The following is a 115343-nucleotide window of genomic DNA, read 5'->3' as shown; positions in this document are numbered from 1 at the left end:
CGCTCTTCGAATCCGGCGCCATTCTGCTCTACCTAGCCGAGAAGACCGGTCAGCTCATGCCACAAGAGCCGCGGGCCTATTGGCAGGCGGTCCAGTGGCTGATGTGGCAGATGGGCGGCTTCGGCCCCATGCTCGGCCAGGCGCACCACTTCCTGCGTTTCGCCAAGGAAGACGTCCCCTATGCCAAAAACCGCTACGCCAATGAGACCCGCCGGCTCTACGGCGTACTCGACAAGCGCCTTGGCGAAGCGGAATGGCTGGCCGGAGACAGCTACTCCATGGCCGACATCGCGACCTTCCCCTGGGCCGGCCGCCACGAATGGCAGCAGGTGGATCTCGCTGACTTCCCGAATGTGAAGCGCTGGTTCGACGCCATAGCGGCGCGCCCGGCGGTTCAGCGGGGCAGGGTGGTGCCCAAGTAAGCCAAGAGGATTACTCTGGCCCCTGCTCCGAGAGCGCCTGAAGCTTGCGGGCCAGGAGGCAGAACTCTTCTACCGAAAGCTCTTCCGCGCGCGCAGTTTCAGCGATGCCGCTGTCCTGCAGCAGCAGGGCAGGGGACAGTCCAAGGCCCTTCAGGGATTGGCGCAGCATCTTACGCCTTTGCCCAAAGGCGGCGGCCGTCACGCGCTCCAGGTCCGACAGCCGGCAGGGCGCCAGCGGCTGCGCGCGCGGCCGCAGCAGGACAACGCTCGACACCACCTTCGGCGGCGGCGTGAAGGCAGATGCGGGGATGTCGAAAACGATGTCCGCCTCGCAGAGCCACTGGGTCAACACAGCGAGGCGACCGTAGGCCTTGCTTCTCGGCGCGGCCACCAACCGCTCGGCCACCTCCTTCTGGAACATCAGGACCAGCCGGCTCAGCACCATGGGATCGGCAGCGATCTGCTGCAGCCAGGCGGTCAGCAATGCCGTGCCGACATTGTAGGGCAGGTTGCTCACGATCGTGCGTGGCGCGGTGCCCAGTTCTTCTAGCGGCAGTCTGAGCGCATCCGCTTCGATGAGGGACAACCGCTTGTGCGAAGCCTCGACGAGTGACGCCAGCGCAACCTGGCAGCGCCGATCCTTCTCGACCGCGATCAGGCGCTCAGCGCCTTCCAGGAGCAGCGCTCGTGTCAGTCCACCAGGACCCGGTCCGACCTCGACGACGGTGGCGCCCTGCATCGGGGCGGCCAGGCGCGCAATACGGCGGGTCAGGTTGAGGTCGAGGAGAAAGTGCTGCCCAAGGCTCTTTCGGGCAGCAAGTTCATGCTGCGCGATCACTTGGCGCAGCGGCGGCAAGGCAGCGACGGGGTCAGACGCCATTTCCGTTGATTGATCAGCAATCACAACGGCGGCGCCCAATCATGCCTCTATAGACGCACATCGATGTTCGCGGCACGCCGCAAATCGCGCATGTAGCGGGCCGACAGCATGTCCAGGCGTTCGCGCCGCAGGCTTTCCGCCACCGCGTCCCGATCAAAGTTCCCGCCTTCGATTTCCCGGTCGCAAACAAAAAGGACCATGACGCTCTCGCCGGTGAAGATCGGGGGACTTGGCACACCCTGCGGCAAGTTCAGCGCCAGCGAGCGCAGTTCATCGGACATGTCCTGCGTGTTGATGAAACCCATATCTCCTGAGCCCGCGCCACCGATCTCGGCAGCCAGATCTTCGGCGGCTGCACAGGAATCGATGGACACGGTCGCTTCCTCGGCCTGGCGCATCACGGCGTCCTCCTGGCCAGGCTCCGCTTCCCACGCGATCTGAGTCAGTCGGACACGGCCTTCGCCCCCGCCGCTGCCGCCCATGCTTCCCTGCCGCCGGTCGATGAGCACCAGGATGTAGTAGCCATTGACCGAAGGAATGGGACCGGCGAGATCGCCGGGTTGCATGTCAGCGATGACACTGGCGATGTCAGGCGCCAGGCGTGATTGGGACACAAAACCGCGATCGCCTCCCGCCGCGGCTGTCGGAGCCTGCGAAAACTGAGCGGCAAGCTGCTGAAAGCTGGCGCCCTGCGCGAGTTGGTCGATCAGGCGCTCGGAAAGCTGACGCGCTTCGTTTTCCTCCGCCGTTCCCTGGAAGGGGATGAAGATCTCGGCAAAGCGCGCCTGAACCTCTGCGTCCTGACCGCTCATGCGATCGACTGCTTGATCGATCTCTTCCTCAGTCACCTGCACGTCAGGAACCACCTGAGCGGACAGGATCTTGTTCCAAGCCACGCTCGCGCGAAGCTGATCATGGATCGACTGCAGCGGCGCGCCGTTACCTTCCAACATGTTGACGAACTGCTCCGGCGTCATCTCGTTGCGCTGCGCCATCTGCTCCAGTGCCTGATCGACTTCTTCCTCGGAAACCGAAATGGACAGGCGCTCGGCCTCCTGGCGCTGGAGTTGCTCGTCGATCAACTGCCGCAGCACCGGACCGGCGATCTGGTTCAGAGTCTCTTCGTTCTCGGGCAGGCCAGATGCCAGCAGTGCCACGCGGATCCGCCCCTCGAAATCCAGTCGCGAAATCACCTCGTCGTTCACGACGGCGGCCGCGGTGAAAACGTCCTGTGCTGCGGATTGCCGTGGACCCGACAGAGGCCAGACGAGGGCAATCAGCAGGGTGAGGACAAGAATTCTCATATCGGCGTTACCCTTTACATGGTCGCACTACAGCCCACGAGGCCAAGCGGCGGCACTATAAGCGGCTGTTACACCGCGAACAACGCGCGAGGCGGTTTTGGTCTGACGGCTTGACGCGCACGGCTAATCGCTCCCCGCGCCGCCGAGATAGCGGAAGGTGATGTTGAAGAGGAAGTTGTAGCCCGGCTCGATTTCTCGATCCCGATAGCGGCGACGCTCGACGCCGGCGCTGAAGTTGAAGCATTCGCACTCGAAGCCGAGTGCCAGGCCGACCCGGGGCGTGTAGTCCTCGGCCAGGTCTCGAGTGGCGTAGGCCGAGGCATACCAGCGGCGTGAAAGTTGGGCGTTGATCTGGCCGGAAACCTCTTCGCGGCGCCCGAAGAAGCTCTGGTTGCTCAGGTCTGGGATATCCATGTAGCCGAGCTCGACGTTCAGATGATCCGGCCCCAGCCGGGCTTCGGCTTCCTGCTGCAGCGGTCGCAGGCTGCTGTGATCGAGCCTGGCCCGGTAGACAAGATCGATCTCATCAATCGGGCGCAAGCGCAGGCGGGTGACGAAGTCGGAGCGCCGGTTGCGCAGGCCGCTGTCGGCCGGGAAGGCGTTGTTCTTCTCGAAGCGGTAGCTCTGTCCCAGAAAGAGCTCACTGTAGAAGCCTTCCCCGGTGGCGAGGGAGTAGTTGAGGCCGTAGTCGACGCGCGAACCGCTGTCGACGCGGTCGAGGCCGGGATAGCGGCTGATCGAGAAGAGGTTGGTGTCGTCGAAGGTGATGTCGACACTGTCCTCATTGGGGATGCGCCGATGATTGCCTCCCGAGGGCGCTGCGACGAACTGCACCGTGGGTTCCAGCGTCTGCTGGAGCCCTTCACTCTGGATCAGCCAGGGGTAGCGCACCTCCAGCGAAGCGTGAGGAAAGATTCGTCCCGTGGTGATCTGATCGTCGGGATTGGCGGGATCTGGGTCGCTGGACCCGGGCTGGTGACCCTGCGTCCAGTAGCCGTCCATCTGCACGGCCGCGCGGAACTTGTAGACCTCGCCGAAGCGACCGATGGCGGGAAGCGTTATGCCGGGCGTGACCGACAGCCGCCCCACCTCTCGTCCCTCACGCCGCACGATGGACAGCAGGCTGGCATCGAGGGTCGGGTAGGCGCTGCCCCACTGCGGTTCGCCGGCGTGGCTGAACTCGAGCAGTGGCAGGACGATGGGCTGGCGTTTCTCGGAAAGCTCATCGGTCAGTATCTGGTAGGCAAAGGCATTTGCGCCGAAATAGCTGCGCCCATCGAAGCGCTCGGCAAAGGCGTGGCTGTTGTAGCGGGACGCGTCCACAAAATCGTAAGCGCGCAGATAGCTCTGGTCTGTCGAGCGGCGCAGATCGTAGCCGGCGCGCCAGCGATCGGTCAGGGAGAAGCGCCCGCTGGCATCGATGTGGCCGCGGAAGCTCTCCTCACGCCAGCGGTCGTTGAGGTCGCGTCGCCGGGAATAGGTGCCGCTGACCTCCGTGCGCATCTCGCCGTAGGGCAGAAGCTGGCGGTGCTCCAGACTGAGAACCGGCAGGCGGTTCTGCATGATCCGGGGTGTGAGAGTGATGTCCGAGGTGTCGTCGATGACGTGGTAGTAGGGCAGGTTGATGTAGGCACCCTGAAAGGAGGTGCTACCAAAGCTGGGGGAGAGCAGGCCGCTTTGACGGGTCACCGTCCAGTCCGGATGCTGGAAGTAAGGGGTGTAGGCGACCGGAATGCCGAACATGTTGAGCCGCGCATTGCGATAGCGCAGGGTCCGCGCTTCCTGGTCGTGCGTAACCTCATCGGCCTCCAGGTGCCAGAGCGGTTGCTCCTCATCGCCGAAGGTGCAGGCGCTGCAGGGCGTGAAACGGGCCTTATTGAAGACCGTGAGATTATCGCCGGTGCGCACGGCATTCGCCGCCGTCATACGGTTGCTGCCGCGCAGCAGCGCGCGGACCTGATTGACAAAGGCCTCGTCCAAGTCGCTGGTGACCTCGGCGCGCTCGGCAAAGACGGCATCGCCGTTGTCGTCGATGATCGCCACGTTCCCTTCGGCAAGGATCACGTCGCGATCGGTGTGATAGATGATCCTGTCGGCCCGAAGGGTCCGCGTGCCGTAAGCGACTTCGACATCGCCTTGCGCCGTAATAGTGCCGGCATCGCGATCCTGTATGACTTCCCTGGCGCTGAGCAGCGCATCGGGCTGCTGCGCCAAGGTGGGGCCAGCCATCAGAAGGGCTCCCGCGAACAGGCATGCAAGGCCGGCGCCCAGCGCTCGCACCATGCCTTGCCGGCAGCCCCCGATCAGTCTGCGCATCATACATTCCCTGCCTGCAACCGGCCGCGACTCCCGGCCGACCGTGATTCCGACCTTTAGCGCGGTAGAGGCACTAATCCTAGGGCCGATCTCGACGCAATCCGCGACACCGATGCCCACAGCGACCTGGCACCTGGAGCATCGCGTTGACCCTTCCCGCAGCGCGGGGCAGTCTCGGCCCCATGGCGCGCGGAAAGTTCATCACTTTGGAAGGCGGGGAAGGGGCGGGCAAGTCTACCCAGTGCACTGCGCTTGCTGCTGTCCTGCGCGACCAGGGGCTAGAGGTGCTGGAAACACGCGAACCCGGAGGCAGCCCTGGCGCCGAGGAAATCCGCGAACTGCTGGTGCATGGCTCGGCCGGACGCTGGGATGCACAGACGGAGGCGCTGCTGGTCTTCGCGGCCAGACGCGATCATTTCGTCACCCGAATCGAGCCAACGCTCTCGCGCGGCGCCTGGGTGATCTGTGATCGCTTCGCGGATTCGACCTACGCCTACCAAGGGTACGGTCGTGAACTGCCGCTGGAGCCGCTGCGCGCGCTCTATCGCTTCACCATCGGTGAACGCCAGCCGGACCTGACGTTGCTGTTCGACCTGCCGGTAGAGATTGGCCTGGCGCGGGCAGCCGGCCGGCGCGGCGCAGCAGAGCGCTTTGAAAGCCTGACCAGCGTCTTTCATGAACGCGTGCGACAAGGCTTCCTGGCCATGGCTGCGGCCGAGCCCCAGCGCTTCGCACACATAGATGCGACGCAGCCGCTCGAAGACGTAACCTTGGAGGTGCGGCGCAGCGTTGCAGCACGCCTTGGGGTGCCGCTGTGAGCCGGGTCAAGTCGCGCCAGGGCAGCAGCGACAAGGAGACGCCCTCCCATCCCCGCGAAACGGCGGATCTGCTGGGACAGGCGGAAGCGGAGCAGCACCTGCTGCGCGCCTATCAAAGTGGCCGCTTGCCGCACGCCTGGCTGTTGACCGGCCCGCGCGGCATCGGCAAGGCCACCCTGGCCTATCGTTTTGCGCGATTCCTCTTAAGCCAAGCCGAAGACTCCCCCGCCGATCCGGCTCTGTTTGAGACCGCCGCTCCCGCGAAGAGCTTGGACATTGCGCCCGAGCATCCGGTCTTTCGGCGCGTCTCAGCTCAGAGCCACGCCGATCTCCTGAGCATCGAGCGGCGCGCCCGAGACGACGGTAAGCTCAAGCGAGACATCGATGTCGAGTCCATCCGCGATCTGAACAGTTTCCTGCACATGACGGCTTCCGAAGGCGGATGGCGGGTGGGCATCGTCGACAGCGCCGACGAGATGAACAGCAACGCAGCCAACGCCTTGTTGAAGGTGCTGGAGGAGCCACCGGCCAATGCCGTGCTGCTGCTGGTCAGTCATGCTCCTGGCCGTCTCTTGCCCACCATCCGCTCGCGCTGCCGACGCCTCGCGTTGACGGCGCTGGAAGAATCCGCCGTGCTGCACCTGCTGGAGCGGGCATTGTCTGAAGCCGATCCGACCCAACGCCTGTTGCTGGCGCGCCTGGGGGAGGGGAGCATCGGGCGAGCGTTGGAACTGGCGGAGGAGGGCGGGGCAGACCTTTACGAAGGCCTGCTGGCGGTGCTTTCCGATGCGCCGCGCCTCGATCCGGTGAAGTGCCACGCCTTCGCCGAGAGCATCGCGCGCGATGCCAGCGGGCGCCGGCTCCGCACCGTGAGCGACCTCCTGCTCTGGTGGCTGGGGCGCCTGATTCAGGCGGCCGGCCGCGGCCAGATCTGCGAAGCGCTGGTGCCCGAGGAGGAAGGCCTGGCGCAGCGCTTGCTCGCCCGGGGCACGCTTGCGCAGTGGTTGGCCCTGTGGGAGAACCTTGAGCGCCTATTTACCCAGGCCGAACGCGCAAGCCTGGATCGGAAGCAGGTAATCCTCACCGCGCTGGACCGCCTCGCTGCCGTGACTGCGACGCGCGCCGTTTGATAGCGCCTTCCTGGAGTCGAACTGCACCGATGTCTGTCCGGACAGATAGCTACTACATCACCACGCCCATCTATTACGTGAACGACGTGCCGCACATCGGCCACGCCTACACGACGCTGGCCTGCGACGTGCTGGCGCGCTTCATGCGGCTCGACGGCAAGGAGGTCTTCTTCCTGACCGGCACCGACGAGCATGGGCAGAAGGTGGAGAAGTCGGCGCAGAAGGCCGGGGAGGAACCCCAGGCCTTTACGGATCGCGTGAGCCAGAACTTCCGCGACCTGGCCGCCGTGATGAACTTTTCCTACGACGACTTCATCCGCACCACCGAGGAGCGCCACCACCGTTCCTGTCAGGCGCTGTGGGAGAAGCTGGTGGCCTCCGGCGACATCTATCTGGACAAGTATGCCGGCTGGTACGCGGTGCGTGACGAAGCCTTCTACGGCGAGGACGAGCTAACCAAGACCGAGGATGGCAAGCTTGTGGCGCCCTCCGGCGCCGAGGTGGAGTGGGTGGAGGAACCATCCTACTTTTTCCGCCTTTCCGACTGGCAGGACCGCCTGCTCGATCACTACGAGCGCAACCCGGATTTCATCGGGCCGGAGAGCCGGCGCAACGAGGTGGTGTCCTTCGTGAAGGGGGGGCTTCGGAATCTGTCAGTCAGCCGCACGACGTTCAACTGGGGCATTCCCGTGCCGGGTGATCCCGAGCACATCATGTACGTCTGGCTGGACGCACTGACGAACTACATCACCGCTGCGGGCTACCCCGACACCGAGAGCGATACCTTCCGGCAGTTCTGGCCCGCCAATCTACACATGGTGGGCAAGGACATCCTGCGCTTTCATGCGGTCTATTGGCCGGCCTTTCTCATGGCGGCAGATGTGCCCCTGCCTCGGCGGGTCTTTGCCCACGGCTGGCTGATGAACCGCGGCCAGAAGATGTCGAAATCCATCGGCAATGTGCTGCGGCCGCAGGATCTGGTGGACACCTATGGTCTGGACCCGGTGCGCTACTACTTGCTGCGCGAGGTGCCTTTCGGCTCTGACGGCTATATCAGCCATGAATCGATGGTGGCCCGCATCAACGGAGACTTGGCCAACGACCTCGGCAACCTGGCGCAACGCGTGTTGTCGATGATCGCCAAGAACTGTGGCGGCGCGGTCCCTGAAGCCGGCGAACTGCAGGAGAGCGACCAGGCGCTACTCGACAAGGCCGCGGGCTTGCGTGATCGCCTGCGCGAACTCTACGATCAGCAGGCCTTCCATCGAGGCCTGGAGGCAACCTGGCAGGTGGTCGGTGACGCCAACCGCTATGTTGACGAGCAGGCTCCCTGGGCTCTGCGCAAAACCGATCCCGCCCGGATGCAGACGGTGCTCTGGGTGCTGGCCGAGACGGTGCGTCGCCTGGCGCTGCTGAACCAGCCCGTCATGCCCGACGCCATGGCAGCGATGCTCGATCAGCTTGCCGTGCCGACAGACGCGCGCAACTTCGACCAGATCGAGGCGGCGCTCGTCCCCGGCACGCCGTTGCCGCGGCCGCAGGGCGTTTTCCCGCGCTTCGTGGAGGCTGCGGAGGAGGGCGGGGCGTGATGCTGGTCGATTCCCACTGCCACCTTGATTACCTGGAGCGCGAAGGCGATTCGCTCGAAGAGGTGGTGACCCGCGCGCAGAGGGCCGGTGTTGGCCGCTTGGTAACCATCTCCACCAAGCTCAGCGAGTTCGACACAATCCGCGGCATCGCCGAGCGCTTCGCAGCGGTCTATTGCTCCGTTGGCGTGCATCCGCACGAAGCAGGGGAGGAGGGGGTAGAGGATCCCCAAAACCTGCTGTCGCGCTGTGCCCACCCCAAGGTCGTCGGGATCGGCGAAACCGGCCTGGACTATTTCTATGAGCACAGTCCCCGCGAGGCGCAGCAGCGCTCATTTCGGGCGCACATAGCCGCGGCGCGAGAAAGCGGGCTGCCGCTCATCGTGCATGCACGCGATGCCGATGCCGACACCGTGGCGATCCTGCAGGAGGAGCATGCACGCGGGGCCTTTCCCGGCGTGATTCACTGCTTCACGGCGGGTCCGGAGTTGGCGCAGGCCGCCCTGGAGATCGGCTTTTATATCTCCCTGGCTGGCGTGGTGACCTTCAAGAAGGCCGAGGCACTACGCGAGACCGTCCGACAGGTGCCGCTGGAGCGGCTGCTTGTTGAAACGGATTCTCCCTATCTCGCGCCGGTGCCCAAGCGCGGAAAACGCAATGAACCGGCGTACGTGGTGCACACAGCGGAGAAGATGGCTGAACTGATGGATGTTTCGGCCGACGAACTGGCGGAGGCAACCACGGCAAACTTCTTCCGGCTGTTCTCCAAGGTTCCGGCGCCGCAATGAAGGTAACGATCCTGGGATGCGGTGGATCCGGAGGTGTGCCTCTGGCTGAGGGCTCGCCCGGGGGGCACTGGGGTCGCTGCGATCCGGATCACCCGCGCAATCGACGCCGACGTTGCTCTATTCTGGTGGAAACACAGGGCAGGGCGGTTCTGATCGACACCTCGCCGGATCTGCGCGCGCAGTTGCTGGACAATGCTGTGGAGCGGATCGACGCAGTGCTCCTGACCCATGCCCATGCGGATCATTTGCACGGACTGGATGAGTTGCGCTCCATGGCGAACAGGCGCAAGGCCTCTATTTCCGCCTACATCCCACGCCGAGACCACGCCCAGATCACCGCCCGCTTCGACTACGCATTCGCATCCAGCCATACAGCCAGCCGCCTATATCCGGCCATCTACGATGATCGGCCGGTGGAGGATGGATCTTTCGATCTGCTGGGGTTGCCAGCTCAGGCTTTCGCCCAGAATCACGGCAATGTCACCAGCACCGGATATCGCATCGGATCAATGGCTTATTCGACCGATGCCAAGGAACTGGATGAAGCAGCCTTTGCAGCGCTGCGCGGCATTGACCTCTGGATCGTTGACTGTCTGCGCTATCGAGAACACCCGACGCATTCGCATTTTGAGCAGACGCTAGGCTGGATTGAGCGGGTCAAGCCGAAGCGCGCACTGTTGACTCACCTCAATCATGAAATGGATTACGAAAGCCTGCGCGCGGCCTGTCCGCCGGGAGTCGAACCGGCCCACGATGGCCTGACTGTCGAGATTGCGGATAAAGGCCCGGATTAAGGCCATGCAGCGGGATCTCAAGCAGTTCAGCTTCACAGACCTGACGGTCCCGGCTTCACCAAACTGGTTTCTGGCCTGTCCGCCGCAGTCCGGCCTGGCAGCCTGCAAGATGCAGGCACCGATCTATCCCATGGCCACGGCGGAACTGCGCGCGCGCTTTTTCGATGTGGCCAGTTCCGAGGCCCGCGTTGCGCTCGTCGCTGATCAGTCAGAACACAATCGCTATCGGTTCATCCAGAAGAGCCGGCTCTTCAAGTTCGTCGATGAGATCACCGTGGAATTCGTTGAACTCACAGCAGAGACCTCCAGCCTTTACCTTCTCAGCCGCTCACGGGTCGGTTGGTGGGACATGGGGGTGAACGCTCGGCGGGTCCGGCGGTGGTTGCGCAAACTGGGCCGTCTCTGATCAGCAAAAGCCAGCCTGTACCAGATCGACTGGCGCCTCCGAGCTATCGCCCTCACCCGTTATTTCTTCCCATAATATACATTATGCGTTTTAACGTTCGGCAGATAGCACCATCGGTAACCGCGCGCTCACTCCCCGTTCGGTTCCAGTAGTTCCTCCACACCCACACCATAATCCTCGCGCATCGCCTCGACCCGCTCGGCATTGTCTTCCAGCCAATGATCGAACTGTGCGATCAGTTCCGGGTGCTTGGTGGTCGAGAGATGGTAGGTGCCACGGTCGTACGGCAGGTCGTCGCGAAAAACCAACTGGTCTGCCGGCAGGCCGTTCTCCGCGGCCACATGCTTCGCCACCGCCACATTGGCATAGGCGGCGTCGATCCGGCCGGCGAAGAGCTGACGGAGCACAGGCACGAGATCGGTGCTCTCGATCAGCTGCAAAGAGTCGTCCTCGATGCGATCGAGCCAAGCCCAGGGCGTGAAGCCGAGCACGGTCCCAATGAGTTCGACGTCATGACCATCCCGGGCCTCGGTCACGAGGTTCCCGTCGATGTAAGTCATGGCTGGGGCGCTGTAGGCGATCGTTCGTCCCGCTTTGCGATCTTCCGCCCAGCGCGGATTGTCCGGGTATTTAAGATCGATGCTGCCGGAAAGCAGTCCACTGTAAAGCCGAGTGATGGGCAGCGGTCTGTAAACCAGGTCGTAGCCGTGATCCTCAGCGAAAGCATCCAGAATGGCACGGCCGAAGCCGGCATACTCGCCGTTCTCGTCGCGACCGTAAGCCGGCAGATAATTCAGCTCCTCGACACCCACGATGAGCGGGTTTGCGCGCTCTTGCGCCCCCGCAACGGCAATCCACGCCATCGCGGCCACCAGAACACAGGCGAACCGCCTGACAGAGATCATCCCCACTCTCACCCCCTTCCCTGCTGCTGCACCTGAAAGCCGCGGCCGAGGTGAACAACGAAGTAAGCACTGTGCACGATTACACAAGCGTGTAATGCGCTTCCATCGGCGTGCAGGCCTCGCCATTGATCGGCAGCATGTCCTGGGGACAGGCGGACATCACCGCGATGCAATCCATCTCCGCACGCATATCGACATAGTCACCAGGCTTGGAGACTGGTGCCTCGAAGGCAACGCCGCCCGCAGCATCGACCGGAATGTTCATCCAGAGGTTCAAGGGGCTGGGGCACTCCGGCGCACGCTGCCCGATGGCGCGCATCGCCGCATGCAGGTTGTCAGTGCAATTCTCGTGATAGTCCCGGCACCCCAAACCGGCGTAGCGATGACTGTCGCATGCAGCGATCAGCGTGTCGTGGACCCCAGGTGAGGTGTCTTGCGTCAGGGTGAGAATGGGCCGTCGCCGATTGGTGACAAGGGCGTCGCCGGCTTTGGGGAAGATCCGGCCCAGACTGGCGCGCAGATGCTCCATGGAAAGGAACTCTAAAGGATCTTCAGCACTGAAAGCCCAGAAGTCCACGACCTGGCTTCCATGGGTGTTGATGATCCGCAAAGTCTGTCCCTGGACGAGGCGCTGTGCCCTGCCCCGGCGCGGCGGAATGCGCTCAAGTGCGTCCATGCCCGGCCTCCTCATTTTTCTCATGTCGCCAACATTTGAAACTTACGGCGCTCGGCAGCTGTCTTAGCTAAGTGTGGCAGAGGATTACAGACAACACCCTATGTAAAGCGAGCCTGCTTTGTGCACTGCTGCTCTTTCCCCACGAGAGACCGGCGATGGGGCAGGAAATGCCGGCAGAGCAAGTGCGGCTGGAGTTGCGGGGCGGCGATCGGCTGAGCGGGCATGTTCTGGCCGAGGACGACGAAGTCATCACGCTTCTTACCAGTTTCGGCGCGGAAGTGGCCGTTCCCCACGAAGAGATCATCGCGGCCGAGTGGCTGGACCAGGCCCCGTCCGAACCTGCGCATGCCGATCCAGCGCAGGCATCACGGCAGGGGGAACCGGAAGAGCCCATCGAGGTCACAGGTGAGATGGAGCTGGGAGCCGCCTTGGTGGCCTCGGCGCGCGATCGCCGCGACTATCTTTCCCGACTCGACCTCACCTTTCGGCGTGGCGGCGACCACCTCCGCCTGCGCGGCTTGGTGGACATTCAAGAGGCGAACGATGTTAAGCTGCGTGATCGCCAAAGTGCCGCCATCTCCTTTCAGAAGGAACTGACTGCGCCCTGGTTCACCACACTTTCAGGGCGCTGGCTCCGAGACCCGACGACAGGGCTCAGTCACCGTACCACTGCCTTCGCGCAAGTGGGGCGGACCATCTTTGACGATGACCTACACCGCCTCACAGCAAAGGCCGGGCCGGGATTCGCGGAAGAGCACCGCAAAGATGGAACCGACTGGATCACGCCCCTGCTCGCATGGGGGCTCGAGTACGAATTCTATTTCAGCGGTTTCTGGGAGCGCTTCTCTCTGAGCCACGAGCAGGAAGGCAGCGTCGATCCCCGGGGCAGTCCCTTGCGCCTGCTGCTGGAGAGCGACACGGCTCTGCGCTACCGCATCACGGATGACCTCTATGTTGCGTTGAGCGGCACAGTCGATCTCGACAGCCTGTCGCCGGACACGGCACGGACCTTGGATCGGCGGCTGCAACTGCGCCTGGGCTATGCCTGGTAGGCTTTGCTGTCCTTGCGGGCCAAGGCTTAACGACTAAACTTGCCGCATGTCAGAGCCCCCTGCCCCGCACAAGCCCGCGATCGATCGTCTGCTCGCGGTGATGGCGCGACTGCGCGATCCCCAGGATGGCTGCCCCTGGGACGTGGCCCAGACTTTCGAAACCATCGCGCCCTACACCATCGAGGAAGCCTACGAGGTCCACGATGCCATCGAGCGCGGCGACCGTGCGGCGCTGTGTGATGAACTCGGCGACCTGCTGCTCCAGGTCGTTTTTCATGCTCGCATGGCTGAGGAAGAAGGCAGCTTCGATTTCAATGACGTGGCTGCAGCGATCGAGCGCAAGATGCTGGATCGCCACCCGCACGTATTCGCCGCTACGACCTACGACACTCCCCGGGCCCAAAAGCTGGGATGGGAAGCGATCAAGGCGCAGGAGCGCGCCGCCAAGGGAGAAAAGGGCGTCCTCGACGGAGTGCCGCCTGCCCTGCCCGCGCTGCTGCGCGCCTGGAAGCTGCAGCGGCGTGCCGCACGCGTGGGGTTTGACTGGCCAACTGTGGAGCCGGTGCTGGCAAAGGTGAGGGAAGAGCTGGACGAACTCGAAGCCGAACTCACCGGCACCGTCGACAAGACGCGCGTCGAGGAAGAACTGGGCGACCTACTGTTTTCGATTGTCAACCTGGCGCGCCACCTCGACGTCGAGCCGGAAACGGCTCTGCGCCGTGGAAACGCAAAGTTCGAGCGCCGCTTTCGTCAGGTGGAAGCCGAAGTGGCAGAAGCCGGCGCGAGCCTCTCGGCATGCTCCCTGGAGCAGCTTGAAGGGGCTTGGCAGAATGCCAAGAGCCGCGAAGCACCAACATCCACGGAAACAAAAGGAGATAGACAGGGATGATCACGCGAACCGACCCCGCCAGCCTCACGGTCTTCATCACCGGTGCAACCGCCGGCTTCGGCGCCGCTGCTGTGCGCCGCTACGCCAAAGAGGGCGCAAAGGTGATCGCCACCGGCCGCCGCCAGGACCGTCTTGACGCGCTGCGGGATGAACTTGGCGACAATGTGCACGTCAGCCGCCTCGACATTCGTGACAAGGCGGACATTGATCGCTGTCTGGATGGGCTTCCCGACGCGTTCAAGGAGGTCGATGTGCTGGTGAACAACGCCGGCCTGGCCTTGGGGCTGGAGCCAGCGCAAGAGGCGGTCCTCGACGACTGGACCACGATGATCGAGACCAACGTGACGGGGCTCGTTTACGCCACCCGCGCCATCCTGCCGGGCATGGTGGCACGAGACCGCGGCCATGTCGTGAACATCAGCTCCGTGGCGGCCAACTACCCCTACCCCGGCGGTAATGTCTACGGCGCCACCAAGGCTTTTGTGAAGCAGTTCTCGCTCAACCTGCGCGCCGATCTCCTCGGAAAACAGGTGCGGGTGACCAACATCGAGCCCGGCATGGCCGAGACCGAATTCTCGGAGGTGCGCTTCAAGGGCGACAAGGACAAGGCTTCCAAGCCGTACCAGGGCCTGCAGCCCATGACCGCAGACGACATCGCCGAGGCGATCTTCTGGGTTACCACCCTGCCCCGGCACGTGAACATCAACCGGCTGGAGATGATGCCGGTGATGCAGGCCTTCTCACCCTTCTCAGTCCATCGGGAGAGCAAGTAGCTTTAGTCGCCCAGCAGCGTCGTCTGCAGGGCATCCCAGTGCGCCGCATCCGCTGCCAGGAGCAGCCCCGGCGCGCGATAGTCCCTGGCCGTGTAGGGCCGCCCATTCAGGAGGCGGCCCTGCCCCCCGGTCTCTTCAAGGATCAGTACACCAGGACAATGATCCCAGGGTTTGGTCTTGGTGAAGAGGGCGAAGTCGCTGTCGCCTGTCGTCAGGCGCAAATACTCCTGTCCCGCGCAGCGCAAGCTCTTGAGGCGCCCCACCTTTGACTCGTTGCGCGAAAGAGCGCGCGCCACCTGGGGATCGGTGGTGGAGCCAAAATGCAAGGTTCCCTGCAAGGCGGTGACGGCCTTCCCTCGCGTCGCGCGCAAGCGTTCCCCGTTCAGGTAAGCGCCCTCCCCTCGCTCGGCGATGAGCATACGCTGACCGACTGGATCGTAGATCCAGCCACCGAGTGTCTCGGTGCCGCGGGTCAACGCCACCATCACCGCAAAGGTCGCGCTGCCGCGTGCGAAGTTACCCGTTCCGTCAATCGGGTCGATGATCCAGACATGGCGGTCGCCCTCCAGACGGTCGAGCACCGTGGGGTCGTCTTCGACCGCTTCTTCGCCCACGACCAGTGAGCCCGGCAGGAAATCGGGCAGGCGCCGCTCGAGTTGCCGTTCCACTGCAATATCCGCAACGGTCACGAGGTCACCTGCCGCCTTGCGGCGCACATCCTCATCAGCCAGGGCGCGAAAGCGCGGCATGGCCTCTTCCGCGGCCACTTCGCGCAAGACCGCACCAATGCGCTCAAAATCCGGAAACATCACCAATCCGCTTACAGTTGATCGAGTTCAATCAGGCTTTGATACACGAAGGGCCGCGGGTTTCCCCGCGGCCCCAGTGTTCGCTTTGAACGGTCCGAGTGACGGGGCTTAGAAGCCCATGCCACCCATGCCGCCCATACCACCCATGCCGCCCATATCGGGGGCACCGCCGCCGGCGCCGTCCTTCGGCTCCGGCTTCTCGGCAATCATGGCCTCGGTGGTGATCATCAGGCCGGCGACCGAAGCCGCGTCCTGCAGGGCCGTGCGCACGACCTTGGTCGGGTCGATGATGCCAGCCTTCACGAGGTTGGTATACTCGCCGTTCTGGGCGTCGTAGCCCCACTCGACGTCAGTGCTCTCCAGCAGCTTGCCGGCAACCACTGCGCCGTCAGTACCGGCGTTCTCGGCGATCTGACGCACCGGCGCCTGAATGGCACGGCGCACGATCTCGACACCCACCTTTTGGTCGGCATTGGCGACAGAGACACTGTCCAGGGCCTTGAGCGCGTAGAGGAGCGCGGTACCGCCGCCGGGGACGATGCCTTCTTCGACAGCCGCACGAGTCGCGTGCAGAGCGTCGTCGACGCGGTCCTTCTTCTCCTTCACCTCAACCTCGGAGGCACCGCCGACACGGATCACCGCAACGCCGCCGGCCAGCTTGGCCAGCCGCTCCTGCAGCTTCTCACGGTCGTAGTCGGAGGTGGTCTCTTCGATCTGCGCCTTGATCTGCGCGACCCGAGCCTCGATGTCCTGCTTCTCACCAGCGCCGTCGACGATGGTGGTCTCTTCCTTGGTGATATCGATCTTCTTCGCTTCACCAAGCATGTCGAGAGTGACGTTCTCGAGCTTAATGCCGATGTCCTCGCTCACGACCTGACCGCCGGTCAGAACAGCGATGTCCTCGAGCATTGCCTTGCGGCGATCGCCGAAGCCCGGAGCCTTCACGGCCGCAACCTTCAGGCCACCGCGCAGCTTGTTGACCACCAGAGTCGCCAGGGCTTCGCCCTCAACATCCTCGGAGATGATCAGCAGCGGGCGAGAGGACTGAACCACAGCCTCGAGCACCGGCAACATCGCCTGCAGGTTCGAGAGCTTCTTCTCGTGCAGGAGGATGTAGGGGTTCTCGAGCTCGCAGATCATCTTCTCGGAGTTGGTCACGAAGTACGGCGAGAGGTAGCCGCGATCGAACTGCATGCCCTCGACGACTTCGAGCTCGGTCTCGAGGCTCTTGGCCTCCTCGACGGTGATGACACCCTCGTTGCCGACCTTCTGCATGGCCTCGGCGATCATCTCGCCGACCGTACGATCCCCGTTGGCGGAGATGGTGCCCACCTGAGCGACTTCCTCCGGCTTGGAGATCTTGCGCGAACGGCTGCGCAGATCCTCGACCACCACGGCCACGGCTGCATCGATGCCGCGCTTCAGGTCCATGGGGTTCATGCCGGCGGCCACCGACTTGGAGCCTTCGCGCACGATAGCCTGGGCCAGAACGGTCGCCGTCGTCGTGCCGTCACCGGCAGTGTCGTTGGTGCGGGAAGCGACCTCACGCACCATCTGCGCGCCCATGTTCTCGAACTTGTCGGAAAGTTCGATCTCCTTGGCGACCGTCACACCGTCCTTGGTGATGCGCGGGGCGCCGAAGGACTTGTCGAGCACCACGTTGCGGCCCTTAGGGCCCAAGGTCACCTTCACCGCATCGGCGAGGGTGTCGACGCCGCGCAGCATGCGCTGACGGGCATCGGTGCTGAACTTAACTTCTTTCGCAGCCATGCATTCGCTCCTTGCTGCTGGAATTATTCAAAGATCGCAGGGCGTTATGCCTGCGCTCAGGCGAGCACGCCCATGATGTCGGACTCGCGCATGATCAGCAGCGTCTTGCCGTCGATCTTCACTTCCGTACCGGACCACTTGCCGTAGAGGACGGTGTCGCCTTCCTTGACGTCCAGCGGGTTGACCTTGCCGTCATCGCCCCGGGCACCCGGGCCCACGGCAATGACCTTACCCTGCTGCGGCTTTTCCTTGGCGGTGTCCGGGATGATGATGCCGCCGGCGGTCTTTTCTTCGGCGTCGAGCGCCTCCACCACCACGCGGTCGTGCAACGGGCGGAACTTCATTCTCGTCCTGCTCCCTTTATCCGGAGGTCTGTATCGGTTGTCGGGGCTGAGCCCCTTCTGGCACTCACCTGCTGTGAGTGCTAACGATCCCGGAGATAGGCGGCCGGACCGGTGAAGTCAACCTTAGTCAGCGGCCTTACCACCGGGGGATAGCATCGCAATGTCAGGGCACCGCGATGTCGGTCTGCGTGATGCTGGTCAGTGTTCGACGGAAACCGAAGGACCCATCTCGCCCTGCTGAATAGGCAAGCGATCGAAACGAGCGCGCTCGATGGGCGATAGACTCACACGCAACCACGTGTGGCCGTCGCCTTCCTCCCGATCCAAGACCTGCCCGTGCTGATAGAGCCAGGCCAGCGTCTTGCCGTCGGCCGCGTCCACTTCCAGTTCCAGGACTTCATGGTCGCGCTGCAGCCCCTGACGCACCGCTTCGAGCAGGTCAGGCAAGCCCTCACCCTTGAGCGCCGATACAGCCACCAAATGGTCGTCGCGAGCACACTGTGCTTGCAATGCGGCGCGCGCCTCGGGCTCCAGCAGATCAATCTTGTTGAAGACCTCGATGACCGGCCGTTCGCCGGCCTCACCGGGACCGAGACCGAGATCCTGCATGATGGCGTCCACTGACGCCTTCTGCTCTTCATGCTCCGGGTCACTCACATCCCGCACGTGCACGATGACGTCAGCCGAAATCACTTCCTCCAGCGTGGCCCTGAAAGCCGCGACCAGATGAACCGGCAGATCGGTGATGAACCCGACGGTGTCCGACAGAATGATTGTCTCGCCCGACGCCAGTTCGAGCCGCCGCATAGTGGGGTCGAGCGTGGCGAAGAGCATGTCCTCGGCCATGACGTCCGCGCGAGTCAACGTGTTGAAGAGGGTGGACTTTCCGGCGTTGGTGTACCCCACAAGCGCCACCACCGGATAGGGTACCTTCTGGCGCGCGCTGCGGTGCAGGCCGCGCGTGCGCTTGACCTGTTCGAGATCCTTCTTCAGCCGGATGATTTTTTCATCCAGCATGCGCCGATCGAGCTCGATTTGGCGTTCACCCGGACCGCCCATGAAGGCGCCACCGCTGCGCTGACGCTCCAAGTGAGTCCAAGAACGCACCAAGCGCGACCTCTGGTAGGTCAGCGCAGCGAGATCAACCTGCAGCCGCCCTTCCTTGGTGCGTGCACGTGCGCCGAAGATCTCCAGGATCAGGCCCGTACGATCGATGACCTTGCGGTTCAGTGCGCGCTCCAGATTGCGCTGCTGGCCAGGTGAGAGCATGCAGTCGAAAACCACAAGATCGGCTTCCGTCTCCTCGGCTTGAGCCGACAGGCGCTCGACGACGCCTCCGCCAACAAAAGTTGCCGGGTTCGGCCGGTCGAGCGGGGCGATATCCGTGCCCACGATCTCCAGCCCAATGGCCTGGGCCAGGCCAATGGCCTCCTGCAAACGGGCATCAGCGGAACGCTCCGACTGCCCAGGCCCAGGCTTCACTGCCGGATGCAGCACCAGGGCACGCCCCGCACTCCCTTCGGAATTGGGGTTGGTCGCACTCTGCTTCGAAGTCTCTTGCGTCAGTCCTCGGCTCCTTCTTTGTCGGTCACCTCGAACAGCTGAATCGGTGCCGATGGCATGATCGTCGAGATTGCATGCTTGTAGACGAGTTGCGAGTGCGCGTCGCGCCGCAGCAGCACGCAGAAATTATCGAACCAGGTGACGATGCCCTGCAGCTTCACCCCGTTGACCAAGAAAATCGTGACCGGAATCTTGTTCTTGCGGATGTGGTTGAGGAAGACATCTTGTACGTTTTGCGACTTTTCACCGGCCATTGCGTTAGACCCTCTTCTTTCTCTATCGCTTCGTTATTCGCGTTTCGTTATTCGTATGGGCCATTCGACCAAAGCACAGCCATGCTTGGTCGGCTCCAAACCATTTCGCTGGCGCATCGGCCGTCATCATGCCGGATGCATCGCTTCTCCGGAAAACCTTGTCAGGCATGCCGCTTCGACCAACAACAACAGGGCGGCAAAGTCCGGCAGGTGCCTCGCCACGCGCACCCCCGCGAACTCGCCGTCGGCAGGTGCTTCGCGACGCAGCAGAACGCCCGTGCAGCCTGCATTGGCTGCACATAGCAGATCGACATCGGTATCGCCGACAAACCACACAGCAGAGGTGGGTTCCACCTCCATCGAACGCAAGGCCATTCGGACCGGTTCCGCGTCGGGCTTGTCCCGGATAGCGTCATTGGCCCCCACGACGGCACCGAAGTAGTCGGACCAAGCCAAGGCTTCGACTTCCCGTCGTAAATAGGGCCCGGCCTTGTTGCTGACCACCCCCATCGGCAGAGATAACTGCGCCAAGGCCGCAAGGCAGGCTTGCGCGCCCGGCAGGCTTTGCAGGCCTTCCAGATGACGCCGCGCAAAGCTGTCGTAGAATATGGTCATCGCCTCGTCCGCCCGCGCGCCAAACAACTTGGGGAAGGCGTCGCGGGCCGACTCGCGCACGCGCTCGCGCGCCTCCTGCAAGGTCCAGGGGGTCATGCCGAACGCGAGAAACGTGTCCTTCAGGGCCAGATGAATCGTGCCCCAACTGTCTATTAGGGTGTTATCCCAGTCGAAAAGGATCGCTGCAGGCGCCGGCAATGTGGCCTGCGTGTCGCTCACGCCGCCTCCTCCTGATTCTTTCGGGTGGCTGGATCAGCGGTAACGTAATCAATGTAGAGCTGGCGCAAGCGCATCGTCAGCATGCCTGGATGCCCATTGCCGACCGGTGTGTCGTCGATCTGGACGATCGGCATGACCAGATTGGTGCTCGACGTCAGGAAGGCTTCACGCGCTGCATACGCCTCCTCCACGGTGAAAGGCCGTTCTTCGAATTCCATGCCGGCAGCCTTTGCCGCCTCAATCAGTGAGAGCCGCGTTATGCCGCTCAAGATCAAGTGGTCGGCCTTGCGGGTCACCAGCTTGCCGTCGGCGGTGACGATCCAGGCATTGGTGGCCGAACCTTCACTGACCGTGCCATCCCCTTCCACCAGCCAGGCCTCTGCCGCGCCAGCCTCGACCGCCTCCTGCTTTGCCAGGCAGTTCGGCAAGAGGGAGATGGACTTGATGTCCCGCCTTTGCCACCGGATGTCAGGCGTGGTGATGACCTTGATGCCTTTTTCCAACTGCTCAGAGGTATGCGGCTTCGTCTGCCGTACGGTCATGACCAGCGCAGGTTTGGCCGCTTTCGGAAACTTGTGGTCCCGCGGTGCCACGCCACGGGTCACCTGCATATAGAGAAAGCCGTAGGTCAGTTGATTGCGCCGCATCACCTCGGCGCTGATCATCTTCAGCACCTGGCGCGACTTCGGCATGGCAATGCGCAGCTCAGACAGGGAGCGCTCCAGTCGGTCCAAATGCGCATCTTCATCGATCAGCTGCGAGTAGAATACGGGCACGACTTCATACACGCCATCCGCAAACTGATAGCCGCGATCCTCGATATGAACCGCGGCATCGCGATGCGGAACGAAGCGGCCGTTAACGTAGGCAATGCGCGGCATGGTGATCCCTTTGGCAAAAATGATCGTTGATACAGGCGCAGAATAGCTTTCGGTCAGAAGAATTCCAGCTTAACGGAAAAGAGCCTCTCAACCTTCTTCACAGCGCCGGGCTTGGCGAAGAGCACCACCAGATCACCCGCCTGGATCACCGTTCCGCCACGGGGCACCACGAAGGCGCCGTTGCGCACCAGAGCGCCGATCACCACCCCATCGGGCAGGCCGGCCTCGCGAATTCTGCTGCCCGCAAGTCCTGAGGTCTCGAGCACCTCGGCCTCGATCACCTCCCCGACACCATCGGCCAGAGAATGAGCAGCCCGAATTCTCCCACGCCTCACATGCTGCAGGATGGTGGAAACGGTGATCGCTCTGGGGCTGACCACCGTATCCACACCCAGACCAGGCAGGAGTTGAGCGTAAGAGGTGGAGTTGATCAGAGTGATCGCACGGGCACAGCCCTGCTTTTTGGCCAGCAGCGCGGCCAGGATGTTCACCTCATCATCATTGGTGACGGTGATGACCGTTTCGGCCGTACCGACGTTGGCTTCTGCCAGAATATCCTGCTCCAGCGCATCTCCATGGATCACGACTGAACGCCGCAGAGTCTGTGCCACGCGCTCTGCGCGCACCTTGTCGTACTCGATGACCTTGAGCTGCACGTAGCTGTGCCGCTCTTCGATGGAGCGCGCCAGTTCCAGACCGATATTGCCACCACCGATCAGCACCAGGCGCCGTGCCTCCTTCTCGGCATAGCCGAAGGAGAGCATCGCGCGCTCCAGGTGCGCGGTCTCGCACATGAAATAGACGTCGTCCCCGGGCTGCAGTTCGTCGTCACCGCCCGGGGCGATAACGTTATCGCCGCGTCTGATGGTGACAAGGTAGATGTGCAAGTCGGGAAAGAGGTCGGTCAGTTGGCGCAGGGGCGTGGAGATGATTGGCGTTTCCTCGCGGACGTGCACGCCAACGAGCGTCACCTTGCCGCCCGCCAGGTTGATCGCGTCGAAAGCACCGGGAATCATCAACCGCCGTTCGATTGCACGCGACACCTCGACCTCGGGCGAGATGATCACGTCTATCGGCAGGTTGGACGCTGAGAAAAGATCAGACCATAAAGGGTTGAGATAGCTCTGATTTCTTATGCGAGCGATCTTCGTCGGCACCTCGAACAGCGAGTGACCAACCTGACAGGCCACCATGTTGACCTCGTCAGCATAGGTCACGGCGATCAGCATGTCCGCGTCCTGCGCCCCTGCCCGCTCCAGCACGTCCGGATGCGAGGCGAAGCCCACCACGCCGTTGACATCCAGCAGGTCGGTAATCTTCTGGATAAGCTCCGGCGACTGGTCGACGACCGTGACGTCCGCCGATTCTCCAGCCAGATAACGGGCGATATTGAAGCCGACCTGCCCTGCCCCGCAGATGATGAATTTCATGCGGCCCTACCGTTCCGAGGTCGAGATGCCCAGCAGGCGCAGTTTGCGATGCAGCGCGGAGCGCTCCATTCCAACGAACGCTGCCGTGCGCGAGATGTTGCCGCCGAAGCGGTTGACCTGGGCGTCGAGGTACTGCTTTTCGAAGCGCTCGCGAGCCTGGCGTAGCGGCAGCGCCAGAAGGTCGGCGGCACCATTGCCGCTGAGCGCCGGCGTCTGCGAGGTGATCTCCGGCGGGAGCATGTCCGCGCCGATCGGATCCCCGGGCCCGCCGGGCGCCATGATCAACAGCCAGTCGACCACGTTGCGCAACTGACGGACATTCCCCGGCCAGTCGTAGCTCTGCAGCCCCACCAGGGCATCCTCCCCCAGCTTACGCGACGGCATGCCCGCGTTGTTCGCCGCGCGCTGCATGAAGTGCGCGACAAGATCCGGGATATCCTCGCGACGGTCTCGCAAGGCAGGCACCCGGATGGGCACGACATTCAAGCGGTAGAAGAGATCTTCGCGGAAACGCCCTTCCTCGATCAGGCTGGCCAGATCGCGATTGGTCGAAGCCACGACCCGCACATCGACCTCCACGCGCCGCGCACCGCCGACGCGCGTGAAGCTCTGGTCCTGCAAAACGCGCACGATTTTACCCTGGGTCTCGAGCGGCATGTCCGCAACTTCGTCCAGGAGCAGCGTGCCACCATGGGCCCGCTCGAACGTCCCGATCTTGGCCACACGCCCCTGCTCACCGCCCTGCTCAACGCCGAAGAGTTCGCTCTCAAGACGGTCCGGATGCAAGGTGGCACAGTTGAGCGCCATGAAGGGACCGCTGCTGCGGCGTGAGTTCTGATGGATGAGGCGCGCGACCACTTCTTTGCCGGTGCCGGCTGCGCCGGTGATCAGCACCCGGCTTCCGGTCGGCGCCACCTTGGTGACGGCCTGACGCAGATGGGTGACCGCTGCGCTTTGGCCCAAAAGGTCGGTCTCCGGCGCCGCGCGCAGGCGCAGTTCCTCGTTCTCCGCCCGTAGCCGCGCCGCTTCGATGGCGCGCTCCACCACCAGGAGCAAACGATCGGCTTTGAAAGGTTTCTCGATGAAGTCGTAGGCACCCAGCTTGATCGCCTTGACCGCGGTTTCGATGTTGCCGTGCCCGGAAATCATCACCACGGGCACGCCGGCATGATCGCGCTGAATGCGTTGCAGAATCTCCAGGCCGTCCATACGGGAATTCTGCAACCAGATATCCAGGATAACGAGATGAGGCCTGCGGTCACGCAAGGCGTCCAGGGCTTCATCGGCATTGGCTGCGCCACGTGTGCCATGCCCCTCATCCTCCAGAACGCCGGAGATCAACAGGCGAATATCCGCTTCGTCGTCAACGATCAGTATGTCGTGCGCCATGTCACCTTGCTCATTCGAATACCGGATATCGCAACTGGTCGCCGGCCGTCCGGGTCAGTCGCTCAACCCGTTGCCTCCTGTTGATCCGCGGCGGTATCGGACTCATCAGCCTCCTCAGTACCCGGCGTCCTCAGAAACTGCAGGACCACTCGCGCACCCTTGCCCACGTGCCGGTCGCTGAGCACCAAGGTGCCTCCGTGATCCTCCATGATCTTTTTCACGATAGCCAGTCCCAGTCCCGTGCCCTTCTCGCGGGTCGTCATGTAGGGCTCGGTCAGCCGCTCGCGCTCGTGCGCCGGCAGCCCACGACCATTGTCCTCGATCTCCACCTCGACTCCTTCGGGGAGGCAGTGCAGCCGAACCTCAACAAGCCCCGGGTCAGGGGTTTCTCCATTCTGCTCCTGGATCTGCTGGCGGGCTTCGATGGAATCGGCGGCGTTCTGCAGCAGGTTGGTCAGTGCCTGCCGGATCTGTCCGGAATCGACTTGGAGGTAGACGGGCGTATCGGGCGGTTCGTACTCGAAACTGATACCTTGACGCGCCGCACCCGCCTGCAGTTCTACGGACTGCGCCACGAGATGGCCCAGGTCTTGGCGTGCCATGACGGGGGTGGGCATCCGGGCGAAGGAAGAGAACTCATCGACCATGCGCCCGATATCACCGACCTGGCGCACGATGGTGTCCGTGCAGGCCTCGAAGACCTCGCGGTCGCTCTCGATCTGTTTCAGGTAGCGCCTTTTTAGGCGTTCGGCCGAGAGTTGAATGGGGGTGAGCGGGTTCTTGATCTCATGTGCGATGCGCCGCGCCACGTCGGCCCAGGCCGCCTTGCGTTGCGCGGAAAGCAGTTCGGTCACGTCATCAAAAGTCAGAACGAAACCGAGCAATCCGCCCTCGCCCGCTTCCGCTAGCACCCGCACCAGGAAGGTGCGATTGTAGCCATCGCGCCGTGAAAGCGTGATTTGGCGCTCATGCGCCCGACCTGGGCGCCGCTGGGCCGTGTCCAGCAGATTGCGCAGGTCACGCGAAAGATTGCCGATGCGCCGGCCCTTGAGTTGGCTTTCCTCAAGAGAAAGAAGCTCGCAGGCCGAGCGGTTCACCAGGGTGACCCGGCGTTCTTCATTGAGGCCGATCACTCCGGCGGAAACACCGGCCAGCACTGTTTCAATGAAGCGCCGCCGCGCCTCGATCTGCCGATTGGCTTCCAGAAGCTCATCCTGCTGGCGCTCAAGATCGCTGGTCATGCGGTTGAAGGTCAGGCCCAAGGTGCCGATCTCATCGCCCGGGTCGATCCCGTGCACCCGCACATGCAGGTCGCCCGACCCCACGCGCTCAGCCGCCGTCACCAGCCTTGCGATGGGTTGGCTCAGCCGATCGGCGAAAGCGAGGCCAACCCAGGAGGCGGCGAGCAAGAGCAGCACAGCGACCAGGAAGAAGATCAGGGCGAAGGTGATGATGAGTCCGGTGCGCTCCCCCTCGATCTCTTCATAGACCTGCACAGCCGCCGAGGTTCGCTCCATGTGGCCGACCACGCGTGGATCGATAACCCGGCCTACCAGCAGATAGGTGTCGACATAAATATCGAGCTTTATCAAAGCTCTTAGCCGGTCGCCGTAATCGCCTGATAAGACGACAACACTTCCCCGCTCCGCTCGGTCAAGAGCGGCTTCCGGCAGGTCCGGACGGACATCGAGCAGCGACCCGAGGCCGACACGGGCGATTACCCGGCCCGATCGCTGGAAAACCACCGCCTCGGTCAGACCGCGCAGCGCCGCCTGATTGCCCAGCACCCGGGCGAACTGGTTCGGGTCGACCGTCAGCAGCCGACCCGAGCGGCTCAGTCCATTGGCCACTGCCAGAATGTCCGCGTTGATGGTTCGCCGGTGCTCCTGCTCGTAAGCTTCTGCCACAGCAAGCGATTCCTTGATCGCCGTGCTGACGCGATCGCTGAACCAGGACTGCAGGCCGAAATCGAACAGCAGTACGGCCAGCAGAGCGATGAAGAAGCTGGGCAGCACCGACACCAGTGCAAAGAGGCCGACCAGCCGGGTGTGCAGTCTAGCGCCCGCTGCGTCGCGACGACGTTCGGCCCAGAGCCGCAGCAGGCGCCGCGTGATCAGCGCGCCGAAGCAAACGAGCAGGACCAAGTCGAGAACCAGCAGCGCGAAAATGCTCCGCGGCCCCTGCGCCCAAGGCAGGCGTCCGGTCATGGCCAAGAACGTTGCCCCACCCGTCACCATGGCCGCGACCAGCAGCACAATCGCCAGCGGGCGGCCCAGTCGCTCCCAGCGGGAGGGACGGATACTGGAGCTGCTGTGCACCGCACTCATGGGGCAATCACCAGGAACAAACCGGACTCACGCTTCTCCGTTTACTCGAACGCCCTTTCACCAGGAGCTTCGCAACAGTCCGCACTATGCCAGCCTGTGGCAGAACGGCCACGCCTATTTTACGCCGCGAACCACCTCGATACCGAGTTCGCGGATCTTCTTGCGCAGGGTATTGCGATTGAGGCCGAGAACGTCGGCTGCCTTGAGCTGATTGCCCTGGGTTGCGGCCAGCGTGAGTTCCAGCAAGGGCTTTTCCACCTCGCGCAGCACCCGGTCGTAAAGCCCGCGCGCAGGTAGGCTGCCCGCATGCGTCTCGAAGTACTCGGTCAACAAGCGTTCCACGGTCTGCCCCAGCGATCCATCGCCTGCAGCGGTCTCCCGCGGCTCCTCCGTCGCTTCGCTCAGTTCGGCGCGGACAATGTCGACGCCGATTATCTCCTGGCTGTAGAGCGCGCCGAGCCTGCGAACCAGGTTCTCGAGCTCTCGCACATTGCCGGGCCAGCGGTAGCGCTTCAGATAGTCCAGCGCCGCGCTGTCGAGCTGTTTCGATGGCAGGCCTTCGCGCTGGATCTCGTTCAGGAAATGTCGCACGAGTTCCGGCACATCTTCCGCGCGCTCGCGCAGCGGCGGCAGGCGCACCGGCACCACGCTGAGGCGATAGTAGAGATCCTCACGGAACTGGCCGCTGCGCACCATCTGGCGCAGATCCCTGTGTGTGGCCGCCACGATGCGCACGTCGGCGCGGATCGGTGCACGTCCGCCCACCGTCGTGAACTCCCCTTCCTGCAGCACGCGCAGCAGTCGGGTCTGTGCCTCCAGCGGCATGTCGCCGATCTCGTCCAGGAAAAGCGTGCCGCCGGCGGCCTGTTCGAAGCGGCCGGCATAGCGCTGGCCGGCGCCTGTGAAGGCGCCGCGTTCGTGGCCGAAGAGCTCGCTCTCGATCAACTCCCGTGGGATCGCCGCCATGTTCAAAGCCACGAAGGGACCGTGCCGACGTTTGCCGTAGTCATGCAGCGCCCGGGCGACCAACTCCTTGCCGGTGCCTGACTCCCCATGGACGATGGTGGTCAGATCAGTGGTCATCAGTCGCGCCAGGACGCGATAGACATCCTGCATGGCGGGGGAGCGGCCGATCAGCGGCAGCTGCTCCTCTTCGGCTGCCGCGCCCTGGCCGTCCGCCTGATCCGGGCTGTCCGACAGCGCGCGTTCCACCACCTGCAACAGCTCGCGCAGGTCGAAGGGTTTGGGCAAATACTCGAAGGCGCCGCGCTCCGTGGCCTTCACGGCGGTCAGCAAGGTGTTCTGCGCACTCATCACCAGGATGCGCAGGCGCGGGCGCAGCCGCTTGATCCGGGGAATGAGGTCCAGTCCACTTTCGTCCGGCATCACCACGTCGGTGATCACCAGATCGCCCTCGCCTTCCTGCACCCACTGCCAGAGTGTCGCTGCGTTTCCCGTAGCGCGCACCAGATAGTCTTCCCGGCCAAGCGCCTGGGACAGCACGGTGCGGATGGCCCGATCGTCGTCAGCGACCAGAATGGTGCCCTTGCTCATCCCTCCCCCTCATTCAGCCTTGGGCAGCATCAAGTTGAACAGCGTGCGCCGCGGCTCGCTCTCGAACTCGATGACGCCCCCGTGGTCGTCGACGATTTTCGCGACCAGCGCCAATCCCAGCCCCTTGCCCTGTGCCTTGTTGCCGATGAATGGCTCGAACAGGTGCGATTGCAGGCTTTCGGGAATGCCTGGGCCGTTGTCCTTGATGCTGGCCACCAGCGGCAGGTCGACCCGGCTGGCGGTGCCCGGTACCGCCAGGCGCACCCCCTGCTGATAGCGGGTGGATAGCGTTATCTCCGCATTTGCGGTTTCCGCGGTCGCTTCGGCAGCGTTCTTCACTAGATTGAGGATCGCCTGAATCAACAGGTCACGGTTGCCGTAGACCGGAGGCAGCGAAGGGTCATAGTCCTCGATGAAGCGCACATGCTGCCCGGCACCATGCTCCACAATTTTGCGCACCCGGCCGAGCACTTCATGGATGTTGACCGCCGTGCGCTCCACGGGGCGGTTATCGGAGAAGGTTTCCATGCGGTCGACCAACGCTACAATGCGGTCGGTTTCTTCGCAGATGAGACGCGTCAGCGTCCGTTCAGAATCATCCGCCGACAGTTCGAGCAGCTGAGCGGCACCGCGGATGCCGGACAAAGGGTTCTTGACCTCATGTGCCAGCATGGCGGCCACAGCTGTGATGGAGCGCGCCGCATTTCGGTGGACCTGCTGATGCTCCATGCGCCGCGCCATAGTGCGCTCTTCCAGAGCCACCACGACGCACTCCGGCCGCTCGGGCAGCGGCGTGACTTCGGCTGACACCACATGCAGGCCAATGCGTGGACTTTCGAGGGTGACGTCGAACTCAAAGACGCTGTAGCCAGCGTGCCGCACTTGGTCGATCAGGGCACAGAGTGGACTGTCATCCGGGAGAAAGTACGCGAGGCTGCGCGTGCGCAGGACAGCGCTGGACACGCCGAGAAACTGTTCAGCAGCGAGATTGGCGTAGAGAAAGCTGTTCTCAGCGTCGAGCAGGAAGACGGGTTTGCCCAGTGCTGAGAGCACGGCGGCAGCGTCGGGTGCCTCGGCCGCAGCGTTTTGGATTGCATCCGCGCCTTCGCGTATCGAGTTGCTCTGCTGCGGAGCCATCAGGCTGCCAGAGCCTCCGCCTCTTGCAGGAAGAGCTGAATGATCGCCTGGCGCACCTTAGCCGGATCCGGCTCCCGGTTAACGGCAACACGGAAGTCATTGGCACCGCGCAGTCCCTGCGCGTACCAGCTCAGATGCTTGCGCGCCATGCGCACACCACTGGCTTCGCCGTAGTGCGAGAGCATCGCGTCATAGTGTTCGAGAACCAGATGACCGCGCTCCGTCGGCGTTGGCTCGGGCGCGCTCTTCCCCCGTCGAAGGTAGTCGATTACCTGGCGCAGCAACCATGGCCGACCGCAGGCTGCTCGCCCGATCATCACGCCATCAGCGCCAGAGCGTCGCAAGGCTTCGACGGCGCTTGGTCCATCAGCGATGTCGCCGTTGACCACCAGGGGCAGTGAAGTGGCCGCCCGCACCGCCGCCACCGCATCCCAATCGGCTGAGCCGCCATAGAGCTGGCAGCGGGTACGACCATGAACGGTGATCATCCGGATGCCCGCCTGCTCGGCAATGCGTGCCAGGGAGGGTGCATTGCGGTTGGCGTCGTCCCAACCCAGCCGCATCTTCATGGTCACCGGCAGGGAGACGGCACGGACCACCGCCTCCAGGATACACCCCGCCAGTGCCTCGTCGCGCATGATTGCGGAGCCGGCCTGCTTGTTCACCACCTTCTTGACCGGGCAGCCGAAGTTGATGTCGATGATCGCCGCCCCCCGGTCCGCGTTGAGACGCGCGGCTTCGGCCATAACCTCGGGCTCGCACCCGGCGAGCTGCACCGCCATGGGAAACTCTTCCGCGCAGTTGCTGGTCATCTTCATGGAGCGCTTGGTTGCGCGAATCATCGCCTCACTGGCGATCATCTCGGAGACCACCAACCCAGCCCCGGCGCGTTTGACCAACCTGCGGAAGGGCAAGTCAGTCACGCCCGACATGGGTGCCAGGATCACCGGGTCTTCAAGCGTCACCGATCCCAATGATATGCTCATATTCGCGCCAAGGCCCGTCTCTGCACAAAGAATAGGCGGTTTCATAAGCCGGCTCGGGCGGTCTGTACAGTGTCCCGCTCCGCAGAAAACGGGCGCGTGCTAACTGAGCAGCACGTCAGTGACAAACTTCACGCCGGGGTAAGCCAGGGTCAGGAGCAGATAGGCAAGCAAAACAACGCGCCCTGCCCTGCGTCCGCGCAGCCCGCTGCGCCCCTGAAGCCAGAGAAGCACCAGGATCACCAGAAAGGCCAGAACCGAAAGCAGGGTTTTGTGATCGATCGCCATGGCCGGGGTTGCCGCGAAGTAGCGTAGCGCCCAACCGGTCAGGAGGTCCGCGCCCAGGACCACTTCCGCTGCCAGCAACAGCCGATACTGCAAGCTCTCGCCCACGGCGATGGACGGCAGACGCGCACTGACCCCGCCAACCTGCTTGCGCTTCAAGCGCCGCTCCTGCAGGAAAACCGCCGCACCCGCGACAGCGGCTAGAGTTGCGAGAGCGTAGGTGGCCACGGCCGCGCTGATGTGCAACAGCAGCCAGGCCTCCGGCAAACCACCCACCCGCACCTGGCCTTGCTGGCTTGCCGTCACCGTGGCCAGCAAGCCCAGCAGCAGCAAATAGGGCAGAAGCAAGGGCGCCAGCCGCCAGGCTTCGCGCGACAGCAGGCACAACAGTGCGAAGAAGAGAAGCGTCGTCGTGATCGACAGCCACAAGGCCAGCCCCAGACTGCTGTCCCAGGCGCCGATGAAAGCGCGCACCGCAAAGAGGGCGGAACCAGCCACGGCCACCACCAGCAGCAGCCAGAAAAGGCTGTCGCGCTGCGGCGTGGGTCGCCAGGGCAGCAGGGCCGCAGCCGGCGTCAAGGCAGCAAGGGCAAACAGAGACAACAGCGGCTTGTCGAGCATGTCGCCCTTATAGCACCTCTTGGCCGGCACGACAGGGCACACTACTGTCGCCGGCGCACGACGCGGCTGATTCGAAGGACGGCATGAAACAGACTGTGGCATTGGTGGTTGCAGCCGGGCGCGGCAGCCGCTTCGGGGGTGTTGCGCCGAAACAGTATGCACGCCTGGGGCAATCGCCCTTGCTGCGGCACTGCCTCGAGCGACTCTGTCATCACCCGGCAGTGGATGCGGTGCGCGTGGTGATTCATCACGCGGATCGTGCAGCCTATGAGGCCGCCGCTGCCGGACTGCCACTGCTGGAGCCTGTGGAGGGGGGGGCCACGCGGCAGGACTCGGTCCGACTGGGCCTGGAGAGCCTCACAGAACACGCGCCCCAGCAGGTTCTGATCCATGACGGCGCCCGTCCCTTCCCCGCCACTGCGCTGATCGACCGGCTCCTGTCTGCGCTCGAAAGCCACAGCGGCGCCGTACCCGCCCTGCCGGTGGTCGACACCCTCAAGCAACGCCAGGATTCGCTCCTGACCAGTGGGCCGGACCGCGAATCGCTGCTACGGGTGCAGACGCCCCAGGCCTTCCACTTCGCGCCCATACTTGCCGCCCACCGCGCGGCGCGGACAAGCAGCCTGACCGACGATGCCGCGGTCGCAGAAGCGAATGGGCTCGCGGTGGCTTGGGTTGAGGGCAGCGAGGAGAACTTCAAGGTGACGACCCGCGAGGACCTGCAGCGTGCGGAACAGCTGCTCGGACAGCAGTGGGAAAGCCGCAGCAGCATGGGCTTCGACGTTCACCGCTTTGGCCCCGGCAACCAGGTCATGCTTTGCGGCGTGGCCGTGCCCCATACACAAGGCCTCGTCGGTCACTCTGACGCGGACGTCGGACTTCACGCGCTCACCGATGCGCTTTTGGCAAGCATTGCCGCTGGCGACATCGGGCAGCACTTCCCGCCCTCCGATCCGCAATGGAGTGGGGCTGCCTCAGATAGTTTCCTGCGTCACGCCCTGGCACTGCTGCACGCGCGCGGCGGCCAACTGCGGCACGTGGACGTGACGCTGATCTGCGAGCGTCCCAAGATCGGTCCCTATCGCGAGGCCATGCGCGCGCGGCTGGGCGGGATCCTGGAGCTGTCGCCGGACCGCATCAGCATCAAGGCCACCACGACCGAGGGCTTAGGCTTTACGGGCCGCCGCGAAGGCATCGAAGCCCAGGCGATTGCCAACGTAGCCCTGCCGCTATGAAGCGGTTGGCTTTTCTGCTCGCCACCTGGTTCGGCAGCGGCCGCCTGCCGGGACCTTCCGGAACCTGGGGCTCGCTTGCTGCACTTCCCCCGGCAGCAGCCTTGGTCTGGCTAGGCGGGCCCTGGCTCCTAGCGCTGGCCACTTTGGCAATCGTGGCCGCGGGCTGGTGGTCCAGTGAGGTCTACACACACTCCACACAGCGGGAGGACCCGAGTGAAGTGGTGATCGACGAGGTTGCCGGTCAGTGGATGCCGCTGGTCGTACTCCCCTTCCACCCCTGGGCTTGGCTGGCAGCCTTCATTGCCTTCCGGCTGTTCGACATTCTCAAGCCCTGGCCGGTAAGCTGGGCCGACCGGCGTCTGCCCGGTGGGTTGGGCATCATGGCCGACGATCTGCTAGCAGGCCTCTACGCAGCATTACTGCTCGGGTTTTTATGGCCATATCTGGAGATATAAATCCATGTTTTCCCATGAGTTAATGGATATAACAGAGAAATTAGTTGAAGAACTTCGCCAGCGCGGACAGCAGGTAACCACTGTTGAATCCTGCACCGGAGGTTTGCTGGCCGGGCTGCTGACCACGGTCCCCGGGACCTCCGATGTCTTCGACCGTGGCTTCGTCACCTATTCTAATGAAGCCAAACAAGAAATGGTGGGCGTTCCAGAGGCACTGCTGCGCGAACACGGGGCCGTCAGCCGGGAGGTCGCGGAGGCCATGGCAAGTGGCGCTCTGGAACACTCGCCGGCGGACTTTGCCGTTTCGGTCACCGGTATCGCCGGGCCTACCGGCTCCACTGCGGCCAAGCCGGTCGGGCTTGTGCATTTTGGCCTTGCGGGTCGCGGCGGATTGCTGCTCCACCGGCAGGAGCTTTTCTCCGGCGACCGAACTGCCATTCGCCTGGCAAGCGTCGAAGTGGCACTGGAACTGTTGAATGCGGGGCTTGCCTAAGTGTCCCTCCCTCCTCCGCCGAGTGCGCGACTGACTGTTATCGCTGTTACCGACCTCTTGCTGGTCGTGATCGTGGTGCTCGGAGGGCTGCGTCTGCTCCTGCCCCTGCTCGGCGGCATAGCCGCGCCCGACCCTCTTTCAGGTGACGCGCTTCGTTCCGGTTTGCTGCCTTTGGTGCTCTCCATTCTGGCGCAGTCGGGAGTCACGCTCGCAGCGCTCTATCTGGTGGTCATCCGCATGCGCGGCCTGACCTGGCAGGATTTGGGACTGGTGGCGCCGCCGCCCGGCTGGCTGACGCGCGGTGTCCTGCTTGCCCTGGTGGCGGTGCCACTCGTCGGCCTGGTCAATCTCACGGTCCAGCAGATTCTGGATCAGCCGATCGACAACCCACAGATCGAACTCTTGTCCCCGGTCGCCGTTTCACTGTCCAACTATCTGGTTATGCTGGTTTTGGCAGCCGGGTTGGTGCCCCTCGTCGAGGAACTGGCGTTCCGTGGTCTCTTGCAGGGTTGGCTGCGCGAGCGCTTTGGACCGCAGGCAGCGATGGTGGTGTCTGCTCTCGTCTTCGCTTCCATGCACGGCATACCGAGCCTCATTCCAGCGCTGCTGGTGGTCGGCGGGCTGTTGGCCTGGCTTTACGAGCGCAGCGGATCGCTCTGGCCGTGCATCGCCATGCACGCGACATTCAATGCCATCATGACCAGCCTGCTCTATCTCGCCCTGCAGGCCGGCGCTTTCGCAGAGTGATCCGAGCGCGGCTGAAAGAAGCGCTCACCCGCCGCGCAGGGCGTCCAGCTGTTCTGGCGTGTCCACATCCGTGAGGACGGCATCGTCGGGCATAGGAACTTCCGCCACCTGATCCGGGTAATTGGCCAGCAGCGGGCGCGCGCCCAGGTCGCCGGATATCTCCATGACCTCTGCAAAGTAGCGGCGGGCGAAGAGCACCGGATTGCCGCGACGCCCCTGGCGCATGGGCAGACAGATCGAACGACCTTCCACTGGCGAAAAGGCGGCGATCAATCGATCGATCACCTCGGCTGTGACCTTGGGCATGTCACCCAACAGCACGACGGCGCCGTCGCAGTCGTCAGGCAGTGCCGCCAGACCTCGGTGCAGGGAGGTGCTGAGACCTTGAGCATAATCGGGATTGTGCACCGTGCGGACTTTTTCCGGCGCCAGCACGCGCTCGACCGCCTCATGCTCATGCCCTGTCACCACCAGCAATGAATCAGCTTGGGATGCCTTAGCCGCGCGAACGGCGTGCAGAACCAGGGGCGATCCCTCGACCTCCTCCAGAAGCTTGTTGCGCTCGCCCATCCTGCTTGAGCGGCCGGCCGCGAGCACGATGGCGGCAATGCGGGGCGCGCGCGGCACGCTCTTGTCCTCCACGGCTTCGGCACGCGGCAAGGGCCGGGCGCCGCTTTCCTTGAGCAAGCCACCCGCCCCCATGCGCATGATATCCTCGCGGCGCACCGGCACGTCGGCCACTAGGCGTTGCAGCACCCAGTCGAAGCCGTTCAGCTTTGGCGAGCGCGCGCAGCCGGGCAGGCCCAGCACCGGGACTTCACCAACCCGTGCCATGAGCATCAGATTGCCCGGGTCCACCGGCATGCCGAAATGCTCGATCTCGCCGCCGGCCTGAACGATGCCGCTGGGCACCACGTCGCGGCGGTCGACAATGGCGGAAGCGCCGGAGACCAGCACCAGGTCCGCCCCCTCCCCGACCCGGCGCGCCACCGCCTGGGCCACAGCCTTGCTGTCGTGGGCGCAGCGGCTTTCCTTGAGCGAGTCGATCCCAAGGGCGCCCAGACGCTGCTTGATTGCCTCGTGGGTCTTGTCGAGGAGTGATTCTTTTTGACCCGGAAGCGAGGTCTGGACCAGCGCCACTCGTTTGCGCTGGAAGGCGGCAACCCGCAGCAGCCGGCCGGGATCCGCCGCCACCTCGAGGCAGCGCGCCAGCGCGGTCTTGGGCGCGGCGAAGGGGATGATCTTCACCGTGGCCAGCATCTGCTTCGGCTCGACCACCTCATAGGGCGCAAGCGCCGCCAGGGTGATGGCCTCGTCCTCGAGGTTGAAGGCATCCAGGCGTGCCCGGTCGTAGACCAGCAGGCCACGCCGCGCCGCCACGATATTGCAGCGTCCGGTGAAGGCAGCCGAGGTTTGGGTGCCGGTTCCCGCCGTGGCTTCGGCCAGTCGCTGGGCCGCGGCGTCCTCGTGGACATCCTCTTCTTCCAGGCGTGCGGCTATGACCGTTTCTACGCGCGCCTGCTGCAGCGCACGAATATCCTCGGCATCGAGCCGGCGGCCCTTCTTGAAGTTAAGGGACCCCAACCGCAGGGAATGCGCCAGTATGGTGCCCTCGGCTTCGGCAACAGCCGTTTCTTCGAACCTCATTCCTTACGCTCTCCTTTTACCAGCGGTGGCGCGCGGCGCAGCACCGCGGTCATTTCCGCCAGCACCGACACCGCGATCTCCGCCGGGCTGCGCGCACCGATCGCCAGACCAGCCGGACCGTGAATGCGGGCAAACGCCGCTTCATCGAGGCCCTCGGCGCGCAGTCGCTCCAGTCGCCTGGCATGGGTCCGTGTGGAGCCGAGCGCGCCGACGTAGAAGGCGGGCGAGGCCAGCGCCTTGATGAGCGCCGGATCATCCAGCTTCGGGTCGTGCGTGAGGGTTACGACGGCGCTCCGCTCGTCCGGCTGAAAAGCCTCGAGCGCATCGTCTGGCCATTCGGTGACCATCTCGACATCGGGAAAGCGCTCTTCCGTCGCCCAGGCGCGTCGGGGATCGATCACGGTTACCGCGTAGCCGGCCAGCCGCGCCATGGGCACCAGGGCCTGCGAGATGTGGACCGCCCCGACAATTGCCAGGCGCAGCGGTGGCAGGAAGACCTGAACGAAATGGCGTCCATCCTCCAACAGACCGCTGCGGTCCTGTCGCAGCCGTTCCGTTGCGGCTTCCCGAAGTACAGGCGTGGCCTCCAGGTCGCCTTGCACACGATCGCCATCGAGCAAAAGCTGTCGGCCGCTTTCAATCTCGGTGACGAGCGCCACAGGTGCCTTGCGGCATCGGGCCTCCAACAGGTCGTCGAGAACTGCGCGCTTCACCGGTCAATCTCCCAGGCGTTCTACGAACACCTCTACTTTGCCGCCACAGGCAAGGCCCACTTCCCAGGCCATCTCATCGCTGACGCCGAAGTCGAGCAGGCGCGGCTTGCCGTCCTCCAGCGCAGCGCGCGCCTCGGAGACCACAGCCCCTTCGATGCAGCCACCGGATACCGATCCCACCATATTGCCCTGGCGGTCCACCAGAAGCTGGCTGCCGACTGGGCGGGGTGAGGAGCCCCAGGTGGAAACCACCGTTGCCAGGGCGACTTCCCGCCCCTCATCCAGCCAGGCAGCAGCTTGGCCCAGCACCTCGTCGCTGCCAGCCCAGGCCATGGCGTCGGTATGAGGGACACTATCATTCGTGCTCATGCGCTCTTCTCCCCAAGCCAATGGTCACGGCCCTCGAGGCGCCGTGCCGGCTCCCGGCTCAGCACCGCGGTGAGTGCACCCAGACTTTCCAGATTATGCACCGGCCGGAAATCGTCCACATGCGGCATCATGGCGCGGGCGCCCTGCGACCTCGGCTCGTAGCCATCCCAGCGCAATAAGGGATTGAGCCAGATCAGGCGCCGGCAGGACTTGTGCAGTCGCTCCATCTGGCGCGCCAGGTCGTCACCGCCTTCACGATCCAGGCCGTCGGTGATCAACAGCACCACGGCGCCCTGCCCCAGCACCCGGCGCGACCAGTTGCGATTGAACTCTTCAAGACAGGCACCGATGCGCGTACCGCCGGACCAATCCTGTGCCGCTTCGCCCACCTGCTCCAGCGCCACGTCCACATCCCGTTCGCGCAGGAAGCGGGTGACGTTGGTCAGGCGGGTGCCGAAGAGGAAGGAGAAGACCCGGTCGCGGTCGCTGGTGATCGCATGCATGAAGTGCAGGAAGAGCCGGGCATAGCGGCTCATGGAACCGGAGATGTCGCAGAGCACGACCAGTGGCGGATGTCGCGTGCGCCGCTTGCGCCACTCAAAGGGAATGACGTCTCCCCCGCTGCGCAAGGCCCCGCGCAGGGAGGCGCGCAGGTCGGCACGGCCGGGATTGGGGCTGGGGCGGAAGCGGCGGGTCGGAAGTGCCATGATCGGGAGCGTCAGGCGCTTGATCGCCTCCTTGGCGGCGTCCAGCTCCGCCGCGGTCATCTTCTCGAAGTCCTGCTTTCCCAGGGTTTCGCTTTCGGACCAGGTCATGACGGCATCGAGCTCGACCTCGTCCTCAACGGTCTGTTCCTTCTGGCCGCGCGCCTGCTGCAGCGCTTCGGCCACGCGCCGGTTGATCTCCTGCCCCTTCTCCGGCTCCTGCTCCACCTTGAGGTCCGGCAGGAGCAGGGCCCGCAGGCGGTCGAGCAGTTTGGGATTGCGCCAGAAAAGATGGAAGGTCTGCTCGAAGACCTCTTCCTGGTCGTGCCGGTTGACGAAGACCGCGTGCAGCGCCCAGTAGAAGTCGTCCCGTCGTGCCAGACCGACCGTACGAACAGCCTCGATCGCTGCCAGCACCTTGCCCGGCCCAACCGGCAGGCCGGCCGCACGCAGGGTCCTTGCGAAGTAGACCAGGTTCTCCGCCAGGCGGCCCTCGGCAGCGTCCCGGTCAATCCGCTCGGCCTGGGCGTCGTAGTGCAGCTTGCGTGCTGCTTCGGCGAAGGGATCGCTTTGACTGTCCGCCATGGCGTCGGCCTATCTCTCGGCCAGCGCAACCTCGCGCTTGACGTCTTCAAGCAGGCGCGCGGCCTCGCTGCCTTCGATCTTTGCAATATCGTCCTGGTACTTCAGCAGAACGCCAAGCGTGTCATCCACCGCCGCCGGATCGAGCGCCACCTTGTTGAGCTGAATCAGGGCTTCCGCCCAATCGATGGTCTCGGCGATGCCGGGCAGCTTGAAAAGGTCGTGCTGGCGCAGCCCCTGCACGAAGGCCACCACCTCGCGGGCAAGTTCGGCAGACACATCAGGTGCCTTGACCCGCAGGATCTCTAGCTCTCGCTGGGAATCCGGGTAGCCGACCCAGTGATAGAGGCAGCGCCGTTTCAGGGCGTCGTGAATCTCCCGGGTGCGGTTGGAGGTGATGATCACGATCGGCGGTTCCGGCGCCTTGATCGACCCCAGTTCCGGAATGGTGATCTGGAAGTCGGACAGCACTTCGAGCAGGAAAGCCTCGAAGGGTTCGTCCGCCCGGTCCAATTCGTCGATCAGCAGGACCGGCGGGCCGGCCGGATCGGGCTTGAGCGCCTGGAGCAGCGGTCGTTCGATGAGGAACCGCTCGGAGAAGATGTCGGCAGTGAGCGCCTCGCGATCCTGCTGTCCCGCCGCTTCGGCCAGGCGGATTTCCACCATCTGCCGCGGGTAATTCCACTCATAGACTGCGCTGGAGAGATCGAGACCCTCATAGCACTGCAGCCGGATCAGGCGCCGGCCCAGAGCCCGTGAGAGCACTTTCGCGATCTCGGTCTTGCCGACGCCGGCTTCGCCCTCCAGGAACAGCGGCCGCCCCAGGCGCAATGCGAGGTGCACCACCGTCGCCAGGCTGCGATCGCTGACGTAGTCCGCGCCGCGCAGCAACTCGGCAACGCCATCGACATCCTGGGGAAGCTTCCGGTCTTCGTTATCCAACGGCACGCGTGACTCCTTAGCAGGGCAGGTAGTGGGGTTTGGAGCGCAGTTCCCGAGCATAGATCTGCCCGACCGCCTCGACGCTCACCCCTTCCGCCCGCGCCTTGTCTTCGTACACCTGCCGGCGCTGATCGTTGATCCGTTGCACAACGCTGCGCACGCTGTTGTCGATGGCGCGCATATAGCCGTTCGGCAGTTCGCAGGCCTGTCCGTCCCGGCGAAGATCTTCAGCCGACTGAGCGGCAGCCGGAAGGGGAGTCATGAGCGCCATGGCGGTTACGGCAGCAAACGCCAAAGCGGTGAAGCGATATCTGGCCATCATCGGACCCTCATCTGGTCTTGTTTTCATGCGTTTCCAAGAGACGACATCAGAAGATATCGGGGTTGGACTGGATATCCTCACGCGCGCTCTCCTCCAGCCGCACCCGCACATCCGCATCCAGGCGGACATTCAGGTTGATGGTGATGGGGTCGCGCGGCGCCTCCACCCTGACGGAGGGTTCGCAGGCGCTCAAGACGACGGCGAATGCCAACAGCCCGGCGGGCAGAAGGCGGGGGTGCAATGGGGTGGCTGTCAGCACGCTGGGGCCCTTCCGTTGGTGGTGCCGCTTTGCAAAGTTCGCACGTGATTGTGGTTTCCGCGGGGCTATCGCACAAGCCTCCAGAGTTCGTTCATCACGCCCCGCTGGATACGCTGGCTTTCCGCCAGGGCTTCGAGCAGCGGCGCGGCGTCGGTTTCCAGCGTGATGTTGAGATCGAAGGGATGGCCGTCCAGCACGTCGGGGTTGGCTCCCAACAAGTGCAGGCGCACCTCGGTGTCTCCCACCGGCGGCTTGTGCAGGCCGATCTCCAGTTCGTCGTAGTGGAAGTTCTCGAGCGCATCGAACATCAGCGAAACGGCCTCGCCACCGGCCGCAAGCGCGGAGCGTGCGTCGGGGGAGGTGAAGGCAATGATGCCCTCGCCCTCCCCGTGCAGCGTGCCCTGGTCGATGGAGAAGGTCCCCTCCGTAAGAGTCAGAGGCACCGCGCCGGAGACGCGTCCCTCGCCGCGCAGCTCATCCAGGCCGATGAGGGCAAGGAGGCTTTCAAGGTCCAGGGACTCGAGCTCGACCCGTCCGCGATAGGTCTGAGCGGAGGTTTCGGCGCTGGCCTCGACCAGCCGCATTTGGCCGCCGGCGAACTCGGCTTCGGCATACTGGATTCGCAGGTCGGGAATTCCTCCCGCAACCGGCGCCACCGCGAGGATTGCTTCGAGATTGGTCACCGGCGAGATGCCGGTGTCAATGCGGGAGACGCGCAGCCGCTGGGCCTCACCCGTGCGCGGAGGCTGCAGCCCCGCCAGACGGAAATCGCTGTCGATGCCCCGCAGCCGGGTGGTGCCATAGGTGAAAGCGAGGTCCTCGATGCGCAGGCGCAGATCCCCGTCGAACCCGGCCGAGGACCAGGCAAGGCCGCTCTCAGCCCGCAGCCGCCCCTCGGCATCGGTGATCTCGGCCGTATAGGGGCCAAAGGCTGCCGGCTGCAGGCCACCGGGAGCGAAGGTGACGGGAGCCAGCGCCACCTGCGCATTCCCGCGCCCGCTCTCGGCGTCGTGGCGCCCCGCGACCGAGAGGGAAAGGGCGCCGTCCAGGCCGGCTGCCTGGGCTTCGAAGGAGAGGTCGCGTTCGAGCCTCGCGGTGAGGTCGAGCGGCGGGAAGAGCGCCGGCACGGCGTCGGAGTAGAGTCGCCCCCCCTCCAGGATCAAAAGCGGCGCCTCCTCATCCATCGGCAAGACCAGCCGCGGGTCGGCGAGCGTCATCTCCTGCGCCGCCAGATAGAGGCCGCCGCTTTCCAGGCTGACGCGCGCGTTCTGCAACCCGGCATCGGACAGGGCGGTCTCGAAGCGGAAATCCAGCGCCTGCAGTTCGAGGTCGCCGACCCCCTCGGCCGTGGGGCGCAGCCTGAGCGGCTCGGCCTGGCCCGTAAGCAACAGGCTGCCCTGCAGGTTCTCCCCGAGCTGGAACCAGCCTTCGGCCTGATCTAGCGACAGAGAAACCTGCTCCAACTCCTCCAGCGCCGGGGGAACGAGTCTGTCAGCACGCAGGGAAGCCGCCCGGCTCAGCGAGACCGTGAGGTCTTGCGCGCGCATGTCGTAGCGGGCGTCCAGCGGCAGGGAGAGGGTTAGGTCCTCCGCCGCGACCGGCTCCACGGCCAGCCTTTGCGCGGTTGCGTCCAGGTCCAGTGCCAGGGAAAGAACCTCTCCTTCTGCCTCCAGGCGCCCCGTCCCGTCGGCTTGCAAGCGCTCGGCATAGGGCGCGGCGGGTCCGGAGAGGCTGAACGCGGTGAGTTCGACCTGCCCGCCGTCCAGCCCCTGCAGCGGCCAGGGCAGGCTGGCGCTGAGCGCGGCTTCGGTGTGGCTGCCGTCCGGCAGGCTCAACGCCATACGCAGCGCAGAGCGAAGCGGCGCATCGCCGGCAAGCCGGAGCAGCGGTCCCGCCTCGCTGGCCTCCAGACGCAGACTGCCGCCACCGGCCAGCCGCTCGGCCAGGAGCGGCGGCATGTTTTCCAGCAGGGCGGGATCGATGTCTGTGAGCGTCAGCTCCAGCGGCCGCGCCAGGGCGAGTTCGCTGGCGCTGTCCCGGCGGGCGGCGCGGAGCTGTCCCGCGAGGTGTTCTACCTCGCCCCAACCAGATAATCGCAGGCCCTCGGCGGTGATATCGAGATCACCCGCCACCTCCCGCGCCGCCAGCCAGAGGGGCCAGTCGGCGGGTGGCGGGGCGTCGAGATAGGGGATGGCCGGCAGAAGCAGATCGCCGCTCGCCCCCAAGTCCAGCTCGCCTGCGTCGGGGCGGGGGGCATCGGCGGGCAGGAAGGCCGCCAGGGCGGTGGCCTCGCCCTCCAACCCAAGCGCGAAGGCGAGCGGTTGCCCCTCGGTCAGCGCGTCGCCCTGGAGGCTGAGCTGCGCCGTGCCGCGTTCCAGCCAGTCGAGCGCCGCCGTGAGGTCCAGGCTTTGAGGACGCAGGGCGAGGAGTTCGCTGGCCAGCCGCCCCTCGCCCGACAGGCCGTCGGGGCCGCTGAGCGCAAAGTCGAGCGCCAGGGCGTGCCGCTCGCCCGCCTCGGCCGTGCCGCTCGGCTCCAGGCTGCCGCTGAGGTCGATGGCCAGCGGGCCGGCGGGGGTGTCGAGGGCGAGGTGGCTGTCCTGTACCTCGACGCGCGGCAGCGGCGGTGGGTCCTGCGGCAGGGGCGAGCGCCAGTCACTCCCGCCGCGCTCCGGCGCCCCACCCTCGCCGAGCAGGCGTTGCAGGTCGCCCAGCAGCGGCTCTTCGCCGGTGAGGTCCAGGGGGAGGTGCAGGCCCGTGATCCAGGCCTCCCTCACCTCGCCGCGCAGCAGGTTCTGGGGCGAAAAATGGAGTTCGAGTCGCTCGACCCGCGCGTCTTCCAGGCGCAGGTCGCTGAGCACCAAGCGGTCGAAGCCGATCTCGACCCCAGCCAGCTCGCCCTCCACGCCCTGGGCCGCGCGCCACCGATCGAAGGCCAGCAGCGCCAGATGGCTGCGAAAAATCGCCGCTGCCCCCGCCAGCAACGCCAGCAAGAGCAGCAGGATCAGGCCGATAAGAGCGGTGCGCCGAAGGGCTCGCATAACGCTGCAGAGGCTACGTCAGATCGAGCGCCGTGGGAATCGCGATCCCTCCAGCTCAGGGTGACGGCCCTGCGGTATTACACCGCCATGGCGTGGACGGCCGAGGCCGGGAGGTCCTTGCCGAAGCTGCGCTGGTAGTACTCGGCGACGATGGGGCGCTCGATCTCGTCGCACTTATTGAGGAAGGTGAGGCGGAAGGCAAAGCCGATGTCGCCGAAAATGCTGGCGTTCTCCGCCCAGGTCAGCACCGTGCGCGGGCTCATCACCGTGGAAATGTCGCCGTTGATGAAGCCGGCGCGGGTCAGGTCGGCCACGGCGACCATCGCCTTGATGGTCTGCCGGCCCTGCTCGCTGGCGTAGTCCGGCAGCTTGGAGAGCACGATCTCCTCTTCCTGCTCGTGCGGCAGGTAGTTGAGGGTGGCGACGATGTTCCAGCGGTCCATCTGGCCCTGGTTGATCTGCTGCGTGCCGTGATAGAGGCCGGTGGTGTCGCCCAGGCCGACGGTGTTGGCCGTGGCGAAGAGGCGGAAGGCCCGGTGCGGGCGGATCACCTTGTTCTGGTCCAGCAGGGTGAGCTTGCCCTGCACCTCCAGCACGCGCTGGATCACGAACATCACGTCGGCGCGCCCGGCGTCATACTCGTCGAAGACCAGCGCCACCGGATGCTGCAGCGCCCAGGGGAGCAGTCCTTCGCGGAACTCGGTAACCTGCTTGCCGTCCTTCAGCACGATGGCGTCCTTGCCGATCAGGTCGATGCGGCTGACGTGGCTGTCCAGGTTGATGCGGATGCAGGGCCAGTTGAGCCGGGCCGCCACCTGCTCGATGTGGGTGGACTTGCCGGTGCCGTGATAGCCCTGGATCATCACACGCCGGTTGTGGGCGAAGCCGGCCAGGATGGCCAGGGTGGTGTCGCGGTCGAAGCGGTAGCTGTCGTCCAGGTCGGGCACATACTCACAGCTCTGGCTATAGGCCGGAACCTTCATGTCGCTGTCGATGCCGAAGGTCTCGCGCACCGAAACTTCGGTGTCGGGCAGGCCGGTGGGCATCCCCTCGGCGTTCTGCGTCTCTTGTGCCATGGACAACTCAAATCCTCGCTTCTTGGATAACAGGCGTTGGGTGTCAGGTCGTAGGTAGTGTAGCGGACCTCAAGCGTGAAGCGCTTTCAGCGTAGCGTAGGCCTGCGTCACGCGCTTGAGTCGCTCTTCGGCCCGCCGGTCGCCGCCGGTGGCGTCGGGGTGCAGGCGCTTGGCCAGTTCGCGATAGCGCCGGCGGATCGCCGCCAGGTCGCTGCCGGGCGGCAGGCCCAGTTCGTCCAGGGCCCGCTCCGACTCGCGGCGGCGCGTGGGTTTCGCGCTCCCCTCGCTATCAGACTTGCGGCGGCGGAAGTCTTCGCTCTTGAAGCCCGAGAAGTCGCGCGCCTTGCGCTCGGCCTCGCGCCAGGCCTGGGAGGCGCGGCCGAGCTGCCACGTGGGCCGGTCCCAGGTGTGGGCGCGCCGCCGGTCGGCCTCGATCTCCGCCTCGCTCATGCCCTGGTGATAGTTCCAGCCGGCATTGTAGGCGCGCACGTGCTCAAGACAGAACCAGAGATACTCGCGCAGCCGCCCCGGCGCCGCCGGCGCCCGATAACGCCCCGCCTCCGCACAGCCCGCTTGCATGCAAGGCTGCCAACCCTCCGCGCCCGGGGCGCCAGGGCGAGCCTGAAAATCCGTCTGCGACATGGCGGCGAGTATGGAAAGGCGGGCGGGGGGATGCAAGGTGTGGTGTGTGTGGGGGGGGGCGCGCTATCCAGGCTTCACCACCCACAAGCGGACGCCGCGTTCCTTCAGGCGGCGAGTCAGGCATTCCATGACGTTGGCGTGGGTCAACATGGCGCCTTCGATGTAGAAGAAGAGAGATTCCACGGGGGCCTCTGCAGCGATTATTGAACAGAATTCGTCAACAAAATCGCTGTCCTTGGATAACTCCTTGCCTATAAACCCCCAATCCGGCCTTTCCTTCCCGACCATATCGCGCACGCGCTTGGCCGCAGGTCTCCAGGCGTAATAGGGATCGCGCGCCAGTTTTCCCAGCAGACGATCGGTGGAGATATCAGGCCAACCGACGTTCAGAAACTGCCGTGCGAGCGTGGTTTTTCCGCTGTTCCCAGGAGCTGCTATGAGAAGCGCTGTACTGACAAGCGGTGTGCAGTGCAAAACCGCTCTTCGGACGGCGTCGTTGCGCTTCTTCCCCCCTGAACTCACGTGCCGAACAGAATAATCCTTTAAGAGTATGTCATAGAGCATCCCCATAGACGGCACTCTCTTTAACTCATCCTCCTCACGTACTTCTGTCCAACAACGGGAAGACAGTTCTCCGACATACCCAGTTTCTAGGACAAATCGTCCCTTTGGATTCAAATGCTCCTTCACCTTTGCGAAGAGATGCGCCATATCTTCCCTGGCGCAAACATCGGAAAGCAGGAATACGACATCAAACATTTCGTCAGGGATTTGATTGCAATCACCAACGTAAAAAATGCCTGACGGGCACGCTTTTTGCGCCTGAGACAACTGCTTCTTGTTTTTCACCACCCCAACAACGCGGCTGGCGCCTTGCTTTACAGCCTCTGCGCAAAGGCTCAGGTCTTCGCAGCACAAATCCAGAACGGCACAGTCTTTGAGCGGTTGTGGACGGCGAGGTGGACCGTGGAGGCTTTCCAGCCTGAGCCTATCCATCCGGTGGTTCCTCTTGGGTGGAGATTCGTCTTTTGATTCCGGCGGGGCATCAGAAATGGCTTTCTTGCCCAGCCTGAGTTTCCACATCAAATCTCTCCCTCGTTGTGACGCAGAAACCGTTCACAGCAGCGAGCGCGGCTTCAGGCGCTCTCGCTTTCACAGTTTAGCGCAGCGAAAAGTCCTCGTGCGCCAAGGTCAGATTAGGGTTGTAAGCAGGATCGTTATCCAGTGCTTGGCCCCAGGTACGCCGCATGTAGGTCACCTCAGCCTTGGCGCGGGCGCGCTTTGCAGGAGTGTCGTCGGAGCCACGAGAGATGGATTCGTGATGATACAACTCCGCGTAAGGGGTCCAGATGTTGCGATAGCCGGCTTCACGAACTTTCAGGCAGAAGTCGACATCGTTGAAGGCGACGGGCAAATTCTCTTCGTCGAGCCCCCCGACCTCTTCAAATACGGACTTCCTTACCAGCAAGCAAGCAGCCGTCACGGCTGAAACATTATGGGCAAGTTTCAGGCGGTAAAAGTAGCCTGCCGCCCCTCGTGCGAAGTACTTGTGCGAATGACCTGCGACCCCACCAAGTCCCAGTATCACTCCGCCGTGCTGGATTGTGTCATTGGGGTAGTAGAGTTTCGCGCCGACGCAGCCGATCTCCGGTCGGATCGCCTGACGCACCATCTCCTTCAACCAGCCGGCATTGATGGGCTCTATGTCATTGTTGATGAGCCCCAGAATGTCGCCACGGGCGGCGCGAGCACCGAAGTTGTTGATGGCCGAGTAGTTGAAGGCATGGTCCCACTGCAGAACCCGGACGCGTGGATCGCGTTTGGCGATACTTGCCATGTAGCTCAGCGTCTCGGTGCAGCAGCTCTGATTGTCGAGAATGAGCACTTCGAAGTTGGGATACTCGGTGCGTGAGAGGATGGCATCCACACAGGGCTTGAGTATCTCGACCCGGTCGCGGGTGGGGATGAGGAGGCTGACCAGAGGCCCTGGGCAGGGAAGTGGCCAGCGCACTCGATAGCTGTTGGGAAAATTTTCCGCCTCCACCTCAGCCCCAGGCGCCTGCGCTGTTGCCGCCTCACGCACCGCTGCCAAACCAGCGCGGGCGGTATAGTCTTTCTGATTGCTGTCCAGCGCGGTCGAGCCCTCCCCAGCCCGCCAATGATAGAGGACGTAGGGGATGTGCACGATCTGGTCTGACCTCAAACGCGCAGCAACACGCAATGCAAGATCGTGATCTTGCGCTCCTTCAAAGCCCCTCCGAAAGCCCCCCACCTCCTGCACGATATCGGTCCGGTAGACGCCCAGGTGCGAAATGTAGTTCTGTGCCAAGAGCAGGTCTGGGTTCCAATCGGGTTTGAAGTGGGGATCGAAGCGCTGCCCCTGGGCGTTGATCTTATCCTCGTCGCTGTAAAGCAGACCGGCTTGCGGATTGCTTTGCAGGGCTTCGGCCACGTGCAACAGAGCATGCGGATGCAGGCGATCATCATGATCCAGGAGAGCAATAAACTCGCCCCGCGCCAACTCTAACGCACTGTTGCTGGCAGCACAGACATGGCCATTGCTCTCCCGAAAGACGTAAGTGATGCGAGGGTCGCGTGCTGCATAGTCCGCTATCAAATCGCGCACCGCCGGGTCGCTCGAGTGATCGTCTGCAATGCAGATTTGCCAATGGGCGTAGCTCTGCTCGAGAGCAGAGTCCAAGCACTCTCTAAGCCACTCAATCCTTGGATTGTACACTGGGAGGATTATCGAGATGAGGGGGCGGTGCCGAATCTGCGCGGCTGCCGCCCGAGCGCGCGTGTCCGTTATGTGCGCGCGCTCCTCCAGCCAGTCCTTGTAGTTCTCTTGGACAGTGCGATGATCGAATGTCGCATTGTAGTGCTCTAGCGCCAGATTGCGCCAATGGATGTCCTGCGCGCGAGCCCGCTGCTTTAGCTGTGCCAGGACAAGGGACTTCGTTTTGCCGCGCCAATCGGGGTGAACGCGGAGCAAACGTCCCAGCAAACGATCGCGCGCGAACCGAGGCGTGAGCCACACCAGCCGCAATCTTTTGAGAGTGAAGCGCCCTTCACTTTCCAGGGGGTCGAAGCGTAAGACTTTAAGGGAAGCGGGAAGAAACATCACCCGCTTGCCCGCCTGCCCGCTGCTCAGCCGTAGGCATAGGCTCTCCGCCTCGGTAAAGCCCTGCCCCCTATCGAGAAACACCCGGGCAGTCGCACAGGCTTGATCATGCTCGATCGTCAGTTCCAACATGCGCCACCCCGGCAGCCAGCGGCCAAGGCTGGGCTCTAGCAGGAACTGAGGATCAATGCCCAGCGCACGCCACTCAAAGCTATCATGCTGCTCCCGCTCGAGCTCATTGTGCGGTATCAAACGCATAGACAGTACTCATAGGAAGCGCTACGGGCGCGCGCGGCACCTCGGGAGGAAACAAACCGCCGCAAGGCGTAAGATACCACTATCACGCTTCCGGCGCCGGCACACGTCGCGGCTTGAGCGGGAACCACTGCCCGGTCTCGGCCACGCGGCACTGCACCCGGTCGCCGGGCGTGAGCTTTGCCGGCAGGTGGAAGCCCACATAGCCGCCGCGCGGCGGCCGCAGGCGGCAGAGCCCGGGGCGCAGCTCCACGGTTGGGCACTCGCCGGCCTGCTTGCCGTTGATCCAGACCTCCACCTCCACCGGCGCGTCGCGCGCATCGGCCCACCAGGCCCAGCCGGCCACCCGCTTCGCGTTGGTTTCCACCAGCCGGGCGTGGGCCCAGGGCCGGCCGGCGCGAAAGCTCTCCAGCCGCGCCTCGAAGAGCCCCACCGCCCGCGCATAGAGCGCGATGTCGCGCCGGTTGAGCTGTGTGAGTTCATCCCGCTCCTCCGCGGAAAGCGCGTCGAGCGCCGCCTGGCTGCGCTTGCCGCGGTTGTCCTTGCGCAGCGGCACCGCGGTGCCAAAGTGCGCGTTGAGCAGCTCCAGGCTCTCGCCATAGCGCTCGGTCAGGCCCAACAGGCCCAGGGCCTCCAGGTCCACCCCCTGCAGGAAGCGGCTTTGTCGGTTCTGCATCACCGGGCGGCTGTAGAAATCGCGGAAGCTGCCCTTGTAGTCATAGTGGCGTACGAAATGGGCATAGTCCGAGGCGATGCGCGGCAGGGGCTCGCGCAGGAAGGTCAGCGTGCGCCCGACGCCAAAGAGCGAGACGAAGCGATCGGCATTGACGTGCCCGCCAATCATGGCGTGCCCCGCGGCCGCGCTGGCCTGCCCGAAGCCCCAGACATCGTGCAGATCGCCGTAGAGATGCGCCTTCACCAGCGCCGAGGTGACTGCGGACTCCGCGCCATAGTCGTAAGCAATGGCCTCGGCCCCGAAAGCGGCCTCGGCGCCCAGGCGGAAGCTCGTGCCGGCGGTTTTGGGAATGTGGACGAAGAAGAGAGGGGGCATGTGGGGCAATTCTTGGATCTGATGCTCCTCCATCAGGTTCCTTAGCAGGCTCATTCAGTCGCAGCCAAACAGATCTCTCGTGTACACCTTATCCGCCACATCGGAGAGCTCATCCACCATCCTGTTCGCGAGAATGACGTCGGCACGCCGCTTGAACTCCTCCAGATCCCTAAGCACTGGCGACCCGAAGAAAGTCTCCTCCGTCAGGACAGGCTCGTAAACCACCACCTCGATTCCCTTGGCCTTGATGCGCTTCATCACCCCCTGCATCGCCGAAGCGCGGTAGTTGTCAGAACCCGCTTTCATGATCAGACGATGCACACCAACGACGCTCGGCCCCTTAGCCAGAACTGCGTTCGCGATGAAGTCCTTGCGGGTGCGATTTGCCTCCACTATGGCCTGTATCAGGTTGTTGGGCACGTCCTGATAGTTTGCGAGAAGCTGCTTGGTGTCCTTGGGCAAGCAGTATCCGCCATAGCCAAAGGAAGGATTCCGGTAGTGAGTCCCGATACGCGGATCCAGCCCGACGCCTTCGATGATCTGCCGGGCATCGAGCCCGTGCGTCTCGGCATAACTATCGAGTTCATTGAAGTAGGCGACCCGCATTGCGAGGTAAGTGTTTGCAAAAAGCTTGATCGCCTCCGCCTCGGTGCTGTTGGTGAACAGCACCCGCACATCCTCTTTCCAGGCTGCCTGCTTGAGCATGTCAGCAAAGGCTTCAGCCCGGCACGAACGCTCACCAACGATGATACGAGAGGGATATAGATTGTCGTAGAGCGCCCTGCCTTCTCGCAAAAACTCGGGCGAGAAGATCAGGTTCTCCGTTCCGAAGCGTTCACAGGCCTGGGCCGTATACCCCACGGGCACCGTTGATTTGATCACCATCACCACCCGCGGATTGATGGCCAATACATCTTCTATGACGGAATCGACACTGCTCGTGTCGAAATAATTCGTGCCTGGATCATAGTCCGTTGGCGTGGCGATGATAACGAAATCCGCGTCGCGATAGGCCCTTTCCTTATCCAAGGTAGCCTCAAATCTATCCGCATACTGAAGCAGGAATCTGGAAATGACTTCATCTTCAATAGGGGCATTTCCAGCGTTAAGCATCTCCACCTTCTGCGGCACAATATCCAAGGCCACCACCTCATGATGCTGCGCCAACAGCATCGCGTTGGACAGCCCGACGTACCCAGTACCGGAAACAGCTACCTTCACCGCCAACTCCTACCAACCTGCGCTCGCTATCGGCAGGCCGTCGCTGCCGGACGGACCATCGCCTTTAGGGAAACTTCGGGGATTCTTCAAATGACACCCCCTGCCCGTCCTTCTCCGACACCCGCGGCGGCTGGCCGCCGACCAGGGGCCAGGCGATGGCGAGGTCGGGGTCGTCCCAGCGGATGCAGTACTCGTCGCCAGGATTGTAGTAGTCCGTGCACTTGTACTGGAACTCGGCCGCTTCGCTGGTCACGTAGAAGGCGTGGGCGAAGCCCGGGGGGACCCAGAGCTGCTGCTTGTTCTCGGCGCTGAGCGTCGCGCCCACCCAGCGCCCGAACGTGGGGCTGGAGCGGCGCAGGTCCACCGCCACATCGAAGACCTCTCCGCGCGTCACCCGCACCAGCTTGCCCTGCGGCTTCTCGAGCTGATAGTGCAACCCGCGCAGGATGCCGTGGGCGGAGAGGCTGTGGTTGTCCTGCACGAAGGTGTAAGCGCCGCAGTGCACCTCGAACGCCGACTGGCGGAAGGTTTCCATGAAGAATCCGCGCTCATCGCCAAAGACCTTGGGCATCAGGAGAACGACGTCGGGTATGGCGAGGGGGGAGATGTTCATATTCAACTGCATGCTGGCGGCGGAGATAAAATCAGACGAAAGGAAGCAAAACGTCGCGCGTACCCTACCTAGCTACCCGCCCGGCGCGCGACCGGCAAGCGATCGGCTCTAGCACATGACTTCTCAAGCTGCCGCTGATGTGTTTCAAGAGGTGCTACAAGGGGATCAAACGCCCCGGATACCGGCCGCGATTCTGCATCCTCCTCCTACCATGGAAGCGTCCTTTTATGAAGCTCAGCGTGGACCATATCTTCAAAACGCTGTGGAACGCGCGAACCGATTTAAGGCGCCTCTCGCAGGAAGATCCTCGGCTCTTCAGAGAATTCGTCACACTTCGTATCAACAGCGAGTACCCGGCGTTGAAGCCGTGGCTCACCGAGAGCCTCATCCACGAGTGGGACCAAGACAAGGCTGATTACGAAGATCTTGGCGAGTGGCCTCGCCTGAACGGCTTGATTTACGCGGTCTGGGCTTCACGGCCTGATCTGCAGAAGGTTTTCCAGCTCCAGGATCCGGCCGGTCGCCAGCGCCTGTCGGACTGGTTCATCCTGCATGGCTTGCAGGAGCTGCAATTGGCGCCTCTGCTCGGAGACAGACTCCTGTCTCAGCTCAACAAACCGGTGCCGGAATCCCATCCGGCCATGGCCGGCCGGCAAAGCGGCGACCCGCCGCTGACCCGGCTCATGCTCACCGTGTGGGAGCGACGTAACGATGTGCGGCGCGCCTTCCCCATGGAAACTCCCGCCGGTTACGAAGACTTCCTTTCCTGGTACTACATCATCGGCGCCGTTGAACTGGGCCACGTGCCATTGATACACAAAGATCGCGCCGCGTGGTTGACGGCCCCTGTCACCACCGAAGGGCGTCAACGCCCGCATCGAAGATACCCCAAGATTCCATACTGGCTCGCAAACATTTTACGCCCTAGCGGCTTAAAGCTGAAGAAGGCCTGGTCTAAGCAACGGCCACTTACAACCGCCGAAACCGAGGCTGTTCAGCTTCGCAAGTCGCGTCATGCAAATTTAGGACTTGAAGCTTACCCGCGCATTCTTGTCTGGCTGTCACACCATCTTCCGGACGCGCCCGCCAAGATTAATGAGATGAGCCCGGAGCAGGCGCGCTCCTGGATCATGACCGACAAGGCTGCTCAGGCTCATCCGGTGCTTAAGAGAATTGGGGACGTACTTGGTCCCCCATCACTCCACCCCGCCCCTAGCATCGCCTGCTCCAGCAGTAGCCTCTACCACCGGCCCTTCGGCCTCAACCTGATTGGCTATGCGCGCGGGCAGTTTGGGATTGGCGAGGATGTGCGCATGGCGGTGCGCGCTTGCCAGGCTGCGGGCATTCCCTTCAGCGTCTACAACATTGATCCTGGCGCAGAAGTTACCCAGGACGACCAGAGCATCGACGCACATATATCCAGCGAGCGACCCTACCAGATCAACCTCTTCTGCACGACCGGCATAGAAACGGCGCTCTTACTGGCGAGGCATGGCCAAGAAATCTTTGAGGACCACTATAACATCGGCTATTGGCCCTGGGAGCTGCCGCAGTGGCCGGAGGCCTGGCATCATGCCTACGAACTTGTGGATGAGGTCTGGGCATCCAGTCGTTTTGCTTACAACGCTTATCGGCTGAGCGCGCCAGTCCCCGTCCGCCATATGCCTATGGCGGTTACGGTGGAGCAGACTGAATCTCTCTCCCGGCTCGACTTCGGGTTGCCGGCCAGAGATTTCCTTTTTGTCTTTGGCTTTGACTTCCTCTCCCACGCGACGCGCAAAAATCCCTACGCCGCCATAGATGCCTTCCGGCGCGCCTTTCCCCGCGGGGATGAGGCGGTCGGACTTGTAATCAAGGTCATGCGCGCAGGGCAGCGCCCCGAAGAGTGGCGGAAGCTGCAGCAGGTTATCACGGCCGATTCGCGTATTCGAGCCATCGCCGGCACCCTGAGCCGCGGCGCACTGCTCGATCTCTACCGCGCCTGTGACGCTTTCGTCTCGCTTCATCGCAGCGAGGGCTTCGGGCGGAATATTGCAGAAGCCATGGCCCTCAGGAAGCCAGTGATCGTCACTGGCTACTCAGGAAACATGGATTTCACCAACTCAGATTCGGCAGCGCTGGTTAAACACCGTCTCGTCAAGCTGGAGGAAGGAGACTATCCCTTTGGTGAAGGCCTCGAGTGGGCGGAGCCTGATGTGGACCACGCGGCCGAGTTGATGGCACGGCTGGTGGCTGACGCAGACTTCCAACAGCGCCTGGCTGTCCATGCGCAGCAGAACATTTGCCGCATCTGTCATCCGGATATCATTGGAGCAAACTACCGATACGTCCTAGAACACCTTGTCAAACCCGGTATCGAACGTAAAAGATAGGGTTCAAGACTATTAAGTTATAAAGGGAGGCGTTAGGTGCCAAAGGCTAATGTTATCACGCCGGTCATCCTCTCCGGCGGTTCCGGCAGTCGCCTATGGCCGATGTCGCGCGCGGGCTACCCTAAGCAATTCCTGGCGATTCACGGCCGGAACGGCAGCAGCATGTTGCAGGAAACTGCATTACGAGCGCAGGGCGAGGCCTTCGCTGCGCCCCTGCTGGTTTGCAATGAAGAGCATCGTTTCATAGTCGCCGAGCAGCTGCGGGAGGCGGCTATTGAGCCCCGCGCGATCATCCTTGAGCCTGTTGCCCGCAATACGGCACCGGCAGTTGCTGCGGCGGCAGTCAAGCTCGCACACCATGCGCCTGACGCGCTGATGCTGGTGATGCCATCCGATCACGTCATCCTTGATGTTTCAGCTTTCCAGGAGGCCGTTGCCAAGGCCGCAAAAGCCGCCGAGAAGGGGGCACTGGTCACCTTTGGTATCACCCCGAACGCCCCGACCAGCGGCTATGGCTACATTCAAAGGGGCAGCCTCTGGCCCGGTAACCTTCCGGGCGTCTATGAGGTGACCCGCTTCATCGAGAAGCCAGACGAGGCGACTGCTCGGCGATACCTTGAGACCGGTGACTATGCCTGGAACAGCGGCATCTTCCTGTTCAGCGCCGGAAGCTACATCGAAGCGCTAGAGAAGTTTCAGCCGGACATGCTGTCCGCCGCACGCGCAGCTCTGGAAAATGCTGAGGAGGATCTCACCTTCTGCCGTCTGGACGAGGAAGCATTTGCCGCCTCTCCTTCCGACTCCATCGACTATGCAGTGATGGAACACACTGACCAGGCAGCGGTGGTGCCGGTGGACATGGGGTGGAGTGATCTCGGTGCCTGGTCTGCCTTGTGGGAGATCGAAGAGAAGGACGCGCAGGGCAACGTCACCCGTGGGGACGTGCTTTTGCAGGACACCCGCAACAGCTTCGTCCAGGCCGACCATGCCATGGTCGCCGTGGCCGGCCTGGAGGACGTTGTCGTCGTCACCACCGACGACGCCGTCCTAGTCACCAGCCGCCACAGGGCACAGGACGTGAAGCAGATCGTCGACAAACTCAAGCATGAGGGCCGCGAAGAGCATTATTTGCATACCACCGTACATCGCCCCTGGGGCTCCTATCGCGGTATTGATCGGGGGGACCGGCATCAGGTCAAGCGAATCACTGTGAAACCCGGCGAGAAGCTGTCGTTGCAGATGCACTATCATCGGGCAGAGCACTGGATTGTTGCTAGCGGCACGGCGCTTGTCACTTGCGGTGACAGAGAGTTTTTGCTGCGCGAAAACGAATCGACCTATATTCCGATGGGCGAAACACATCGGCTCGAGAACCCGGGAAAGGTGCCCCTGCACATCATCGAGGTGCAGTCAGGCAGTTACCTGGGTGAGGACGACATCGTAAGATTTGAAGACGGCTACGGACGAGCAAAGACTCCTGAAGCCGCGCAATAGAGCCCGGTGAGAACGCGGTTCCAATGAAGTCCCTCTGCATCTCAGGCGCGTCCGCCGATTCCTGCGAATTCGCCGGGCGCATCATCTATGGCTCCGGCCTCACTCCCGCCAAACCGCTGCAACATGGCCGCATGATTGACATGCGAACTTGGCATCAACGAGCGGGGCCCCTGTTGTTGTCTGGGGAACCTCTGGGACGTCTGTGGGAACGTACGGCGGAAGAGTTGCTGCTAGTCAACCTTTCGGATGGAGCATGGGGGTGGTGTGAAGCCGAGAGCGTCTGGGCATTAGACTACTGGGCAAACCTCGATCCTAGCATTCACTTTCTGCTGCTCTGCGAGCCTCCCGAGAAAGTTTTGGCGGCCGCGCTGCTGCAGGGCGAAGCCGCGCCTGACTTTCACTGGCAACTTGAGGACTGGCGCGCCCGTCACAGCCGAATGTTGGAATTCTATCTGACTCATCCCGAACGCTGCCTGCTCGTGGACGCTTGGGAAGCCCAAACCTGCCCTGTCGCACTGGTAGAATGCATTAACGAACGTTGGCAGCTGCTACCCACTGCGTCCAGCGCAACAGAGATCGAGCAGTCCACAGCGACCAACTCACCCGCGTTCGAACTGTGCAAGACAATGGTAGCAACCGTCCTTAGTAAGGAACTTGCGACTCTAGAGGAACTTCGACAAGAGATTGAAGCAGCGCAACTGCCGCTGAGTGACACTACAGCGGGGCGGCTAGAGCGGCATCAAATAGAGCTTCCAGTATCAACGCTCGGCTTTTTCAAGCAGCTCCTGGACGATCGTGTGCAAGTTCATGCCGAGCGACAGGCGCGCGTTCAAGCAGAGCTAGAGTTGGATAAGGTTAAGGCGGATTTAAACGACAGCGCCATCGTGATCGACAACTTGGTTGCTGAAAAGGGCGAACTGGCTGAGCAACTTTATTGCGCGCAGCAGGAATTGGATGCCCAGAACCAAAAAGCCGCCCAAATCAAAAAAGAGATAGATGACCTCCTACGCGAGAAAGCGGCACTTTCAACTACACTAACTGAACAACTAGGCTTGCAGAAAGAGTGTGAGCAGCTGTTGGTAAGTCTGCATGAAGCTCAGGAGCGGTTGGAGCAGAGTAGCACCCAGCGCGAGCAAGAGAGCGCTTCCTTTGCACGGGAGCGTGAGGAACTACAGGCCGCTGTGAAACTAGCCCAACAAGAAGCGAACAGTGAAGTCGAGGCACTGAGACACAAACAGCGGCACTCTGAAAGGGAAACCGAACGCCTGCAGCAGGAGTGTGAGCGGCTCGTCACCAGTCTGTACGAAGCTCAAGAGCGGTTGGAGCAAAGTATTGTCCAACGCGACCAAGATAATACCACCTTTGTACGTGAGCGCGACACACTACAGACAGAGTTAGAACAGACCCGCTATAAAGCGAACAGTGAAGTCGAGGAACTGAGACAGAAACAGCGGCTCTCTGAAAGGGAAACCGAACGCCTGCAGCAAGAATGCGAAACTCTGTTGCTGAAACTGCATCAAACCCAGGATAGCCTTGAAAAAAGCACACAAGAGTCCCAGCGCCGGGACCATTCACTTCAAGAGCTGAGGCAGAGGCTCCACAACCTGAAGGGCAAAGCGGGACCAGCCTACGCAGCAGACTGGGCTGTAGCTGCTCTGCCACAGGCCAACCGGCTCGAAATGCAGTTTGAACAGCTGTTACTTGATGGAGTCGAGCATGATCGCTTGAACGCTAATATGGAGCATGATGACAAGCGGGTTAATCTTTTAGTTGAAACTGTAGAAGGCCAGCGCTGGACTATCGATAGCAACCGCCTCCCTAGCATTAACAGCCTGCCACTTAGTTGGCGCCAGTCCGCAACTGACCTTCTACCGTTACTGCATTGTAGCCTGCCACGAGAAGGCCTTTCGCATAGGGAGATCAAGCAATGGGAGCGCGCGTTTACCAGTTTGAGAGAGGTGCTCAGTGAGAGAACGCCGCAATTGGTTTTCGAAAGCGCGGAACTGCGCAATAGTCAGATCAATCCAGACTACGAGCACCTGTGGATTAGATTGCGGAAAGCCCAATTCGCCAACTCATCGCCAAACGACTGGCACTTCAGGATATCCTGCGCCAATGTTTCTCCTCATGCATTCGGAAGAGAACCGAAACTGGAAGTGCCACAGCAAGAACTGCAACTGCTCAAAGGCTGGTTCGAGGAAGGCCGGGATGATTTTGGCGCTAAACTGGAGTTGCGCTTTGCCATCCCCGACGCGATGGATCTCGGCGTTTGGATACGCCTGCCGCGGCAAGATCAGCACTTGATCCAATCATTGGTCCTGCAGTTGCCGGCCATAATCGAGAGTCTGGAGCAAAAGCCTACTTCCTTTGGTCGTCCCGCGGAGGACTGGAAGCAGCTGGCGGAGAGCATGCGCCGCATTCTGCAGGCCCAGGCGACTTGAAACGCGGAGCGCGCTCAATGACAAAGCAAAACAGTTCGGCGCACTTTCACACGCTGGTCTATCTAGGAGCTGGAGTTGGCTTGCCACTGACAGCCTGCGCCGCAACGGCCGATCGGGTATGGCTTATCCAAGCGTCCGCTAGTCAAGCTGGCAAGCTGGAGCGTGCGGCGGCTGAGTTGCACAATGTACGCGTGGAGAACGCGCTGGTGGATCGGGAGTCCCGATCGGTAACGTTTGAGGAATACAACCTCGCCTGGGCAAGCGGCATCGAGACTCCCGATGAATCCTTGCGACGCCTTTATCCCGGACTGCGCTGCCTTCACTCGGAAGTCCGGCAGAGTGTGGACATCAAGAGCCTCGTTAAAAGCTGCTTGCAGCACGCGGACGCTGCCGACGAAGTCGGTAGTGCTGTGCTTGTGATTGATTTGGGCAGGCAAGCAGAAGGCCTTCTGGCGACGCTCGCCGAGAGCGACCAATTAGCGCGCTTCGCATGGATTGTGGTCGTGCCGCCCCATCGAAGGACCCTGACGCTTTTACCGCCGCATGAGCTGCATGGTCCCCTTCCACTCCCGGAATCGCTGACTTGGCTGGGCGAAACGGCCCGAGGCTTCGTCGCCCACCCGCTGCTGGAGTGGCATCGAGAGCTCCGCCATGAGGCCGAGCAGCTCGCCCAGAAATTAGTGGAAAGAGAAACCAACCAAAACTCGCTTGAGGAGCAGCTGGCGGTTTTGTTGAAGGAACGCGATAGCCTTCAGGAGCAACTGGAACACCAGACGCAAGAGCGCGCCCTGCTGACCGAACAGTGCACTTCGGTCACCGCGGACTCCGAGAAGTTGCGCTTGCAGGCAGAGGAGCTCACACAAGAGCGTGATGAACTTTGGCATAAGGGCGAGGCGTTGGGGGGGGAGCGCGACGAGCTCAAGCACCGCGTTGAGGAGCTGACTGCGGAGCGCGAGGATGCCCTGCACCAGAACCATCTCAATCACGTCGCGCTGACCGAGGAGCGTGAGGTAAAGACAAGGCTGGAGGCAGAGCGCGATCGCCTGGCTCGCGAAATGGAAGCCCTGCGCCAGGAAAGCGAGCAGCAACGGCAACATTTGGGAGCACAGTCGCAGCAACAGGAGTCGTTGATCGCTGAGCGCGACGGGCTAAAACGCCAACTGGCGGAGTTGAATGAACAGCATGAGGGGGCCTTACATCAGAACAAGCTCAAGACAGAGGCCCTGCAGGAAGCGCAATCCCGCACCAACCAGTTGGTTGAAGAGCGCGGCGTTCTGCAGCAGCAATTGGACGAACGCACCCGCCAGCGCGATACCCAGGCCCAGCAGCGCGAAGCCCTCGCTCAGAAGAATGCCGAGCTGAACAAGCTGCTCGAAGAGCGCACCAAGCAGCGAGATAATCAGAACCGACAGCGCGAGGAGGCCATCCAGGAGCGGGATGCGCTAAGCGAGAAGTACGAGTCTCTCTCTCAGGCACAGGCGCAGCTGACCAAGGCGCGTGATCAACTGCAACAGCGCTTGGATGAGCTCTCCGAGCAGCAAGAGAAGGCCCTGCATCAGAACCACCTCAACCATGAGGCGTTGGGTGAAGAGCGCAAGCTCACGGCGCAGTTGACCGAGGAGCGCGATCAGCTTGCGCAAGAGCTGGAAGCTGCACGCCGACGCGAGGCGCAGAAGCACCAGCAGCTGGATGAAGAGCAGGCACGGCGCCAGCAACTGGTAGAGCAAGAGATGCTCAAGGCCGAGGCTCAACTCGAGCTGGTGCGCGACATCCTGACCCACGGCAAGGACCTCTGACGTGGCCCGGCGGCGCAAACGCAAGCAAAAGCGCCAGGAGACGGCCGTGTCTCAGCAGCGCGGCGGTCACGCGCGCAGCCATGTGGCAGATGGGCGACATTGGGCGCACACCCCCTCCCCCGCATCTGAAGGAACGCCATCGCTGCTGTTTCAGGCGCGCACCCATTGGCTGTTCGGTGAGTGGCAGCGGCTGTGTCAACTTGAGGCCGAGCGCGTCGCCCAGGATGCCGAGCGCGCGGCCGTGGCGCTTTTGATCAGCAGCGCGCAGCAGCAGGCGGGAGATCAAGGCAAGGCGCGGCAGTGGGCACGCCAAGCCATGCAGTGGGGGATGGCGCCGAACATGGTGGCGCGGCTCCTGGCGGCCGGCGTGCATAACACGCTGGGACGCATGGCCATACTGCGGGAGGACAACGGCGGCATGAGCCGCCATTTCACGGCAAGCCTACAACTCGCCGCCCTCAAGGACACCGATAGCGGCACCCTTGTGCGGGCCCGGGCAAGCCACGAGGCCAGCGCCCTCGGGCGGCAGCTGCCCGGCCTCAAGCCCCCTGTCCTGCCCCAAGCCCCATCCCCAAGCTCAGAAGACGACGGCTTCTATCGCGCCTTTGAGGATCGCTTTCGCGGGTCGCGCGAAGAGATCAAGCGACGCGTTGCCGTCTACCTGCCCTTCGTTACGGCCGTGGCCGAGCGACACCCTGGTGTCCCGGCGCTGGATCTGGGCTGCGGTCGCGGTGAGTGGCTGGAGGTGATGCGCGACGCCGGAATCTTGGCCGAGGGTGTCGACGAGGACGCAGGCATGTTGAGCGGCGGCCAAGCCCTCGGACTGAAGGTGTCACAGGGCGACGCTCTGGCTCACCTGCGCGATCAGCCTGACGCCAGCCTTATCAGCATCAGCCTCATTCACGTGGTAGAACATATCCCTTTCGATATGCTACGTACCACTGTCGCAGAGGCAAAGCGCGTTCTGGTGCCTGACGGCGTCCTGATCATGGAAACCCCGAACCCGGAGAACTTCTCGGTGGGCAGCTGTTCGTTCTATACGGATCCAACGCATCGCAATCCGCTGCCACCGCCCCTGCTCGCCTTCCTGCCGGAGTACTACGGCTTTGAGCGGGTCAAGGTTCTCCGGTTGCAGGAGAATCCGGCCCTGCACGACAAGCCGCGCTACGAACTGCATGACTTTCTCACCGGCATCAGCCCGGATTACGCCGTGGTCGCGCAGCCTCGACAAAGGGAAAGCAACAGCGCTGCGGGTCAAGAGGAGCAGGAGGCCTGGAGCAGGAACTACGGCATTTCTCTTGCGCAGCTGCGCAGAGCCGATCAACGACACAGCGATGACCAGGGACAAAGGCAATAAGAATGGACGTGAGCGTGGACATCGACGCGCTGAGAAGAAAGCACAAGACCGAGCTCGTGGAACGGGCTTTGCGCATTTATCGGCCAACCGATGCGATCGAAGAAACCGCCCCGGCGTGGGTCGACTTCTTACTGTCGACCGGAAACGTTGGCCGCATGATCGAGTGCCTCAAGAATGGCGGGCACTTGCCTGATAGCTTCATGCACGGGAACCAGGACGGCAACGCGCGTGAGCCACTGAACTATGCCGGAACAGCTGCCTTGGACCAGCGCCTTGAGTCCTTGCGCGCAGGCATGCCTGAGAAGCTGCAAATAACAATCACCAATCATAGCTCTTCCGTTTGGCAGAACACTGAATCTACGCCTATCAACGCCAGTTACCATTGGCTGGACCAAGATGGCGCGGTGGTCCAGTTTGACGGAGTGCGCACGCCCTTGCCCGAACCGATTCCACCTGGAAGAACCATCGCACTCTCACTCAATGTAACCCCCCCGTCGAAAGCGGGGCGCTATCAGCTGCTGCTCAGCCTGGTGCATGAAGGAATCTGTTGGTTCGAAGCGCGCGGCTTCGAGGCCACCAGCTATCCTGTTGAAATCGAGTGGTGCCTACCGGCCAGCACAGCGCGGGTTCTCGACGAAATGAAGTATTTGCGCGGCATTCTGCAAACAGAAGAGCAAGCAAACTGATGCGTATCGTTGTCGACCTACAGGTTGCCCAGGCAGCCCCCCAAGGGCCACGAGCTCTCTATGCCGAAGCGCTTGTACGAGAGCTTGCCATACAGGCAAAGGGCCGAGGCGAGATTATCGTGGCTCTAAGTGATGCCTTTCCCGATACGATCGAGCGCCTGCGCGGTGCGTTCCATGAAACGCTTCCAAAGAACGCAATACGTGTCTGGTACCCACCCGAGCTGCTTGGTACTGGTGCGGATGGCAACGCGAAATGGCGAAAAGTCGCTGAGCTCCTGCGTGAGGCCTTTATTGCCGAGACAAAGCCCGACCTCGTCGTGCTGCCGAGCTTGTGGAGCGGCTGGCAAGACCGAAGCGTGGTCAGTATTCCAGACACCCCTCTGTCACCAGCGGTCGCGATACTCCTGCCTGGGGATGACGAGTGGGCAGGAGCAGGCGAAGCAGATGAGCCAATGCGCAGATGGCACCAAGAACGGCTGAGCCACTGTCGACGTGCCCGATACCTGCTGAAGGTATCGGGACTGTCGGCAACGAAAGTCGAAGTGTCCGCTGGTACCGATCAAGAACTGCTAACGCTAGAAAGCACTGCGTCGGATCGTGCCGCAGGCACCCTTCTTGAACTTGGCGAGCGCGAGAGCGCCGCCCGCCGAGAAAGGCTTGCGCGGGTGGTCGCCCCAGCGCAAAGGCCACGCCTTGCGTACGTTTCCCCCTTGCCTCCGGAGCAGACCGGCATCGCCTACTACAGCGCCGAACTACTGCCCGAACTGCACAAGTACTACGATATCGATGTTGTGGTTGCGCAGGACAGCGTCGAGGATTCCTGGATAAATGAGAACTGCGCCATTCGGTCCGTCGCTTGGTTTACCCGCCACGGCCACAAGTTCGATCGGGTCGTCTACCAATTCGGTAACTCTCGCTTCCACGCCCATATGTGGGATTTGATCAAGTTCGTTCCAGGCGTGGCAGTCATCCACGATTTGTTCCTCGGAGACGCGGTAAACTACCGCGAGAACGTTCTGGGTGTCGGGATGGCGCTCCCGTTTGAGCTTTATCATTCCCACGGCTACCGCGCCATCCGGCCGCTCATCCTAGATGGTGACCGGGAAACAGCTATTGCCGAATTCCCGTGTAGTTTCAGTCCCATTCGTGATGCCAAGGGCGTAATTGTGCACTCTCAACACGCCCGCGATCTTGCATGCCACTGGTATGGGGAAGTAGTTGGCAACGACATCCAGGTCATCCCCCACCTGCGCCGCCTACCTGACATCTCTTCGGCGCGTCGCACTGCCGCCCGACGCAGGCTCGGGATTCCCGACGACGCATTCCTGATCTGCAGCTTTGGCGTGGTCAACAAGACTAAGCTGCCTAGCCGCCTATTCAAAGCATGGCAACATTCGAAGCTTCGCGTTGATCCTGCTGCTAGGTTGGTATTTGTCGGCGACACGCCAGATGATCATGGTCGCCAGCTGCGCAGCGAGATAGGTGCTTCTGACGACAGAGAGCGCATCCATTTTACTGGCTGGGCCAGTGCGGAGGATTTTCAGGCTTACCTCGCTGCTGCCGACGTGGCCGTGCAGTTGAGGTCGAACTCCCGCGGGGAAACGTCCGGCACCGTTCTCGACTGCATGGCGCACGGCATTGCAACCATCTGCAACGCCCATGGAAGCTTTGCGGAAATTCCGGACGAAGGCGTTTGGAAACTTGACGACGACTTCGAGGACAAGGCTCTCGTAGATGCGCTAGATAACCTTTGGAGCCAACCCTCACGGCGACGCACGTTGGGTGCCTCTGCCCGCGAACAGGTCATTGACAACTACTCGCCCAACGTTTGCGGACGACGCTATCACGAGGCGATCGAGACAGCCTATACCTGCGCGCCTGTAGAGCGCTTTCAGGCTCTGAAGACGGCTATGAAGAGCCTGACGTTTAAGGAGGTGAATGAGCAGCTCGCTGCGAGCTTTGGCTCCACGCTGCCGCTCCGGCTACCTCAGCGACAGCTTCTGGTGGATGTCTCCGTCGTTGCGCGCCAGGATCTTCGAACGGGCGTTCAGCGCGTCGTACGCAGTGTTCTTAAGCAGCTGCTGGACGCCGACCTCCCGGGCGTTCGCATCGAGCCCGTCTATACAAATCCGGGCATGCACGGCTACTTTTACGCTCGCGAGTTTACCCAACGATTCATGGGCGGAAAGCATTCCGTGCTAGCAGACGAGCCAATGGAGGCATTTTGCGGCGACATCTTTCTCGGCCTGGATCTCCATGGGGACGGCATTCAAGCGCAGAGCGCCTATCTGGAAGGGCTGAGAGATCGAGGTGTAGAGGTGCTCTTCGTGGTGCATGACCTTCTGCCCTTCACCCACCCTCAGTGGTTCCCTGAACCAGAAGAGCAGAACTTTGAGCGGTGGCTGCACTGCATTACGCGCTTTGAAGGAGCCATCTGCGTATCGCAGGCGACCGCCGAAGAACTCGCGAACTGGATTGCTGTACATAGGAATACCCGCACCAGACCATACAGGATCCACGTCGTTCATAACGGAGCCGATATACGCCAGTCGGTGCCGAGCTCTGGCCTACCGGCGGATGCTGAGCAAGTGTTGGCTGCGCTTGGCCGCGACCCCAGCTTCTTAGTGGTCGGGACCATTGAACCCAGGAAAGGTGTTGATGAAGTACTGGATGCTTTTGAGCTCCTGTGGAACAGAGGCTTTCGTTCCAATCTGGTTCTAGTGGGAAAGAAGGGATGGAACGTTTCCGTTCTTTCCGATCGTCTTTCTCAACATGGAGAGGCTGGCCGGAAATTGTTTTGGCTACCCGGTATAAGTGATGAATTTTTGGAGAAGGTGTACAAGACCTGTATCTGTTTGATAGCGCCTTCCTACGCTGAAGGATTTGGACTACCTCTAATTGAAGCAGCACAATACGGCATCCCCATACTTGCGCGGGATATAAAGGTTTTTCGAGAAGTTGCCGGTGCAAACGCGCACTATTTCGAAGCGGCCAGTGGCACGGAACTGGCAGGCGCAATTGAGGAATGGCACCACCTTTACTCAGCGCAGCAGCATGCGCCTTCTTCTGGCATGCCGTTCCTCTCTTGGGAGGACGTTGCGCGTCAATATGTACGGTGTCTTCTAGAGAGGTGATTTAACATGCGAATTGTCGATATAGAGAAGGGATTTCGTGAAGTACTCGGTCGCGAGCCGGATCCAGATGCAGCCGCTTTTTATGCGCAAAAGTCGTTGACCTATACTGAGTTTTGCGACGTGCTACGTAAGTCACGTGAGTTTAAAAACAAGCAACATGTGGCTGACCCCCACCTAGTCGGACCCGTCCATAATAATAAGTTCACCTCCTGGCCCTTCCCTCAGCTTTTCGTGGCTACGAATATCAAGGTTTTATACGTCCCAATAGCAAAGAACGCCTGCTCGTCGCTCAAGCGATTAATGGTTTCCCTTAGCGACATTCCGGACAAGGATCGCATAGCTACTAAAGGTGACATTCACACACAGACAGATAAGCACAACACAGGAATCCAGTTGAAAGATCTGCCGCAAGTAGAGGCCGAGAATTCCCTGCAGAGCAATATTTATTTTCGCTTCGCCGTTTTACGCGACCCATCGTCAAGGCTCTTAAGTGCTTATTGGGAAAAATTTGTGATAAATCGGCTTGATCCTGACAACCTAAACCACACTCTCCCGGTAATCGAACAAATTTACAGGTCAAAAGAACAAAGGGGTCCCGATCCGGATCGAGGAGTGACATTCGGCGAGTTCATCCACTTTATTTTAGGCAGCGACCCACATGACTTGGACCCGCATTGGTGTCCGCAGTCAGAATACGTTAAAAACATTAACATCACCGAGTTTTACAATGTAACAAATCTTTCCCCATTGTACCACAAGCTAGAACGAGTCAGCAAAAAGTCAATTCCAGACGTGAAACGGAACGTTACAAATAGCGGAAGGGGTCTCTCAGTTTCGGGTGCTTCCACCATGAGGCCAAAGGAGTTGCTACAACTGGGCGATATCGACCTTCCGTCTTTCTATCAAGAATCTTTCTACGAGCGCGTGAGGCATTACTACCGTGAAGATTATCGACTTTTTTCCCTTTGTAATTAATCCTTTATTTGCAATTCGTAATTTTATCTCGATGCAAAGGAGCTTGTTTTGAATATCTCTGCTAATGACTATAGGTTAATCTTTCTGCATGTCGAGAAAGCGGCTGGGAGCGCTCTTAGAAATCGCCTATTTCTCAATAATATCGCTAAGAACTATATCTGGTGGGGCCACGATGAATCACTTTCACTTCACCAGGCTTTGCTTATTGGCGGGCATAAGCGGCTGCCCTTTTATATAAAGCAAGGGATTACCCATGATCGGACAGTCTTTTGCGCAGTCATCAGGGAGCCAGTGGAACGGGCGCTTTCTCTATACCACTACCACTACCGACTGGGCGATATAACAAAAAACGTTAATGAAACTATTCTTTCGGATCAGACCTTTCAAAAGCGCATAGAGAACGCACAGAATAAATATCTGTCAGGGCAGTCCAAGTTTGTCCGGACGGTATCGTTGCTAAAAGAGAACAGTTACATTGTGGGCACCCAAGATGAGTTGCCGCGCTTTATAAGCGTTTTTGAAGCGCAGCTAGGCCTTATACCTGACGGCCCCGTTGTCGGAAATTCCGGCCCTAAAGGATACAAGCAGGATCTCGATGTCTCCGAAGAGGCCTATGTCAGATTGCTCACGCTGCTGGCTGAAGACATTCTGCTTTACACGTACATCTCGCAGCAATTTTCGGGTTTGTTCTGTAACGTCTGTCCCAGCAAATGGGATGCCCTTGGTCAGTCCCTGCGCAGTGCTCGAAGCTAGAAATCAGCTAGGACACCGACTCATAAAATCGCATCCAGATTCTGGCGGCGGCGAGTTTGACGAGCGCGAGGAAGTTAGCGTCGTGTTTTTCATAGCGGGTGGCAATGGCTCGGAAGTGTTTGAGTTTGTTGAAGAAGCGCTCGACGACGTTCCGATAACGGTAGAGAAAGCGGCTGAAGGCGGGGACGTTCTTGCGCGTCGGCATGGGCTTGACGTTGGCCCAGGCACCTCGGGCGGCGAGCCGCTGGCGCATGGCGTCGCTGTCGGCGAGCAGGATCTGGCCCGGCCCGAGTCCATCCAGCATGTCCTCGGCCGAGCGTCCGTCATGCGCCTGACCGGCCGTCAGCTTCAGCTTCACGGGCAGGCCGTTGGCATCGACAAGGGCATGTATCTTGGTCGTCAGCCCGCCCCGCGAACGCCCCATGCACACGGCTCGAAGGTCAGCCACACCGGCGGTCTGGGCGGCTTGCGAAGCCCCCTTTTAGCATTGGCGGCATGCTGATGAACCTTGATCGAAGAGGAGTCGATCGAATGGAGGTCGCCTTCATAAGCCTTTGTGATCGCCTCGAAAATCCGGTCCCAGACGCCGAGCTTGCGCCAACGGACAAAGCGATTGTAGCAGGTGGTATACGGGCCGTAGCGCTCCGGAATGTCGGCCCAGGGCGATCCCGTCCGCAGGCGCCAGTAGATGCCGTTCAAAACCTTGCGGTCATCTGCGCGCGGTACGCCCCGCGGCTTGTTGGGCAGCAGCGGCTCGATGATCGACCATTCGAAGCCAGTGAGTTCGTAGCGGCGTTGAGACATGGCAACCTCCCTTCAAGAAGTTTGAATCACTGTTCGCCTCAACGCGCTACCCTTTTATGAGTTTGTGACCTAGTCTATACAACGTTAACCACGTGTGTGAGCGTTAGAACAGACTCCACTGTGGTGTCTCGCCCAATTACGGGATAACCTCGTATCCAAAACAACCATTAGACCGACAAGGAGTTATGCTGATTCTGTTCACCTGCCGCATTACCAGGTACGCCGAGGTCGGTATTGTATACGAACTGACGAAGCATTCTCTTCCCGGCACCAGTAAAGACCATAAGATTCGGTGATTATAAGGTCATCTTGCACCAACTTTAACGTCGGTATCGGATTTCATGCAATAAACGCCACAGTAAGGGGTCACTATGTTAAGGAAATTCCGTATAATATTGCATATCGGAACTGAAAAAACGGGGACAACAGCACTTCAGAGAACGCTTTTTAAGAATAAGAATGCTATGTTGGATAACGGGTGGCTGTATTATCATGACGCAAACCTATTTAACGCGCGTGAGGTTGCTGCGGCCTGTGTGGGAGACAACAACGCCGATGCTTATTTGCGAAGAAACGGAATACGCACCCTTAAAGATCGCTTGTTTTTTCGCCAAAGAGTGATCAGTCATCTTGAAAAACAACTGTTCCACGCGCCTTCGCACATCCACACTATAGTAGTTTCGAGTGAACATTTCCATTCCCGACTCGTAAACCAAGAGTCAATAGCACAGTTAAAAACTTTTTTTGGCCAGTATGCTAATTCTTTTTTCGTTGTTGTCTACCTAAGAAGGCAAGTGGATCTCGCCACTTCCATGTATTCAACGCGACTTAAGTCAGGAGCTCACGAGCAATTCCATCCGTATGTCGAGAAACTACTAGCGGAAAAGAACCACTATTGTAATTATGACATTTTCCTGAAAAAGTGGGAGACATTGTTTGACCGCGACTGCATGCGCGTGCGTATTTTTGACCGGGTTGAACTTATTAAATCTAATATCGTTAATGATTTTTTCTCTGTCTGCGGATATACGGGAACATGGAAACCTACAAAAATCAATTTTAACGAGTCGCTGACTCCTTTAGGCCAATTACTGCTTCGACAAGCGAACATCAAGCATCTTGCTCTAAGAGAACACGCTGATGCGGAAAGTTGGAAACATATGCGCAAAATGATTGTTGCTCACTTTTCCGGAAAAGGTCGGCAGCTTCCAGCTGCCAAGGCAAACGCGCTTCAATCTCGGTTTATACAATCAAACGAAGCTGTGAGAGCGCGATGGTTTCCCGATCGCAAGGAACTTTTTTCGAGTCACTTTCTCGATAACGAATCCGAGATAACCCCCGAACAAGATCAAGTGGTTGATATCGTGTACAAATATTTAAACAATTAGTCTCTATAACCTTGCCGTTTATTTAATATGTAGACCCATTTTATATGTTATCTTCGACCAGTTCCCGTTCAAACCACATTGATATCCGGCGGCGACGAAATAGTTTGCGCATTCTTGCGGGTAGGGGCATCAATGAAACGGCCAGTGCCTGTCCGCAGCACCTCGAAAGTCCGCTCGACTGGGCGTTGCACCAATCGTCATTGATTAGGCCGTGGAGGCACACCCCGGCGACAAGCGTCGTGCTCGTTCGATATTTTCCAAACTCATATCATGTATGTGACCACCCTTCAGAAAAAACTTGAGAAACTAAATAATCTGCGTTTCAATGGTGTTTGTACTATTGTGTGGCTTTCGCGGCCTCGGTGTATTGCCCGCTTCCATTGCAAAGAACGATGACGACGTGAGAGGTTATCCAAGTGAAAAGAAAGCGGATTATAGTTCATGTTGGCGCTCATAAAACTGGCACTACCGCTCTGCAAAATTGGCTTTTTGACAATCGTGCAACGCTGGCGCGTGAGGGCAGTCTATATACATACAATTTGCGGGACGGTAGTTCAGGCCCACTCAAGAGCGCATGCCATGGATACGCACTAGGACACCGACTCATAAAATCGCATCCAGATTCTGGCGGCGGCGAGTTTGACGAGCGCGAGGAAGTTAGCGTCGTGTTTTTCATAGCGGGTGGCAATGGCTCGGAAGTGTTTGAGTTTGTTGAAGAAGCGCTCGACGACGTTCCGATAACGGTAGAGAAAGCGGCTGAAGGCGGGGACGTTCTTGCGCGTCGGCATGGGCTTGACGTTGGCCCAGGCACCTCGGGCGGCGAGCCGCTGGCGCATGGCGTCGCTGTCGGCGAGCAGGATCTGGCCCGGCCCGAGTCCATCCAGCATGTCCTCGGCCGAGCGTCCGTCATGCGCCTGACCGGCCGTCAGCTTCAGCTTCACGGGCAGGCCGTTGGCATCGACAAGGGCATGTATCTTGGTCGTCAGCCCGCCCCGCGAACGCCCCATGCACACGGCTCGAAGGTCAGCCACACCGGCGGTCTGGGCGGCTTGCGAAGCCCCCTTTTAGCATTGGCGGCATGCTGATGAACCTTGATCGAAGAGGAGTCGATCGAATGGAGGTCGCCTTCATAAGCCTTTGTGATCGCCTCGAAAATCCGGTCCCAGACGCCGAGCTTGCGCCAACGGACAAAGCGATTGTAGCAGGTGGTATACGGGCCGTAGCGCTCCGGAATGTCGGCCCAGGGCGATCCCGTCCGCAGGCGCCAGTAGATGCCGTTCAAAACCTTGCGGTCATCTGCGCGCGGTACGCCCCGCGGCTTGTTGGGCAGCAGCGGCTCGATGATCGACCATTCGAAGTCAGTGAGTTCGTAGCGGCGTTGAGACATGGCAACCTCCCTTCAAGAAGTTTGAATCACTGTTCGCCTCAACGCGCTACCCTTTTATGAGTTTGTGACCTAGGACAAGTACCCGGAGAAGCGGCCAATCATGGACCAGCGTGATCATGCTCTCCCAAACTGTGAACGCCTGCGTCATTACTTCGACGCTGGGTTGGATGCTTCCGCGCCAACGAGCCTTTATAGCCAGCTGAGCCGCGACCCTTGTATGGATTCGCCGTTTCTCTTTTCAAGAGATTCTTTCCATCTTACTGATCTACCTGAGCCGAAGAGAAAGCTGGCCGCGAATTACGCGAGTGACATGATCTACTTTCTTGATGTGGTTGATCCGTGCGCGACGGTCGCTGTTCAATTTGGAGATCATGAGCTCAAAAGACGGACCGCAGGCGGACTGATCTTCAAGAAGGCGCGCGCAATCGGTGGAGCGGGTATCATCCTTAAACTTAATACCCGGCGACACTGGAATTTTCGAGTTGATCTTGACACGCTTTCTTGGGGGTCGAAGGAAACGCGCGTGGTGTGGAGAGGAGCAACGACGGGACTTGCCGCGTCGACCGACCCTACACGGCTTGACTTCGTTAAACGATATCATGGACGCTTCGATGTCTGTTTTTCGGCGCTTACACCTCAGGCGGACGCGTCCTGCGCACGATATCTCGGCGAGAAATTGGGCATCCGGAGGCAATTGAGGTGCAAGTATGTGGTGAGCTTACCTGGAAATGATGTTGCCACAAATTTAAAGTGGATCTTGGCATCAAATTCCGTACCGATCATGCCTTTGCCCAAAAAGGATAGTTGGCTCCTAGAGTCGCAGCTGGTACCGTTCGAGCACTTTGTTCCACTTCGAGAAGACCTAGGCGACTTGGACGATATATTTGCATGGTGCGCAGAAAATGATCGAATTTGCCGGGAAATTTCGGAGAACGGCCGGCGGTATATGCAGATGTTTTTCGACCGTGCCAACGAAGAGAAACTGTTTGGCGAAATTTACCGGCGGTATTGCTTGGCGATTGAGCACCCCGAGGCTGAATGACCGATCTCTGAAGAACCCGTTGTCGACAGGGACATCGGCACACATAGCTGCACGCTAGCATTGAGGTGTTACTGTGGCATTAGAAAAACATACACTTAACAACGATTTTCGCGTTCGCAAATATTTTTGGGAAGGTATAGATCTTGCGAGCTTATCTTCCGATGCGCCTTTGACCGAACACTGGCCGGGGCTTGAACGTCCATTTCTTTTTAGCGAAAAGGCATTCGACGGCGTCGCGGTTGGGGAATTCCCGGAAGGGGTTCGGAAATACATTGCAGATATGCGTCACTTTGTGGAGAGCGTGAATGCCGAGATTCCCCTACCAGTTCAATTCGATGACAACGAGCTTCCTAACTCTGTGCCAAGCGGACTAGTTTTTAAAAAGGCTCGGGCGATTAATGGGAAGGGTATCCTCTTAAAACTTAAGGTTGGACGCCATTGGCACGCACGGGAAGAGTTTGATCGTTGCTCATGGGATGCTAAGAGATCCGAGATTGTATGGCGCGGCCAACCCACTGGACACAAAGACAAGGGCAGCCCCTTTGCCTGGTCGCGGAATGTGCGTTTCCTCCTCGTTTCTAAGTACCACTCATTGTACAATGTGGGATTTTCAAGTCTGGGGAGAAAAGGTGATTTGGAATGCGAGCCATACGTACGCGAACCGCTAACAATAGAAGAACAATTAAAGCACAAGTACGTTATTAGCCTTCAGGGCAATGATGTTGCGACAAACTTAAAGTGGATATTGGCCTCCAACTCCGTGCCTATAATGCCCCCGCCAACAGTTGAAACATGGCTGCTAGAGAGTCAATTAGAACCATACGTTCACTATGTCCCTATGTCAGATGACATGAAAAACCTACCAGCAACGCTGGAATGGTGCCGGCAGAATGACGATGCGTGCCGCGACATTGCCGAGAATGGACAAAATTACATTAGGATGTTTTTCGATACTGTGAACGAAGCAAAGATTTATACTATGATCTATGACCGGTACCGGGACCTCATCGCATGATATTAGGGTAAATTTCTCCGAAAGCGCTTTTCTCTCGCAAAGTCCGGCTTATCGTGCCCCACCAACAGCTACTGGCGACAAGTCCCCGCCCTAGCGTATTTAGGCAATCTGAGTGACAGTGGAGAATTATCCAAATGAGTTTGTCAAAGAAACTAAAGAAACCCGTCCTCACCTTTCCGGAGGATGTCGCCGAGTTCGTTGTTTCCGTCTATGATAAAGCTGACGTCATTCTGGAGTATGGGTCGGGCGGGTCTACTGTAGTTGCGGCTGAAATGTCCGGCAAGGAAATCGTTTCTGTTGAGAGTGACCCGAGATGGCTTTGCAGCCTTAACAGCTATATCCAAGACGCCCAACTGCCATCACCGCCCCGTACCTTCTGGGTAGACATTGGGCCCACCGGGAAATGGGGCCGTCCCGAAACTGAGCAAAACTGGAAGAATTATCCCGATTACGCCTTGAGCATCTGGGACTACCTTCGTGCCCGCGAGATTGCGCCCGACGTCATTCTTATTGATGGCAGATTCCGGGCTGCCTGTTTCGTTGCGAGTTTATTGAACATCGAAAAGGAGACGACCATTCTTTTCGATGACTACTCAGATCGAAACTACAAGCAAACTGTGGAGCGGTTTTGCAAACCATCGTCGTTTGTCGGCAGAATGGCGGTGTTTCACGTGTCGCCACAAAATGTCAAACCGTCATTGGTGCTTAACTCCATAAAGCAGTTTTATAATCCAGGCTAATTCGTTTTGGTGCCAATATCGGAAAGCACTTGTGGGATGATATGTACATTTGGACATTATCGCGCTTCGTTTGGCACCAGCGGCGCCCGTGGCCTGGCCACGCAGTTCACTGACGAGGTCTGCGCCAGCTTCACCCTTGCCTTCCTCACCGTGATGCAAGAGAAATCCCCCATCTCCCGCCTCGCCATCGGCCTGGATCGCCGCCCCAGCAGCCCGCGCATGGCGGCGGCCTGCACCGCGGCCGCCCGGGCCATGGGCATCGAAGTTCTGGACTACGGCATCCTTCCCACCCCTGCCCTCGCTCTTCAGGCGATGGCGGGTGACATGCCGGCGCTCATGATCACCGGCAGCCACATCCCCTTCGACCGCAACGGCATCAAGTTCTATCGGCCCGACGGCGAGATCTCCAAGGCCGACGAAACAGCCATCATGGCGGTCAAGGTCGCGCTGCCGCCGCTCGGCCCTATCGAGCGGGCGCCGGAGAGCGACGCGGCGCGCCAACGCTATCTTGCGCGCTACATCGAGTGGTTCACCGGCCAACCGCTCAGCGGCAAGCGCATCGGCCTCTATGAGCATTCAGCGGCGGGGCGCGAGCTTAGCCTTGAGATCCTGGAGGCGCTGGGCGCAGAGGCGATCCCCCTGGGCCGAAGCGAGGACTTCGTGCCGGTGGATACCGAGGCAGTGGGCGAGGAGGATCGTGCGCGAGCCCGTGAATGGACGCGCGCGCACCAGCTCGATGCCCTGCTCACCACCGACGGGGACGGCGACCGCCCGCTCCTGGCCGACGAACAGGGGGAATGGCTGCGCGGCGACATCGTCGGCCTGCTCTGCGCCCGTGCCCTCGGGATCGACGCGCTGGCCGTGCCGGTGAGCTGCAACAGCGCCATCGAGGCCTGTGGCGCCTTCACCCGCGTGCTGCGGACCCGCATCGGTTCGCCCTATGTCCTGGCGGGCATGGAACAGTTGGCGGGTGAGCATGCCCGCGTGGCCGGCTTCGAGGCCAACGGCGGCTTTCTGCTCGGCTCCGACCTGGAAGCGGAGGGACGTCGTCTCAGGGCCCTGCCCACCCGCGACGCGCTGCTGCCGGCGCTCACGCTAATGGTCTCTGCAGCGCAACAGGGGCTACCGCTCTCGGCTCTGGTTGGAGACCTCCCGAACCGCCACACCGCCAGCGACCGCCTCAAGGACGTTCCCACGGAGCGCAGCCGCGCCCTGTTGATCCGCTGGCAGGACGACCTGCCCGCCATGGAGCGCGAACTGGGCCTGGCGCAGCCCATCACGAAGGTGGACCGCACCGATGGCCTGCGGGCCACCCTGGCCAACGGCGAGATCGTGCACCTGCGTCCCTCGGGCAATGCACCCGAGTTGCGCTGCTATGCCGAGGCGGACAGCCCAGATCGCGCGAGCGCTCTGGTGGAGACTGTGCTAGGCAGGCTCGCTAAGCTTACCTGACCCGCGACCGAGAGCCGCCTTGCCTTCCCCCTCCCCCTTGCACGTCATCCTGCACATCGGCACGGAGAAGACCGGCACAAAGACCCTCCAGCGCACGCTGGTGGACAACCGCAAGGCCCTGCGCGCCCAGGGGATCCGCTATCTCACGACGCCAGGCCGCGTTGAGGCCCGTGCGCTGGCAGCGGCGGCGCTCTGTACCGACCTGGCGGACGACTACCTGAACCAGCTGGGTGTCCAGGGCCGCGAGGCGCGCCAGGCCTTTCGCGCCGAGGTCAGGCAGGAAACGCGCAAGACCTTGAAGGCCCTGCCTAGCGACGTGGACAGGGTGGTGATCTCCAGCGAGCACTTTCACTCCCGCCTGGTCAAGCCGGTCCAGCTCACCCGGCTGCGTCGCCTGCTGGGGCCACGCGCCGGCTCCTTTCGGATCGTCTGCTATCTGCGCCGCCAGGTGGACCTGCTGGCCTCCTACTACTCCACCGAGCTCAAGAGCGGCGGCACCCGGTGCCTGGAAGAGATCGCGCGGGCACTCGGCCGGCCGAGAAGCCCTTACTGCAACTACGCTGGTCTTCTGGAACGCTGGTCCCAGGAGTTTGGGGAAGATGCCCTGGCGCCAGGTCTGTTTGGGCAAAAGGAGTGGCACGGGGGCAGTCTAGGGGAGGATTTCGTGCGGCGCAGCGGACTCGCAGAGGCAGCACCGGAACTGACACTTTCGCCCGCCCCTATCCGCAACCCGTCGCTGAACCCGGTCGGCCAGGCCCTGCTGCTGGCACTCAACCGGCGCGCCAAGACGATATCTCAAGGCCAGGCGGCCGAACCCGAGTGGCAAGCGCTGCGGAGAACGATCGCGCAGGTTTTTGCTGGCCCAGGTCAGAAACTGCCCCGGGAGCAGGCCGAGACCTATCAGAAAGCATTTGATGAGAGCAATCGACAGGTGTGCCGCAGGTGGTTTCCTGATCGTAAGCAACTCTTCGATCCGATACCCGATGACTACGGCCGCCCTGCGGAAAACAGAAAGCAACTTGACGCCCTCGAACGAGCCCTGCTGTCCCTCGTGGAAGACGACGATTGCCGGACCCCCACAGCCGCACTCGATAGCTGCCTCCGGCTGCTGGATGAAGTCGGCTTGACTCATGCAAGCGCCCTGCTGGGAGAGGCGGCCGCCCAGGCGCCAAGCAGCTGAGAACCATGTGAGCGCCGTGCAGAGCAGCATATCGTCCGAGCAACTTGAGGATCAGCTGAAAGGCTTGAGCCCACGGCACCTGCAGCGCGCGATGACCAATCTGGAGGTGGTGAACGGGGTCTTCTTCTGCGACCTCGATGGCTTCCTGATCCGCTGGCACGATTTCATTGCTCACTTCAATCGCATGAACCTGTGGGACGTTCTGGATCCCAGAGTGGCAATGCGGATAAAGAACTGCGCTGCAGGGCTGGACAAGGCGCTCGAGCGGGTAGGCCTCACGGCGCGCGATCTTCATTGCGCTGAGATCATCTTCAGCGGCCGCGGCACTGAAGTCATTGCGAAGGTGGGGCTGGGCGATCAGACGCTGTTGCTAAAGTCCTGCCCTACGAGGAATACAGCCCATTCCGAGTATGCGGTCTATGGCCGCCTCGCTCCTGCTCTGGAATCGACAAAACTCGCGTTCCCCCGGTGCCTTGCCTCAGCCGCGGGCGACCGCGACTACGTCATCCTGCTGGAATACCTCCAGGCGCCCCGATACCTGACCGGGCGCCACCTTCCGGTTGATGAAAAGCTCCGGGTATTCGCAGATGCCTTCGCGGATCTTGTTACAAAGCAGTCCTTTCATGAGGCAGCGCGCGGGTGGCCCCAGCATGAATTCCGCCCGAACATGGAGATCGAATCCCTGCTTTCTTCATTGCAGGACGGGCAAACGCGCTGGATCAGCCACCTGTCGGATCACCAGCAACTGTTCATCGCAGCATCAAAGTACATAGCAGAGCACGGCTTGATACACGCCGCACACGCGGATGCCGCGCCCGCCAACATGCTTTTCGATCAGACAGCCGAAAAGGTCGTCTTGTTCGACTTTCAGACGTTCAAGCTAGCTCCCCTCGGGTTGGACCTGGGCACCTTTTCGGCAGATGTGCTTCGTCTAGGTCTGGCCCGCAATTTTGACCAGTGGTTCAATACAATCGTCCGTTCCTACACCAAGGAGGTCGGTGCCAGACTCAGCTTGGATGAGCGCCAATGTGTGGCCATCAGAACCTGCGCAACTCTGTCGTTCATCCTCAGGTGCATCAGAAGATTGCGCGAGGCAGCGAGTGATCTCGATGAGTTTGGCCGGACGCTAGTGCGACTTGAAGGGTCCATGAAGCGCGCAATCGATGAATTGCACGATCTTCTCAGCGTGCCAGGAACGCGATATTATCTTGATCCTGAACGCGCTTCGGTTGTCCGATCTCTCCAAAGTAGGGCTTTAGCCTCCGTAGTTCGGTCCGCCCAGCAGACCTTTCGGAGAATCACGCGCTTGTTTCTTTAGCTGAATCCGTGTGCACGGCCCCTACTGCTCCGGATACTGGACGAACCACGGCATTCAACGACAGAGCTGGGTCGACCCTCAAGAAGACTGAGCAGATACTCGCCGTAGCCGCTCACCTTCAACCTGTTTGCGCAAGCGCGCAGCTGCTCGGTACTGATCCACCCCTGCTGCCAAGCAATCTCTTCGAGGCAAGCAATCTTGAGACCCTGGCTTCGCTCAATGGAGAGCACATACTGTGCCGCTTCCAACAGGCTTTCGTGTGTGCCGGTATCCAGCCAGACAAAGCCGCGTCCAAGCCGCTCGACCCGCAAGTCACCTCGTTCGAGGTAGGCATTGTTCACGCAGGTAATCTCCAACTCTCCGCGCGCGCTGGGTTTAACTTGCCGGGCGATCTCCACCACGTCTTTATCATAGAAGTACAGGCCGGTGACAGCATAGGCTGAGCGTGGCTGCGGCGGCTTCTCTTCGATTGACATGGCTTGGCCCGACTCGTCGAACTCCACTACGCCAAAGCGCTCCGGATCGCGTACAGGATATCCGAAGACGGTGGCACCGTGATCCTGCTGCACCGCACGCAAAAGCTGCACACTGAAATGCTGACCATGAAAAATGTTGTCACCTAGCACCAAACAGACCGGATCATCGCCTATGAACTCTTCGCCGACAACAAAGGCCTCGGCCACGCCCTTGGGGCTGCGCTGCTTAGCATAAGTAAAGTGAACCCCGAAGTCTTCTCCACCACCCAGCAGTTTTCTATACTGCGGCAAGTCATCTTCAGTAGAAATAATGAGAATATCACGAATCCCTGCCAACATCAGCACCGAGATTGGATAATAAATCATGGGTTTATCGTAGACCGGCAGAAGCTGTTTGGATACGCCCCGTGTCACAGGATAGAGCCGGGTTCCTGACCCTCCGGCAAGAACAATCCCCTTTCTACAAGATACCTTGCGTGCAGCGATCGGCAGAGGCTCCAACAGGGGGCGGGTGGAAAGGCTCATGGCTGGCAGAGCTCCTGCAGGGTCAAGGCCAGCTGCGCCCGCCAGTCCGGCAGGGTGATGCCCAGCGCCTGCTCCAGCTTGGCGCAGGCAAGGCGCGAGTTCAGCGGCCGGCGCGCCGGCGTGGGATAGTCGGCGGTGGGAATGGGCGCCACGCCCTCGGGCGCGATCGCGAGGCCCTGCCCCGCCGCGGCGGCCTGGCGGAAGATCTCCTGGGCGAAGCCGCACCAGCTCGTCTCGCCGCGCGGAGCCAGGTGATAGAGGCCGGGGGGGAACGCGGCCTCACTGCCCTCCGGCCCCAGAACGCGGTGCAGCGCCAGGGCGGAGACCTGGGCGATGAGCCGCGCCGGAGTCGGCGCGCCAACCTGGTCGTCCACCACCTTCAAGCTGTCGCGCTCGCGCCCCAGGCGCAGCATGGTGCGCAGGAAGTTGTGGCCGCGGGTGCTGTAGACCCAGCTGGTGCGGAAGATGAGCTGCGGGCAGCCGCTCTGCTCCACCGCGAGGTCGCCGGCCAGTTTGCTCGCGCCATAGACACCCAGCGGGCCGGTCGCGTCCCCCTCCTGCCAGGGCCGATCGCCGCTGCCGGGATAGACGTAGTCGCTGGAATAGTGCAGCAGCCACTGGCCGCGCGCCGCGCTGTAGGCCGCGAGCTGCGCCGGCAACTCGGCGTTCAGGCGATGGGCCAGCTCGGGCTCCGCCTCGGCCTTGTCCACCGCGGTGTAGGCGGCGGCATTGACGATGAGATCCGGCTGATGCCGGGCCAGCCAGCCCTCAACCGCCTGCGGGTCCGCCAGGTCCAATTCGGCGCGCGTGGGCGCCAGCACCTCGCCCAGCAGGCAAAGCTGCCGCCGCAGCTCGAAGCCGACCTGACCGGAACCGCCTGTGAGAAGGATGTTCATCGCCTAACCAAAGAAAACCTGGAGCAAGACACCGGAGCCGCGAGGCTGCCCGAACCTCTGGCTGAACGCCCCCTGCGTTTGGAGGGGGCGTGCCACTTTCGCTAAGCGGCGCGCCGGCCGGTGAGGCCCAGCCGCTCCCCCCGGTAGCTGCCGTCGCGCACCCGCTGCCACCAGTCGCGGTTCTCGAGATACCAGGCCACCGTCTTGCGCAGGCCGCTCCCGAAGCTCTCCTGCGGCCGCCAGCCCAGCTCGCGCTCGATCTTGCCGGCGTCGATGGCATAGCGCCGGTCATGCCCCGGACGGTCGGCAACGAACTTGATGAGGTCCCGGCGGGACATCGGGCCGGTCATCTCGTCCACGAGGTCGCAGATCGTGTGCACGACCTCAAGGTTCGCCTTCTCATTGTGGCCACCGATGTTGTAAGTCTCCCCCACCCGGCCCTCGGTGGCAACCTTGATCAGCGCGCGCGCATGGTCCTCCACGAAGAGCCAGTCGCGCACCTGCTGTCCGTCGCCATAGACCGGCAACTCCTTGCCCTCCAGCGCGTTGAGGATCATCAGCGGGATCAGCTTCTCGGGGAAGTGATAGGGCCCGTAGTTGTTCGAGCAGTTGGTCACCAGCGTCGGCAGCCCGAAGGTCCGCCGCCAGGCCCGCACCAAGTGGTCGGAGCCCGCCTTGCTGGCGGAATAGGGCGAACTGGGGTCGTAGGGCGTGACCTCGGTGAAGAGCCCCTCCGGCCCGTCGAGATCGCCGTAAACCTCGTCGGTGGAGATGTGATGGAAACGGAAGCCCTCGGCCTTCTGCGGCGCACTCTCCTTGAGCGCCTGCCAGTAGCCCCGCGCCGCCTCGAGCAGGACCGAGGTGCCGACAATGTTGGTCTGGATGAAGTCGGCCGGCCCGTCGATCGAGCGATCCACATGGCTCTCGGCCGCCAGATGCATCACCACGTCGGGCCGGTGCTCGCCGAAGGCCCTTTGCATGGCCCGCACGTCGCACACGTCTGCCTGCACGAAAGTGTAGCGGGCATTGCCGGCCACGCTGTCCACGGAATCCAGATTCCCTGCGTAGGTCAGCTTGTCGATGTTCACCACGCGGTGGCCGGTCTGGCCGATCAGTTCGCGCACCACGGCCGAGCCGATGAACCCTGCGCCGCCGGTAATCAGAAAGGTTTTCGACATGGCCCCTACTGCAAAGTTGATGACTGGGCGGTGCGCCCGGCCTTTGCGGTGCACACTCACGCTGCATAGCAAGGTCTGAGCCTACCGCATTCAGGTTCGGCGTCTAGCCCCAAAGTGGTAGCCATTACAACTTTTGCGCACGCGTAAAGACAGTGGTGCGCCTTCCGGCACCACTGATGGTATGAAGCGAAATAAAAGCTAAGAATCGGACCTCACGCTCCCTCCACCCACGCGGGGAGATCGGTGAGCACCTGCTGCTGCGCCCTTCGCGCTGCACTCGCGGCCATTGCCCTGGCTTCACCTGGATGGTCGAGCAGCCATTCCAGGGCGCGCTGCCAGCAGGTGGGATCGTCATCGACCAGCAGCCCATCCACCCCGTCCTGGACAAACTCCTTATAAGGAGACTGCTTCGTGTACACCCCGACGCCCCCCATCGCCGCAATGTCGAGGAACTTGATGGTCGATTTGCTGCGATTGAAGGGCGTGTTCAAATGCGGCACCAAGCCGATATGCACACGGCGGTTGGCGCGATAGGCCCTGAACCTGTCCCAGCGCAGGGGCACTGGACAGCTCACGCGCGGCAGTTCGGTCAAGCAGCGCGGCGTGCGCTCGCCCAGCATGACCTCCAGTTCGGTGTCCTGCCTGCTCCCGTGGACCGCCTCCAATGCCGGAGCGATGTGGCAAAGGTCGGCCAGATGCGCGCGGCTGCCATGAAAGCCGATGAGCCAAGGCGACTCGGGGCACGGCCCCCTGTCGAAATGCGAAAGGTCGTGCAGCGGGGCGATCAACTGGGGCCCCATCACATGCAGGTTGCGATGCCGCTCAGCAAACTGATCGGCCAGAACGGCACTGCAGGTCACAACCGTGTCGGCCAAGGCCAGCAGCTTGGGCTGCGACTCCGCCGCGCGTGCCATGCGCCGACGGTAGCTCTGCGGCAGCCTGCTATCCTCCGCCGCTGCTGCAAGGTCGTCATCGATGAGATAAACGATCCGGTCGAAGCGCCCTCTCGCCTGTTCCAGCCAGCGCAGCACCCGTCGTGGCAAGGTGCGGCACAGCACCAGATTTGCCCCCTCCTGCTTCGCCAAGAAACGCTGGACAAGCGGCCAACGCCACCCGCGGACGTCAAGCCGGTCAACCTCGTGATTCTGCGCACGCAGCAAGGGCGCTACTGACTCGAGAAAGTAGACATCCTCAGTCGGCCGCACCCCATCGCTCAGCAACAACCAGCGCCGACTACTCACCTTGCATCACCGACTTTCTCACCCTGTTCGAAGCAATATTATTGCCATTCGATACTTCCCTCACCAGCAGCGAGCCATTCCACGGCAAAAAGAGGCGGTGGAAAGGGCAGTTCGCAGCGGCTTGTCATTTCGCAAAATTTTTCTAAAATTGTCTTTTTACTTAAACAACGCTTGGCCGCCCACCTTTCTATTGCGTTAACACTTACAATCACAAACCACATCCGAAGGGGGTAAAGGATGGATCAATCGCTGCATTCTGTCCAGCGCTCTACCACTGTCACTAGCGCGTGATGACCCTCGCAGCCCCGTTCGTTTGAAGGGGGACGCACCCTTTCTTCGGCCATTACCTGGATTACACCTGCTATGATCAGTCACCGCAGCGACCACTGCAGCAACCCGGTCACATTTTTGTTACACGGCCCTACAGCAAGGTCGTGCGCTTTACCAGCACCTTGTTCCTTTTCTAGTTGCAATCCGCCGTTTTTCATTCCATAATAGCAACCGCGTTGGGCGCGAAAGGCTTTATGGCCACGCGTTCCACGGGGCGAGAAGAGCCATATTGATACGTGAACTCTTCAGGGGGGTTACCATGGCGGATGGGGATGGGGGATCGCGCGAGGGCTGCAGTGCTGAGCAAGTCACCCGCGCGGAGGCGGAGGCGGCATTACGCGATCTCGGCTTCACCGCAGAGGAAGCCGCCGACCTGGTCCCCGCGCTGCAAGAGATCGAAGCGGGCTGCGGCGACGCCCCCGAGCAGGTCTAGACGGGGCACCATTTGGGAGCGGCTTTCTCTATCGCCGCCCCCCATCGCCGAAAGCGTGTAGAAGCTCCACGGACCTGCCTCTGCATCGGGGCTGACACCGCACTTATACGTGCAGCCCCTGCCCCAGCGCCTTGAGAGCCGCCTCAGGAAAGGCCTCGCTCTGGGTGGGGTGAGCGTGGATGGTACCGGCGATGTCTTCGAGGCGCGCACCCATCTCGATGGCGAGAATGAAAGCGGCGGAAAGCTCGGAGACGCCCGGCCCCACCGCCTGCACACCGAGGACCAGGTGGTTGTCCGCGCGTGCGACCACGCGGACAAAGCCGGCATCGCTTCCCCCGGCATCCGCTCCCAGCGTCATCGCCCGCCCGTTGGCACTGAAGGGAAACTGGCCGAGGCGGATCTCGCGGCCGGTTGCGCGCGCCTCCTCGGGTGACAGGCCGACGCAAACCACCTCCGGATCAGTAAAACAGACGGCCGGGATGGCGCGCGTGTCCCACGCCCGAGGCTTATCGGCGAGGATCTCAGCCACCATATGGCCTTGGGCCATGGCGCGGTGGGCCAGCATCGGCTCCCCGGTCACATCGCCGATGGCATAGACGCCGCGCATCGAGGTGCGGCACTGCCCGTCGATGCGCAGGAAAGGCCCGTCCCGATCGAGGTCGAGCTCCTCGAGCCCCCAGCCCTCGACCAGCGGCCGACGACCGACGGTGACCAGAACCTGGTCGGCCGGTAGACGGCGTTCTTCGCCCTCAGCGGTCTCCACGACCAGCGCGGTGGCGTCAGAGGATAGGCGCCGTGCCTTGGCGCGGAGGATGATTTCGACGCCCAGTGTCTCGAGGCGCTTCGCCACGGGGCGGGTAAGCTCCCGGTCCCACTGGGGCAGAATGCGGTCCTCGGCCTCGACCACGGTGACCCGGCTGCCGAGCTTCGCAAAAGCGGTGCCGAGTTCCAGCCCGATATAGCCGGCGCCCACCACCACCAGCCGCTCGGGCGGCCGGGTCAGCTTCAGCGCCTCGCTGGAGGAGATCACCTTGCCGCCGAACGGCAGCGCAGGCAGCTCGACCGGCGTCGAGCCTGTGGCGATCACCACGTTCTCGGCCCGGATCACCTGCGGCCCGGTTGCGGTCTCGACCTCCACGGTCTTGCCGTCGCGAAAACGGGCCCAGCCCGCCACCGATTTCACGCCCGCGCGTTTCAACAGCTGCGCCACGCCGAGGGTTAGGCGCTCGACAATCCCCTCCTTCCAGCTCACCGCCTGCGCCAGATCGAGCTCCGGCGGCGGCGCGTGCAGGCCAAAGGGTGTCCCGCTGGCTGCGGCCGCCGCGGCTTTGGCGTACTCCTCCGCCACATGGATCAGCGCCTTGGAAGGGATGCAGCCCACCGTGAGGCAGACACCACCCGGGCGTGCAGCCTCAACCACCACGGTGTCGAGCCCCAGCTGGCCGGCACGGATCGCGCAGACATAGCCGCCGGGGCCCGCCCCGATCACCAGGAGCTGGCAGGAAAGCTCCTTCATCACGGCACCTCCATGAAGAGCATGGCCGGGGTTTCCAGGAGGGTCTTCAGGCGCTGCACGAAGCTGGCCGCGTTCCAGCCATCGATGACCCGATGATCGAAACTAGAGGAGAGATTCATCATCTTGCGCGGGACGAAACCCTGGCCATCCCAGTGCGGGCGCACCGCGATCTTGTTGACCCCGACGATCGCCACCTCCGGATGATTGATGATCGGCGTCGACATGATGCCGCCCAGCGCGCCGAGCGAGGTGATGGTGATGGTCGAGCCGCTCAACTCCTCTTGCCTGGCGGAGCCGTCGCGGGCCGCCGCGGTCACGCGAGCGAGTTCGGCGGCGCAATCGCGCAGGCCCCGTGCCTCCGCATGGCGCACGACCGGAACCATCAATCCGCCAGGCGTTTGGGTTGCGATACCCACATGGACGGCCGCGTGACGGTGAAGGATCCCCGCCTCGTCATCGAAAAGCGCATTGACCAGAGGCTGCTCCTCCACCGCGCGGACGAGGGCTAGGATCAGGAAGGGCAGGATCGTTAGGCGCAGGCCGTCCCGATCCTCGGCATTCAGCTTGCCGCGCAGATCCTCCAGTGCCGTGACGTCGACCTCCTCGACGTAGGTGATATGCGCGATCCGGTCCTTGGCCAGCGTCATCCTTTCGGCGATGCGCCGGCGCAGACCGATGATCCTGATCTCTTCCACCTCGGTGCGGCGCTGCAGGCGACCGAGGGCAGTCCCACCCTTGGTGAAAGTGTCGAGATCCTCATGGGTGATTCGGCCGGCCGGGCCTGTGCCTTGGACTTGGCGCAGATCTATTCCCGCCTCCCGCGCCCTGAGCCGCACCGCCGGCGATGCCAGCGGCCGTTCGCCTTCAGGGCGCGGCAGGGCACTGCCACCAAGGACCGGACCGGGTCGTGCAGAGACCGGAGGCTCCGCGTCAGCCTCCTTCGTGCGCACTTTGGCCGGCTGTGGCTCGGGTGGTGCCGCAGGCGCCTCCGCCGCTTCCGCCTCCTGCTCCCGCGCCGGCTCTGGCTCGGCTGCGGACTCTGCTTCGGTGTCCCCTTCTCCCGCGACCGTCAGTTTGGCAAGCGGTGCGCCAACGGCGATCTTTTCGCCCACCTCCGCCCCCAGCCAGGCGACGGTGCCGTCGCGCGGCGCGGGGATCTCGACGGTGGCCTTGTCGGTCATCACGGCGGCGAGCGTGTCGTCCTCGCGAACGAGATCGCCGACCTGCACCTGCCATTCGACCAGTTCCGCCTCGGCCACGCCTTCGCCGATATCCGGGAGTTTGATGACGAGCTCGGCCAAGGGTCACGCCTCCATCGTCGCAACCAGCGCCTCGGCAACCCGCCTTGGCCCCGGGAAGTAGGCCCATTCCTGCGCGTGGGGATAGGGCGTGTCGTAGCCGGCAACGCGCATGATCGGCGCCTCCAGGTGCCAGAAGCATTCCTCCTGCACCAGCGCCACCAGCTCGGCGCCGAAACCAGACGTCAGCGTGGCCTCGTGGATGACGACGCAGCGCCGGGTCTTCTTCACCGAGGTCGCCACGGTCTCCAGGTCAAGCGGCAGAAGCGTGCGCAGGTCGATTACCTCGGCGTCCACACCCGCCTCCTCGGCCGCGGCCTCGGCCACATGCACCATCGTGCCATAGGCCAGCACCGTCACTGCCTTTCCGGGCCGCCTCACCACCGCCTCGCCCAGCCGAACGGTGAAATGCCCGTCGGGAACCTCGCCCAGGGGATGAGTAGACCAGGGGGTGACGGGGCGATCGTGATGCCCGTCGAAGGGGCCGTTGTAGAGCCGCTTCGGCTCGAGGAAGATCACCGGGTCCGGATCCTCGATCGCCGCGATCAGGAGGCCTTTGGCATCCTGTGGATTGGAGGGCACGACGGTTTTCAGCCCCGCGACGTGCGTGAAGAGCGCTTCCGGGCTCTGGCTGTGGGTCTGACCGCCGAAGATGCCGCCGCCGGTGGGCATGCGAATGACGATTGGGCAGGTAAACTGGCCAGCCGAGCGGTAGCGAATGCGCGCCGCCTCCGAGACGATCTGGTCGTAGGCCGGATACATATAGTCGACGAACTGGATCTCGACACAGGGCCGCAGCCCGTAGGCGGCCATGCCGATGGCCGCGCCCACGATGCCCGACTCGTTGATCGGCGTATCGAAGCAGCGTGCCACGCCGTACTTCTGCTGCAGTCCCTGGGTGCAGCGGAAGACACCGCCGAAGTAGCCCACGTCCTCGCCGAAAACGACCACCCGCTCGTCCTCGGCCATCGACACCTCCATGGCAGAGCGGATCGCTTCGATCATGGACATGCGCGCCATGTCAGAACCCCGCCTTCTGGCGCTGGCGCCGCAGATGCGGCGGCATGGTGGCATAGACCCCCTCGAAGAGGTCGCGCGCCGAAGGCTGGCCGCCGGAATGCAGCGTGCCGCGGCTTTCCGCCTCCCGCTGGGCGCCGATCACCTTGTCCATGATCTCGGCTTCGGCCTGTTTGTGGCGTTCCTCGGACCATGCGCCGATGGCGACGAGGTGATTTTTCAGCCGGATGATCGGGTCGCCCAGGGGCCAAGCGTCGGACTCGGTCTTGGGCCGATAGGCGGAGGGATCGTCCGAGGTGGAGTGGGCCCCCACGCGATAGGTCACATGCTCGATCAGCGTCGGGCCCAGATTGCGCCGGGCGCGTTCGACCGCCCACTTCGCCACGGCATGCACCGCCAGGTAGTCGTTGCCGTCGACCCTCAGTGCCGGGATGCCGAAACCGAGGCCGCGGGCCGCGAAGGTCCCGGAACCACCGCGCGCGATTCCCTGAAAGGTCGAGATCGCCCACTGGTTATTGACAATGTTCAAAACCACCGGCGCGCGATAGGTCGAGGCGAAGACGAGGCCTGCATGAAAGTCGCTCTCGGCCGTCGAGCCGTCGCCAATCCAGCCTGCGGCGATGCGCGTATCGCGGCTGATTGCCGAAGCCATCGCCCAGCCCACCGCCTGGATGAACTGCGTGGCGAGGTTGCCTGAGACCGAGAAGAAGCCGTGTTCGCGCGCAGAATAGAGCACCGGAAGCTGCCGCCCCTTGAGGGGGTCCGCCTCGTTCGAGAAGATCTGGTTCATCATCTCGACCATCGGGTAGTCCCCGGCGATCAGCAGTCCGGCCTGGCGATAGGTCGGAAAGTTCATGTCACCGGGCTCCAGCGCGCGCCGGAAGGCACAGCTCACAGCCTCCTCGCCCATGTGCTGCATATAGAAGGAGGTCTTGCCCTGGCGCTGGGCGGTGAGCATCCGGGCATCGAAGGCGCGCAACGTCATCATGTGGCGCAGGCCCTCGCGCAGCTCCTCTTCGTCCAGGCCACCGGCCCACGGCCCCACCGCCTCCCCCTGGCGGTTCAGCACACGGATGATGGAATAGGCCAGGTCGCGGATCTCGCTGGGCTCCACATCCACCGGCGGCCGCGGCACCGAGCCGGCCCGCGGGATCTGGACGTGGGAGAAGTCAGGCGTCTCGCCCGGGCGAACCTCTGGCTCCGGTACCTGGAAGCTGAGCGAAGCTGCGGTCTTCTCATTCATGTCGTCACTGTCCACTCCCAACCGGCTTCCTGGCATAGCCTGTACTATACCCATAATCGGAGGCAAGATGTGATCGGCTTGGGTGGAAGAAAGTTACTCTTTCCGCAACCTTTGGGAACCGCCCTCCCCTACTGACCAATCAGATCGTCGAGAAACTCCGAGCCCGGCTCCACGCCGCTGATCAGCAGGCGGTCGCGGGCGCGGGTGCAGGCGACGTAGAGCAGGTGGCGTTCGGTTTCCTGCAGCGCTTCCAGGTCGGCGAGGTCGCCCACGGCTTCCAGGCGGTCCGGGTCCGGCAGCACGTCCTCGTCCACGGCCATCACCGCACAGGCGCGGTATTCCAGGCCCTTGGCGTCGTGCATCAGGATGAGCGGGATGTCGCGGCTGGCCTGTTCAATGGTTGCCGAGAATGTCGCTTCTACTTTTAGTGGCAAACTCTGGAGAAGGGAGGTTCCCGTTCTTGCAGAAGATCAACAAGCGCTCGATATGGCGGAATGTCTTATCTGATCGAGCACAAGAAGGAGGCACTGTGTCAGACGGCGGCGGGCGGGGCAGACGCTTGCCTCACTTGAGGGCGGCACGCCCGCCCCGCCAATCCTCCTAGACCGCGCCACGGCCGGCAATGGCCGCAAGTGACAGCTGAAACCGCCTTCGGGTTCTCATTCTACAAGCAGAATCTCTCGTGGATAGTTCGTGAGGAACTCAAAACCCTCTTCCGTCACCACGATGGAATCGCCGATCCTGCCACCACACTCGCGGTCGATCGAAATGCCGCCATCCACGGCAAAGGTCATCCCCGGCTGCAGTATGGTTTTGTCGCCCGCTTTCAGTTCCGGTGCCTCTAGAGAGGCTGTGCCGATCGCTCTTCCGGTTCGGTAGCCGGTTTCATAACCGCGTTCCCGATAGACCTCATTGGCGGCAGCGGCCACCTCTTCCGCACGGACCCCAGGGCGAATGGCTTCCAGCGCCCGCCGCTGTGCATCGATCGCTGCCTGTTGCACATGCTCCGCCTTCGCGTCGACGCCTCCGATGTGGAACATGCGGTCGAAGCCCAGCTTGTACTGTTTGAACTGCACCATGTTGCAGAAGCAGAAATAGACGGGGTCGCCCTGCTGGTACTGCCGCACGCTCGCACGCCGGTGAACCATTGAGGTGTCGGGCCCGCTCTGGAGTATCTGCAGGTTATGGATCATGGGCGAGACGAACCTCTCCCATCCCTTGTCGGTCAGGAAACCAGCCGCCGCGCGCGTCCCCGCATCGATGACCGCCAGGGCGGACTCATACTCACGCGCCCCGACCTTCAACGAGGTGTGTGCGGCCTTCATCATCGCGCCAGCAATGGTGCCCGCCTTCTTCATGACGTCTATTTCGAGCTCGGACTTGATCATCCGCAGTTCGTCCAGCAGCGGCGAAATATCCTCGAGCTTTAGATCCTGTTCATCCAGCCAACCGCGAATGATGGCCGGCAGCCTTCGCTTCTCCACGTGAACGGATTGCAGGTCGCCGCCCAGGGCCTCGCCGAGCACCCTGCCCCAGCTGCGCGGCCCGGCATCCTCCCAGACCCGAATGTCCGTCACCCAGGTCATCGCCGCGACCATCTCCTGCTCCATGAGAGGGGTGATGACCACCGGCTCATGACCCGGCCGCACGACCAGCATCGTCGGACGCCCGAACTCCACACCCAAGTACCCCCAAAAGCCGGCAAGATAGGCGATGGAATCCTCTGCAGTGATCAGGGCGACCTCTATGCCGCACTCTTCCATCCTCTGCTCCAGCCTCGACGTCCGGAGCTTCGCCTCTGACAACATTTTCTTTGTTACTCCTTGTTGCGATTTCTTGGAGCGGGTCACGCTCAGGACGCATCGCCTCGCGATCCGGCCCGCCGCGTAAAGCCGCTCTCAGTTGACGTCAGACCTAGTCCAGCAGCCCCGGCAGAAAGAGGGCCAACTCAGGTATGAAGGTGACCAGAAACAGCACTGGAACATGACCCAGCAGAAGAAATCGCATTGTGTGGCCGACGTAGTTGGCCAGGGGTGTTCCCGTGACTCCGCCGGCCATGAAGAGAAGCGGGGCGCAGGGAGGGGTAACATTCCCCAGCCCGAGATTGACGCCGACGATGGCCGCGAAATGGATGGGATCCAGGCCGATCTCCTGCGTCACGGGAAGCAGTATGATGGCCGCCAAGACACTCCCGGATACGTCATCGATGATCATCCCCATGATCAACAGCAGCAGGTTGATCATGAGGAGGATGACGATCCTGTTCTCGCTGACGGAGAGCAGAAAGTCCGCCACGTTGCCTGGCACATTCGCAAGGACCATGCCGCGGCTCATGACAAAGAGGAACAGCAGGATCATGACGATGCTGCCGGTCAGGCGTGCGGCATCGACAGTGGTACCGAAGAGGTTCTTGAAGGAGACCGAGCGATACACGAGCAGCCCGACGAAGAGGGCATAGACGGCCGCCACTGCGCCGGCTTCCGTCGGCGTTGCGATGCCCGAATAGATGCCGCCCAGAATGATGAGGGGCATCAAGAGCGCGAGTATCGCCCGCTTTCCGGCGAAGATCGCCTCGTGCGCGGTCTTCGCGAGCGGCTGCTTGGGCGAGACCTTTATGCTGGTGTTCTTGCGCAGGAATATGAAGTTCAGCACGCAATAGATGATTATCAGCAGCAGCGCAGGAATGACCGTCGACAAGAATGCCTTCGCAACCGACTCCCGGATCGCGATCGCAAAGACGATCATGGGTATGCTTGGGGGAATCAGGAACGCCAAAACCGATGAAACGCTGAGCAGCGCCGTCGCGTGACCGGGTGGGTAGCCCTCCTCGATCATGCGCGGAACGATGATCCGGCCGATCGCCGCAATGGCGGCGGCTGCACTGCCGGAGATCGCACCGAAAAGGGCGCAGGTAAGAACCGTCACCGCTCCGAGGCCGCCCTTCGTGCGGCCGACAAAAGCGTTCACGAAGGCAAGCAGACGGTCGGAGATGCCGGCGGCCCCCATAAGCGAGCCTGCGTAGATGAAAAGCGGGATGGCCAGCAAGGTGAAGGCGCTTATCTGCGTGAAGCCAGCAGTCGCATGAAAGGAAATGTCAATACCGGCGACAAAACCGTAGAAGAGTGCGCCGATCCCGAAGGCAAAGCCTATCGGCACCTCGATCAGGATCAGGGCAATGACCAGCAGGATGGCGAGTAAAAAGAGCATTTAACGGCCACCCCACACGAGCTTCACGTGTCTCAGTTCAAACCAGAGCTGAATCAGAAGGTACAGGGCCATGCCGGCCATACCGACCAGGAAGGAAAGGTCCCAGAGATATCGGGGCCAGCGCAGATAGGCGCTTTTCCGGCCAATATCGAAATTGAACTGCACGATGGCATAGGCGTAGTAGAAAAAGACGCAGAGCACCACCAGAGCGATCGCCGTACCGAGCGCGCGCGCAACCCCGATGATCCGGGGGTTGGAGGTGATCAGAGTCAGAATGCCGCCTTCAATGTGCGTTCGGTGGCGCGTGCTGTAGACCATGCCGCCGAAGTAGCACCAAAGCGCCAGAAGGGGCGCCATTTCCTCAATACCGAGAAAGGGCCACTCAAGCAGGTAGCGCATCACGACCTGCGCCACCATGGTCAGGGACAGCCCCAGCAGCGACAGGAACATGATCCATCGGAGACCGGCGGCCAGTCGCTCTTCAACGAAAGTCAGTGCTCTTCCAAAAGACGAAGCAGCGCCCTGTTCGTCCTTGATCGCACGCGCGGGTGTAATCCGACCTTCCTGGGCGTCCGGGGACGCCGGCACATCCAGCTCTTCCGTTGCCATGTCCCCCTCCAGCGCGAAAGATAGGGCGCCGGATAACCGGCGCCCCTCGCCTTTATTCAGATGCCTCGGCCGCCGAACGGATCTGCTCCATCACCTCGGGGCCCACCAGCTGCTCCATGTAGGGGTACTCCACCTCCATGGTGAGCTTCTTGTAAGCTTCCTGCTGTTCGGGAGTGAGTTCGATCACCTCGATCCCGGCCTCGCGCATTTCCTCGAACCACCTGGGGCTCTGCGCCTCGGCATTCTCCCACGTCCACTCCACAGCCTCGGTCGCCGCGGTGCGGATCCATTCCTGCTGCTCGGTTTCGAGGGAGTCGAACCACTGCTTGTTCGCAAGCCAGAAGGTGTGTTCGAAGTTGTGGCGGGTGTAGACGTAGGTGTCGATCACGTCCTTGAACATCAGCACTTCGGAGGGGGGAGAAACGGCGCGCCCGTCGATGGCACCGGTCTGCAGAGCTGTATGCACCTCTGAGAAGGCCATGGGCACGACCGAAAAGCCAAGGGCGCCGTAGCTCTCGATAGAGAGCGGCTGAGCGGGGACCCGCATCTTGAAGCCCTGTGCATCCTCCGGATAATTGAGTGGAGGTTCGATGCCATTGCGCACGACAAAACCGGTAAAGTCAGTAGGTATGATCCCCAGCAAGACCATGTTCAGGTCGTTCATGATGTCCTGATAGACACCTTCCATTGTCGAGCCTGGGCCAAAGACGGCCTCACCTTGCTCCCAATCCTCCGCAATAAAAGCCAGGTTCGAAATATCCCAACGCGGGTCAAGTTCACCGTAGTTCCAGGCAAGTGTCATTTGGACGGAACCCTGAGCAACCTGCTCAATGATCGATGTCCAGTCACCAAGATCTCCACCTGGATGGTAGGCAACTTGAAAATCACCCCCGGAGAGCTCGTCCATCCGCTGCATGAAGCGCTCCGACGCGCCGTGCCAGATGTGTTCACTGTCCATGATGTGCGCCAATATTGGCTCATTCGCACCAGAGACCTGCGCTCCAGAGAGCGAGGCGAGACCAAAGATCGCCCCCATGATCGTGGTTCGCTTGAGCATGCTCATTCGTCGTCTCCTCGTTGTCAGGCAGTCCGGCGGCTCTCGATTGACACTTCATGTAGTCGGCCGTACCCTGCTGCATACAGCTTAGGCAGCCGTTTGCACGCGAGTCAATCGCCTTCGTTTTGAGCTATCTCAGGCGCTGTTTCTCTAGAGACCTGGCCGTCTGTAAGATTACTTTCCTTTGGTGATACCGGAATCGAGGCCCAGAGCATTGCCGTCAAACGCCCGCACGCCTCTGGTGGATGACATCCAGGCAATCATTCTCCAACGCATTCGTCTGCTCGAGTACCCCCCTGGAAGCCGTTTGCATGAAGCAAAGTTGGCCGAGGAGTTCGGCGCAAGCCGCACCCCTGTGCGCGAAGCACTGAACCGACTGCATCACCTGGGTTTGGTTCAGACCAGAAACGGAGTGGGCACAGTCGTCGTCCAGCTTGAGCTGAAGGAGCTCGCCGAGATCTACCAGATGCGCGTGGAGCTTTGTGCCCTGATCGGCCGCCTGTCGCCCAACGAGATTACCGAGCACCATGTTCGCGAGGCCCGTGACCTTCTCGCGCAGGCGCAACAAGCCAGCAGGTCCGGCGTCAAGAGCGAGTACTTCCGGATCAACGAACGCATCAACGCCTTGGTAAAAAGTGTCATCGGCAATTCGGCGCTGCGCTCGACTTGGGATTTCCTTCACAGTCAGGCTTCCAGTGCCTGGCATCATGTTGATACCAAAGAGGCGTTTCAAACGCTGGCGGACGAACTCGAAGACATGATCGTCGCATTGGAGTACGGAGATCCGCAGGCTGTCGGCGCGGTCCAGGGAATGCATATCAGGTACGGTTTCCTGAGATTGCTGCGCGCCTTGGAAAGCCGCTCATAGGAAAAGGTAGGGCGCATGGATCGGCTTCAGCGGGACACCATAGAAAAGCTGACGCGGCAACTCGCTTCCTTTCGTTGGGGCGAGGCGGAGATCAGAGAACTGGTCGACCCACAGATGGGCGTCATCACCTCATTCCAGGACCTGTTGGAAAGCCTGGACCGTTTGCGCCGGGTGGACTTGGGTGATGTGCCGCCGGCGGACTGCAGCGTGCGATCCGCGAGCGACCAATGAGCGACGACATCTGCTTCTCGTCGGTGGTCGCGCTACGACAGCGCCTGACCGAGCGATCGATCTCAAGTAGCGAGATCGTCGACAGTTTCCTGAAGAGGATCGAGCGCTACAACGGGGTTTCCAAAGCCTTCATCAACGTCACCGCGGCGCCGGCCATGGCTGCTGCGCAAAGAGCGGATGAAATTAGGGCGCGGGAGGCATCGTCGCTCCTGGGCATTCCCTTCAGCGTGAAGGATCTGATCGACATTGCCGGCGTGGCGACAACGGGCGGCTCGCCGGCTTTCACCGATAATGTCGCGGCCGAGAATGCCTTTCTTGTCAAAAGGATGCTGAAGGCCGGCGCCATCAGCCTGGGCAAGAACAACCTCCACGCCTTTGCCTATGGCGCAACCGGAGAGAATGCCGCCCACGGCACTGCAGTGAATGCCTATGACCATAGCCGCCTTGCGGGAGGCTCCAGCAGTGGCTCTGCGGCGGCCGTTGCCTTCGGCCTGGTCCCGGCCGCATTCGGAACGGACACAGGCGGTTCGGTGCGCGCCCCGGCCGCCCTCTCCGGACTCGTGGGTCTGAAACCCACGATGGGGCGGGTCTCAATGTCGGGGGTCATGCCCTACTGCTGGACACTGGACCATGTGGGCATACTGGCCCGCAGGGTTGCCGACGCCGGTCTGCTGCTCCAGACAGTCGCCGGCTTCGATCCCGGAGATGAGAATTCGGCGAAGGAGCCAGTCGAGACTTACGTGCCGGACCTGGCCGGCAACCTGCGCGGTGTGCGGGTCGGGATTCCGCGCAGCTTCTACTTCGAGAAGTGCGACCCGGAGATTCTGGAGGCGACGCGCCGGGTCATTTCGGCCATGGAGGAGGCTGGCGCCAGTCTTGTCGACGTCGACCTGCCGCCCATGGAGGACATGCGCACGGTCTCCCTCGCCGTGCAGATGCCCGAAGCGCTTTCCTATCACTCCCGCTATCTGGAAGAGAAGGCAGAGCTTTACGAGCCAGACTTCCGCGCCGGACTGGCGCTCGGGCAATGCTTGCTGGCCGAGCACTATCTTCGGGCCAAGCGATTCATCACCCGGTATCGCCGGGAGACAAACGCCCTGTTTGACATCGCCGACGTGATTGTTACCCCCGCAGCGCCGATCATCGCCCCACCGGTCGGGCAAGCCTTCATCGACTGGGGGCAGGATCGGGAACCGGTGGGAAATGCCATCACCCGCTACACCACCTTCTTCAACATGACAGGACATCCGGCGATTGTCTTGCCGTCAGGGCTGCACAGCACCGGCCTGCCGATGGGCGTGCAACTGGTGGGCCGATACTTCAAAGAGCGCTCACTGCTGTCCATAGCAGCTCTGATCGAAGCTCAATCCCCGGCCCTACCTCCTCCCAACCTGAGCACAAGCTAACCCGCGCCGCGTCCCACAGCCCCTCACCACTCCCCACTCATCGCGCCTGCAGATCGTCGAGAAACTCCGAGCCCGGCTCCACGCCGCTGATCAGCAGGCGGTCGCGGGCGCGGGTGCAGGCGACGTAGAGCAGGTGGCGTTCGGTTTCCTGCAGCGCTTCCAGGTCGGCGAGGTCGCCCACGGCTTCCAGGCGGTCCGGGTCCGGCAGCACGTCCTCGTCCACGGCCATCACCGCACAGGCGCGGTATTCCAGGCCCTTGGCGTCGTGCATCAGGATGAGCGGGATGTCGCGGCTGGCCTGTTTGGCGGCGGCGCGGGCGCGTGGGATCTGGCCCGGGGCGCGTACGATCACCGCCATTTCCGCCGGGGCCACGCCCTCGGCCAGGCGGGCGTTCAGCCAGGCGCCCACGGCGGCTGTCTCGGCCTCCGGGTCGTTATGCAGCACCAGTTCGGGCTCCGGCCCCTCGAAGACCGAGACGGTGCCGCGGCGGCTTTCCACGGTGCCGTCCTGGTCGGCGATCTCGGGCGCGAGCAGGCGGTCGGCGGCGCTGCGGATCTGGTGCGAGGTGCGATAGCAGACCTTCAGCACCTGGGCGCGGCCGCGGATGTCCAGCCCCAGCTTCAGCCAGGAAAACGGCAGGTGAAAGATGCGCTGGCCCAGGTCGCCGGTGAAGAAGAGCGCCTCCTCCCGCTTCCCGCCTGCCGCGGCGAGAAAGCGCGCCTGCGCAACAGAGAGATCCTGCGCCTCGTCGACGACGAAGTGGGTGTAGGGCAGCGCCAGGCCCGCTTTGACGGCGGTGGTCAGGCGGCCATAGAGGTCGGCGCGGGTGATCAGCTTGCGCGCGGCCAGCCAGTCGCGCAGGAACGCGAAGACCGCCCAGGCCGAGGCGCGCTGTTTCGGCCCCAGCCGCAGCTTGCGGCCGATGCGGGGCACGCCGGCATAGGCCTTTTCCTCTTGCAGGCCCCAGGCGTCGACCACCTCCTCCCACTCCTCGAAGAGGAATTCGGCCGAGTGCTCGCCGCCCAGCCCCTCCTTCTGGGCGGCGGCGATGGCCGCGCGGAGCTGCGCCGGCTTGGCCAGGTTCGGCTGGCCGAACTGCGCGGCAAAGAGCTCGTAGGCGGCCTGATCGATGGCGCGCACCTGAAGGCGTGCACGCAGATCCGGATGCGCGGCCGTCAGCAGCTCGGCCTTGGCGGCCATGTTTTCGGCCAGGCGCTTGGAGAAGGTGGTGAGCAGCACCCGCGCCGCCTCATCCTCGGCCAGGCGCACCGCGCGGTGCAGGGCGACGATGGTCTTGCCGGTGCCGGCTGAGCCGGAGATGCGTGCCGGCCCGCGCCAGGCCCGCTCGACCGAGGCGCGCTGCAACGGGTGCAAAAACACCGCCCACTTCTCGAAAGGGGCGTCGAGCGCGGCCTTCAACTCCTCCACGCCCTCCACGACACGGAAGCGGCGCTGGGCGTCGGGATGGGCGAAGGGGTCGCTGCCCGGCGCCGCCGGCTCCACGATATGGTCTTCCAGCCGGCCGCCGGTGGCAAAGTCCAGCAGCGCCTCGGCCGCCTCGGCCGGCAGGTCTTCGCAGAGCGCGTCGATCTCCTGTTCCGCGGTCTCGCGCACCGTCTCCAGCCAGGCGCGCGGCACACCGACATCGAGCAGTTGGTCGTCGGAAAGCGCGCGGAAGGGGGGATGCCCCGCCCCAGCCTCCGACGCCCCCGGCGCGGGCGGCTGCGCCGTTTCGGCCGGGACCCCCTCGGCAGGGGTCACGGGCACCTCGACGAACTGCATCGCGCCGGTGCGCTCATGCGGGATCAGGCGCTTGCGTTCGGCCCAGCGATAGGCGGCGTCGTGGTGGTCCACATAGGCGAGCAGGATGCGCTCGCCCGCCTTGTGCAGGATGATGCGCAGGTCGAGGTTCACACGGATCGACCAGAAGCCCTCGGCCTTGTCGATCCGGTGCATCTGCAGCCCCTTGCTCGTCGGATCGAGCTGCAGGTCGAAGGCGGTCAGCTTGACCTGCTTCTGCTCCTGGTTCGAAAGCCGGGCCAGCGCGTCAGTGAATGTGGAGGCGTAGAGAAGTGTCACAGGCTATCGAGACCGTATTCGTCCCCCGCCGCCTCATCCTCGTAGCCCGGCAGATCGTACATCAACGAGACATTGCTCGTTTCGTACCCATCGTCCGATACGACCGCTAGAAAAATCCGTTGAATATCAGAGTCCAGTCCATGGACTCCGCGCTCCCAAAGACTGGCATGTGAGCGCTCGCCGTTTGCGAGCGCACTGCAAAAATCCCTTTCCTCTGCCCAAACACTATCGGAAACGAACTCATTTTCCTGGGGCGATCCATAGACCTGAGTTAGCTGCCTTTTGACTTGATCGTATAATCGGCGCGCTGTTGAGGCCGTCGAATCTTCTCCGAAGTGTTCCGATGTGCCCATCACGCGGACCAGTCCCCGCTCAGGTGTCCATGATCCCATATACGATTTGAACGCCGGATGCGGCTTGGGGACTGAATGCAGGACAATATGGTACGTCGCCATTCCCGATGGCGGGGTTGATCCTGGTTCGAGACCGAACGGTTTTGCCATACCTAGACCTCCATCACCTTCATCACCTCATCCCCCAGGTGGTTGATCACCTTGACCGCCACGCGGCCGCTGTCCGGTCGCGGGAAAGGGCGGGAGCGGGTGCGGTTGAGGCTGGACCAGGCTTCCTCGTCGATCTCGGCTTTCAGCGTGGTCTTCAGCGCCTTGTAGGGGTCGTTGGCGCCGGGGAAGTAGGCGTGGCGCACGCGGAAGTTCTCGTAGTCATAGTCGGTGTCGAGGAACCAGACAGCGATGTCGTCGGCCTCGCCGCTTTCGATCTGCCCGCCCTTGTACATGTCCACGCCCAGCACCTCGACCGAGAGGCAGTCGTCATCCTCCTCGTGTAGTTCAATGTCCGGCTCGCCGAAGACGGTGAAGAGGTTGCCCGCACCCGTGTTGGCGAGGTCGGGCATGTGGAGGTCGGGGTTGATGCGCGCCTGCAGCACGGTCAGTGCGCCCATGCGGTCGAACTCGCCGGCGTGGGCGTCGAAGTTGAAGGCGGCGGCGATCAAGAGGTCGAAGCCAGCCTCCGAGGCCTCGCGCGCCGCGGCGACCAGGTCGGGGCGCGACACGGTGCCGTACTCGGGCCCGACCATGATCGCGGCGCGGCGGGTCGGGTCGCCCGGCTGCTCCTCGCCCTCTTCTGCCTCCTGCAGCGACTTCTGCCGCACCCGGCCCTCGGCGCAGATCCACTTGCCGGGCCAGGGCTTGAGGCTGTCGAAGACCAGGCGGTCGGCCTTGTGCGCCTGCTGCACGCCGGAGCGTTCCAGGTGCTCCAGCACCATGGCGGCGAAGTCAGCGGTCTCGCCGCTGCCGTCCTTCTGCCGCCTGCCTTCGGCCGCCTCCAGCTCGTCGTAGAGGCTGTCGTCCACGTCGACCGCCGGCACGCGGTGCGGCGAGAGGCTCTCCACCGTGAAGGGGCCGGCCACGCGCACCCGCGCCTTGTCCTCATAGGGCTGGTCATAGAGGTATTCGTGATCGGCCTTGGCGGCGATTGACTTGTCGATTTCCTGCTGCCGTTCGATCCGCAAGCGCCACCATTCGGCGTGCAGCTCTTCAGTTTCCGGTTCGTTCCAGGGGTCGACGGCCTGCTCGGGCAGGCTCTCCAGCGTGTAGCTGCGGCCGAGCAGCTCGTTCACCTTGGCGAGCCACTTCGTGCGCACCGCCGTGGAGCCGCTGCGCGTCTTCTCCAGCGCCTTGGCCGCCGCCTCGGGCCAGGGCGAGCCGGGCGCGCGCGGCATGCTCCACTCCTCGAAGGGCGGGTGCGCGGTATCCGCGGCGGGCGGCAGTTCGTGCGGGTTCGCGCGCTCGTAGCCGGCGGCCTCGTCCTGGTAGTGCCGGCCGCGCGCGGCATTGATCTGCCGGCGCAGCGGCTCGAGCTGGCGCTGATAGTGCGCCCAGATGGTGTCGATCTCGGCGTTGTTGGCGATGGCCTTGAGCGTGATGTGCGGCACACGGCGATAGACGAAGCCCTGGCGCAGGCGGCCGTAGGTCGGCTGGGTGGAGGGGGTGGCCCGCGTCACCTCCGCCTCCTTCCTCTGCCCCTCGGGGCTGTCGGCCAGCAGGTACCAGGGATAGCGCGCGCCCATGAGCCGCGCCCGGGCCAGCGCCAGCGCGACGCGGCTGGTGTCGATGGTGATCCAGCGCCGCCCCCACTGCTCGGCGACGTAGGCCGTGGTGCCCGAACCGCAGGTGGGATCGAGCACCAGATCGCCGGGGTCGGTGGTCATCAGGATGCAGCGTTCTACGATCTTTGGAGACGTCTCAACGATGTACTGCTTGTCGCTCGAAAATCCCGCAACAGTCGTGTCTGTCCAAACGTTACTCAATGGATATACAGGATAGTCATCGATAAACCGTACGTAGCGCAGCGTGTTTCCCGCTAGCTCAATGCGGTGACTCTTTATGAGGCGAGGCATGCCAGTTTCGCCAGTTTTCCAGTAACCACGATTAGGTGTTCGTAACTGGCCTTCAAACGCGACCGGGAATGACCCAGGCGGCCTCTGACTTGTTAGGTTGTCGATTGAATATATCTTTGAACCGCTGGGAAGGCTTCCAATGTCGCGTTTCTGATCAGGGGTGAGAGAAACGCGATTTCCATTAGGGTACTCAATTTTATTGTATCCAGAAGCTCCCTCTCCTCCGAAATTCTTCGGCAACATAGCGCATCTATACTTAACTGCACCAAGATCCTTAGCGTACCAAAGGAGGTAATCCGTGACGTTTGGCAAGAACTGTGATGTTTGGCTCGTCGTCTTTACGACGGTGATTGCAGAAAGACAATTCTCCTCCCCAAACACCTCATCCATCAGCGCTCGCACCCGGTGCACGTTCTCATCGCCAATCTGAACGAAGATCGAACCGCTCTCAGTGAGCAGGTCGCGGGCCACGGTCAGGCGGTCGCGCAGGTAGGTAAGGTAGGAGTGAATGCCGTCGCGCCAGGTGTCGCGGAAGGCCTTCACCTGCTCCGGCTCGCGGGTCAGGTGGTCGGCCTTGCCGTCCTTCACGTCGCGGCTGGTTGTGGACCACTGGAAGTTGGAGTTGAACTTGATGCCATAGGGCGGGTCGATGTAGATGCACTGCACCTGCCCCTTGAGGTTCTCGCGCTCGGCCAGGCTCGCCATCACCTGCAGCCCGTCGCCCAGGATCATGCGGTTCGACCAGTGCTGGTCGTGGGCGTAGAACTCGGTGCGCTGTTCGGGGTCGAGGCCGTTGAAGTCGGCAAAAAGGTCCGGCGCCGCCTCGGGCTCGGCATTGCGGTGGCTGGCGCGCTTCAGGTCCTCGATGATCGCCTTGGGGTGGATCTTCTCCTGGATGTAGAGCGGCGGCGCCTTCACCACCAGGTCCGACCAGTCCGCCACGTCCTTCCCGCGCCAGACGAGCTGCGGGTCGAGATCGGGATTGCGCCGTTCATAAGCCGCCAGGATCGGCCGCTTCGTCTCCGCATCGACAAAGGCCTCCAGCTCCGCCGTCGGCGCATTCTTGCGGCTGTCCTCGTCATGGGTCAGCGCCTCGACGCTGAGGGATTTCCTGGCCATTATTCGGCTGCTTCCTGCATGTTTTCCTGGGCCTCCTGTTCGGCCAGCTCCTCGTCCGGCAGCCCCTCCTCTTCATCGTCTTCCCTAAGCACCGCCTTGCCTTGAGCGCGTTGAGCCAGTTCGGCAAGCGCCTCCTTGCGGGCGACGTAGAAGCCCTCGAAATCATCGGCGCGCAGCAACTCGGGTTCGATCAGGTGGGTGCGTAGGATGGCATCGAGCTGTTCCGGGGTGAACTTGTACTTGCGCTCGATCCGCTCGAGATAGTCGGAGGGGGCGTCGCCGCCGATCTCCCGGTTGGTGGCGGCTGAGAGCGCGGTCTTGTTGACGATGCTGTTGTAGTCGTTGGGGTTGAGGCCTTTTTCCTCGCACCACTTGCGGGGAAAGATGTGATGGATGTCCATTGGGTTGCTGTAGACCGTCATCAGGTCCACCGGCTGGCCGCTGATGAAGTCCTCGCAGCCCTCGCGCATCAGGAGCGCGTGCAGACCCTTGTAGGCGGCGGAGAGGCGCATGCGCAGGCTGTCGAGCCGATCCATCTGGAAATAGGTATCCCAAACGGTGCGGGGTTCTGCCTTGTCATCCTCCATCCACTCGATCAGCTGCGGCACGTCGCGCGCAATCTTCGTTTCCGTGGCGCTGCCGTAGTACTCACCGAGCACACCCGACCAGTACCAGTGCCGCAACTTCTCCCGCTGCGGCGCGGAGAGCTTGAAGCCGTAGCGTGCGAAGAAGGCTGCCAGAGCCACCATCTGCGGCGGATAGGGCACATCGCGGCCCCAGACGATCTTCTGGCTATTGAGAAACTTGGCGGCTTCAACAAAGCCCTGCTGCACGTTGTCCGCATGCTTGCGGTAGGCCAAGAGAGGGAGGCCCAGCATCACTTCCCGACGGCAGGAAATCGCTGGCACCGCCTTGCCGGTCTTGCCCTCCGCGAGAGCCTCTTCGTTGAGGTCCATCGTGTGGAGCACGGTGCAGGCTTGCAGGAAGTCGGTGTTCGCGAGGTCGGCAAAGACGCCATCCTTCGGGGTATTGCCGCGCATCTTCTCCAAACGGCCGACGAGGTGTTCCCGGGGGTTGCCGAACCAATCCTCTCGCAGGTTGAAGCGATCCGCCGCGTAGATGGCGGTGACGAGTTCGAAGGCATCCAGCTTCTTGCCACCCACGTTCACCTTCTCGAAGACGGTGCAGACCGCTTCACGGCTGTTGTCCTTGCTGAGCCGAATGACCGGCATCTGATAGTCACGAATGTTGTCGAGGATCGAATTCCGGAGCTCGTTGAGCATGTCCCGCCGATCTTCCTGCCGCCCCATCCAGTAGCCCAGGCAGTCGAAAATCCAGTTCTGCGGATCGAGCGTCTGGTTCAGCGGAAACAGTAGATTTGCGAACTCCAGCTCTGGCGATGACGCATCAATCCCATCAGGCTTCCCAAAGGCACCCTTTTCGCGCCGGTCAGGCGGAAGGGTAAAGATCGCCTCCTCGAAATCCGCCCCTTCCAGCGCGGCCACCACATCGAGATAGAAGTACCGCTGAACCTTCTTTCCCTTGGGCGTGCGGACCTCCGCGGGCTTTCTGGAGTAGATCGCCTGGTAGAGAGAGGTCATTCGCTGCTGCCCATCGAGCAGCAGGGTCTCCGGTACAGGCTGTTCCTCGTCCGGCTTGTGCTCGTAGGGCGTTCCGCGCAGACCCCGTGGCTTGAACTCCACGCTGCCGCCGCGCTCCAAGGTCAAGAGCGCGCCCACCGGAAAGCCCTTTGCGATGCTCGCCAGGAGGCTGCGCACCCCATCCTCGTCCCAGACGTAGTCCCGCTGAAATTCGGGCAGTTGCAGCTTGCCTGCATCCACCTGGCCCAGCAGATCCTTCAGGCTTGTCTTGGTCGTATCGAAGCTCATGCCGGAACCCCCACCCTCTCCTGCGCCGCAACCTCATCAATCCAGGCCTCGATCTTGGCCGCGAACTCGCTCTGGATCGTCCAGCGCGCGGTGAACTCGGCGAAGGCCCAGCGGCCCAGGGTGCCGAGGTTGTTCACGCCGGGCACCCAGTAGGTCGTCATGGTCTCGGCCTTGTCCTTGGCGTCCTCGCCCCGGTAGCCCTTGATCTCGACCACGAGGTTCAGCAGGTCCTCGGCGCCGCGGCCGTCATCGATCTTCAGGATGAAATCGGGGCGGTAGCGCCGCGCCTCGCCGCCGGCGCTGTAGGGCACCTCGAAGCCGAGGTTGTGGTTCTTCACCCAGGCCAGCACGCGCGGATGCCGGTCGGCGACACGGCAGAACTCGATCTCCCAATCGCTATCAGGGACGGCATAGTTGATGTGGCAGCGTGATGACGTCTCGTAGAGATCTTTGCTGGTCAGGAAGCGCACGCCGCGGGTAGTGCCTTCGCGGTTATAGGGATCGAGCAGCGCGAGCACGCGCCCCCCGCCCTCCTGCGCGCGGGTGATCGCCGCCATGATGCGGTCGGCGACCCGGTCGGAGATGCTGGAATAGAGAAGCTGCGCCGGCTGGGTGCCGCCGAGGCAGGTCAGGTGTTCCTTCATCCAGCGGCGCACGATGCGCTTCATCTGCATGATCAGCGCCACGCTGGGCGGCTGGTTCGGCTCGGTCAGGCGACGCTGGACGATCCACTGGGCCAGGTGGAATACGATGGTTGCGGAGCGCACCTCCCCCAGATAGTCGAGGGTCAGGTCCACCTGCTCCCCGATGATGCCGGAATTGATGGTTTCGGTCGCACCCACGAGATCCGGGGTGAGTTCCAGCGCCGAATCCTCGCTGAACTCCGCGCGCAGCACGTCGCGCGGCAGCTCGGTGCGATAGCCCTCGACCCGGGGAAAGCGGATTTCCGCCGCATCGCGCTCCGGGCTCAGCGCCTGGACCTGCACCAGATTTTCGGGGCGCTTTGCCGGCGCGATCACCGGCTGGGCCGTGAAGTCGAAGGGGATGCCGAGCACGTCGGCATACTCAACGGCAAAGAGCCCGTTGTCCTGAAGCTGGTAGGACTGGCGGCGCAGCGCCCGGCCGATCACCTGCTCGCAGAGAAGCTGGGTGCCGAAGGCGCGCACGCCGAGAATGTGGGTGACGGTGTTGGCGTCCCAGCCCTCGGTCAGCATGGAGACCGAAACGACGCAGCGGATGCCCTCCCCGAGCTGCCCCGGCCGGCTGACCGTGTTCATCACCTCGCGCAGGATGGTGGCGTCATCCACCTTCTCGGCCGCTTGGCGGTCGCCGGTGCGGTTGATCAGCTCCTCCTTGAAGCGCTCGATCTCCGGGCTGGCCGCCTCGCGGAAATCCTTGCTAATCGCCTCGCCGCTTTCGAGCTGCTGACTGTCGATCAGCAGCGTGCGCATACGCGGCAGCGCCACGCCATCTGGATGGAAGTTCTGAAAGAGCGGGCAGCGCCCGGCGATGAGCTGCTGATTGCCGTCCTCCCGCTCGATCAGGTAGCCGGAGATGTAGTCATAGACCAGCTTGGAGGTGGCGGTGTTGTTGCAGACGACGATGAAGACCGGATCGACCGGGATGGGGTTGGGGCCCTCCTTCCAGGCCTTGTAGGTCTTCTCATAGTGGCCGTAGAGGGCGTCGATCGCCGAAATCAGCTCATTCGGCAGGTCCTGGGGATCGAGCTTTCTGCCGGCGCTGCGCCCCTTCTTCGGCAGCTTCTTGCCGACGTATTCCCAGAGGTTGCGGAACATCGGCGTGTCGCCGCCGGCCACGTTGTCCATGATCGGCACGCGCGGCAGCTTGACGATGCCGCACTCGATGGCATCCATCAGTGAGAAGTCGCTGACCACCCAGCCGAAAAGCGAGCCCTCGCGATAACCCGAGCCGCGCAGGAAGAAGGGGGTGGCGGAGAGGTCATAGACCATGTTGAGGCCCAGCGTGCGCTTGACCGCCTCCAGGCCGCTGATCCAGAGGCGCGCGGCCTCGTTGTTCTCCTTGGCCTCGCTGAGCTCGTCGCCCTTGAGCGCCTTCTGCTCGTCATCGGGCAGCACGCGCTCGCGGTAGCAGTGATGCGCCTCGTCGTTCAGGACCACGACGTTCTTCAACCCCATCAGATCCCCCGCCACCCGGCGGATCATGGCGCCGTCGCTCTCCTCCTTCGGCTCGGTCTTGAGCGCCGCCTGCTGCACCTTATTGAGCGGGATCTCGTGCTTCTTCTTGAAGGCGTGATAGTTGGTGATGACGATCTTGGCCTTGCCGAGGTCATTCATCATGTCCTCGGGCACCAGCTCGCGGGTCTTGTAGTAGCTCTCGGGATCGCTCGGCAGCAGCACGCGCAGGCGGTCCTTGATCGTGATGCCGGGGGCCACGATCAGGAAACCGCGCGTGAACCTCTTGGCATTCGGGTGCCGCACGGAATTGATCGTGTGCCAGGCGATCAGCATCGCCATCACGGTGGTCTTGCCTGCACCGGTCGCGAGCTTCAGCGCCATGCGCAGCAGCTCGGGATTGGAGGCCCCGTTCGCCGCCTCCAGGTGGCTCCAGAAGCGCCGGCCCTGCTGCGAGGCCTTGGGCGCCACCTCGGTCAGCCAGATCACCGTCTCCACCGCCTCGATCTGGCAGAAAAAGGGCTTCTGGTTCGCGAAGGGATGGCTGCGCCAGTGGCGCAGCAGCCGCGCGGTGGTCGGCGTGACCTGCCACTGGCTTTCCGGCAGCTCGCGCCAACTCTCCACGGCGGAGCGGATGCCGTTGATGACCTCTGTGGGATTGTAGATCTCACCCGCCTCATCCGCGAGGAGGTCGGCCTGGGAGGATGTGCCACCGCGCCGCGCCCGCGGCTTGGGAATGGGCGAGGTCAGCGCGCTGCGCCGGCGCCCCATCTCGACAATGCCCGTGGGCTGCCCCTGCTCATCGAGCTGCCAGTGCCGGGCGGGACGCTCGTAGGGCGAGTTCAAAATCGGCCCGGCAAAAAACGCGCTGCTCATCTCGCCCCCCTTGCGCCGCCAGCGACAGCCAGACGGCACGTCCTTATGACAACTCTATACCCAATTCAGCGAAGCGCATGCAACCAGATGCCGATGCAGCGCGCAATAACTCGCCCGGCGGATGGCTGTGGGAGGGGGGCTTGCAGGGAAGCCGGCAAGCGGCTTCGCCGAAACGGAAGTGGCGTTTGCCGACATAGTGCCGACATAGAAAAAGCAGCCTGTGTCGGCTGCTTTGGGGTTGGTGTTAAGTGGCTGTTTTCTGGGGGTTTTTGGCGCGCCCGGGAAGAGTCGAACTCCCACCTTCTGATCCGTAGTCAGATTGCTTGATTAGTTCGCAGTAAGCCGAGACCTGAGATTTCCTAAGGTAAAGGTTAACAAATGGTTAAAATATGCGATTTTTCAGTGCTTTAGTAATTTTCGTAAAAGTTCGAAGCCCCATGGACAAAAGGCTTGTCAATATATTAGCGTTTGTAGGATGTTTGTAGAACTTTCCCGCTACAAAGCATCTGATGGGGTCAGAAGGTTTGACGACAGACACGAAATCGGGCAGCTGCCGGACGGTCATCACGGTTCATCACCTCAAGGAAGCCAAGGCGATGGCCGAGGCAGGGGGACGCAGTGCGCGCGACATTTTCGAATGGCGCGACCTGCGCAATCCCGGCCTCGCGCTTCGCCTTGAGGGCAAACGGGCGAAGTGGCTGCTGCGCTACAAACGCCAAACCGCAACACTCGGTCTGGCGGAGGAGTTTCCTCCCGAACCAGCCAGGCAAATGGCCAACTCGGTGCGCAAGCTGCTCGATGCCAAGATCGACCATAAGCCCTACTTGACCGCGCGGCGGGTGGGTACAAGCGATAAAGAGGCGTTCCAAGCTGCAATCGATGCTGCCACCCCAACCGAGGAAAAAGGCTGGACGTGGCGCGAGCTTGGACAAGCTTTCATTGAGGAATGGCTTTCGCGTCCGCGGGCAGGCCGCAAATCCAGCCCTTCCACCATCGCAGATGTCCGCTCTCTCTGGCGCAACCCAGCTTTCGAGCGGATCAATGACACCCACCTTATTGACCTGAAGCGGGCCGACATCGAGCGAGTGCGCGATCACATCCTGACGCACAGCGGTGGAACGCGTTCAAATCGCGCGGTGGCCTATATTCGCAGCGCGTTTAACTGGGCATCGCGCTATCACTCGGCCCGTAGCGGATTGAGAGACACGGCTCCGTGATGGACGATGGTTGGGGAAGTTCATCACGAGCAGCCTCGCGACGTTTATCTGACGGTCAGGCAGGTTGGTCGCCTGCTGGCGGTCGCGGAAGCCCACCGAAGCGCTGGTCGCAGAACTGTTTCGACGGGGGTCTATTGGGGCCTGTGGTGGATCGCGCTCACAGGGCAGCGCAAAGGCGCTGCAACTGAGATCCGAAAAGCAAACATTCTGCCGGACGCCGAGGCCGAGGGCTGGCACGTCGCATACTTCACCGCCGAGGAAATGAAGGGGACCCGTGATCACGCCCTGCCCTTCCCTCCCGCCTTGTATCACGTAGTTGAGCAGGCGATGCAGGAGGCCGAAGATGGCCTGTACCCCAACCGAAAAGCTGCCCAGGCGCGACCACCCTCCGCTTTCCTGTTTCCAGCCGTCACGACCAAGTCACGTGTCACTGGGCAACCCCATGACCGCGCCATCGCGGAATCCGCGATCAACCAATGGATCACTCGCCTGCGCAACATGGAGCCCGATCCACTTCAAGGTCTGCCGAAGTTCACCCTCCACGACATTCGCCGCAGCCTTACCACCGCACTCGGCGATGCAGGCTTGCCCGGCATCTGCGCGTCCGCAATCCTCGCCCACTCTGGTGGCAGCAATGACAGCCGGGGCTGGCGAGCAGGCGACGACGCCCAGCAGGGCGCCGCCATCACCCGCCGCGTCTATGACGCAAGCCAACTGCTCCCACAAAAGCGCCAGGGTATGGACTATTGGGTGAATGCCGTGCTCGACGCCTATCAGGATGAAAAGCAGCGCATCCTGATGGCGCGCTATGTCGAGGATGATTGATGGCGCATGCCAGCCAACTCAGTGCGCACCATTTCACCCAATACTGGAACCCCAGGAAATTGAGGGGGCCGAGGGGCGTGATCTACGATTATGCCTTGTAATCCATATTGCATTGGAGCCATATCTGATATGGAATGGCACGTAGCATTTCACGACGCCTTTGCGGAGGAGTTCGCGGATTTGCCGGAGACCGTCAGGATGAATTGCTCGCCCACGCAAGGCTGCGTGAACAGTTCGGGCCCCATCTGAAGCGGCCGCGCGATGACGCCCTCGCTGTCAAAGAGCACCAGGTCCAGCCGGAACTCGTCGAAGCGGCTGCTGTTCCCGTTCTCGAACAGCAGGTAGGCGCGGCAGGCGTTATCGAGCTGCTCGACCTTGTTGAGCTCGACCACGACAGCGGCCTCCCCATCCGCGGGGGCCCCAGGCTCTGTCTGAGCCTCCGTCTGGGCCACGGAAGGAGCCGAGAGTCCGAGCAGCAGGGCGGCGGCGGCCAGGGCGCCGATGGATTTGAAGCGGAAACGCATTAGCGGTTCTACCTCCCCCGTTGGGCATGAAGCGCCGGCAGTCTAGACCGGATCTGCCTTGATCGGAAACAGCCGGTTCACGATTTCTTGCGTTTGCCGCCAGAGGCTCAAGCGCTCGCACGAACCAGCTTCGCAAAGCCACCATCGGCAATCATAAGCTCATCGTAGCTTCCCGCCTCTACTATCCGACCCTTGTCGAGCATCAGGATGCGGTGCGCGTGGCGTATGGTGCTGATGCGGTGCGCGACCACGATCCGGGTCGCCTTCATGTCCAATACACTCTTCATGGCCTTCGCCTGAGCCTGGCTATCGAGCGCGCTGGTTGGCTCGTCGAGCAGGAGCACCGGTGGTCTGGTCAGCAGCGCGCGCGCCAGGGCGATGCGCTGCACCTGTCCACCAGACAGCGCGCGCCCGGCATCCGTCAGCGGGGTATGCAACCCCAGAGGCATGGCCGCCACTTCATCGGCGACTGCCGCCCTGTCGAGTGCCCGCCACACGTCATCCGGCGCGGCCTCGGACATGCCCTTCACGATCTGGTAGATCGTGCCCGGCGGTAGTTTTTCGTCCTGCAGGACGACGCCGATCTGGCGCCGCATCGCGCTCTCGTGCAGCGAGCGCACATCATGCCCGTCGATATAGACCGACCCCCTCGAAGGCTCTTCAAGTCCAAGCAGCAAGCGGATCAAGGTCGACTTGCCGCTGCCGGACGGACCGACGATAGCGATCATTTCGCCGGGCAAAGCCCGAAAGCTCACATGCCCCAGCACCGGTGAGCCGCCTTCGTAGGCAAAGCCGACAGAAGAAAAGACGATCTCGCCGGAAATCTTGCCGGGATCCGTCTTGCCGACCGTCGGGGTGGGCGGGTTCTCCATCAAAGGCCGGGCATATCTCCACCCGGGCCTTTCCATCCACACCAACAGGAGCGCGCGCAGGAAATGACCGGTGGCCGCGAACATTACGCCGAACGCGGTGATGACGGTCACCACCGCCGCCAGTGGCAAGGCAAACAGTCCTTCCCCCCCAGGGTTTGCGTGTTGCATGGTCAGGAAAAGGACGGCAGTAGCGAGCAGGGGAAAGGCGGCCAGCCAACTTTCATAAACGTTCATCACGCGCCGCGCGCCCACCAGGCGGGCACGCATGGCCGAGAAGCTGTCCGCCCAGCGCAGGAGAGCGCGGTCCTCGGCCGCCGCCATGCGGAGCTTGGTGATGCCGGTTACGATCTGCATCATGTGGTTGTCCGCGATGCCGAAGAGCTGATCGCCGCTTGCATAGGCGCGCGCCTGCATCCAGCCAGCGAGTAACCCGACACCAACATGAAAACCAATCAGAGCCGCCGCTACGAGCGCCAGCAGAGGGCTCTTCCAGGTGATCACCAGAAGGCTTGAAACGACGGCGCCGATCACCGCCGCCGCCGCGAAGGCAAACTGGCGCACGCCCTCGAAGGCCGCCAGACCACAGCCAGCACGCGCAGCGATGTCAGCACTCGCGTGTCTGCGCAGGAAGCCGAGAGGCTGGCCGACGATGCGGTCCCACGTCTCCCTGTAGAGTGCAGCGCCGGCGCGTGCAGTGAGACGCTGCCTCGACACCTCGCCCGCTACCTGGATGAAGAAGCCGGCCACGCCCGCCAAGACGATGACGATTCCCACCTGAACAAGATCGGCCTGCATGGCAGCCGGCACCAGCACTCCAAAGACCAGGCTGGTGGCCAAGGGCAGCAGTTGGGCGAGGATGCTCGTGATCACGATCGTCGCCAGCAGCCCCACGACATCGCGGCCGCTCCCCGCCAGACTTGCCAGCTGCAGATTGAGAAAGCCGATTTTCGCCGGCTGCGGACGGAACAGGAGATCTGCCGAGGCTTCAAGCTCTTCGGCTACGCTGCGATCGATGGCACGACGTTTGCCGGTCCTGTCGACCTCGACATAGCCGCCTCTCCAAAGAAGCGCCACAGGCTCGCCCGAGCGCCGGTACCCGAGAAGCGGTCCCCCCTCATAGCGCCACCAATCGCCCGTCAACTCGACCGGTTGCAAGCGCAAGTCGGAGGAGCGCGCGTATTCCTCCAGGGCCGGCGCCACGTCCATCTGCGCTCGACGCGACTTGATCGGCCGCTTGATGCGCACCCCGATCTCGCGGCCGAGATGGCGCAGGATGTCGCCAAGCCCGTCGCCGCCCGCTTCCTGAACGCTCTCCAGCTCGTTGCTCAGAAGAGCGCCAACGCGTCTCGCAGTTTCCTGCCCCTCGACATCTTCGGAGCTTTTGCGGGCACGAACCCGGTTGAATTCGTCTGCCTCGCTGAGACCCCTCACCAGCGGCAGCTGTTCCACAGCGGCGGCATTGAAGCGGTCGAGGGCGTCGAACCAGTCATCCCGTTGAAGCCCGTGGTTCCAGCTGAACGTCTTCACGTCGCCGGCAGATCCGATCGTGATCCAGGCCCCTGCCGGGAGCGGAAGGAGGCCCTCAACCGGCTCCATTCCAAAAAGCTCGGCCCCGACTCCCGCAAGATCGACCCAGACGACGCCGCGCCTGCAGGCAAGCACCATGCCCGGCGCCACCTGAAGAACTCCGGTTTCATCGGCCAGCGTGATGTCGGGATGCGGCTTCGGGTCGATCTGGTCGCTCAGCCCTCGCGCCAAGGCATCGAGCCATGTTGCGACGCCATCCCGAAAGGACTCCAGTGGGTCTGGCACACGCCAGGCGTCATCCGGCAGGCGATAGTAGCGAACATCGGGACTACCGGCGGCAAGCAGTGTCTCCTGCCCAAATGTGCTTGGCAGTGTGCCGAACAGCAGTCCGTTCGTCCCGATGCGCGTGAGCGGCAGCCGCGCGGCAGCCTCATCGCCATGGACTCCGAAGAGATGAGTTTCGCCGGCAAAGACGACGTGGCAGCCAGCTGGATCGTCGAGCCGGAGTGCACGCTCTTCGACCAGAACCGGCAGCACGTCTTCATCCAGCTGCTGGACGGCTTCGCTCACTGCGCTTCCTCGCGCATCAGGTCACGGAACGGGCCCGGCTGCTGGTAAAGGTCCCGAGGCACTCCTTCCTGCACGACGCGACCGCCGTCCAGAACCACCACGCGATCGCATTCCCGGATCGCCGAGTAGCGGTGAGCCATGACGATCTGCGTCGCGCCCAGCCTGCGCAGGTTGGCGAAGAGCCTTGCCTCTGTCTGATAATCGAGAGCCGCGGTCGCCTCATCCATGATGAGGATGCGCGGGTCACGCACCACCGCGCGAGCGATCTCTATCCGTGCGCGCTGTCCTCCGGCAAGATCGGTGCCGCCTTCTCGTACCAGAGCTCCATACCCTCCGGGACGCTTCAAGATCGAGTCGTGGATGAGGGACATGCGAGCGGCATCTACGACCCTCTCCTCCGGCAGGCTGTGGTCAAACAGGCTGATGTTGTCCCTCAGACTCGCCTCGAAGATCGCACTCCTCTGGTCGATGTAGGCCAGGGATTGGCGCAGTTGCTCGCGGTCGATCTCGCACAACTCCCAGCCGTCCAGAAGGATCCTGCCGCCGGTCGGCGGGTACAGACCCGCAATCAGTGCGCCGAGTGTGGACTTGCCCGAGCCGGTCGCCCCGACGATTCCCAGCCTTTCGCCTGGATCCAGTTGCAAGGAGATTCCACTGAGCAGTGGGTGACCTGCCGGCGAAAAGGAGAAGTGCACCTCGTCCAGCTCGATCCTTCCCGTCAGTCGACCCGCGGCCTGAGCCTCTTTGCGCGGCGGTTGGAATTCCTCACTGAGGGGGTGCTTCAGCGTGTCGTCGAGAAGACGGAGGTAGGCCTGCCCGTCCTGGATGCGCGCCCCGAACTGCACGAGCTGGGTGACAGGCGCCAGGAAACTCGCCATCAGGATCTGAAAGGCGATGAGCATACCCAGTGTCATCTGTCCCTGGATGACCATGTTGCCGCCGACGATCAGCACGGTGCCGCCGAGCACAATCGAGGACAGGCCCGGCAAGGAGTTGAGCCGCATCTGGATGCGGCTGATCGCTTGCCGCAGGTTGAGCGTGCGCGCCTGTATCGCGGACAGCTGCTGGCGGAAAAGGCTCTCGCTACCGCTCGACTTGTAGGACTCGATCATTTGCAGGCCCTGCTTTTCCAGCCCGGCCTGCATGTTCATCGCGGCAAGGAGACGCCGATTTTCATCCTCCAGGTTTCGCGTGACAAGCAGCAGAAGAAGAAAGTTGAGGATAGCGGCTGCGGCAACAATGAGCGCAAGGATTGGTGCGTAAAACATCATCAAAGCCAGATAGGCCGAGGCGGTCAGGAGGTTGAAGGCGATAAATCCGACTTCACTCGTCATCAGCTGAGCGACACGGTCGTTGAGCATGACGCGGCTCGCCACTTCGCCCGGTTGACGCTGTGCGAAGTAGGCGATCGGAAGACGCACCACATGGTTGGCAAAGCGCAGCGCGCCGGCGACAGCCAGGCGCGTTTCAAGCCGAAGGAGCGTCTCGCGCTGCAACCAGGTCAGCACCCCGATCAGCACGGCGCAGATAATCATCCCCTGCAGCAGCGGCTTCAGCCAGCTGTCATGGCGATTCACCAGGATCTGGTCGATGAACACCTGCGAAAAGACCGGAACCAGCAGGCCAGGCACGACGAGAACAAGGGACACAAGGACCACGAAGAGAAAGGCGTCTTCGCTGCCCTTCAAGCGTTCGACAAGCGCGTGACGCAATGACGGCTTCTCGCCGGCGCGCAGGAAGCCATCGCCAGGCCGCATGCTCAGGACGATACCGGTGAAGTTCCTGTCGAACTCGGCATCGGAAACGCTGCGCGGCCCAACCGCCGGGTCGTTGAGATGGACCTTGCCGCGTGAAAAGCCTTCCACCACCACGAAGTGGTTCATGCCCCAGTGGATAACCGCCGGAAGCTCCACCTCGCGGAGCTGTGCCGGCTCCATCTTCATGGCCTGCACGTCCATGCCCGACGCACGGGCCGCGCGCACGATCGACCGCGCTGAGCTGCCGTCGCGGGAGACATTGCAGGCAACCCGCAACTCCTCGACGGTGAGCCAGCGTCCGTAATGGGCGAGCATGATGCCAAGCACCACGGCGCCGCATTCCGCCGCCTCCACCTGCAAGATGGTGGGCGTCCGTCGCCGGATCTCCCCTCGAAAGGCCCGCCTCATTCCGTTTGGTCTTCAGGATCCGCGCCAAGATACTTGAACGCCGGGATGGCGAGGGACAGCAGCGAGTTCGATCGCGTGGTGATGCGCACTTCGGCCATGGTGCCGCTCTCGATGCGGGGCGGGTTCGGCCGCTGCGACGACCACATCAGCCGGCCGCTGCCGTCGGGATGGCTCTCCGGGAGCACTGTGACCTCGAAGGGTGCGCCCAGCCTCTGCACGAAAGACTGGACCAGATGATCGTTCTGCAGCGCTCGAAGCATGCCCGCACTGCTGGCGGGCACGTCGCTGACATGTGTCACGGTACCGCGGATAAAGCCATGCTCCTCGCGTGTCGTCGTCGACGGCGAGATCTCGACCTCCATGCCGGGCTGTATCTTCTTGCCATCCGCGGCCTCCACGTAGGTCACAACAATCGGCACTCGCGAAGTCTGCTCCGGGTCTCGCCGCTCGAGGGTGATAACAGGCGTCCCCGACTCAACCATCTGGCCGACATTGACCTTGCTCTCGACCACCCGCCCCACGAACGGCGACCGCACCGCCCCCATTCGCTCGAGCTGTTCGGTCAGGCTCCTGACCTTGCGCAAGGCTTCCGTGATCCGTCGCTCCGCCTCGAGCCTTTCGCGCTGCTCTTCCGTCGCCTCGATCGCCGCATTGCTCGCGATCGCCTCGAGTTCGTCTTCCGCGTCGGCAATCTGGCCCTCGGCGATGAGGATCTCGTGGTTCAGATCGAGCAGCCTGTCACGCCGCACCAGGCCCTTCTCAACGAGCTGCTGAAGATCCCGACCCTGCGCAATGAGGGCGTCGCGCCTCCCCTTGGTCGCCTCGATCCTTTCCCGCAGGGATCGAGCGCGCGCGGCACGAGCCGCATCGCGACTGGCTACATCGCGCTGGTGAAAGTCAGTCAGCTGGTTCAGGAAGGTGCGCGCATCCTCCAGTTCGCCACGCGCAACTGCCAGATTGAGGTCGACATCCGGTTGGCTGATGCGCGCAACGACGGCCCCCTCGGTGATTTCATGGCCAGGCTGTACGGCCAGTTCACGGACCTGGCCGGGGGCATTGGCTACCACGTCGGCGATCCCCGCCGGCGCGAGGATGATGCCCTGACCGCTCACGGCGATCGGAATCCTGAAGAACCCGCTCCAAACGACGGCAGCGAGCGTCAAGGCGGCGACTACAAGGCCGGCGCCCCACAAAGCGGGACGCATGACCTTCAAGGCATCGCTGTACTGGCTATCCGTGGCGACTGATTGGACGGCCTGAGGCCTGAATAACTGCGCCGGTTCCGACATGAGTGGTTATCGATGGCAGTCCCGCTCGCGAGATCGGCCAGATGGACCTAGCGCATATTGTTGATGATGTTCGCGCGGTTATCCTGCATCTTCTTGATGTAGTCGTTCATCAAGTCGTAGGCCTCGTTGCGCTTATTGTCCTGACTTTGCAGGCGCAACATGTCCATATGATGCTGGCTGCGCTCGCTATCGATCGCGCCTCTGACAGTTTCAATAGCCGAACTGAGTTCCTCGGCATCGAGATTGCCGTCATCGTTCGTATCGCCGTCGTCGGTGAAGCCCGCCGCCTCGAACAACTCTGCGTAGGTGGGGCTATTCGGATCATCAGGGTCAATTCGAGCGTCAAGGGAGACATGACCCTCAGCCCCGGCGGAACCGTCATTCAGCCCGTCTCTGGCATTGCTCAGTGCGTCGTGGAGATCCTGCAGGCGCGAAACTTGCTCGTTTCTTGCTTGTACCTCTTGGGCCTGCTGCCGAAGCTGGTCATCCAGGAGCTGCGCACGCTGGGCCTGCACCATCATCAGCGCTGTTTCCAGATCCATCCCGGAGAGGTCTCCATCGCCGATACCGGACAGACCGCCTGACGTACTGCTCAGGCCGCCCGTGACCTTTTCGAGATCCTCCTCGCTCAACACGACAGGATGCTTCTCCGCCATTGCCATCTTCCTCATTCCCGGCTCCAGGAGGAGGCGCTGCTCCAGCGCGCTCATTCAACTGTTGATCATAGAGGCAAGCCGAAAGCAAGGCAACAGACGATGACAATGCTTTCGTGCGTGTACTTCAGGCCCACAGCCCATCCGACCTCGAACAGACCCGCGACGAACAAGATGATCCAGGCCAGGAGTTGGGTTCCGCGAAAGGGTAGATGAGCAGGGTGTACCGTGAGGCCCTCCGCTTCGGCGGACTGGCGGGGAACTGTCAAGGCTCCGGCAATCTGCCCTCGACCGGCAGCGGCTGGAACTGCATGCTGCGCCCTCTCGTTCTCTCTCTCACACGATTTGCTTCTGTACAGGCGTCCGCCTTGCCCAAAGCTGCACTCCCGCCCTTTCCCGACAAGGAGGCTGTTCTGGATTTCATCCAGAACGCCGGCCGCCCCGTCGCAATGCGCGACATCGCGCGCCACTTTGAAGTACGCGGTGCCGACCGCTTTCAATTACCCACAAGTCTTCGATTTGCTTTTTCCCGCACTGTATCCCTCAACAAGGTCGGCCAGCCGTGAGAAGCCCCGCCAGATGACGGTTGCTCCTGGTGGCGCGTCGTGTTTTCGGGCGAGGTAGCCGCCAAGGCGCGCGACACGTATCATGTAGAAGTCAAGGTTGCGCGTGACTGCCAATCCGGCGTCAGGCGAAGAGTCGTCGAGGAATTCAAGTTCCACCTCGGTAAACACAGCTGCCGGGGCGGCGTCGGGATTGCCGCGTCGCAGCATGGTCATCCAGTGGATGCGCCAGGCGACGATGCAGCAGAGCGCAATGCAGTTGGCGATGCGGTCAGCCGTTGTGAGCCGGACCTCCTCGACGCGGCACCCGCTCTTGAGGGTCTTGAAGAAGGTCTCGATGCTCCAGCGCCGCGCATACCAGCCGAGCTTACGGACGGCATCTTCATGCGTCTCGATCTTGAGGTTCGTGATCAACTTCCAGAACAGCGCAGGCCGATTGGCCGGTGGATTGGTCTCCCGCGCATGAATGATCTGAAGCTGCTGATGCTCGTAGTGTTTCTGCTTTCCGACCGGAGGCCGAACCACCATCGTCGCGAACTTTACCGACAAGAGCGCCTCCTGGTCTTGGCCGGAGCCGTCGCGAAAGCGGACTCTGTGCGTGCCACTGGGAGCGACGCCTGCCATCACCTGGGTGATGGTGGTATCGCCACCCTCGGCCAGTCGGTCGACGCAACTGCGAACCAAGAAGTTTGTGCCCAGATCACTCGCCAGGCAGAAGAGCTCGTAGATGTCGCTTTCGCGATCGCCGATGTGGACGCAGCGCTCCGGCGCGCCGATCAACTCGCTTGATCGGCGGAGATTATCAAGCCAGCGGACGCTCTCCTTCCGGTCGATCGGCACGCGGGTCGGGTTGATCTTCCGCTTCAGCGCCGCCGTGCCCTTGAACTTTGCACGCGACCAGAACTTGACAGCGGTCAGGCCAAGCGGCAGCCCCTCGGGCGTGACGGCGAGGCTCGCGTGCATGAGCAGGCCGCAAAGGGTGTGCTGGCGAAAGCGCCCGTCCTTCTCCTTGCGCCCGGTTGAGGTCTTGGTGAAGCCGATCTTTTCGGGCGCAGCCCGCGTGAAGGAGAACTCTGTCGTATCCTGAAGCACCAGAATGGGCCCGTCTATCGCCTGCACGCGCAGAGCAGACGACTGGAAATGACCGGCCAGAATTCGGTCTTCGCTCACCTTCTCGTTTGAAAGAAAGCGATAGGCGGCCTTCTGTCCACTTAACCTTCTTGACTAACGAATGACATGACGGTTTCGATGGGGCGTCTCCCCATGTTGCGGTAGCCGAGATGGGGTCTTTCGGTGTTGTAGTGGAGGAGCCAGGCATCGAGATCGGCCTGC

Annotated in this window: 93 protein-coding genes and 4 pseudogenes (1 of these 97 running past the window's edge); 36 read left to right on the top strand and 61 right to left on the bottom strand. The window is 62.1% G+C overall.

All coding sequences use genetic code 11. The features are described from left to right. Positions 1–422 carry the 3' portion of a glutathione S-transferase family protein gene (locus P2G67_RS09465; protein WP_275822394.1) on the top strand. The gene continues 202 nt to the left of window position 1, outside the view, so the window shows 422 of its 624 coding nt (coding positions 203–624); the start codon falls outside the window, past its left edge; it ends in the stop codon at positions 420–422. Positions 423–432: 10 nt separating this feature from the next. Here P2G67_RS09465 and rsmA read toward each other — a convergent pair whose 3' ends face one another. From rsmA to P2G67_RS09450, 3 genes are all read right to left on the bottom strand, one after another. Next, a complete protein-coding gene (gene rsmA / locus P2G67_RS09460; protein ID WP_437124254.1) occupies positions 433–1323 on the bottom strand; it encodes a 16S rRNA (adenine(1518)-N(6)/adenine(1519)-N(6))-dimethyltransferase RsmA in 891 nt (296 codons plus the stop codon). Positions 1324–1349: 26 nt separating this feature from the next. After that, positions 1350–2606, bottom strand: a complete 1257-nt coding sequence (locus P2G67_RS09455) for a peptidylprolyl isomerase (protein WP_275822390.1) — start codon at positions 2604–2606, stop codon at positions 1350–1352. 123 nt (positions 2607–2729) lie between these two features. Beyond that, entirely contained in the window at positions 2730–4835 is a 2106-nt protein-coding gene (locus P2G67_RS09450) for an LPS-assembly protein LptD (protein WP_275822388.1), read from the bottom strand. A gap of 233 nt (positions 4836–5068) precedes the next feature. On the opposite strand from P2G67_RS09450, the gene tmk reads away from it, so the two are divergent. The 6 genes from tmk (at position 5069) to P2G67_RS09420 (ending at position 10444) form a co-directional block, all read left to right on the top strand. Continuing rightward, a complete protein-coding gene (tmk, locus tag P2G67_RS09445; protein ID WP_322099675.1) occupies positions 5069–5740 on the top strand; it encodes a dTMP kinase in 672 nt (223 codons plus the stop codon). Further along, positions 5737–6870: a DNA polymerase III subunit delta' gene (locus P2G67_RS09440; RefSeq protein WP_275822386.1), complete on the top strand. Its 1134-nt coding sequence runs from the start codon at positions 5737–5739 to the stop codon at positions 6868–6870. Before tmk ends, P2G67_RS09440 begins: the two co-directional genes overlap by 4 nt. 29 nt (positions 6871–6899) lie before the next feature. Then, on the top strand, positions 6900–8459 hold the full coding sequence (gene metG, locus P2G67_RS09435; RefSeq protein ID WP_275822384.1) for a methionine--tRNA ligase: 1560 nt from the start codon (positions 6900–6902) through the stop codon (positions 8457–8459). Next, a complete protein-coding gene (locus P2G67_RS09430) occupies positions 8459–9244 on the top strand; it encodes a TatD family hydrolase (protein WP_275822382.1) in 786 nt (261 codons plus the stop codon). Before metG ends, P2G67_RS09430 begins: the two co-directional genes overlap by 1 nt. Positions 9245–9369: 125 nt before the next feature. After that, the gene (locus P2G67_RS09425; protein WP_275822380.1) at positions 9370–10038 is read left to right on the top strand and encodes an MBL fold metallo-hydrolase; all 669 of its coding nucleotides are present in this window, start codon (positions 9370–9372) and stop codon (positions 10036–10038) included. Between the two features lie 4 nt (positions 10039–10042). Beyond that, entirely contained in the window at positions 10043–10444 is a 402-nt protein-coding gene (locus P2G67_RS09420) for a DUF1499 domain-containing protein (RefSeq protein WP_275822378.1), read from the top strand. 128 nt (positions 10445–10572) lie between these two features. On the opposite strand, the gene P2G67_RS09415 is transcribed toward P2G67_RS09420, so the two are convergent. Continuing rightward, a complete protein-coding gene (locus P2G67_RS09415) occupies positions 10573–11307 on the bottom strand; it encodes a substrate-binding periplasmic protein (protein ID WP_275822376.1) in 735 nt (244 codons plus the stop codon). Between the two features lie 121 nt (positions 11308–11428). Then, a complete protein-coding gene (locus tag P2G67_RS09410; RefSeq protein ID WP_275822374.1) occupies positions 11429–12025 on the bottom strand; it encodes a DUF1989 domain-containing protein in 597 nt (198 codons plus the stop codon). 167 nt (positions 12026–12192) lie between these two features. Between P2G67_RS09410 and P2G67_RS09405 the strand changes: the two genes are divergently transcribed. From P2G67_RS09405 to P2G67_RS09395, 3 genes are read left to right on the top strand one after another with little or no spacing between them, the layout of a single operon-like run. Continuing rightward, positions 12193–13077, top strand: coding sequence for a DUF481 domain-containing protein (locus P2G67_RS09405; RefSeq protein WP_275822372.1), 885 nt, complete (start codon positions 12193–12195; stop codon positions 13075–13077). 46 nt (positions 13078–13123) lie between these two features. Next, positions 13124–13966 carry a nucleoside triphosphate pyrophosphohydrolase gene (gene mazG, locus P2G67_RS09400; protein ID WP_275822370.1) on the top strand — a complete coding sequence of 281 codons (843 nt, stop codon included), beginning with the start codon at positions 13124–13126 and terminating at the stop codon, positions 13964–13966. Next, the gene (locus tag P2G67_RS09395; RefSeq protein ID WP_275822368.1) at positions 13963–14739 is read left to right on the top strand and encodes an SDR family NAD(P)-dependent oxidoreductase; all 777 of its coding nucleotides are present in this window, start codon (positions 13963–13965) and stop codon (positions 14737–14739) included. Before mazG ends, P2G67_RS09395 begins: the two co-directional genes overlap by 4 nt. Before the next feature lie 2 nt (positions 14740–14741). Here the strand turns inward: P2G67_RS09395 and P2G67_RS09390 are convergent, their stop codons facing one another. From P2G67_RS09390 to ccsA, 14 genes are all read right to left on the bottom strand, one after another. Beyond that, positions 14742–15548 (bottom strand): inositol monophosphatase family protein, encoded by an 807-nt coding sequence (locus P2G67_RS09390; protein WP_275822366.1) that lies wholly within the window; start codon positions 15546–15548, stop codon positions 14742–14744. 108 nt (positions 15549–15656) lie between these two features. Further along, positions 15657–17318, bottom strand: a complete 1662-nt coding sequence (groL, locus tag P2G67_RS09385; RefSeq protein WP_275822364.1) for a chaperonin GroEL — start codon at positions 17316–17318, stop codon at positions 15657–15659. A 56-nt stretch (positions 17319–17374) separates the two neighbouring features. Next, positions 17375–17662, bottom strand: a complete 288-nt coding sequence (gene groES, locus P2G67_RS09380; protein WP_275822362.1) for a co-chaperone GroES — start codon at positions 17660–17662, stop codon at positions 17375–17377. 198 nt (positions 17663–17860) lie between these two features. After that, the gene (hflX, locus tag P2G67_RS09375) at positions 17861–19159 is read right to left on the bottom strand and encodes a GTPase HflX (protein WP_275822360.1); all 1299 of its coding nucleotides are present in this window, start codon (positions 19157–19159) and stop codon (positions 17861–17863) included. Between the two features lie 65 nt (positions 19160–19224). Beyond that, positions 19225–19479: an RNA chaperone Hfq gene (hfq, locus tag P2G67_RS09370; RefSeq protein ID WP_275822358.1), complete on the bottom strand. Its 255-nt coding sequence runs from the start codon at positions 19477–19479 to the stop codon at positions 19225–19227. A 126-nt stretch (positions 19480–19605) separates the two neighbouring features. Then, positions 19606–20313 carry an HAD family hydrolase gene (locus P2G67_RS09365; RefSeq protein ID WP_275822356.1) on the bottom strand — a complete coding sequence of 236 codons (708 nt, stop codon included), beginning with the start codon at positions 20311–20313 and terminating at the stop codon, positions 19606–19608. Next, the gene (locus tag P2G67_RS09360) at positions 20310–21194 is read right to left on the bottom strand and encodes a D-amino-acid transaminase (RefSeq protein WP_275822354.1); all 885 of its coding nucleotides are present in this window, start codon (positions 21192–21194) and stop codon (positions 20310–20312) included. The genes P2G67_RS09365 and P2G67_RS09360 overlap by 4 nt, the downstream gene beginning before the upstream one ends. Positions 21195–21247: 53 nt before the next feature. Further along, the gene (gene trkA / locus P2G67_RS09355) at positions 21248–22624 is read right to left on the bottom strand and encodes a Trk system potassium transporter TrkA (protein ID WP_275822352.1); all 1377 of its coding nucleotides are present in this window, start codon (positions 22622–22624) and stop codon (positions 21248–21250) included. 6 nt (positions 22625–22630) lie between these two features. After that, positions 22631–24013 (bottom strand): nitrogen assimilation response regulator NtrX, encoded by a 1383-nt coding sequence (gene ntrX, locus P2G67_RS09350; protein ID WP_275822350.1) that lies wholly within the window; start codon positions 24011–24013, stop codon positions 22631–22633. A gap of 62 nt (positions 24014–24075) precedes the next feature. Next, the gene (locus P2G67_RS09345; RefSeq protein ID WP_275822348.1) at positions 24076–26340 is read right to left on the bottom strand and encodes a sensor histidine kinase NtrY-like; all 2265 of its coding nucleotides are present in this window, start codon (positions 26338–26340) and stop codon (positions 24076–24078) included. Positions 26341–26454: 114 nt separating this feature from the next. Then, positions 26455–27894 carry a nitrogen regulation protein NR(I) gene (gene ntrC / locus P2G67_RS09340; RefSeq protein WP_275822346.1) on the bottom strand — a complete coding sequence of 480 codons (1440 nt, stop codon included), beginning with the start codon at positions 27892–27894 and terminating at the stop codon, positions 26455–26457. Positions 27895–27903: 9 nt separating this feature from the next. Continuing rightward, positions 27904–29031 carry a two-component system sensor histidine kinase NtrB gene (locus P2G67_RS09335; protein ID WP_275822344.1) on the bottom strand — a complete coding sequence of 376 codons (1128 nt, stop codon included), beginning with the start codon at positions 29029–29031 and terminating at the stop codon, positions 27904–27906. Beyond that, positions 29031–30017 carry a tRNA dihydrouridine synthase DusB gene (gene dusB / locus P2G67_RS09330; RefSeq protein ID WP_275822342.1) on the bottom strand — a complete coding sequence of 329 codons (987 nt, stop codon included), beginning with the start codon at positions 30015–30017 and terminating at the stop codon, positions 29031–29033. Before dusB ends, P2G67_RS09335 begins: the two co-directional genes overlap by 1 nt. Positions 30018–30116: 99 nt before the next feature. Beyond that, positions 30117–30950: a cytochrome c biogenesis protein CcsA gene (gene ccsA, locus P2G67_RS09325; protein WP_275822340.1), complete on the bottom strand. Its 834-nt coding sequence runs from the start codon at positions 30948–30950 to the stop codon at positions 30117–30119. 53 nt (positions 30951–31003) lie between these two features. On the opposite strand from ccsA, the gene P2G67_RS09320 reads away from it, so the two are divergent. From P2G67_RS09320 to P2G67_RS09305, 4 genes are read left to right on the top strand one after another with little or no spacing between them, the layout of a single operon-like run. Beyond that, positions 31004–32155 (top strand): bifunctional 2-C-methyl-D-erythritol 4-phosphate cytidylyltransferase/2-C-methyl-D-erythritol 2,4-cyclodiphosphate synthase, encoded by a 1152-nt coding sequence (locus P2G67_RS09320; protein WP_275822338.1) that lies wholly within the window; start codon positions 31004–31006, stop codon positions 32153–32155. Then, entirely contained in the window at positions 32152–32610 is a 459-nt protein-coding gene (locus P2G67_RS09315) for a phosphatidylglycerophosphatase A family protein (protein ID WP_275822336.1), read from the top strand. The genes P2G67_RS09320 and P2G67_RS09315 overlap by 4 nt, the downstream gene beginning before the upstream one ends. A 4-nt stretch (positions 32611–32614) precedes the next feature. Then, complete coding sequence (locus P2G67_RS09310) at positions 32615–33103, top strand: CinA family protein (RefSeq protein WP_275822334.1); 489 nt, start codon at positions 32615–32617, stop codon at positions 33101–33103. Then, the gene (locus P2G67_RS09305; protein ID WP_275822332.1) at positions 33104–33850 is read left to right on the top strand and encodes a CPBP family intramembrane glutamic endopeptidase; all 747 of its coding nucleotides are present in this window, start codon (positions 33104–33106) and stop codon (positions 33848–33850) included. It abuts the gene before it with no gap. Positions 33851–33874: 24 nt separating this feature from the next. On the opposite strand, the gene P2G67_RS09300 is transcribed toward P2G67_RS09305, so the two are convergent. The 15 genes from P2G67_RS09300 to rfbC form a co-directional block, all read right to left on the bottom strand. Beyond that, a complete protein-coding gene (locus P2G67_RS09300; protein ID WP_275822330.1) occupies positions 33875–35497 on the bottom strand; it encodes an NTP transferase domain-containing protein in 1623 nt (540 codons plus the stop codon). Continuing rightward, positions 35494–36210 carry an XdhC family protein gene (locus P2G67_RS09295; protein WP_275822328.1) on the bottom strand — a complete coding sequence of 239 codons (717 nt, stop codon included), beginning with the start codon at positions 36208–36210 and terminating at the stop codon, positions 35494–35496. Before P2G67_RS09295 ends, P2G67_RS09300 begins: the two co-directional genes overlap by 4 nt. 3 nt (positions 36211–36213) lie before the next feature. Then, entirely contained in the window at positions 36214–36543 is a 330-nt protein-coding gene (locus P2G67_RS09290) for an XdhC family protein (RefSeq protein WP_437124253.1), read from the bottom strand. Positions 36544–36575: 32 nt separating this feature from the next. Next, positions 36576–37868 carry a vWA domain-containing protein gene (locus P2G67_RS09285; RefSeq protein ID WP_275822323.1) on the bottom strand — a complete coding sequence of 431 codons (1293 nt, stop codon included), beginning with the start codon at positions 37866–37868 and terminating at the stop codon, positions 36576–36578. Between the two features lie 9 nt (positions 37869–37877). Beyond that, positions 37878–38813: an AAA family ATPase gene (locus tag P2G67_RS09280; protein ID WP_437124251.1), complete on the bottom strand. Its 936-nt coding sequence runs from the start codon at positions 38811–38813 to the stop codon at positions 37878–37880. Between the two features lie 10 nt (positions 38814–38823). Further along, positions 38824–39126, bottom strand: a complete 303-nt coding sequence (locus P2G67_RS09275; RefSeq protein WP_275822321.1) for a DUF1318 domain-containing protein — start codon at positions 39124–39126, stop codon at positions 38824–38826. A gap of 49 nt (positions 39127–39175) precedes the next feature. Beyond that, complete coding sequence (locus P2G67_RS09270) at positions 39176–39388, bottom strand: YnbE family lipoprotein (protein WP_275822319.1); 213 nt, start codon at positions 39386–39388, stop codon at positions 39176–39178. A 65-nt stretch (positions 39389–39453) separates the two neighbouring features. Continuing rightward, a complete protein-coding gene (locus P2G67_RS09265) occupies positions 39454–42426 on the bottom strand; it encodes an intermembrane phospholipid transport protein YdbH family protein (RefSeq protein WP_275822317.1) in 2973 nt (990 codons plus the stop codon). 77 nt (positions 42427–42503) lie between these two features. Further along, entirely contained in the window at positions 42504–43502 is a 999-nt protein-coding gene (cobS, locus tag P2G67_RS09260; protein WP_275822315.1) for a cobaltochelatase subunit CobS, read from the bottom strand. A gap of 69 nt (positions 43503–43571) precedes the next feature. Then, positions 43572–44081: a J domain-containing protein gene (locus P2G67_RS09255; protein WP_275822313.1), complete on the bottom strand. Its 510-nt coding sequence runs from the start codon at positions 44079–44081 to the stop codon at positions 43572–43574. A gap of 126 nt (positions 44082–44207) precedes the next feature. Then, entirely contained in the window at positions 44208–45227 is a 1020-nt protein-coding gene (locus tag P2G67_RS09250) for a methyltransferase domain-containing protein (protein ID WP_275822311.1), read from the bottom strand. 76 nt (positions 45228–45303) lie between these two features. Then, entirely contained in the window at positions 45304–47523 is a 2220-nt protein-coding gene (locus P2G67_RS09245) for a glycosyltransferase family 2 protein (protein ID WP_275822309.1), read from the bottom strand. 82 nt (positions 47524–47605) lie between these two features. Further along, entirely contained in the window at positions 47606–48571 is a 966-nt protein-coding gene (locus P2G67_RS09240) for a hypothetical protein (RefSeq protein ID WP_275822307.1), read from the bottom strand. A gap of 54 nt (positions 48572–48625) precedes the next feature. Further along, complete coding sequence (locus tag P2G67_RS09235) at positions 48626–49792, bottom strand: nucleotide sugar dehydrogenase (protein WP_275822305.1); 1167 nt, start codon at positions 49790–49792, stop codon at positions 48626–48628. Between the two features lie 64 nt (positions 49793–49856). Beyond that, positions 49857–50405, bottom strand: a complete 549-nt coding sequence (rfbC, locus tag P2G67_RS09230; RefSeq protein ID WP_275822302.1) for a dTDP-4-dehydrorhamnose 3,5-epimerase — start codon at positions 50403–50405, stop codon at positions 49857–49859. A gap of 227 nt (positions 50406–50632) precedes the next feature. Here rfbC and P2G67_RS09225 point away from each other — a divergent pair, with 227 nt between their 5' ends. From P2G67_RS09225 to P2G67_RS09185, 9 genes are read left to right on the top strand one after another with little or no spacing between them, the layout of a single operon-like run. Then, on the top strand, positions 50633–52777 hold the full coding sequence (locus tag P2G67_RS09225; protein ID WP_275822300.1) for a glycosyltransferase: 2145 nt from the start codon (positions 50633–50635) through the stop codon (positions 52775–52777). 36 nt (positions 52778–52813) lie between these two features. Next, the gene (locus P2G67_RS09220; RefSeq protein WP_275822298.1) at positions 52814–54271 is read left to right on the top strand and encodes a mannose-1-phosphate guanylyltransferase/mannose-6-phosphate isomerase; all 1458 of its coding nucleotides are present in this window, start codon (positions 52814–52816) and stop codon (positions 54269–54271) included. A gap of 23 nt (positions 54272–54294) precedes the next feature. Beyond that, the gene (locus P2G67_RS09215) at positions 54295–56712 is read left to right on the top strand and encodes a coiled-coil domain-containing protein (RefSeq protein WP_275822296.1); all 2418 of its coding nucleotides are present in this window, start codon (positions 54295–54297) and stop codon (positions 56710–56712) included. Positions 56713–56729: 17 nt separating this feature from the next. After that, the gene (locus P2G67_RS09210; RefSeq protein ID WP_275822294.1) at positions 56730–58508 is read left to right on the top strand and encodes a coiled-coil domain-containing protein; all 1779 of its coding nucleotides are present in this window, start codon (positions 56730–56732) and stop codon (positions 58506–58508) included. 46 nt (positions 58509–58554) lie between these two features. Continuing rightward, on the top strand, positions 58555–59865 hold the full coding sequence (locus P2G67_RS09205) for a class I SAM-dependent methyltransferase (RefSeq protein ID WP_275822292.1): 1311 nt from the start codon (positions 58555–58557) through the stop codon (positions 59863–59865). Positions 59866–59867: 2 nt separating this feature from the next. Beyond that, positions 59868–60551 carry a hypothetical protein gene (locus P2G67_RS09200; RefSeq protein WP_275822290.1) on the top strand — a complete coding sequence of 228 codons (684 nt, stop codon included), beginning with the start codon at positions 59868–59870 and terminating at the stop codon, positions 60549–60551. After that, complete coding sequence (locus P2G67_RS09195; RefSeq protein WP_275822288.1) at positions 60551–63685, top strand: glycosyltransferase; 3135 nt, start codon at positions 60551–60553, stop codon at positions 63683–63685. The genes P2G67_RS09200 and P2G67_RS09195 overlap by 1 nt, the downstream gene beginning before the upstream one ends. Before the next feature lie 6 nt (positions 63686–63691). Then, positions 63692–64660 (top strand): sulfotransferase family 2 domain-containing protein, encoded by a 969-nt coding sequence (locus P2G67_RS09190; protein ID WP_275822286.1) that lies wholly within the window; start codon positions 63692–63694, stop codon positions 64658–64660. A 48-nt stretch (positions 64661–64708) separates the two neighbouring features. Then, positions 64709–65413 (top strand): sulfotransferase family 2 domain-containing protein, encoded by a 705-nt coding sequence (locus P2G67_RS09185; RefSeq protein WP_275822284.1) that lies wholly within the window; start codon positions 64709–64711, stop codon positions 65411–65413. A 7-nt stretch (positions 65414–65420) separates the two neighbouring features. On the opposite strand, the pseudogene P2G67_RS09180 reads toward P2G67_RS09185, so the two are convergent. Continuing rightward, positions 65421–66217 (bottom strand): annotated as a pseudogene (locus tag P2G67_RS09180) (IS5 family transposase). 371 nt (positions 66218–66588) lie between these two features. Here P2G67_RS09180 and P2G67_RS09175 point away from each other — a divergent pair. Continuing rightward, positions 66589–67605, top strand: a complete 1017-nt coding sequence (locus tag P2G67_RS09175; RefSeq protein WP_275822282.1) for a hypothetical protein — start codon at positions 66589–66591, stop codon at positions 67603–67605. Positions 67606–68195: 590 nt separating this feature from the next. Here P2G67_RS09175 and P2G67_RS09170 read toward each other — a convergent pair. Continuing rightward, positions 68196–68992 (bottom strand): annotated as a pseudogene (locus P2G67_RS09170) (IS5 family transposase). A gap of 100 nt (positions 68993–69092) precedes the next feature. Here P2G67_RS09170 and P2G67_RS09165 point away from each other — a divergent pair. The 6 genes from P2G67_RS09165 (at position 69093) to P2G67_RS09140 (ending at position 75739) form a co-directional block, all read left to right on the top strand. Next, the gene (locus P2G67_RS09165; RefSeq protein WP_275822280.1) at positions 69093–70034 is read left to right on the top strand and encodes a glycosyl transferase family 90; all 942 of its coding nucleotides are present in this window, start codon (positions 69093–69095) and stop codon (positions 70032–70034) included. Positions 70035–70107: 73 nt separating this feature from the next. After that, entirely contained in the window at positions 70108–71049 is a 942-nt protein-coding gene (locus tag P2G67_RS09160) for a glycosyl transferase family 90 (RefSeq protein WP_275822278.1), read from the top strand. A 134-nt stretch (positions 71050–71183) separates the two neighbouring features. Next, on the top strand, positions 71184–71789 hold the full coding sequence (locus P2G67_RS09155) for a hypothetical protein (RefSeq protein WP_275822276.1): 606 nt from the start codon (positions 71184–71186) through the stop codon (positions 71787–71789). Between the two features lie 36 nt (positions 71790–71825). Then, a complete protein-coding gene (locus tag P2G67_RS09150) occupies positions 71826–73241 on the top strand; it encodes a phosphomannomutase (protein ID WP_275822274.1) in 1416 nt (471 codons plus the stop codon). A 19-nt stretch (positions 73242–73260) separates the two neighbouring features. Next, positions 73261–74421 (top strand): hypothetical protein, encoded by a 1161-nt coding sequence (locus P2G67_RS09145; protein ID WP_275822272.1) that lies wholly within the window; start codon positions 73261–73263, stop codon positions 74419–74421. 7 nt (positions 74422–74428) lie between these two features. Continuing rightward, positions 74429–75739, top strand: a complete 1311-nt coding sequence (locus tag P2G67_RS09140; protein ID WP_275822270.1) for a phosphotransferase — start codon at positions 74429–74431, stop codon at positions 75737–75739. Here the strand turns inward: P2G67_RS09140 and rfbA are convergent. The 4 genes from rfbA to P2G67_RS09120 all read right to left on the bottom strand — a co-directional run bounded on the left by rfbA (position 75736) and on the right by P2G67_RS09120 (position 80055). Further along, positions 75736–76740: a glucose-1-phosphate thymidylyltransferase RfbA gene (gene rfbA / locus P2G67_RS09135; protein WP_275822268.1), complete on the bottom strand. Its 1005-nt coding sequence runs from the start codon at positions 76738–76740 to the stop codon at positions 75736–75738. The genes P2G67_RS09140 and rfbA overlap by 4 nt on opposite strands. Next, positions 76737–77636: a dTDP-4-dehydrorhamnose reductase gene (gene rfbD / locus P2G67_RS09130; RefSeq protein ID WP_275822266.1), complete on the bottom strand. Its 900-nt coding sequence runs from the start codon at positions 77634–77636 to the stop codon at positions 76737–76739. The genes rfbA and rfbD overlap by 4 nt, the downstream gene beginning before the upstream one ends. A gap of 101 nt (positions 77637–77737) precedes the next feature. Then, on the bottom strand, positions 77738–78814 hold the full coding sequence (gene rfbB, locus P2G67_RS09125) for a dTDP-glucose 4,6-dehydratase (RefSeq protein ID WP_275822264.1): 1077 nt from the start codon (positions 78812–78814) through the stop codon (positions 77738–77740). A 212-nt stretch (positions 78815–79026) separates the two neighbouring features. Next, a complete protein-coding gene (locus P2G67_RS09120) occupies positions 79027–80055 on the bottom strand; it encodes a glycosyltransferase family protein (protein WP_275822262.1) in 1029 nt (342 codons plus the stop codon). Positions 80056–80644: 589 nt separating this feature from the next. Here P2G67_RS09120 and P2G67_RS09115 point away from each other — a divergent pair. Next, entirely contained in the window at positions 80645–80818 is a 174-nt protein-coding gene (locus P2G67_RS09115; protein ID WP_275822260.1) for a hypothetical protein, read from the top strand. Between the two features lie 103 nt (positions 80819–80921). Here the strand turns inward: P2G67_RS09115 and lpdA are convergent, their stop codons facing one another. The 9 genes from lpdA to dctP all read right to left on the bottom strand — a co-directional run bounded on the left by lpdA (position 80922) and on the right by dctP (position 90771). Continuing rightward, a complete protein-coding gene (gene lpdA, locus P2G67_RS09110; protein WP_275822258.1) occupies positions 80922–82334 on the bottom strand; it encodes a dihydrolipoyl dehydrogenase in 1413 nt (470 codons plus the stop codon). Further along, positions 82334–83635, bottom strand: a complete 1302-nt coding sequence (locus P2G67_RS09105; protein WP_275822256.1) for a dihydrolipoamide acetyltransferase family protein — start codon at positions 83633–83635, stop codon at positions 82334–82336. The genes lpdA and P2G67_RS09105 overlap by 1 nt, the downstream gene beginning before the upstream one ends. A gap of 3 nt (positions 83636–83638) precedes the next feature. Further along, the gene (locus P2G67_RS09100) at positions 83639–84652 is read right to left on the bottom strand and encodes an alpha-ketoacid dehydrogenase subunit beta (protein WP_275822254.1); all 1014 of its coding nucleotides are present in this window, start codon (positions 84650–84652) and stop codon (positions 83639–83641) included. 1 nt (position 84653) lies between these two features. Continuing rightward, positions 84654–85892, bottom strand: a complete 1239-nt coding sequence (locus tag P2G67_RS09095) for a 3-methyl-2-oxobutanoate dehydrogenase (2-methylpropanoyl-transferring) subunit alpha (protein ID WP_275822252.1) — start codon at positions 85890–85892, stop codon at positions 84654–84656. A gap of 128 nt (positions 85893–86020) precedes the next feature. After that, a complete protein-coding gene (locus tag P2G67_RS09090) occupies positions 86021–86326 on the bottom strand; it encodes a 3'-5' exonuclease (protein ID WP_275822251.1) in 306 nt (101 codons plus the stop codon). A 225-nt stretch (positions 86327–86551) separates the two neighbouring features. Beyond that, positions 86552–87742 (bottom strand): M24 family metallopeptidase, encoded by a 1191-nt coding sequence (locus P2G67_RS09085; protein ID WP_322099674.1) that lies wholly within the window; start codon positions 87740–87742, stop codon positions 86552–86554. A 64-nt stretch (positions 87743–87806) separates the two neighbouring features. After that, positions 87807–89099, bottom strand: a complete 1293-nt coding sequence (locus tag P2G67_RS09080; RefSeq protein WP_275822249.1) for a TRAP transporter large permease — start codon at positions 89097–89099, stop codon at positions 87807–87809. Continuing rightward, positions 89100–89708, bottom strand: a complete 609-nt coding sequence (locus P2G67_RS09075) for a TRAP transporter small permease (protein ID WP_275822247.1) — start codon at positions 89706–89708, stop codon at positions 89100–89102. A 52-nt stretch (positions 89709–89760) separates the two neighbouring features. Beyond that, entirely contained in the window at positions 89761–90771 is a 1011-nt protein-coding gene (gene dctP / locus P2G67_RS09070) for a TRAP transporter substrate-binding protein DctP (RefSeq protein WP_275822245.1), read from the bottom strand. Between the two features lie 235 nt (positions 90772–91006). Between dctP and P2G67_RS09065 the strand changes: the two genes are divergently transcribed. Genes P2G67_RS09065 through P2G67_RS09055 form a run of 3 tightly spaced genes read left to right on the top strand, consistent with a single transcriptional unit; the run spans position 91007 to position 93270 of the window. Then, a complete protein-coding gene (locus P2G67_RS09065; RefSeq protein ID WP_275822243.1) occupies positions 91007–91633 on the top strand; it encodes a GntR family transcriptional regulator in 627 nt (208 codons plus the stop codon). A gap of 15 nt (positions 91634–91648) precedes the next feature. Next, entirely contained in the window at positions 91649–91864 is a 216-nt protein-coding gene (locus P2G67_RS09060) for a hypothetical protein (RefSeq protein WP_275822241.1), read from the top strand. Next, the gene (locus tag P2G67_RS09055) at positions 91861–93270 is read left to right on the top strand and encodes an amidase (RefSeq protein WP_275822239.1); all 1410 of its coding nucleotides are present in this window, start codon (positions 91861–91863) and stop codon (positions 93268–93270) included. The genes P2G67_RS09060 and P2G67_RS09055 overlap by 4 nt, the downstream gene beginning before the upstream one ends. Before the next feature lie 37 nt (positions 93271–93307). Here the strand turns inward: P2G67_RS09055 and P2G67_RS09050 are convergent, their stop codons facing one another. Genes P2G67_RS09050 through P2G67_RS09030 form a run of 5 tightly spaced genes read right to left on the bottom strand, consistent with a single transcriptional unit; the run spans position 93308 to position 103806 of the window. After that, positions 93308–95350 carry a UvrD-helicase domain-containing protein gene (locus P2G67_RS09050; RefSeq protein WP_275822237.1) on the bottom strand — a complete coding sequence of 681 codons (2043 nt, stop codon included), beginning with the start codon at positions 95348–95350 and terminating at the stop codon, positions 93308–93310. Beyond that, a complete protein-coding gene (locus P2G67_RS09045) occupies positions 95347–95853 on the bottom strand; it encodes a hypothetical protein (protein ID WP_275822235.1) in 507 nt (168 codons plus the stop codon). Before P2G67_RS09045 ends, P2G67_RS09050 begins: the two co-directional genes overlap by 4 nt. A 2-nt stretch (positions 95854–95855) precedes the next feature. Then, complete coding sequence (locus tag P2G67_RS09040; RefSeq protein WP_275822233.1) at positions 95856–98888, bottom strand: site-specific DNA-methyltransferase; 3033 nt, start codon at positions 98886–98888, stop codon at positions 95856–95858. Then, a complete protein-coding gene (locus P2G67_RS09035) occupies positions 98888–100777 on the bottom strand; it encodes a DUF262 domain-containing protein (protein WP_275822230.1) in 1890 nt (629 codons plus the stop codon). The genes P2G67_RS09040 and P2G67_RS09035 overlap by 1 nt, the downstream gene beginning before the upstream one ends. Next, positions 100774–103806, bottom strand: a complete 3033-nt coding sequence (locus tag P2G67_RS09030) for a BPTD_3080 family restriction endonuclease (RefSeq protein ID WP_275822228.1) — start codon at positions 103804–103806, stop codon at positions 100774–100776. Before P2G67_RS09030 ends, P2G67_RS09035 begins: the two co-directional genes overlap by 4 nt. A 524-nt stretch (positions 103807–104330) precedes the next feature. Between P2G67_RS09030 and P2G67_RS09025 the strand changes: the two genes are divergently transcribed. Continuing rightward, positions 104331–105023, top strand: coding sequence for a site-specific integrase (locus tag P2G67_RS09025; RefSeq protein WP_275822226.1), 693 nt, complete (start codon positions 104331–104333; stop codon positions 105021–105023). 6 nt (positions 105024–105029) lie between these two features. Beyond that, complete coding sequence (locus P2G67_RS09020) at positions 105030–105848, top strand: tyrosine-type recombinase/integrase (RefSeq protein WP_275822224.1); 819 nt, start codon at positions 105030–105032, stop codon at positions 105846–105848. 149 nt (positions 105849–105997) lie between these two features. Here P2G67_RS09020 and P2G67_RS09015 read toward each other — a convergent pair whose 3' ends face one another. From P2G67_RS09015 to P2G67_RS08985, 7 genes and pseudogenes are all read right to left on the bottom strand, one after another. Beyond that, the gene (locus P2G67_RS09015; protein ID WP_275822220.1) at positions 105998–106372 is read right to left on the bottom strand and encodes a hypothetical protein; all 375 of its coding nucleotides are present in this window, start codon (positions 106370–106372) and stop codon (positions 105998–106000) included. A 107-nt stretch (positions 106373–106479) separates the two neighbouring features. Beyond that, positions 106480–109341, bottom strand: a complete 2862-nt coding sequence (locus tag P2G67_RS09010; protein WP_275822218.1) for an ATP-binding cassette domain-containing protein — start codon at positions 109339–109341, stop codon at positions 106480–106482. Continuing rightward, entirely contained in the window at positions 109338–111506 is a 2169-nt protein-coding gene (locus P2G67_RS09005) for a cysteine peptidase family C39 domain-containing protein (RefSeq protein WP_275822216.1), read from the bottom strand. Before P2G67_RS09005 ends, P2G67_RS09010 begins: the two co-directional genes overlap by 4 nt. Next, positions 111503–112711: an NHLP bacteriocin system secretion protein gene (locus P2G67_RS09000; RefSeq protein WP_275822755.1), complete on the bottom strand. Its 1209-nt coding sequence runs from the start codon at positions 112709–112711 to the stop codon at positions 111503–111505. The genes P2G67_RS09005 and P2G67_RS09000 overlap by 4 nt, the downstream gene beginning before the upstream one ends. A 131-nt stretch (positions 112712–112842) precedes the next feature. After that, complete coding sequence (locus P2G67_RS08995) at positions 112843–113505, bottom strand: hypothetical protein (RefSeq protein WP_275822214.1); 663 nt, start codon at positions 113503–113505, stop codon at positions 112843–112845. 443 nt (positions 113506–113948) lie between these two features. After that, positions 113949–115199: pseudogene (locus P2G67_RS08990) on the bottom strand (IS4 family transposase); the annotation flags it as partial. 23 nt (positions 115200–115222) lie between these two features. Further along, positions 115223–115343 (bottom strand): annotated as a pseudogene (locus P2G67_RS08985) (IS481 family transposase); the annotation flags it as partial.

The organism is Aquibaculum arenosum (assembly GCF_029222965.1).
GTDB classification, from domain to species: Bacteria; Pseudomonadota; Alphaproteobacteria; order Kiloniellales; family DSM-21159; genus Aquibaculum; species Aquibaculum arenosum.
Note: the sequence above shows the minus strand (reverse complement) of the source record. Positions and strands in the feature narration are given on the sequence as shown.

Coding starts and splice junctions, on each gene's coding strand:
- P2G67_RS09030 (WP_275822228.1), bottom strand. CDS start 103,806: ATGAGCAGCGCGTTTTTTGCCGGGCCGATTTTGAACTCGCCCTACGAG.
- rfbA (WP_275822268.1), bottom strand. CDS start 76,740: ATGAGCCTTTCCACCCGCCCCCTGTTGGAGCCTCTGCCGATCGCTGCA.
- P2G67_RS09360 (WP_275822354.1), bottom strand. CDS start 21,194: ATGCCGCGCATTGCCTACGTTAACGGCCGCTTCGTTCCGCATCGCGAT.
- P2G67_RS09420 (WP_275822378.1), top strand. CDS start 10,043: ATGCAGCGGGATCTCAAGCAGTTCAGCTTCACAGACCTGACGGTCCCG.
- P2G67_RS09300 (WP_275822330.1), bottom strand. CDS start 35,497: ATGAGGTTCGAAGAAACGGCTGTTGCCGAAGCCGAGGGCACCATACTG.
- P2G67_RS09045 (WP_275822235.1), bottom strand. CDS start 95,853: ATGGCAAAACCGTTCGGTCTCGAACCAGGATCAACCCCGCCATCGGGA.
- P2G67_RS09040 (WP_275822233.1), bottom strand. CDS start 98,888: ATGGCCAGGAAATCCCTCAGCGTCGAGGCGCTGACCCATGACGAGGAC.
- P2G67_RS09195 (WP_275822288.1), top strand. CDS start 60,551: ATGCGTATCGTTGTCGACCTACAGGTTGCCCAGGCAGCCCCCCAAGGG.
- rfbB (WP_275822264.1), bottom strand. CDS start 78,814: ATGTCGAAAACCTTTCTGATTACCGGCGGCGCAGGGTTCATCGGCTCG.
- rfbC (WP_275822302.1), bottom strand. CDS start 50,405: ATGAACATCTCCCCCCTCGCCATACCCGACGTCGTTCTCCTGATGCCC.
- dusB (WP_275822342.1), bottom strand. CDS start 30,017: ATGAGCATATCATTGGGATCGGTGACGCTTGAAGACCCGGTGATCCTG.
- ntrC (WP_275822346.1), bottom strand. CDS start 27,894: ATGAGCAAGGGCACCATTCTGGTCGCTGACGACGATCGGGCCATCCGC.
- P2G67_RS09395 (WP_275822368.1), top strand. CDS start 13,963: ATGATCACGCGAACCGACCCCGCCAGCCTCACGGTCTTCATCACCGGT.
- P2G67_RS09035 (WP_275822230.1), bottom strand. CDS start 100,777: ATGAGCTTCGATACGACCAAGACAAGCCTGAAGGATCTGCTGGGCCAG.
- P2G67_RS09015 (WP_275822220.1), bottom strand. CDS start 106,372: ATGCGTTTCCGCTTCAAATCCATCGGCGCCCTGGCCGCCGCCGCCCTG.
- P2G67_RS09430 (WP_275822382.1), top strand. CDS start 8,459: ATGCTGGTCGATTCCCACTGCCACCTTGATTACCTGGAGCGCGAAGGC.
- P2G67_RS09345 (WP_275822348.1), bottom strand. CDS start 26,340: ATGAGTGCGGTGCACAGCAGCTCCAGTATCCGTCCCTCCCGCTGGGAG.
- P2G67_RS09225 (WP_275822300.1), top strand. CDS start 50,633: ATGAAGCTCAGCGTGGACCATATCTTCAAAACGCTGTGGAACGCGCGA.
- P2G67_RS09415 (WP_275822376.1), bottom strand. CDS start 11,307: ATGGCGTGGATTGCCGTTGCGGGGGCGCAAGAGCGCGCAAACCCGCTC.
- rfbD (WP_275822266.1), bottom strand. CDS start 77,636: ATGAACATCCTTCTCACAGGCGGTTCCGGTCAGGTCGGCTTCGAGCTG.
- groES (WP_275822362.1), bottom strand. CDS start 17,662: ATGAAGTTCCGCCCGTTGCACGACCGCGTGGTGGTGGAGGCGCTCGAC.
- P2G67_RS09320 (WP_275822338.1), top strand. CDS start 31,004: ATGAAACAGACTGTGGCATTGGTGGTTGCAGCCGGGCGCGGCAGCCGC.
- lpdA (WP_275822258.1), bottom strand. CDS start 82,334: ATGAAGGAGCTTTCCTGCCAGCTCCTGGTGATCGGGGCGGGCCCCGGC.
- P2G67_RS09310 (WP_275822334.1), top strand. CDS start 32,615: ATGTTTTCCCATGAGTTAATGGATATAACAGAGAAATTAGTTGAAGAA.
- trkA (WP_275822352.1), bottom strand. CDS start 22,624: ATGAAATTCATCATCTGCGGGGCAGGGCAGGTCGGCTTCAATATCGCC.
- P2G67_RS09315 (WP_275822336.1), top strand. CDS start 32,152: ATGAAGCGGTTGGCTTTTCTGCTCGCCACCTGGTTCGGCAGCGGCCGC.
- hfq (WP_275822358.1), bottom strand. CDS start 19,479: ATGGCCGGTGAAAAGTCGCAAAACGTACAAGATGTCTTCCTCAACCAC.
- P2G67_RS09240 (WP_275822307.1), bottom strand. CDS start 48,571: ATGCCCCCTCTCTTCTTCGTCCACATTCCCAAAACCGCCGGCACGAGC.
- dctP (WP_275822245.1), bottom strand. CDS start 90,771: ATGAGCATGCTCAAGCGAACCACGATCATGGGGGCGATCTTTGGTCTC.
- P2G67_RS09335 (WP_275822344.1), bottom strand. CDS start 29,031: ATGGCTCCGCAGCAGAGCAACTCGATACGCGAAGGCGCGGATGCAATC.
- P2G67_RS09390 (WP_275822366.1), bottom strand. CDS start 15,548: ATGTTTCCGGATTTTGAGCGCATTGGTGCGGTCTTGCGCGAAGTGGCC.
- P2G67_RS09060 (WP_275822241.1), top strand. CDS start 91,649: ATGGATCGGCTTCAGCGGGACACCATAGAAAAGCTGACGCGGCAACTC.
- P2G67_RS09115 (WP_275822260.1), top strand. CDS start 80,645: ATGGCGGATGGGGATGGGGGATCGCGCGAGGGCTGCAGTGCTGAGCAA.
- groL (WP_275822364.1), bottom strand. CDS start 17,318: ATGGCTGCGAAAGAAGTTAAGTTCAGCACCGATGCCCGTCAGCGCATG.
- P2G67_RS09150 (WP_275822274.1), top strand. CDS start 71,826: ATGATATGTACATTTGGACATTATCGCGCTTCGTTTGGCACCAGCGGC.
- P2G67_RS09200 (WP_275822290.1), top strand. CDS start 59,868: ATGGACGTGAGCGTGGACATCGACGCGCTGAGAAGAAAGCACAAGACC.
- P2G67_RS09000 (WP_275822755.1), bottom strand. CDS start 112,711: ATGCGTCCCGCTTTGTGGGGCGCCGGCCTTGTAGTCGCCGCCTTGACG.
- P2G67_RS09450 (WP_275822388.1), bottom strand. CDS start 4,835: ATGGCTGGCCCCACCTTGGCGCAGCAGCCCGATGCGCTGCTCAGCGCC.
- metG (WP_275822384.1), top strand. CDS start 6,900: ATGTCTGTCCGGACAGATAGCTACTACATCACCACGCCCATCTATTAC.
- P2G67_RS09165 (WP_275822280.1), top strand. CDS start 69,093: ATGGACCAGCGTGATCATGCTCTCCCAAACTGTGAACGCCTGCGTCAT.
- P2G67_RS09190 (WP_275822286.1), top strand. CDS start 63,692: ATGCGAATTGTCGATATAGAGAAGGGATTTCGTGAAGTACTCGGTCGC.
- P2G67_RS09005 (WP_275822216.1), bottom strand. CDS start 111,506: ATGAGGCGGGCCTTTCGAGGGGAGATCCGGCGACGGACGCCCACCATC.
- P2G67_RS09075 (WP_275822247.1), bottom strand. CDS start 89,708: ATGGCAACGGAAGAGCTGGATGTGCCGGCGTCCCCGGACGCCCAGGAA.
- P2G67_RS09265 (WP_275822317.1), bottom strand. CDS start 42,426: ATGCGAGCCCTTCGGCGCACCGCTCTTATCGGCCTGATCCTGCTGCTC.
- P2G67_RS09290 (WP_437124253.1), bottom strand. CDS start 36,543: ATGGCCTGGGCTGGCAGCGACGAGGTGCTGGGCCAAGCTGCTGCCTGG.
- P2G67_RS09255 (WP_275822313.1), bottom strand. CDS start 44,081: ATGCAAGCGGGCTGTGCGGAGGCGGGGCGTTATCGGGCGCCGGCGGCG.
- P2G67_RS09245 (WP_275822309.1), bottom strand. CDS start 47,523: ATGCGTTTGATACCGCACAATGAGCTCGAGCGGGAGCAGCATGATAGC.
- P2G67_RS09275 (WP_275822321.1), bottom strand. CDS start 39,126: ATGGCCAGATATCGCTTCACCGCTTTGGCGTTTGCTGCCGTAACCGCC.
- P2G67_RS09405 (WP_275822372.1), top strand. CDS start 12,193: ATGCCGGCAGAGCAAGTGCGGCTGGAGTTGCGGGGCGGCGATCGGCTG.
- P2G67_RS09055 (WP_275822239.1), top strand. CDS start 91,861: ATGAGCGACGACATCTGCTTCTCGTCGGTGGTCGCGCTACGACAGCGC.
- cobS (WP_275822315.1), bottom strand. CDS start 43,502: ATGGCACAAGAGACGCAGAACGCCGAGGGGATGCCCACCGGCCTGCCC.
- P2G67_RS09285 (WP_275822323.1), bottom strand. CDS start 37,868: ATGGCGGACAGTCAAAGCGATCCCTTCGCCGAAGCAGCACGCAAGCTG.
- P2G67_RS09095 (WP_275822252.1), bottom strand. CDS start 85,892: ATGAATGAGAAGACCGCAGCTTCGCTCAGCTTCCAGGTACCGGAGCCA.
- P2G67_RS09410 (WP_275822374.1), bottom strand. CDS start 12,025: ATGGACGCACTTGAGCGCATTCCGCCGCGCCGGGGCAGGGCACAGCGC.
- P2G67_RS09080 (WP_275822249.1), bottom strand. CDS start 89,099: ATGCTCTTTTTACTCGCCATCCTGCTGGTCATTGCCCTGATCCTGATC.
- P2G67_RS08995 (WP_275822214.1), bottom strand. CDS start 113,505: ATGAGCGCGCTGGAGCAGCGCCTCCTCCTGGAGCCGGGAATGAGGAAG.
- P2G67_RS09175 (WP_275822282.1), top strand. CDS start 66,589: ATGTTAAGGAAATTCCGTATAATATTGCATATCGGAACTGAAAAAACG.
- P2G67_RS09210 (WP_275822294.1), top strand. CDS start 56,730: ATGACAAAGCAAAACAGTTCGGCGCACTTTCACACGCTGGTCTATCTA.
- P2G67_RS09250 (WP_275822311.1), bottom strand. CDS start 45,227: ATGTGGAAACTCAGGCTGGGCAAGAAAGCCATTTCTGATGCCCCGCCG.
- ntrX (WP_275822350.1), bottom strand. CDS start 24,013: ATGGCGCACGACATACTGATCGTTGACGACGAAGCGGATATTCGCCTG.
- P2G67_RS09020 (WP_275822224.1), top strand. CDS start 105,030: ATGGTTGGGGAAGTTCATCACGAGCAGCCTCGCGACGTTTATCTGACG.
- P2G67_RS09155 (WP_275822276.1), top strand. CDS start 71,184: ATGAGTTTGTCAAAGAAACTAAAGAAACCCGTCCTCACCTTTCCGGAG.
- mazG (WP_275822370.1), top strand. CDS start 13,124: ATGTCAGAGCCCCCTGCCCCGCACAAGCCCGCGATCGATCGTCTGCTC.
- P2G67_RS09215 (WP_275822296.1), top strand. CDS start 54,295: ATGAAGTCCCTCTGCATCTCAGGCGCGTCCGCCGATTCCTGCGAATTC.
- P2G67_RS09100 (WP_275822254.1), bottom strand. CDS start 84,652: ATGGCGCGCATGTCCATGATCGAAGCGATCCGCTCTGCCATGGAGGTG.
- P2G67_RS09455 (WP_275822390.1), bottom strand. CDS start 2,606: ATGAGAATTCTTGTCCTCACCCTGCTGATTGCCCTCGTCTGGCCTCTG.